General features: G+C 71.2%; 109 protein-coding genes (2 of these 109 running past the window's edge). 60 read left to right on the top strand and 49 right to left on the bottom strand.

Annotation, left to right across the window (positions count from 1 at the left end; genetic code table 11):
• The 4 genes from HB662_RS05720 to HB662_RS05705 form a co-directional block, all read left to right on the top strand.
• Positions 1-1,156, top strand: partial view of an amino acid ABC transporter permease gene (locus HB662_RS05720; RefSeq protein WP_245185466.1) — the 3' portion only. The gene continues 62 nt to the left of window position 1, outside the view; the window shows 1,156 of its 1,218 coding nt (coding positions 63-1,218); its start codon lies off the left edge, out of view; its stop codon occupies positions 1,154-1,156.
• 1 nt (position 1,157) lies between these two features.
• Entirely contained in the window at positions 1,158-2,489 is a 1,332-nt protein-coding gene (locus HB662_RS05715) for an amino acid ABC transporter permease (protein WP_168048129.1), read from the top strand.
• Positions 2,486-3,229 (top strand): amino acid ABC transporter ATP-binding protein, encoded by a 744-nt coding sequence (locus HB662_RS05710; protein WP_168048127.1) that lies wholly within the window; start codon positions 2,486-2,488, stop codon positions 3,227-3,229. The genes HB662_RS05715 and HB662_RS05710 overlap by 4 nt, the downstream gene beginning before the upstream one ends.
• Positions 3,230-3,313: 84 nt before the next feature.
• A complete protein-coding gene (locus HB662_RS05705; protein ID WP_168048125.1) occupies positions 3,314-3,625 on the top strand; it encodes a chorismate mutase in 312 nt (103 codons plus the stop codon).
• Positions 3,626-3,756: 131 nt separating this feature from the next.
• Here the strand turns inward: HB662_RS05705 and HB662_RS05700 are convergent, their stop codons facing one another.
• On the bottom strand, positions 3,757-4,692 hold the full coding sequence (locus HB662_RS05700) for an isocitrate lyase/PEP mutase family protein (RefSeq protein WP_168048123.1): 936 nt from the start codon (positions 4,690-4,692) through the stop codon (positions 3,757-3,759).
• A 110-nt stretch (positions 4,693-4,802) separates the two neighbouring features.
• Here HB662_RS05700 and HB662_RS05695 point away from each other — a divergent pair, with 110 nt between their 5' ends.
• A complete protein-coding gene (locus HB662_RS05695) occupies positions 4,803-5,495 on the top strand; it encodes a cysteine hydrolase family protein (protein ID WP_168048121.1) in 693 nt (230 codons plus the stop codon).
• On the opposite strand, the gene HB662_RS05690 is transcribed toward HB662_RS05695, so the two are convergent.
• From HB662_RS05690 to HB662_RS05660, 7 genes are read right to left on the bottom strand one after another with little or no spacing between them, the layout of a single operon-like run.
• Positions 5,480-6,670 carry an MFS transporter gene (locus HB662_RS05690; RefSeq protein WP_168048119.1) on the bottom strand — a complete coding sequence of 397 codons (1,191 nt, stop codon included), beginning with the start codon at positions 6,668-6,670 and terminating at the stop codon, positions 5,480-5,482. The genes HB662_RS05695 and HB662_RS05690 overlap by 16 nt on opposite strands.
• Positions 6,667-8,013 (bottom strand): NAD(P)-binding domain-containing protein, encoded by a 1,347-nt coding sequence (locus tag HB662_RS05685; protein WP_168048117.1) that lies wholly within the window; start codon positions 8,011-8,013, stop codon positions 6,667-6,669. The genes HB662_RS05690 and HB662_RS05685 overlap by 4 nt, the downstream gene beginning before the upstream one ends.
• A complete protein-coding gene (locus HB662_RS05680; protein WP_209443130.1) occupies positions 8,010-8,420 on the bottom strand; it encodes a PadR family transcriptional regulator in 411 nt (136 codons plus the stop codon). The genes HB662_RS05685 and HB662_RS05680 overlap by 4 nt, the downstream gene beginning before the upstream one ends.
• 45 nt (positions 8,421-8,465) lie before the next feature.
• A complete protein-coding gene (locus HB662_RS05675; protein WP_168048115.1) occupies positions 8,466-11,561 on the bottom strand; it encodes an efflux RND transporter permease subunit in 3,096 nt (1,031 codons plus the stop codon).
• Between the two features lie 3 nt (positions 11,562-11,564).
• Positions 11,565-14,684 carry an efflux RND transporter permease subunit gene (locus HB662_RS05670; RefSeq protein ID WP_168048113.1) on the bottom strand — a complete coding sequence of 1,040 codons (3,120 nt, stop codon included), beginning with the start codon at positions 14,682-14,684 and terminating at the stop codon, positions 11,565-11,567.
• A complete protein-coding gene (locus HB662_RS05665) occupies positions 14,681-16,132 on the bottom strand; it encodes an efflux RND transporter periplasmic adaptor subunit (RefSeq protein ID WP_168048111.1) in 1,452 nt (483 codons plus the stop codon). The genes HB662_RS05670 and HB662_RS05665 overlap by 4 nt, the downstream gene beginning before the upstream one ends.
• On the bottom strand, positions 16,129-17,607 hold the full coding sequence (locus tag HB662_RS05660) for an efflux transporter outer membrane subunit (protein WP_168048109.1): 1,479 nt from the start codon (positions 17,605-17,607) through the stop codon (positions 16,129-16,131). The genes HB662_RS05665 and HB662_RS05660 overlap by 4 nt, the downstream gene beginning before the upstream one ends.
• Positions 17,608-17,983: 376 nt before the next feature.
• Between HB662_RS05660 and HB662_RS05655 the strand changes: the two genes are divergently transcribed.
• Positions 17,984-22,147 carry a choice-of-anchor I family protein gene (locus HB662_RS05655; protein ID WP_168048107.1) on the top strand — a complete coding sequence of 1,388 codons (4,164 nt, stop codon included), beginning with the start codon at positions 17,984-17,986 and terminating at the stop codon, positions 22,145-22,147.
• Here HB662_RS05655 and HB662_RS05650 read toward each other — a convergent pair.
• From HB662_RS05650 to HB662_RS05585, 14 genes are read right to left on the bottom strand one after another with little or no spacing between them, the layout of a single operon-like run.
• The gene (locus HB662_RS05650) at positions 22,137-24,236 is read right to left on the bottom strand and encodes a hypothetical protein (RefSeq protein ID WP_168048105.1); all 2,100 of its coding nucleotides are present in this window, start codon (positions 24,234-24,236) and stop codon (positions 22,137-22,139) included. The genes HB662_RS05655 and HB662_RS05650 overlap by 11 nt on opposite strands.
• Before the next feature lie 53 nt (positions 24,237-24,289).
• Entirely contained in the window at positions 24,290-24,589 is a 300-nt protein-coding gene (locus HB662_RS05645; protein WP_168048103.1) for a gas vesicle protein K, read from the bottom strand.
• Entirely contained in the window at positions 24,586-24,819 is a 234-nt protein-coding gene (locus tag HB662_RS05640; protein WP_209443129.1) for a gas vesicle protein, read from the bottom strand. Before HB662_RS05640 ends, HB662_RS05645 begins: the two co-directional genes overlap by 4 nt.
• Positions 24,812-25,588: a GvpL/GvpF family gas vesicle protein gene (locus HB662_RS05635; RefSeq protein ID WP_168048101.1), complete on the bottom strand. Its 777-nt coding sequence runs from the start codon at positions 25,586-25,588 to the stop codon at positions 24,812-24,814. Before HB662_RS05635 ends, HB662_RS05640 begins: the two co-directional genes overlap by 8 nt.
• A 1-nt stretch (position 25,589) precedes the next feature.
• A complete protein-coding gene (locus HB662_RS05630) occupies positions 25,590-26,579 on the bottom strand; it encodes a GvpL/GvpF family gas vesicle protein (RefSeq protein ID WP_168048099.1) in 990 nt (329 codons plus the stop codon).
• Positions 26,564-28,636: an AAA family ATPase gene (locus HB662_RS05625; protein WP_168048097.1), complete on the bottom strand. Its 2,073-nt coding sequence runs from the start codon at positions 28,634-28,636 to the stop codon at positions 26,564-26,566. The genes HB662_RS05630 and HB662_RS05625 overlap by 16 nt, the downstream gene beginning before the upstream one ends.
• A complete protein-coding gene (locus tag HB662_RS05620; protein WP_168048095.1) occupies positions 28,633-28,884 on the bottom strand; it encodes a gas vesicle protein GvpG in 252 nt (83 codons plus the stop codon). The genes HB662_RS05625 and HB662_RS05620 overlap by 4 nt, the downstream gene beginning before the upstream one ends.
• Before the next feature lies 1 nt (position 28,885).
• Positions 28,886-29,647 (bottom strand): GvpL/GvpF family gas vesicle protein, encoded by a 762-nt coding sequence (locus tag HB662_RS05615; protein WP_168048093.1) that lies wholly within the window; start codon positions 29,645-29,647, stop codon positions 28,886-28,888.
• Positions 29,644-30,150 carry an Hsp20/alpha crystallin family protein gene (locus HB662_RS05610; RefSeq protein WP_168048091.1) on the bottom strand — a complete coding sequence of 169 codons (507 nt, stop codon included), beginning with the start codon at positions 30,148-30,150 and terminating at the stop codon, positions 29,644-29,646. The genes HB662_RS05615 and HB662_RS05610 overlap by 4 nt, the downstream gene beginning before the upstream one ends.
• Positions 30,147-30,440 carry a gas vesicle protein GvpJ gene (gene gvpJ / locus HB662_RS05605; RefSeq protein WP_168048089.1) on the bottom strand — a complete coding sequence of 98 codons (294 nt, stop codon included), beginning with the start codon at positions 30,438-30,440 and terminating at the stop codon, positions 30,147-30,149. Before gvpJ ends, HB662_RS05610 begins: the two co-directional genes overlap by 4 nt.
• A 4-nt stretch (positions 30,441-30,444) precedes the next feature.
• Positions 30,445-30,702 (bottom strand): gas vesicle protein GvpO, encoded by a 258-nt coding sequence (gvpO, locus tag HB662_RS05600; RefSeq protein ID WP_168048087.1) that lies wholly within the window; start codon positions 30,700-30,702, stop codon positions 30,445-30,447.
• Between the two features lie 12 nt (positions 30,703-30,714).
• Complete coding sequence (locus HB662_RS05595) at positions 30,715-31,041, bottom strand: hypothetical protein (protein ID WP_168048085.1); 327 nt, start codon at positions 31,039-31,041, stop codon at positions 30,715-30,717.
• Positions 31,041-32,027 (bottom strand): gas vesicle protein GvpN, encoded by a 987-nt coding sequence (gene gvpN, locus HB662_RS05590; RefSeq protein WP_168048083.1) that lies wholly within the window; start codon positions 32,025-32,027, stop codon positions 31,041-31,043. Before gvpN ends, HB662_RS05595 begins: the two co-directional genes overlap by 1 nt.
• Positions 32,028-32,033: 6 nt before the next feature.
• Entirely contained in the window at positions 32,034-32,723 is a 690-nt protein-coding gene (locus HB662_RS05585) for a hypothetical protein (protein ID WP_168048081.1), read from the bottom strand.
• Positions 32,724-32,944: 221 nt separating this feature from the next.
• Between HB662_RS05585 and HB662_RS05580 the strand changes: the two genes are divergently transcribed.
• Positions 32,945-34,510, top strand: coding sequence for a methyl-accepting chemotaxis protein (locus HB662_RS05580; protein ID WP_168048079.1), 1,566 nt, complete (start codon positions 32,945-32,947; stop codon positions 34,508-34,510).
• Positions 34,511-34,523: 13 nt separating this feature from the next.
• Here the strand turns inward: HB662_RS05580 and HB662_RS05575 are convergent, their stop codons facing one another.
• Complete coding sequence (locus HB662_RS05575) at positions 34,524-35,774, bottom strand: AMP-binding protein (protein ID WP_168048077.1); 1,251 nt, start codon at positions 35,772-35,774, stop codon at positions 34,524-34,526.
• Between the two features lie 252 nt (positions 35,775-36,026).
• Here HB662_RS05575 and HB662_RS05570 point away from each other — a divergent pair, with 252 nt between their 5' ends.
• From HB662_RS05570 to HB662_RS05545, 6 genes are all read left to right on the top strand, one after another.
• Positions 36,027-36,530, top strand: a complete 504-nt coding sequence (locus tag HB662_RS05570) for a hypothetical protein (protein WP_168048075.1) — start codon at positions 36,027-36,029, stop codon at positions 36,528-36,530.
• Between the two features lie 48 nt (positions 36,531-36,578).
• Complete coding sequence (gene pyp, locus HB662_RS05565; RefSeq protein WP_168048073.1) at positions 36,579-36,953, top strand: photoactive yellow protein; 375 nt, start codon at positions 36,579-36,581, stop codon at positions 36,951-36,953.
• 18 nt (positions 36,954-36,971) lie between these two features.
• A complete protein-coding gene (locus HB662_RS05560; protein WP_168048071.1) occupies positions 36,972-37,451 on the top strand; it encodes a hypothetical protein in 480 nt (159 codons plus the stop codon).
• Entirely contained in the window at positions 37,448-37,945 is a 498-nt protein-coding gene (locus HB662_RS05555; protein ID WP_168048069.1) for a hypothetical protein, read from the top strand. The genes HB662_RS05560 and HB662_RS05555 overlap by 4 nt, the downstream gene beginning before the upstream one ends.
• A gap of 163 nt (positions 37,946-38,108) precedes the next feature.
• Complete coding sequence (gvpA, locus tag HB662_RS05550; RefSeq protein ID WP_168048067.1) at positions 38,109-38,327, top strand: gas vesicle structural protein GvpA; 219 nt, start codon at positions 38,109-38,111, stop codon at positions 38,325-38,327.
• 88 nt (positions 38,328-38,415) lie between these two features.
• Positions 38,416-39,171: a hypothetical protein gene (locus HB662_RS05545; protein ID WP_168048065.1), complete on the top strand. Its 756-nt coding sequence runs from the start codon at positions 38,416-38,418 to the stop codon at positions 39,169-39,171.
• A 6-nt stretch (positions 39,172-39,177) separates the two neighbouring features.
• On the opposite strand, the gene HB662_RS05540 is transcribed toward HB662_RS05545, so the two are convergent.
• Both HB662_RS05540 and HB662_RS05535 read right to left on the bottom strand, forming a co-directional pair.
• Positions 39,178-40,188, bottom strand: a complete 1,011-nt coding sequence (locus HB662_RS05540; RefSeq protein WP_168048063.1) for a 2-hydroxyacid dehydrogenase — start codon at positions 40,186-40,188, stop codon at positions 39,178-39,180.
• Between the two features lie 23 nt (positions 40,189-40,211).
• Positions 40,212-41,087 (bottom strand): universal stress protein, encoded by an 876-nt coding sequence (locus HB662_RS05535; RefSeq protein WP_168048061.1) that lies wholly within the window; start codon positions 41,085-41,087, stop codon positions 40,212-40,214.
• Between the two features lie 257 nt (positions 41,088-41,344).
• On the opposite strand from HB662_RS05535, the gene HB662_RS05530 reads away from it, so the two are divergent.
• Together HB662_RS05530 and HB662_RS05525 are read left to right on the top strand one after the other, a co-directional pair.
• Positions 41,345-42,874 (top strand): L-lactate permease, encoded by a 1,530-nt coding sequence (locus HB662_RS05530; protein WP_342449452.1) that lies wholly within the window; start codon positions 41,345-41,347, stop codon positions 42,872-42,874.
• Positions 42,875-42,920: 46 nt separating this feature from the next.
• Positions 42,921-43,877 carry a 1-phosphofructokinase family hexose kinase gene (locus HB662_RS05525; RefSeq protein ID WP_168048059.1) on the top strand — a complete coding sequence of 319 codons (957 nt, stop codon included), beginning with the start codon at positions 42,921-42,923 and terminating at the stop codon, positions 43,875-43,877.
• Positions 43,878-43,921: 44 nt separating this feature from the next.
• Here the strand turns inward: HB662_RS05525 and HB662_RS05520 are convergent, their stop codons facing one another.
• Positions 43,922-44,470, bottom strand: a complete 549-nt coding sequence (locus HB662_RS05520; protein WP_168048058.1) for a hypothetical protein — start codon at positions 44,468-44,470, stop codon at positions 43,922-43,924.
• 216 nt (positions 44,471-44,686) lie between these two features.
• Between HB662_RS05520 and HB662_RS05515 the strand changes: the two genes are divergently transcribed.
• From HB662_RS05515 to HB662_RS05505, 3 genes are all read left to right on the top strand, one after another.
• The gene (locus HB662_RS05515; RefSeq protein WP_168048056.1) at positions 44,687-45,886 is read left to right on the top strand and encodes a glycosyl hydrolase family 8; all 1,200 of its coding nucleotides are present in this window, start codon (positions 44,687-44,689) and stop codon (positions 45,884-45,886) included.
• A gap of 84 nt (positions 45,887-45,970) precedes the next feature.
• On the top strand, positions 45,971-47,002 hold the full coding sequence (locus HB662_RS05510) for a hypothetical protein (protein WP_168048054.1): 1,032 nt from the start codon (positions 45,971-45,973) through the stop codon (positions 47,000-47,002).
• Positions 46,999-48,222, top strand: a complete 1,224-nt coding sequence (locus HB662_RS05505; RefSeq protein WP_168048052.1) for a hypothetical protein — start codon at positions 46,999-47,001, stop codon at positions 48,220-48,222. Before HB662_RS05510 ends, HB662_RS05505 begins: the two co-directional genes overlap by 4 nt.
• A gap of 7 nt (positions 48,223-48,229) precedes the next feature.
• Here HB662_RS05505 and HB662_RS05500 read toward each other — a convergent pair whose 3' ends face one another.
• Positions 48,230-48,688, bottom strand: a complete 459-nt coding sequence (locus HB662_RS05500; RefSeq protein WP_168048050.1) for a PaaI family thioesterase — start codon at positions 48,686-48,688, stop codon at positions 48,230-48,232.
• Positions 48,689-48,971: 283 nt separating this feature from the next.
• On the opposite strand from HB662_RS05500, the gene HB662_RS05495 reads away from it, so the two are divergent.
• The 3 genes from HB662_RS05495 to HB662_RS05485 all read left to right on the top strand — a co-directional run bounded on the left by HB662_RS05495 (position 48,972) and on the right by HB662_RS05485 (position 52,704).
• Entirely contained in the window at positions 48,972-50,204 is a 1,233-nt protein-coding gene (locus HB662_RS05495) for an HWE histidine kinase domain-containing protein (protein ID WP_168048048.1), read from the top strand.
• Positions 50,205-50,258: 54 nt separating this feature from the next.
• Complete coding sequence (locus HB662_RS05490) at positions 50,259-50,573, top strand: DUF6522 family protein (protein ID WP_168048037.1); 315 nt, start codon at positions 50,259-50,261, stop codon at positions 50,571-50,573.
• Between the two features lie 130 nt (positions 50,574-50,703).
• On the top strand, positions 50,704-52,704 hold the full coding sequence (locus HB662_RS05485; protein WP_168048035.1) for a hybrid sensor histidine kinase/response regulator: 2,001 nt from the start codon (positions 50,704-50,706) through the stop codon (positions 52,702-52,704).
• Between the two features lie 12 nt (positions 52,705-52,716).
• On the opposite strand, the gene motA is transcribed toward HB662_RS05485, so the two are convergent.
• From motA to HB662_RS05465, 4 genes are all read right to left on the bottom strand, one after another.
• On the bottom strand, positions 52,717-53,583 hold the full coding sequence (motA, locus tag HB662_RS05480) for a flagellar motor stator protein MotA (RefSeq protein WP_168048033.1): 867 nt from the start codon (positions 53,581-53,583) through the stop codon (positions 52,717-52,719).
• Positions 53,580-54,668 carry a flagellar motor protein MotB gene (locus tag HB662_RS05475; RefSeq protein WP_168048030.1) on the bottom strand — a complete coding sequence of 363 codons (1,089 nt, stop codon included), beginning with the start codon at positions 54,666-54,668 and terminating at the stop codon, positions 53,580-53,582. Before HB662_RS05475 ends, motA begins: the two co-directional genes overlap by 4 nt.
• A gap of 101 nt (positions 54,669-54,769) precedes the next feature.
• Positions 54,770-55,750, bottom strand: coding sequence for a threonine ammonia-lyase (locus tag HB662_RS05470; protein ID WP_168048028.1), 981 nt, complete (start codon positions 55,748-55,750; stop codon positions 54,770-54,772).
• Positions 55,747-56,883, bottom strand: coding sequence for an NAD(P)/FAD-dependent oxidoreductase (locus HB662_RS05465; RefSeq protein WP_168048026.1), 1,137 nt, complete (start codon positions 56,881-56,883; stop codon positions 55,747-55,749). The genes HB662_RS05470 and HB662_RS05465 overlap by 4 nt, the downstream gene beginning before the upstream one ends.
• Positions 56,884-57,047: 164 nt before the next feature.
• Here HB662_RS05465 and HB662_RS05460 point away from each other — a divergent pair, with 164 nt between their 5' ends.
• From HB662_RS05460 to HB662_RS05435, 6 genes are all read left to right on the top strand, one after another.
• Positions 57,048-58,409 (top strand): ABC transporter substrate-binding protein, encoded by a 1,362-nt coding sequence (locus tag HB662_RS05460; RefSeq protein WP_168048023.1) that lies wholly within the window; start codon positions 57,048-57,050, stop codon positions 58,407-58,409.
• Positions 58,410-58,545: 136 nt separating this feature from the next.
• The gene (locus HB662_RS05455) at positions 58,546-59,421 is read left to right on the top strand and encodes a carbohydrate ABC transporter permease (RefSeq protein WP_245185464.1); all 876 of its coding nucleotides are present in this window, start codon (positions 58,546-58,548) and stop codon (positions 59,419-59,421) included.
• Positions 59,421-60,317: a carbohydrate ABC transporter permease gene (locus HB662_RS05450; protein WP_168048011.1), complete on the top strand. Its 897-nt coding sequence runs from the start codon at positions 59,421-59,423 to the stop codon at positions 60,315-60,317. The genes HB662_RS05455 and HB662_RS05450 overlap by 1 nt, the downstream gene beginning before the upstream one ends.
• 35 nt (positions 60,318-60,352) lie before the next feature.
• Positions 60,353-61,453, top strand: coding sequence for an ABC transporter ATP-binding protein (locus HB662_RS05445; RefSeq protein ID WP_168048009.1), 1,101 nt, complete (start codon positions 60,353-60,355; stop codon positions 61,451-61,453).
• Positions 61,454-61,512: 59 nt separating this feature from the next.
• Entirely contained in the window at positions 61,513-62,598 is a 1,086-nt protein-coding gene (locus HB662_RS05440) for a malate/lactate/ureidoglycolate dehydrogenase (RefSeq protein WP_168048007.1), read from the top strand.
• Positions 62,599-62,781, top strand: coding sequence for a hypothetical protein (locus HB662_RS05435; RefSeq protein ID WP_168047654.1), 183 nt, complete (start codon positions 62,599-62,601; stop codon positions 62,779-62,781).
• 3 nt (positions 62,782-62,784) lie between these two features.
• Here HB662_RS05435 and HB662_RS05430 read toward each other — a convergent pair whose 3' ends face one another.
• The gene (locus HB662_RS05430) at positions 62,785-63,870 is read right to left on the bottom strand and encodes a PA0069 family radical SAM protein (RefSeq protein ID WP_245185463.1); all 1,086 of its coding nucleotides are present in this window, start codon (positions 63,868-63,870) and stop codon (positions 62,785-62,787) included.
• 97 nt (positions 63,871-63,967) lie between these two features.
• Between HB662_RS05430 and HB662_RS05425 the strand changes: the two genes are divergently transcribed.
• Genes HB662_RS05425 through HB662_RS05410 form a run of 4 tightly spaced genes read left to right on the top strand, consistent with a single transcriptional unit; the run spans position 63,968 to position 66,442 of the window.
• Positions 63,968-64,675 (top strand): TIGR04283 family arsenosugar biosynthesis glycosyltransferase, encoded by a 708-nt coding sequence (locus tag HB662_RS05425; RefSeq protein ID WP_171970216.1) that lies wholly within the window; start codon positions 63,968-63,970, stop codon positions 64,673-64,675.
• Entirely contained in the window at positions 64,672-65,250 is a 579-nt protein-coding gene (locus tag HB662_RS05420) for a TIGR04282 family arsenosugar biosynthesis glycosyltransferase (protein WP_168048003.1), read from the top strand. Before HB662_RS05425 ends, HB662_RS05420 begins: the two co-directional genes overlap by 4 nt.
• Positions 65,247-66,020, top strand: coding sequence for a class I SAM-dependent methyltransferase (locus HB662_RS05415; protein ID WP_168048001.1), 774 nt, complete (start codon positions 65,247-65,249; stop codon positions 66,018-66,020). The genes HB662_RS05420 and HB662_RS05415 overlap by 4 nt, the downstream gene beginning before the upstream one ends.
• 56 nt (positions 66,021-66,076) lie before the next feature.
• On the top strand, positions 66,077-66,442 hold the full coding sequence (locus tag HB662_RS05410) for a hypothetical protein (RefSeq protein ID WP_168047999.1): 366 nt from the start codon (positions 66,077-66,079) through the stop codon (positions 66,440-66,442).
• Position 66,443: 1 nt separating this feature from the next.
• Here the strand turns inward: HB662_RS05410 and HB662_RS05405 are convergent, their stop codons facing one another.
• On the bottom strand, positions 66,444-66,911 hold the full coding sequence (locus HB662_RS05405; RefSeq protein ID WP_168047997.1) for a cupin domain-containing protein: 468 nt from the start codon (positions 66,909-66,911) through the stop codon (positions 66,444-66,446).
• Between the two features lie 104 nt (positions 66,912-67,015).
• Between HB662_RS05405 and HB662_RS05400 the strand changes: the two genes are divergently transcribed.
• Both HB662_RS05400 and HB662_RS05395 read left to right on the top strand, forming a co-directional pair.
• Positions 67,016-67,684: a ribonuclease HII gene (locus tag HB662_RS05400; RefSeq protein ID WP_168049357.1), complete on the top strand. Its 669-nt coding sequence runs from the start codon at positions 67,016-67,018 to the stop codon at positions 67,682-67,684.
• A gap of 102 nt (positions 67,685-67,786) precedes the next feature.
• The gene (locus HB662_RS05395; RefSeq protein ID WP_168047995.1) at positions 67,787-68,875 is read left to right on the top strand and encodes a site-specific DNA-methyltransferase; all 1,089 of its coding nucleotides are present in this window, start codon (positions 67,787-67,789) and stop codon (positions 68,873-68,875) included.
• Positions 68,876-68,900: 25 nt separating this feature from the next.
• On the opposite strand, the gene HB662_RS05390 is transcribed toward HB662_RS05395, so the two are convergent.
• The 3 genes from HB662_RS05390 to HB662_RS05380 all read right to left on the bottom strand — a co-directional run bounded on the left by HB662_RS05390 (position 68,901) and on the right by HB662_RS05380 (position 72,754).
• The gene (locus tag HB662_RS05390; RefSeq protein ID WP_168047993.1) at positions 68,901-69,440 is read right to left on the bottom strand and encodes a biotin transporter BioY; all 540 of its coding nucleotides are present in this window, start codon (positions 69,438-69,440) and stop codon (positions 68,901-68,903) included.
• An 84-nt stretch (positions 69,441-69,524) separates the two neighbouring features.
• On the bottom strand, positions 69,525-71,603 hold the full coding sequence (locus HB662_RS05385) for a methyl-accepting chemotaxis protein (protein WP_168047991.1): 2,079 nt from the start codon (positions 71,601-71,603) through the stop codon (positions 69,525-69,527).
• 83 nt (positions 71,604-71,686) lie between these two features.
• Complete coding sequence (locus tag HB662_RS05380) at positions 71,687-72,754, bottom strand: A/G-specific adenine glycosylase (protein ID WP_342449451.1); 1,068 nt, start codon at positions 72,752-72,754, stop codon at positions 71,687-71,689.
• A gap of 2 nt (positions 72,755-72,756) precedes the next feature.
• Here HB662_RS05380 and HB662_RS05375 point away from each other — a divergent pair, with 2 nt between their 5' ends.
• The 13 genes from HB662_RS05375 to HB662_RS05315 all read left to right on the top strand — a co-directional run bounded on the left by HB662_RS05375 (position 72,757) and on the right by HB662_RS05315 (position 88,626).
• Positions 72,757-73,218: a DUF721 domain-containing protein gene (locus HB662_RS05375; protein WP_342449450.1), complete on the top strand. Its 462-nt coding sequence runs from the start codon at positions 72,757-72,759 to the stop codon at positions 73,216-73,218.
• A 29-nt stretch (positions 73,219-73,247) separates the two neighbouring features.
• Complete coding sequence (locus tag HB662_RS05370) at positions 73,248-73,901, top strand: DsbA family protein (RefSeq protein WP_168047987.1); 654 nt, start codon at positions 73,248-73,250, stop codon at positions 73,899-73,901.
• Between the two features lie 12 nt (positions 73,902-73,913).
• Positions 73,914-78,017: an AAA family ATPase gene (locus tag HB662_RS05365; RefSeq protein ID WP_342449449.1), complete on the top strand. Its 4,104-nt coding sequence runs from the start codon at positions 73,914-73,916 to the stop codon at positions 78,015-78,017.
• A 106-nt stretch (positions 78,018-78,123) separates the two neighbouring features.
• Positions 78,124-78,612, top strand: a complete 489-nt coding sequence (locus HB662_RS05360) for a molybdopterin-dependent oxidoreductase (RefSeq protein ID WP_168047985.1) — start codon at positions 78,124-78,126, stop codon at positions 78,610-78,612.
• 10 nt (positions 78,613-78,622) lie between these two features.
• Positions 78,623-81,016, top strand: a complete 2,394-nt coding sequence (locus HB662_RS05355; RefSeq protein WP_168047983.1) for an EAL domain-containing protein — start codon at positions 78,623-78,625, stop codon at positions 81,014-81,016.
• Between the two features lie 81 nt (positions 81,017-81,097).
• The gene (locus tag HB662_RS05350) at positions 81,098-82,990 is read left to right on the top strand and encodes an ABC transporter ATP-binding protein (protein WP_168047981.1); all 1,893 of its coding nucleotides are present in this window, start codon (positions 81,098-81,100) and stop codon (positions 82,988-82,990) included.
• 116 nt (positions 82,991-83,106) lie between these two features.
• Complete coding sequence (locus HB662_RS05345; RefSeq protein ID WP_342449448.1) at positions 83,107-83,406, top strand: AtpZ/AtpI family protein; 300 nt, start codon at positions 83,107-83,109, stop codon at positions 83,404-83,406.
• Between the two features lie 58 nt (positions 83,407-83,464).
• Complete coding sequence (locus tag HB662_RS05340; protein WP_168047979.1) at positions 83,465-84,220, top strand: F0F1 ATP synthase subunit A; 756 nt, start codon at positions 83,465-83,467, stop codon at positions 84,218-84,220.
• A gap of 78 nt (positions 84,221-84,298) precedes the next feature.
• Positions 84,299-84,526, top strand: a complete 228-nt coding sequence (locus HB662_RS05335; protein ID WP_168047977.1) for an ATP synthase subunit C family protein — start codon at positions 84,299-84,301, stop codon at positions 84,524-84,526.
• Between the two features lie 89 nt (positions 84,527-84,615).
• Positions 84,616-85,116, top strand: a complete 501-nt coding sequence (locus tag HB662_RS05330) for a F0F1 ATP synthase subunit B family protein (RefSeq protein ID WP_168047975.1) — start codon at positions 84,616-84,618, stop codon at positions 85,114-85,116.
• An 11-nt stretch (positions 85,117-85,127) separates the two neighbouring features.
• Entirely contained in the window at positions 85,128-85,637 is a 510-nt protein-coding gene (locus HB662_RS05325; RefSeq protein WP_168047953.1) for a F0F1 ATP synthase subunit B family protein, read from the top strand.
• A gap of 144 nt (positions 85,638-85,781) precedes the next feature.
• Positions 85,782-87,365 (top strand): ABC transporter substrate-binding protein, encoded by a 1,584-nt coding sequence (locus HB662_RS05320; protein WP_342449447.1) that lies wholly within the window; start codon positions 85,782-85,784, stop codon positions 87,363-87,365.
• Between the two features lie 169 nt (positions 87,366-87,534).
• Positions 87,535-88,626: a branched-chain amino acid aminotransferase gene (locus HB662_RS05315; RefSeq protein ID WP_168047951.1), complete on the top strand. Its 1,092-nt coding sequence runs from the start codon at positions 87,535-87,537 to the stop codon at positions 88,624-88,626.
• Between the two features lie 63 nt (positions 88,627-88,689).
• On the opposite strand, the gene HB662_RS05310 is transcribed toward HB662_RS05315, so the two are convergent.
• Positions 88,690-89,085 carry a metallopeptidase family protein gene (locus tag HB662_RS05310; protein WP_168047949.1) on the bottom strand — a complete coding sequence of 132 codons (396 nt, stop codon included), beginning with the start codon at positions 89,083-89,085 and terminating at the stop codon, positions 88,690-88,692.
• Between the two features lie 106 nt (positions 89,086-89,191).
• Between HB662_RS05310 and HB662_RS05305 the strand changes: the two genes are divergently transcribed.
• A complete protein-coding gene (locus HB662_RS05305; protein WP_168047947.1) occupies positions 89,192-89,494 on the top strand; it encodes a 4a-hydroxytetrahydrobiopterin dehydratase in 303 nt (100 codons plus the stop codon).
• 79 nt (positions 89,495-89,573) lie between these two features.
• Positions 89,574-90,695, top strand: coding sequence for a branched-chain amino acid ABC transporter substrate-binding protein (locus HB662_RS05300; protein WP_168047945.1), 1,122 nt, complete (start codon positions 89,574-89,576; stop codon positions 90,693-90,695).
• A gap of 61 nt (positions 90,696-90,756) precedes the next feature.
• Here the strand turns inward: HB662_RS05300 and HB662_RS05295 are convergent, their stop codons facing one another.
• Positions 90,757-91,719, bottom strand: coding sequence for a Bug family tripartite tricarboxylate transporter substrate binding protein (locus tag HB662_RS05295; RefSeq protein WP_168047943.1), 963 nt, complete (start codon positions 91,717-91,719; stop codon positions 90,757-90,759).
• Positions 91,720-91,787: 68 nt separating this feature from the next.
• Here HB662_RS05295 and HB662_RS05290 point away from each other — a divergent pair, with 68 nt between their 5' ends.
• The 4 genes from HB662_RS05290 (at position 91,788) to HB662_RS05275 (ending at position 96,455) form a co-directional block, all read left to right on the top strand.
• Positions 91,788-93,350, top strand: a complete 1,563-nt coding sequence (locus HB662_RS05290) for a sulfatase-like hydrolase/transferase (protein ID WP_168047941.1) — start codon at positions 91,788-91,790, stop codon at positions 93,348-93,350.
• Between the two features lie 119 nt (positions 93,351-93,469).
• Positions 93,470-94,732 (top strand): ABC transporter substrate-binding protein, encoded by a 1,263-nt coding sequence (locus HB662_RS05285; RefSeq protein WP_168047939.1) that lies wholly within the window; start codon positions 93,470-93,472, stop codon positions 94,730-94,732.
• Positions 94,733-94,737: 5 nt separating this feature from the next.
• The gene (locus HB662_RS05280; RefSeq protein ID WP_342449446.1) at positions 94,738-95,631 is read left to right on the top strand and encodes a carbohydrate ABC transporter permease; all 894 of its coding nucleotides are present in this window, start codon (positions 94,738-94,740) and stop codon (positions 95,629-95,631) included.
• On the top strand, positions 95,628-96,455 hold the full coding sequence (locus HB662_RS05275) for a carbohydrate ABC transporter permease (protein WP_168047935.1): 828 nt from the start codon (positions 95,628-95,630) through the stop codon (positions 96,453-96,455). Before HB662_RS05280 ends, HB662_RS05275 begins: the two co-directional genes overlap by 4 nt.
• A 57-nt stretch (positions 96,456-96,512) precedes the next feature.
• Here HB662_RS05275 and HB662_RS05270 read toward each other — a convergent pair whose 3' ends face one another.
• The 3 genes from HB662_RS05270 to HB662_RS05260 form a co-directional block, all read right to left on the bottom strand.
• A complete protein-coding gene (locus HB662_RS05270) occupies positions 96,513-97,016 on the bottom strand; it encodes a flavin reductase (protein ID WP_168047933.1) in 504 nt (167 codons plus the stop codon).
• Between the two features lie 111 nt (positions 97,017-97,127).
• The gene (locus HB662_RS05265) at positions 97,128-97,826 is read right to left on the bottom strand and encodes a DUF3047 domain-containing protein (RefSeq protein WP_168047931.1); all 699 of its coding nucleotides are present in this window, start codon (positions 97,824-97,826) and stop codon (positions 97,128-97,130) included.
• Positions 97,827-97,867: 41 nt separating this feature from the next.
• Entirely contained in the window at positions 97,868-98,419 is a 552-nt protein-coding gene (locus tag HB662_RS05260; protein WP_168047929.1) for a GNAT family N-acetyltransferase, read from the bottom strand.
• A gap of 95 nt (positions 98,420-98,514) precedes the next feature.
• On the opposite strand from HB662_RS05260, the gene HB662_RS05255 reads away from it, so the two are divergent.
• From HB662_RS05255 to HB662_RS05230, 6 genes are all read left to right on the top strand, one after another.
• Positions 98,515-99,357: a CoA transferase subunit A gene (locus HB662_RS05255; protein ID WP_168047927.1), complete on the top strand. Its 843-nt coding sequence runs from the start codon at positions 98,515-98,517 to the stop codon at positions 99,355-99,357.
• Complete coding sequence (locus HB662_RS05250) at positions 99,354-100,115, top strand: CoA-transferase (protein ID WP_168047925.1); 762 nt, start codon at positions 99,354-99,356, stop codon at positions 100,113-100,115. The genes HB662_RS05255 and HB662_RS05250 overlap by 4 nt, the downstream gene beginning before the upstream one ends.
• Positions 100,112-101,347, top strand: a complete 1,236-nt coding sequence (locus HB662_RS05245; protein ID WP_168047923.1) for a CaiB/BaiF CoA transferase family protein — start codon at positions 100,112-100,114, stop codon at positions 101,345-101,347. The genes HB662_RS05250 and HB662_RS05245 overlap by 4 nt, the downstream gene beginning before the upstream one ends.
• 2 nt (positions 101,348-101,349) lie before the next feature.
• Complete coding sequence (locus tag HB662_RS05240) at positions 101,350-101,880, top strand: hypothetical protein (protein ID WP_168047921.1); 531 nt, start codon at positions 101,350-101,352, stop codon at positions 101,878-101,880.
• Between the two features lie 78 nt (positions 101,881-101,958).
• A complete protein-coding gene (locus HB662_RS05235) occupies positions 101,959-102,141 on the top strand; it encodes a hypothetical protein (protein ID WP_168047919.1) in 183 nt (60 codons plus the stop codon).
• Between the two features lie 131 nt (positions 102,142-102,272).
• Complete coding sequence (locus HB662_RS05230) at positions 102,273-103,175, top strand: DMT family transporter (protein WP_168047917.1); 903 nt, start codon at positions 102,273-102,275, stop codon at positions 103,173-103,175.
• Here the strand turns inward: HB662_RS05230 and HB662_RS05225 are convergent.
• The 5 genes from HB662_RS05225 to HB662_RS05205 all read right to left on the bottom strand — a co-directional run bounded on the left by HB662_RS05225 (position 103,162) and on the right by HB662_RS05205 (position 106,586).
• Positions 103,162-103,575, bottom strand: coding sequence for a protein-tyrosine phosphatase family protein (locus HB662_RS05225; protein ID WP_168047915.1), 414 nt, complete (start codon positions 103,573-103,575; stop codon positions 103,162-103,164). The two genes, HB662_RS05230 and HB662_RS05225, sit on opposite strands and share 14 nt — an antisense overlap.
• Before the next feature lie 10 nt (positions 103,576-103,585).
• Entirely contained in the window at positions 103,586-104,431 is an 846-nt protein-coding gene (locus HB662_RS05220) for a c-type cytochrome (protein ID WP_168047913.1), read from the bottom strand.
• Between the two features lie 150 nt (positions 104,432-104,581).
• The gene (locus tag HB662_RS05215; protein ID WP_168047910.1) at positions 104,582-104,866 is read right to left on the bottom strand and encodes a DUF427 domain-containing protein; all 285 of its coding nucleotides are present in this window, start codon (positions 104,864-104,866) and stop codon (positions 104,582-104,584) included.
• A 149-nt stretch (positions 104,867-105,015) separates the two neighbouring features.
• Positions 105,016-105,891, bottom strand: a complete 876-nt coding sequence (locus HB662_RS05210; protein WP_168047907.1) for a CDP-alcohol phosphatidyltransferase family protein — start codon at positions 105,889-105,891, stop codon at positions 105,016-105,018.
• Positions 105,888-106,586, bottom strand: a complete 699-nt coding sequence (locus HB662_RS05205) for a phosphatidylserine decarboxylase (protein WP_168047904.1) — start codon at positions 106,584-106,586, stop codon at positions 105,888-105,890. The genes HB662_RS05210 and HB662_RS05205 overlap by 4 nt, the downstream gene beginning before the upstream one ends.
• Before the next feature lie 44 nt (positions 106,587-106,630).
• Between HB662_RS05205 and HB662_RS05200 the strand changes: the two genes are divergently transcribed.
• The gene (locus tag HB662_RS05200; protein ID WP_168047901.1) at positions 106,631-107,062 is read left to right on the top strand and encodes a hypothetical protein; all 432 of its coding nucleotides are present in this window, start codon (positions 106,631-106,633) and stop codon (positions 107,060-107,062) included.
• Here HB662_RS05200 and HB662_RS29910 read toward each other — a convergent pair.
• The 3 genes from HB662_RS29910 to HB662_RS29630 all read right to left on the bottom strand — a co-directional run bounded on the left by HB662_RS29910 (position 106,990) and on the right by HB662_RS29630 (position 110,862).
• Entirely contained in the window at positions 106,990-108,993 is a 2,004-nt protein-coding gene (locus tag HB662_RS29910) for a LysM peptidoglycan-binding domain-containing protein (RefSeq protein WP_168047898.1), read from the bottom strand. The two genes, HB662_RS05200 and HB662_RS29910, sit on opposite strands and share 73 nt — an antisense overlap.
• Before the next feature lie 226 nt (positions 108,994-109,219).
• Positions 109,220-110,200, bottom strand: a complete 981-nt coding sequence (locus HB662_RS05190; RefSeq protein ID WP_209443126.1) for a Bug family tripartite tricarboxylate transporter substrate binding protein — start codon at positions 110,198-110,200, stop codon at positions 109,220-109,222.
• 149 nt (positions 110,201-110,349) lie between these two features.
• The gene (locus tag HB662_RS29630) at positions 110,350-110,862 is read right to left on the bottom strand and encodes a cold-shock protein (protein WP_342449445.1); all 513 of its coding nucleotides are present in this window, start codon (positions 110,860-110,862) and stop codon (positions 110,350-110,352) included.
• Between the two features lie 479 nt (positions 110,863-111,341).
• On the opposite strand from HB662_RS29630, the gene HB662_RS05180 reads away from it, so the two are divergent.
• On the top strand, positions 111,342-111,510 hold the start of the coding sequence (locus HB662_RS05180; protein ID WP_168047895.1) for an ABC transporter substrate-binding protein. Its footprint extends 851 nt past the window's final position; 169 of the gene's 1,020 nt are visible here — the first part of the coding sequence; its start codon is at positions 111,342-111,344; its stop codon lies off the right edge, out of view.

The raw sequence follows: 111,510 nt of genomic DNA, 5'->3' as shown, positions 1-111,510 counted from the left end.
CCTCGGCGCCTTCGTCAACGATGCGACGGTGCGATCGGTGTTCTACCAGGCGGTCACCTTCGTCTGCGTCGTCGGGCTGATCTGGTACCTGGTCTCGAACACCATCACCAACATGGCGCAGCGCGGCATGTCGGCGGGGTTCGACTTCCTCGACGTCTCGGCCGGATTCAACATCGCCTTCACGCTGATCCCGTACCGGGAGGGCGACAGCTATTTCCGCGTCTTCCAGGTCGGCATCGCCAATACGCTGCTGGTCGCCGTGATTGGCGCGGTGTTCGCCAGCATCCTGGGCCTGGTGATGGGGCTGGCTCGGCTTTCGACCAACTGGCTGATCCGCACCCTTGCGCGCTGGTACATCGAGATCCTGCGCAACACGCCGCTGCTGCTGCAGATCATCGCCTGGTATTTCGGGGTATTCAACCTGCTGCCCCTGCCGCGCGCGAGCATCGACCTCGGCGGCGTCATGTACCTCAACAACCGCGGCGCCTATTTCCCGGCGCCGGTGGCGCAGGAGGGATTCGCGCTCACGCTGCTGGCGCTGGTTGCGGCAGTGGCTGGGGCAGTCGTGCTGCATATCTGGGCAAAGCGACGGCTGCGCGACACGGGGCGCGCCTTTCCGTCCGGGCTGGCCGGCGCCGCGCTGATCCTCCTGCTGCCGCTGCTGGTCTTCCTGGCCTCCGGCGCGCCACTAGCCTGGGACTGGCCGGCGTTGCGGGGCTTCAACTTTCGCGGTGGCTTCTCCGTGCCGCCCGCCTTCTGCGCGCTGATCGTGGCGCTTTCGATCTACACATCCTGCTTCATCGCGGAGATCGTGCGCGCCGGTATCCAGTCCGTCAGCCATGGCCAGACGGAGGCGGCGCGCGCACTCGGCGTGAAGCCCTCCCGCACCATGCGCTTCATCATCCTGCCGCAGGCGATGCGCGTGATCATCCCGCCGCTGATCAGCCAGTACCTGAACCTGACGAAGAACTCCTCGCTTGCCATCGCCATCGGCTTCCCCGATCTGGTCAGCGTGTGGATGAACACCTCGCTGAACCAATCCGGCCGCGCGATTCCGATCGTGGCGATGACCATGGGCTTCTACTGCGCGGTGAGCCTCGGCGTGTCTTTCGTGCTGAACCTCTACAACCGACGCATCCTGCTGAGGGAGCGCTGAGATGTCGGACGCGCCGCTGGTCTTCACGCCGAGGCCCGCCGATCCGCCGCCGCCCTCCACCATCGGCGTGGTCGGCTGGATGCGCGCCAATCTGTTCTCCAGCCTGCCGAACGCCATCCTGACCTTCCTCGGCGGCTATATCTTCTACGTCGTGGTCACCACGATCATCGACTGGGCGCTGGTGAAGGCGGTGTGGGAGGCGGAGAACCGCCGGCAGTGCCTCGACTTGGTCGGCCGCTCGGGCGCCTGCTGGCCGGGCGTCGTCGAGTGGATCCCCAACCTGATCTACGGGCTGTATCCGAAGGACCAGGTCTGGCGCATCAACATCGGCTTCCTGATCCTGCTCGCCTGGGCCGTGCCGCTTTGGCTGCCGCGGGTGAAGTCCAAGGTCGCGATCGGGCTGAGCCTGGTGCTGCTGTATCCGCTGCTCGCCTCCTACTTCTTCCATGGTGGCGCGCAGGGCGTGGTCTGGACCGCGCTGATCGCCCTCGGCGGCGCGGCCTTCCTGTGGGTGTGGCTGACCACGCTGGCGGAGATGCGCTTCGGCCTCGGCTTCGGCGCGCTGGTGGCGCGACTGGCAGGTGCGGCGGATGACGAAAGGGCGCGGCGCATCGGCTGGGGCGCGCTGGCGGCGCTGTATGTGCTGGCGCTGCTGGTCGTGTCGCAGCTCCGCTTCGTCGAGGTGCCGACGCGGGTCTGGGGCGGGCTGTTCCTGACGCTGGTGATCTCCGGCATCGGCATCGCCTTCTCCCTGCCCGCGGGCGTGCTGCTGGCGCTCGGACGACGGTCGCAGATGCCGCTGATCCGGGTGTTCTGCGTGACCTTCATCGAGCTGTTCCGCTCCGTCCCGCTCATCACCATCCTGTTCATGTTCAACACCATGCTGCCGCTGTTCCTGCCGGCCGGCGTCGAGGTGAACCGGCTGCTGCGCGCCATCGTCGCGGTCTGCCTCTTCGCCTCGGCCTATATGGCGGAGATCGTGCGCGGCGGGCTGCAGGCGATCCCGAAGGGGCAGTATGAGGCGGCGGCCGCGATGGGGCTGGGCTTCTGGCAGTCCACCTCCCTCATCATCCTGCCGCAGGCGCTGCGCATCATGATCCCGTCCATCGTCGGCAACTTCATCGGCCTGTTCAAGGACACCACGCTGGTCTCCATCATCGGCCTGTTCGACCTGCTCAGCATGTCGCGCGCGGTGGGGGAGGATACGCGCTGGCTCGGCCTGTTCATTGAGCCCTTCTTCTTCATCACGATGATCTACTTCGTCTTCTGCTTCCTGATGTCGCAATACAGCCTGAACCTGGAACGCAGGCTGGGCGAGGGGCAGCGGCGATGAGCCCCCCTGGGAAGGCTGCCATCCAACTCATCGGCGTCAGCAAATGGTATGGCGGCTTCCAGGCGCTGAAGGGGCTGGACCTGACGGTGGCGGAAGGGGAGCGCGTGGTGGTCTGCGGCCCCTCCGGCTCCGGCAAATCCACCATGATCCGCTGCATCAACCAGCTGGAGCGCCACCAGAAGGGCGATATCCGTATCCATGGCCGCGCCTTGTGCGGCGAGCCGAAGCAGGATGCGCCGGTGCTGCGGGAGACTGGCATGGTCTTCCAATCCTTCAACCTGTTCCCGCACATGACGGTGCTGGAGAACTGCACCTTCGCCCTGACCTGGGTGAAGCAGATGCCGCAGGCGGAGGCGGAGGGCATCGCCATGGCGCATCTGGAGCGGGTGCGGATTCCGGAACAGGCGCGCAAATACCCGCTGCAGCTCTCGGGCGGGCAGCAGCAGCGCGTCGCCATCGCCCGCGCGCTGTGCATGGCGCCCCGCATCATGCTGTTCGACGAGCCGACCAGCGCGCTGGACCCCGAGATGATCAAGGAGGTGCTGGACGTGATGGTGGAGCTGGCCGGCACCGGCATGACCATGGTGGTGGTGACGCATGAGATGGGCTTCGCCCGCACCGTCGCGAACCGGGTGGTCTTCATGGATCAGGGCGAGATCGTCGAGCAGGCCGCGCCGGAGGTGTTCTTCTCCGCCCCCCGCTACGACCGCACCCGGCTGTTCCTGAGCCAGATCCTCTAGCGGGAGGGGCCCGGCTTCCCCTGGCCCGGGGCCTTCTGCTACGCCTGCCTGACATAATTCCAGGCGAGAAGGCGGCAGGCGCACATGCCCGAAGACACCACGGCCGAGCAGGCCGCACCGGAGGATCTCTGGCGACTGCGCCGCAGCATCGACAATATCGATACCGCTCTGGTTGCCATGCTGGCCGAGCGCTTCCGGGTGACGCGGGAAGTGGGCCAGCTCAAGGCCCGCCACCGGCTGGAGGCCGTGGATGTGGCGCGGGAGGAGGCGAAGGTCGCCCGCCTGCGGGAGAACGCCGCCCGCGCCGGGCTGGATGAGGATTTCGCCGAGGAGTTCATCCGCCGGGTGATGGCGGAGGTGGTCCGCCAGCACCGGATCATTGCCGAGGAAGGGTGAATTCTACCCTCGGACGCCGGGCGCCGCGCTCCGCGCGGCTTGGCTTCGCCGCATAGGCGGCGGCGGCCATCCGGCCGCTCGGCCGGCTTGAACGCCGGCCGCAGGTTGCACCCTCTGTTGATCTGGCGCCCCTACTTCTCCACCCGCAGGTAGCGATCCTCCAGCGCCCGCCAGGTGGCGTTGTCGAACAGCTCCCACAGCTTGCCATGGCTGTACATGCGGTCCGCCACGGCGTTGGAGGAGCCGGTCTCCTTCAGCGAGGCCAGCATCTCCATCCCCGCCTTGGCGATCAGCCGCGTCATGGCGTTGGGGTAGATCGCCAGGCGGAAGCCCAGCGCCTGCAGGCGCTCCGCCGGCAGGATCGGCGTCTTGCCGCCTTCCACCATATTCGCCAGCAACGGCACGTCCGGGAAGGCGCGGCCGACTTCCTCCAGCTCTGCCTCGGATTGCGGGCTTTCGACGAAGATCACATCGGCCCCGGCCTCCCGGTACTGCCGGGCGCGGCCGATGGCGGCGGCCAAGCCCTCCCCGGCGCGGGCATCGGTGCGGGCGATCACCACGAAATCCGGGTCCCGCCGCGCTTCCACCGCGGCGCGGATGCGCATCTGCATGTCGGTCGCGGAAACCAGCTTGCGGCCCGGCTCATGGCCGCACTTCTTCGGCCATTCCTGATCCTCGATCTGGATGGCGGAGACGCCGGCGCGCTCATATTCCCGCACGGTGCGGATCACGTTCAGCGGGCCGCCATAGCCGGTATCGCCATCGGCGATGACCGGGATGGAGACCACGTCGCAGATGCGGCGGATGCGGTCGATGATCTCGCCGAAGGACAGCGCCGCCACATCCGGCGCGCCTAGCGCGCTCATCGAGATGCCGGCGCCGGTGATGTATAGCGCCGGGAAGCCGGAGGCATCGACCAGCCGGGCGGTGACGCAATCGAAGGCGCCGGGGGCCAGGAACAGCTCCTTCCCCGCCAGAAGCTCGCGCAGCCGGCGGTTGCGGCCGGGGGTATCGGCGAAGCCGATCGGCAGGACGGGGCCAGAGGCGGCAGTATTGGCGTCGGGCATGGGGCGGACCTCCTTCTTGGTGCCCTCTTGTTAGGCGAGGTGGCCGCCCGCGGGTAGCGCCCCGGCCGGGCCGCGTGCACAAGATTCGGGGCGGGGGCATGGGGGAAGCGATGGATTGGAAGACCGGCTGGCGATCCTTCTACTATCAGGGCGCGCCGGAGACGCCGGACCCGGTGCTGGTCCGCGGCCGCGTCGCGCTGCTGGTGATCGACGTGCAGGAAACCTATCTGGAGCGCCCGGACCCGGCGGGGCTGGCGGGCGAGGAACTGGCCCGCTTCCACGCATGGACGCCCTTCCACACCCGCATGCACGGCACCGTGCTGCCCGCCATCCAGCGCCTGCTGGCGCGCTTCCGGGCCGATGGCAACCCGGTGTTCTTCGCCCGCATCGCCTGCCTGCGGCCGGATGGCGCGGACCGCTCGCTGAGCCAGAAGAAGCCCGGCTGGAACAACCTGCTGCTGCCGCAGGACCGGCCGGATTCGCAGATCGTGGCCAGCATCGCGCCGCAGCCCGGGGAGATCGTGGTCACCAAGACCACGGATTCGGCGCTCACCGGCACCAATCTCCGCCTGATCCTGTCCAATATGGGCATCACCCATGTGGTCTGCGCCGGCATCTTCACCGACCAATGCGTCAGCTCCACCGTCCGCAGCCTGGCCGATGAGAGCTTCGACGTGATCGTGCTGGAGGATGCCTGCGCCGCCGGCAGCGACGCGCTGCATGAGCGGGAGCTGGAGATCCTTAACCGGATCTATTGCGAGGTGATGCGGGTGGAGGATCTGCTCGGCTACTTGCCCGCCTGAACCACGCCCGCCGGCGCCGCGCGCAGCAGCAGCAAGGCGAGGCAGCCTGTCAGGGCCAGCGCGCTGGTCACGCCCAGCGCCAGCTGCACCCCGCCGCGTTCCAGCATCAGCCCGAACAGGAAGGGGGAGGCCGCCTGCAACAGCCGTGCCGGCGCGCCCAGCAGCCCCTGCCGCGCGCCGTAGCCGCCCGGCCCGAACACCGCGAGCGGCAGCGTGCCCTTGGCGATGGTCATCACCCCGTTGCCCATGCCGTGCAGCACCGCGAAGGCCGCCGCCGCCGGGCCACCGACCAGCACCAGCGCCAGCGCGCCGAGCGGATGGCCGAGCATCGCCAGCCGGGCCGAGACCAGCGGATGGAAGCGCCGCAGCAGCCCGAATTCCGCCACCCGCGCCGCCACCTGCGCCGGCCCGATCAGCGCCCCGGCCGCAACCGCCGCCGCGGCGGTGGCGCCCGCCGCCTGCAGCAGCGCCGGCAGATGGGCCGCCATGGCGCCGGCGATGAACCAGCTTCCGGCAAACACATAGGCCAGCAGCGGCATGGTCAGACGGCTTGGTGCCGGGGCCTCGGCTTCCGGCGCGGCGCTGCGCTGTTCGGGAGGCGGCGCCTTCGGCACCAGCAGGCGGTTCAGCGGCAAGGCCACCAGCAGGTGCAGCCCCGCCCAGGCCAGGCAGGCGCCGCGCCAGCCGAAGCTCTCCTCCAGCAGGGCGGAGAGCGGCCAGCCGACCGTGCTGGCAAAGCCCGCGAGCAGCGTGATGCCGGTGATCGGCCCGCGCGCTGCCCGGCCATACAGCCCGGCGAGCGTGGCGAAGGCCGCGTCATACAGCCCCATCGCCATGCCGAAGCCGAGCACCAGCCAAGCCGCCGCCATGCTCCAGGCATCCTGCGCCAGGCCCAGTCCCACCAGCCCCGCCGCCAGCACCAGGTTGGAGACGGTCAGTACGCCGCGCCCACCCTTCGCATCGATCACCCGACCCACCGCCGGCCCGGCGAGGGCGGAGACGATGAGCGCGGCGGAGAAGGCGCCGAAGACCCAGGCGGTGGAGATGCCGAATTCGCGCGCCATGGGCGCCGCCAGGATGGCTGGCAAATAGTAGCTGGAGGCCCAGGCCAGCGTCTGCGCCGTGCCGAGGGCCAGGACGACGCGGCGTGCGCCGGGCGGCGAGGGCTCGCTCACGCCACGCCGCAGCAGGGTGCGGTGGCGGCCAGTTCGGGCTTCGGCGCGCAGCAGGTGCCCTGCGGCGTGACGGGCGTGCAGCAGGATGCGGCGGCGGGCGCGCGGTCCGTGCTGCAGACGCCGGTCTCCGGCAGTTCCAGCTTCACCCGCCGTGCTGCCTCCGCATCGCCGGCCAGGTGGGCCGCGATGCTGCGGACCTGTTCATGCCCGGTGGCCAGCAGGAAGGTGGGCGCGCGGCCGTAGCTCTTCATGCCGGCGATGTAGAAGCCCTGTTCGGGGTGGCGCAGCTCCGCCTCCCCATGCGGGCGCACCGTGCCGCAGCTGTGCAGGTTGGGGTCGATCAGCGGGGCGAGGGCGGGGGTGGCCTCCACCGCCAGGTCCAGCGCCAGCCGCACCTCCCGCAGCAGGCCGAGGTCGGGGCGGAAGCCGGTGGCGACGATCATGCGGTCCGCCTGCACCGTCACGGCCTGCGTGCCCTGGCGCCCGCTGATGGCCAGGCCGCTGTCCTGCGCCGCCACACGGTCGATCAGGAAGGGGGCGAGGGCGGTGACGGCGCCGGTCTCCACCAGCGCCTGCGCCCGCGCGCCGAGATCGCCGCGCGCCGCCAGCCCATCCCGCGCGCCGCCGCCGAAATTCACCGCGCCGAGCGGCCGGCGGAAGGCCCAGAGGATGCGCGTGCCTGGCTCCTGCCGTGCCAGCTCCACCAGGTCCAGCACCGCATTCATCGCCGAATGCCCGGCGCCGACCACCAGCGTGGTCCGCCCGGCATGGGCCTGGCGCGCCGCGCCCAGCACATCCGGGATGCCATAGGCGATGCGCGCCTCCTGCGCCGCCTCCCCCAGCGCCGGCAGGCCATGCGCGCCGGCCGGGTTGGGGCTGGACCAGGTGCCGGTGCAATCCAGCACCGCCGCGGCCTCGATCGCCTCCTCGCCCTGCGCGGTCTGCAGATGCAGGGTGAAGGGCGCGGCCTCGCGATCCGCCGCGTCCCGCAGCCGCCCCATGTCCCGCCGTGCCACGCCCGTCACGCGCACGCCGGTGCGGATGTCGGCGGCCAGCGCGGCGGCCAGCGGGTCCAGGTAGCGGGCGACGAGCTCGGCGCCGGTCGGGAAATCCTCCGGCTCCGGCGGCGTCCAACCGCGGCTTTCCAGCAGGGCGCGCGCCGCGGCATCGATGTTGTAGCGCCAGGGGGAGAACATCCGCACATGGCCCCATTGGCGCACCGCCTCCGCCACGCGCGGCCCGGCTTCCAGCACCAGCGGGCGCAGGCCACGGGCGCGCAGATGGGCGGCGGCGGCCAGGCCGATGGGGCCGGCGCCGAGCACGGCGATGGGCAGGCTGGTCATGGCGATTCTCCCTCGCAGCAATCCGGGGTGGGGAAGGCGCGGGCCGTGTCGGCCAGCACGGCGGTGGCTTCCATCCAGGCATCGAGCGCCACGCGGAAGGCGGCCCGGCCGCTGTCGGTCAGCGCATAGATCCGCCGCTGGCGGCCCTGCACCACCTGCTCGGCGACGGTGACGAAGCCGCCGGCCTCGAATTCGCGCAGCACGGGGTAGATGGTGCCCTCGGTGGGGGAACAGCAGCCGCCGGTCACCCGCTCCACCCGCCGGGCGATGTCGTAGCCATGCATCGGGCCGTCATGCAGCACGCGCAGGATGAAGAATTTCGACAGGCCCATCTTGATGATGCCCGCCCAATAGTCGCGGGCACCGTAGTCGATGGGCAGCGGGGTGCGGCGGGCAGTGGGGCTCATGCGGGAAGGCTACACATTGCCCTCCAATGCATCAAGCCCCCCTTGTCAGGCCGGCGCCACCGCGGTGGCCGGGGGCAGCCTCCGCCGCCGCGTCGCCGCCATCCGCTCGAAGGTCAGGTAGACGGCGGGGGTGGTGTAGAGCGTCAGCAGCTGGGACAGGATAAGCCCGCCGATGATGGTGATGCCCAGCGGCTGCCGCAGCTCAGCCCCGGGCCCAGTGGCGATGGCCAGCGGGATGGCGCCGAACAGGGCCGCCAGCGTGGTCATCAGGATCGGCCGGAAGCGCTCGCGGCAGGCTTCCAAGATCGCCACCATCCCGCCCTCGCCGCCTTCGCGTTCGTGGGCGAGGGCGAAATCCACCATCATGATGGCGTTCTTCTTCACGATGCCCATCAGCAGGATCACGCCGATCATCGCGATGACGCTGAAGGGCGTGCCGGTGGCCAGCAGCGCCAGCAGCGCGCCGATGCCCGCCGTCGGCAGGGTGGAGAGGATGGTCAGCGGGTGGATCAGGCTTTCGTACAGCACGCCCAGCACGATGTAGATGGTGACCAGCGCCGCCAGGATCAGCAGCGGCAGCCCGGTCAGGAAGCTCTGGAAGCTGCGCGCATTGCCGGCGAATTCGCCGCGCACGCTGGCCGGCATCTGGATGTCCAGCGCCGCCTGCTCGACGATCCGCGTCGCCGCCCCCAGCTCCACCCCCTCGGCCAGGGAGAAGCTGATGCTGGCCGCCGGGAACAGCCCCTGATGGGTGATGGAGCGCGGCGCCGTGGTGCGTTCCAGCCGCACCAGCGACCCCAGCGGCACCGGCCCGTCGCGCCCCGGCACGAAGATGCCGGTGAGCTGGGACGGGTCCTCGGTCAGCCGCGGGTCGATCTCCAGGATCACGCGGTACTGGTTCCGCATGCGATAGATGGTGGAGACCTGGCGCTGCGCGAAGGCGTTGTTCAGCGCGCCGCCGAGCGCGGAGATGGAAACGCCCAGCCGCGCCGCCGCATCCCGGTCGATCACCAGGCGGGAGACCAGGCCGGTGCGTTCCTGGTCCGATGACACATCCACCACCTGCGGCAGGGTGCGCAGCTGGTTCACCAGCCGCTCGCTCCAGGTGCCGAGGTCGTCGAGGTCCGGCGTCAGCAGCACATACTGGTAGCTGGCATTGCCCTGCCGGCCGCCGATGTTGATGTCGCTCTGCGCCCGCAGGAAGGTCTGCACGCCGACGATGCGGCCGAGCGGGGCGCGTAGCCGGGCGATGATCTGGTTTGCCGTCAACCCGCCGCGCACCTCCAGCGGCTTCAGCGCCACCTGCAGTCGGATGTTGGAGGAGCCGAAGAAGCCGCCACCACCCAGCGAGGCGGCGATGTTCTCCACCGCCGGGTCCTGGCGGATCACCGCCATCACCTGGTCCTGGTAGCCGACCATCGCCTGGAAGGATGTATCCGGCTGCGCCACCACGGCGCCGACCAGCAGGTTGCTGTCCTGCTCCGGGAAGAAGGCCTTGGGCACCTGCATGTAGAGCCAGACGGTCAGCCCAACCAGCGCGACGGTGAAGCCCACGGTCAGCCGGCGCCAGCGCAGCACCACGGCCAGGCTGCGCATATAGCCATCAATGGTGCGGTCCATTGCCCATTCGAAGCCGCGCCCGAAGCGGCTCGGCGGGCGGGGCGTACCCTGCGCCAGCAGCACCGCGACCATCGGCGTGACGGTGAGCGAGATGACGGCGGAGATCGCCACGGCGATGGACAGCGTCGCGGCGAATTCGAAGAACATGCGGCCGACCACGCCGCCCATGAACAGCAGCGGGATGAAGACAGCGATCAGCGAGACACTCATCGACACCACGGTGAAGCCGATCTGCCGCGCGCCCTCCAGCGCCGCCTGGCGCGGGCGCATGCCGCGCTCGCTCATCCGCGCCATGTTCTCGATCATGATGATGGCGTCATCCACCACGAAGCCGACCGAGATGGTGAGCGCCATCAGCGAGAGGTTGTTCAGCGAGAACCCCACCATCCACATCACGCCCAGCGTGCCGAGCAGCGACAGCGGCACGGAGATGCCGGCGGCGACGATGGCGGAGAACCGCCGCAGGAACACCGCCACCACCAGCACCACCAGCACGATGCTGATCAGCAGCGTGTGCTGCACCTCCGCCACGCTGGCGCGGATCGTCTCCGACCGGTCGCGCATGATGGTGATGTCGATGCCGGCGGGGATCCAGCGGTTGAGGTCGGGCAGCAGGTCGCGGATGCCGTCCACCACCTCCAGCACATTGGCGTCAGCCTGCTTGTAGATGGTCAGGATGACGGCCGGGCGGCCGTTGTAGGACCCGGCCTGCCGCCGGTCCCGCGGCCCCTGGTCCACCCGCGCCAGGCTGGACAGCCGCACGATGGCGCCGTTGGACTGCGTCACGACGATCTCGCCGAACTCGGCCGCCGTGCTCAGCCGGTCATTCACCGCGATGGCGGAGGATTGCTGCGGCCCGTCGATCAGCCCGGTGGCCTGGGTGACGTTGGCGCTGGTGATGGCAGTGCGGATCTGGTCCAGCGAGACATTCGCCGCCGTCGCCGCCGCGGGGTCCACCGCGACGCGGATTGCCGGCTGCTCGGCCCCCGCGATGGCGACCGTCGCCGTGCCGTTCACCTGCGACAGCCGCGGCACAACCACGCTGTCCGCGGCATCGTAGATCTCGCCGGCGGTCAGCGTGTCGGAGGTCATCGCCAGGATCAGCACGGGCAGGTCGCCTGGGTTCAGCTTGCGAAAACTCGGCTGGCTGGTGAGGCCGGAGGGCAGGTCCGCCTGCGCCGCATTGATCGCCGCCTGCACGTCCCGCGCCGCGGATTCGATGGAGCGTTCCAGGTTGAACTGGATGATGATCCGCGTGCTGCCGAGCGAGGAGGTCGAGGTCATCTCGCTGATGCCCTGGATCTCGCCCAGCTTGCGTTCCAGCGGCGCGGCGACGGAGGAGGCCATGATGGCCGGGTCCGCGCCGGGCTGGCTGGCGGTGACGGCGATGGTCGGGAAATCCACCTTCGGCAGCGGCGCCACGGGCAGGTCGAAATAGGCGACCAGCCCGGCGAGCGCCAGGCCGATGGCCATCAGCGTGGTGCCGATGGGCCGCGCGATGAAGGGGGCGGAGATCGACATGCGCTACTCCGCCGGCGCCGGCGGCGCGGCCCGGCGCGTCAGGCGCTGGGCACGGTCGCGGATCGCCTCCATCGCCAGGTAGATCACCGGCGTGGTGTATAGGGTGATGACCTGGCTCAGCAGCAGCCCGCCGATGACGGAGACGCCGAGCGGCAGCCGCAGCTCCGACCCCGCCCCGCTGCCCAGCACCAGCGGCAGCGCGCCGAGCAGGGCGGCCATGGTCGTCATCATGATCGGGCGGAAACGCAGCAGGCAGGCCTCGCGGATCGCATCGCGCGGGCTCATGCCATGGTCGCGCTGTGCCTCCAGTGCGAAGTCGATCATCATGATGGCGTTCTTCTTGACGATGCCCATCAGCAGCACGATGCCGATCAGCGCCACCACCGACAGATCCAGCCCGAACAGCGCCAGCCCCAGCAGCGCGCCGATGCCGGCGGAGGGCAGGGTGGACAGGATGGTGATGGGGTGGATGACGCTTTCATACAGCACGCCCAGCACGATGTAGATGACGATGATCGCGGCCAGGATCAGCCAGCCCTGGCCGGCGAGGGACCGGGTGAATTCCGCCGCATCGCCGCCGAAGCTGCCGGACATGGAATCCGGCAGGCCGAGCCGCGCCTGTGCCATGCGGATCGCCTCCAGCGCCTGGCCGAGGGAGGTGCCGGGGGCCAGGTTGAAGCTGAGCGTCACCGCCGGGAACTGGTCCTGCCGCGTGATGGTCAGTGGGCCGCGACCGCGGGTGATGGTGGCGATCTCCGCCAGCGGGATCTGCGGCGCGATGGCCGCACCTGCGGCGGCGCCGGTGACGCGCAGCATGCCGATGGCGGCCGGATCATTCGCCTGCGCCGGATCGGCCTCCAGCACCACGCGGTACTGGTTGTTCTGCGCGTAGATGGTGGAGATCTGGCGCTGGCCGAAGGCGTTGTACAGCACGTCATCCACCGCCTGCATGGTCACGCCGAGCCGCGCCGCGCGCAGCCGGTCCACCTGCACCTGAACGCGCAGCCCATCCTCCCGCTGGTCGCTGCCGACATCGCGCAGTTCCGGCAATTCCCGCATCGCGGCCAGCATGCGCGGCGCCCACTCGGCGATCAGCGACGCATCGCTGTCCATCAGCGTGTACTGGTACTGGGTGGCGGAAGGCCGCGTGCCGATCTGGATGTCCTGCACCGGCTGCATGTAGGTCTCGATGCCGGCGATGGTCGCCAGCTCCGGCGCCAGCCGCGCCATGACGGCGGAGACATCGTCGCTGCGTTCCGCTCGCGGCCGCAGCACCGCGGTCAGCCGGCCGGTGTTCTGCGCCGCATTCACCGTGCCGGCGCCGGCGACGGAGGTGACCGCCACCACATCCGGATCCTGCCGCACCCGCTCCGCCACCTGGCGCTGCAATTCGGACATCCGGGCGAAGGAGACGTCCTGCGGCGCTTCGGTGGTGATGGTGATCAGCCCGGTATCCTGCAGCGGCAGGAAGCCCTTCGGCATGATGACATAAAGGCCCACCGTGCCGGCGACGGTCAGCGTCGCCAGCACCAGCATCATCCCCTCCCGCGCCAGGGCCCAGTCCAGGGTGCGGGCATAGAAGCGGCGCAGGGATTCGAAGCCGCGCTCGAACAGGTCGGAGATGCGGCCGGGCTTGTCCTCGCCATGCGGGCGCAGCAGCAACCCGCACATCATCGGCGTCAGCGTCAGCGAGACCACCATGGACACCAGGACCGAGACGGTGAGCACCATGGCGAATTCGCGGAACAGCCGCCCGACCACGCCTTCCATGAACAGCAGCGGGATGAAGACGGCGATCAGCGACAGGGTGAGGGAGACGATGGTGAAGCCGATCTGCTTCGCGCCCTCATAGGCCGCCTGCAGGGGCGGCTTCCCCTCCTCGATCAGCCGGACGATGTTCTCGATCATCACGATGGCATCGTCCACGACGAAGCCGGTCGCGATGACCAGCGCCATCAGGGAGAGGTTGTCCACCGAATAGCCCAGCAGCGCCATGATGCCGAAGGTGCCGATGATGGACAGCGGCAGCGCCACGCCCGGAATCACCGTGGCCCGCGCCGTGCGCAGGAACAGGAAGATCACCAGCACCACCAGGATGATGGACAGGATCAGCGTCAGCTGGACCTCATGCACCGAGGCGCGGATCGTCTCCGTCCGGTCGGAGACGACGGCGAGTTCGACCCCCGCCGGCAGGGCGCGCTGCAGGCCGCCGAGCTGGCCGCGCAGCGCCTCCACCGTCGCGACGATATTGGCCCCCGGCTGGCGCTGCACATCCAGCAGCACGGCGGGCCGGCCATTGTACCAGGCGCCGGTCAGCGTGTTCTCCAGCCCCTCCACCGCCACGCCGACATCGCGCAACCGCACCGGCGCATCCTCGCGCCAGGCGATGATCAGATCCTCGAAGGCGGCGGGGGAGGTGATCTGGTCATTCGCCATGACGGCGGAAGCCTGTTGCGGCCCGTTCACGGACCCCTTGGCGCCGGCCACATTGCCGGCGGTGACGGCGCTCCGCACCGTCTCCATGCCGATGCCGTAGGAGGCCAGGCGCCGCGGATCCACCTGCAAGCGCACCGCGGGACGCATATTGCCCTGCACCGCGACGCGGCCGACGCCGCCGACCTGCGCCAGCCGCTGCGCCAGCAGCGTGTCGACGATATCCGACAGCCGCGCCACCGGCAGCGTGTCCGAGGTCAGCGCCAGGGTCATGATCGGCGGGTCGGCCGGGTTCACCTTCGCATAGGTTGGCGGGTAGGGCAGGGTGGAGGGCAGGGTGCCGCGCGCCGCGTTGATCGCCGCCTGAACATCCTGCGCCGCATCATCGATGTCGCGCCCCAGGTTGAACTGCAGCGTGATGCGGGACACCGACGGCCCGCTGACGGAGACCATCTCCGCCAGCCCCGAGATCTGCGCCAATTGCCGTTCGAGCGAGGCGGTGACCAGCACCGCGATGGTGTCCGGCGACGCGCCGGGCAGCTGCGTCGTCACCTGGATGGTGGGGAAATCCACCTCGGGCAGGGAGGAGACGGGCAGCCGCATATAGCCGTACAGCCCGGTCAGCAGCACCGCGATGGCCAGCAGCGCCGTGGCGATGGGCCGGGCGATGAAGGGGGCGGAGATATTCACGGTGCGGCCGGTCGCCGCGCCGGCGCAGCGCCCTCCCGCGCCCCACTTTCCGTAGCCGCACCTGCCGGAGCACCACCTTCCGGCGCGGCACCAGGCGGACCGCCCGCCTGGGCAGCGCCGGGCCGCCCGCCGGGGCCGCCACCGGGCGCGCCGCCGGGAGTGCCACCGGGGCGCCGCCGCACCTGCCGAGGCACCGCCACCGGCACCACCGGCTCCGCCACCTGCACCGCGCTGCCGGAGACCAGCCGCAGCGCGCCGGAGGAAACGGCGCGCTCACCCGGCCGCATGCCGCGCAGCACCACGGCCTGCTGGCCAGCGATGGTGCCGAGGGTCAGCGGCCGCTGTTCCACGGTGTTGTCGTCCTTGACGACGAAGGCATAGGGCCCCTGCGGCCCGCGCTGCACGGCGACCAGCGGCAGCACCACCACGTCCCGCAGCGTGGCCACCTGGATGCGGGTGTTGACGAAGGCGCCCGGCCACAAGCGCAGGTCCGCATTCTCGAACTCCGCCTTCAACTTGATGGTGCCGGTGGTGGCGTCCACCTGGTTGTCCACCGTCACCAGCCGGCCGATCGGGTTGGGCAGCGGCGCGCTGCCATCCAGCCGCGGCGGCGCCGATTCCGCCAGCCGTGCCTCCACCGGTACCGGCCCGGCCTGCAACGCCTCCATCACCTGCGGCAGGGTCTGCTGCGGCAGGGTGAAGGTGACGGCGACGGGGCGAAGCTGCGTCACCACGACAATGCCGGTGGTGCTGCTGGACTGAACGAAATTGCCCACATCCACCAGCCGCAACCCGATGCGGCCATCGATCGGGGACCGGATGGTGGTATCGTCCAGCTGGGCCTGCGCGTTGTCGATCGTCGCCTGGTCGAATTGCAGCTGCGCTTCCAGCTGCGCCACCGTGGCGCGCTGGGTGTCCAGCGTCTGCTGCGAGGTACCGCTGCTGCGGGCGAGCTGGGTGTAGCGCTGCAGGTCGCGCTGGGCATTGGCGAGCTGCGCCTGGCGCTGCGCCCGGGTCGCCACCGCCTGGTCCAGCGCCGCCTGGTAGCTGCGCGCATCGATCCGCACCAGCACGTCGCCCGCCTTCACCTCCTGCCCCTCGCGGAACAGGATCTCGGTGATGCGGCCGGAGACCTGCGGCGCGATGGTGACGGTGTTGGAGGCCTGCACGGTGCCCAGTGCATCCAGCATGATGGGCAGGTTCTCCACCGTCGCGGTGGCGGCGGTGACCGGGATGGCGGGCGCGCCGATGCCGCGGCGCGGGCCGGCGGGCGCCGTGGTGGTGGCAGTTCCCCCGCCGAACCAGCCCTGCTGCCAGCCATACCAGCCGCCGGCGCCCAGCAGCAGCAGCAGGACCAGCCACAGCCAGCGTGCCCGGCGTCGCGGGCGCAGGGCGGGATGCGAGGTTTGCGGCGTTTCCGCCTTCGGGGGCCGGGGCAGATCGTTCATGGCGACAGGTTCGCTCCACCACCAAGGGCCACACCACCGAGCGCAACGGGCGCGACATAGGTCCAGCCGCCTCCCAGCGCCGTGAACAACGCGGCGGCGGCCTGCAGCCGGTCGGCCTGCGCCTGCGCCAGGGCGTTGCGGGCGCTGAACAGGCTGGATTGCACGGTCAGCACCGTCAGCAGGTCCACCGTGCCGGCCTGCAACTGCGCCTCCGCGATACCATAGGCGCGCTGCGCCGCCTCCGCCCGCACCCGCTGCAACTGCACCGATTCAGTGGTGCGGCGCAGCGCGGAGAGACTCGTCTCCGTATCCTGCAGGGCGAACAGGATGGCGCGCCGGTATTCCGCCAGCAGCTCCGCCTGCCGGGCGCTGAACTGCTCCACCTGGGCGCGCAGCGCGCCGGCGTTGAAGATCGGGGCGGTGACGCCGGCGGCCAGGTTGTAGACGGTGGAGCCCGGCCGCAGCAGCGTCTCCAGCGCCAGGCTCTGCAACCCGCCGCTGCCGGTCAGCGCGATGGTGGGGAACAGCGCGGCGCGCGCGGCGGCGACATTGGCGTTGGCGGCGGCCAGATTGGCCTCGGCCAGTTGCACGTCCGGGCGGCGGGCCAGCACCTCGGCCGGCAGGCCGGGCTCGATAGCCGGCACGGTGATTTCCTCCAGCCGCACGGCGCGGATATCGATCTCGCCGGGTGCCACGCCGGTCAGCGTGCCGAGTGCGAAGCTGTTCTGCTCCGCCACCTGCTGCAGCGGCGGGATGGCGGCGCGCTGCTGTGCCACGGCGGTTTCCTGCTGCGCCACGTCCAGCCCAGTGGCGGTGCCGACCGCCACGCGCTGGCGCAGGATGGACAGGTTGCGGGTCGCGACTTCCAGGTTGCCGCGCTGGATCTCCAGCTGCTCCTGCGCGCCGAGCACGTTGAACAGCGCATTCGCCACCGCCGACTGGGTGCTGAGCGCGGTGACGCCGATCGCATAGCGCGCGGCGGTGGCGGAGGATCGGGCGCTGTCCAGGATCGCCCGGTTGCGGCCCCAGAAATCCACCTCGTAGCTGGCGGAGAAGCCCCCGCCGAAGCTGTTGCTGGCGCTGCCGGCGGTGTTCAGGTTGCGGCTGGTGCCACGCGACCGGCCGGCCGAGAAATCGGCATCCACCGTGGGCAGCAGCGCCGCGCCGGAGATCCGCACCTCCGCATCCGCCTGGCGCAGCCGGGCCGCCGCCGCGGCGAGGTCCAGGTTCCCGGCCATGGCGGCACGCATCAGCGCATCCAGCTGCGGCGCGCCGAAGGCTCGCCACCAGGTGGCATCCGGCCAGCGCATGGCGCCCGGCACCGGCTCCGCATTCGCCGCCCGGAACAGCGTGGGCAGCCGCAGGCCGGAGGCGGCGGGATCGATTCGCGCGGCGCAGGCACTTGCCAGCCCCCCCAGGCCCAGCAGGGCAGAGGCTCGGATCAGATTGCGGCGGGCGGGGGGAGGGAAAGACATGCGGGGAAGTATGAACCTTGGCTGTGGCGCCGGGGAGGCAGCGTCCTGTTCTTTGGTCCGCCCGGCGGCGCGGGGCCACCTTCTTTTGGCTACGAAGCATTGCGGTCCGTAATAGGGGGTGCCGCGGCCCGGCCGGATGAGAGGGGCAGGTTGTCTGGGTGAAAGGTTAACGGTTCTTCAGCAGAACTGACTTCGGCGTGTCATATGAGGCGGATAGGTGTCCGCCGATGAGACGGACGCCGGTTCAGCAACACGTGACATCGCACATGGGCCGGCCCTTTGCCGTGCCCGGTTGCGCGCGGCCTGGCTGCTCCGGATTTCGCCCCGCCTGAAGCCCTCGCCGGCCCGGGGGGCTGGCGGCGTTCGGAGTATCCCCATGAGCCTGAGCACCACACCGACCAACGCGCTGAACTTCGCCGAGACCGGCAGCATTGCCCTGGCGGGCGCGGAGATTTCCGCATTCGACAAGGACAGCCAGCGTCTGTTCGTGACCTCCAGCGCCGGGCTGCAGGTGGTGGACCTGTCCAACCCGGCGCAGCCGGTGCTGGTGACCACCATCGACTTCACCGGTCTCGGCTTCGCCACCACGGACATCACCAGCGTCGCCGTGAGCAACGGCCTGGTGGCCGTGGCGCTGCCGAACGCGGACAAGGCCCTGCCCGGCCAGGTGGTTTTCCTGAACGCCGCCGATGGCACCCTGATCAACGCCGTGACGGTCGGCGCGCTGCCGGATGCCGTGACCTTCACCCCGGATGGCAGCAAGCTGCTGGTGGCGAACGAGGGTGAGCTGAACGAGGCCGGCACCGATGGCGACGGCAGCGTCAGCATCATCGACCTGAGCAACGGCGCCGCCAGCGCCACCGTCACCACCGCCACCTTCGACGCCTTCGACGGCCAGGAGGATGCGCTGCGCGCCGCCGGCGTCCGCATCTTCGAGGGCCGTAGCGTCTCCCAGGACGTGGAGCCGGAATACATCGCCGTCGCCGCCGATGGCCTGTCCGCCATGGTGACGCTGCAGGAAGCGAATGCGGTCGCGAAGCTCGACCTCGTCACCGGCACCTTCACCGAGATCGTGGCGCTGGGGCTGAAGGATTTCTCCGGCCTGCTGGCCGATTTCAGCGACCGGGACGGCCCGGGCAACGACCCGCTGAACGCCAACCTCGTGAACGCCCCGGTCTTCGGCCAGTACATGCCGGACGCGATCGACAGCTATCAGGCCGATGGCCAGACCTTCTACGTCATCGCCAATGAAGGCGACGACCGCGACGACTTCCTGGACCCGGGTGAGACCATCCGCGTCGGCAGCGGCAGCTACGACCTCGACGACACGGTGTTCCCGGACGAGGCGACGCTGAAGGACAACGACAACCTCGGCCGCCTCACCGTCTCCAACGCCCCCGGCCTGCGCGGCGACACGGATGGCGATGGCGATATCGACCAGATCCTGATGTACGGCGCGCGGTCCTTCTCCATCCTCAATGCCGATGGCGACGTGGTCTTCGACAGCGCCGACATCCTCGAGCGCATCGTGGCCGAGCAGTTCCCGCTGCTGGTCGATGACGGCCGCAGCGACAACAAGGGCCCGGAGCCGGAGGGCATCGAGATCGCCCAGATTGGCGACCGCACCTACGCCTTCGTCGCGCTGGAGCGGTCCAACACGACGCTGACCTTCGACGTGACGGACCCGGATGCGGTGACCTACACCGGTGCCGCGCGGCGCGAGGGTGATGTCAGCCCCGAGGGCGTGCTGGTGATCTCGGCCGAGGATTCGCCGACCGGCCAGGCGCTGCTCATCGTCAGCAACGAAGTCAGCAGCACGCTGTCCATCTTCGCCACGACCCAGGTGCCGTCCTTCACCCTGCAACTGCTGCACTTCGCCGACGGCGAGGCCGGCCTGCTGGCCGGTGACACGGCGCCGAACCTGGCCGCGCTGGTCGATGCCTTCGACAACGTCTTCCCGAACACGCTGATCCTGGCTGGCGGCGACAACTTCATCCCCGGCCCCTTCCTGGCCGCCGGTACCGATGCCTCCGTCGGCGCCACGCATGGCCGCGGCACCAACCCGGGCGCCGCCGACATCGAGATCCACAATCGTATCGGCGTGGAAGCCTCGACCATCGGCAACCATGAATTCGACCTCGGCACCAATGCCTTCGCCGATGCCGTGGCCGATGCCGCCTTCCCCTACCTGTCGGCCAATCTGGACTTCTCCGGCGACGGCGCGCTGTCCGGCCGCTACACCGAGACGGTGGGCGTCGGCGGGCTGGAGGATGCCTCCACCCTGTCCGGCCGCATCGTCTCCTCCGCCGTGGTGGACAAGGGCGGCGAGAAGATCGGCCTGGTCGGCGCCACCACGCAGATCCTGGAGAACATCTCCTCGACCGGCGGCGTCGAGGTGAAGGGCTTCGCCGGCGACGGCAGCGAAGCCAACGACATGGCGCTGCTGGCCGCCCAGCTGCAGCCGGTGATCGACGAGCTGATCGCGCAGGGCGTCAACAAGATCATCCTGATGGCCCACCTGCAGCAGATCCAGTTCGAGAAGGAACTGGCCACCCTGCTGAACGGCGTGGACATCATCCTCTCGGCCGGTTCCAACACCCGCCTTGGCGATGCGAATGACGAGGCGGTGGCCTTCCCGGGCCACGCCGCCGACTTCGCCGACACCTATCCGCTGGTCGCCACCGGCGCCGATGGCGGCACCACGCTGATCGTCAACACCGACAACGAGTACACCTATCTCGGCCGCCTGGTGGTGGATTTCGACGCCGAGGGCCGCATCATCGTCGAGAACCTCGACAGCACGCTGAACGGCGCCATCGCGGCGACCGATGAGAATGTTGCCGAGGCCTGGGGCGTCTCGGTCGACGACCTCGACACCACCGCCTTCGCCGACGGCACCAAGGGCGCCGGGGTGGCGCAGATCACCGAAGCGGTGGAAGCGGTGATCGCCGCCAAGGACGGCAACGTCTTCGGCTACACCGACGTCTACCTGGAAGGTGAGCGCGCCCAGGTCCGCAGCCAGGAAACCAACCTCGGCAATCTGACCGCCGATGCCAACCGCGAGGCGGCCTCCGACGCGCTCGGCGACCAGCCCTTCGTCTTCTCCCTGAAGAATGGCGGCGGCATCCGCGCGCAGATCGGCGCCATCGACGTGGTGAGCGGCGACAAGGAGCCGCCGCTGGCCAACCCGGATGCCGGCAAGCCGGCGGGCGGCGTCTCCGAGCTCGACATCGAGAACGCGCTGCGCTTCGACAACAAGCTGATGGTGTTCGACACCACGCCGCAGGGCCTGCTGAACATCCTGAACTTCGCCGCGGGCATCAACCCCGGCAGCGGCGGCTACATCCAGCTCGGCGGCGTGCGCTTTGCCTTCGATCCGGACAATGCGGCCGGTGAGAAGGTGACCAGCATCGCCCTGACCAACCAGGCTGGCGAGGTCATCGCCCGCGTGGTGGAGAATGGCCAGGTGGTGGACGGCGCCCCGGCGCTGATCAGCGTGGTGGCGCTGAACTTCACGGCCAATGGCGGCGACGGCTACCCGGTGAAGGCGAATGGCAGCAACTTCCGCTACCTGCTGGATGACGGCACCGTCAGCGCGCCGATCGATGCCTCGCTGGACTTCACCGCCTCCGGCAACGTCCCGGCCAATGCGCTGGGCGAGCAGCAGGCGCTGGAGGAATACCTGACGGAGTTCCATGGCACGCCGGACACCGCCTTCAACCAGGCGGACACCTCGGCCGCCGAGGACACCCGCATCCAGAACCTGAACGCCAGGCCGGATGCGGTGTTCGAGGGCACCGAGGTGACCGGCGGCGAGACGGCCGACCGCTTCGTCGGCACCGCCGGCGACGACACGCAGCAGGGCGGCGGCGGCGATGACCGCCTGCTGGGCCGCGATGGTAACGACCTGCTGATCGGCGACGCCGGCAATGACCGGGCCGTCGGCGATGCGGGTGCCGACACGCTGCTGGGCGGCGACGGCAACGACACGATGGCGGGCGGTGCGGGCGACGATACCGTCGTCGGCGATGCCGGTCGCGACCGTCTCCTCGGCGATGCCGGCAACGACCGCCTGTTCGGCATGGCCGACGAGGACACGATCCTGGGCGGCACCGGCAACGACTTCATCGATGGCGGCAGCAGCATCGACCGCATCGCGGGCGGTGCCGGCGACGACACCATCTACGGTGGCCTCGGCGCCGATGTGCTGCTGGGTGGTGAGGGCGCGGACATCTTCAGCTTCGCCTTCTACGAGGAAAGCCTGCGCGGCCAGTCCGACCGCATCCGCGACTTCTCGGTGGCGGATGGCGACAAGATCAGCTTCCAGGATTTCGACACCGACGCGCTGCTGCCGGGCGACCAGGGCTTCGCCTTTGTCGGCACGGATGCCTTCCTGGGCGATGGCCAGGCTTCCATCCGCCTGCTCTACGGCGCCACCGGCACGGCCATCCAGGTCGACTCCGGCGATGGCGGCGCGGCGGAGATGGTGGTTCTGCTGGTCGGCCAGCCGGCGCTGCAGGCCAGCGACTTCATCCTGTAGCCCCGCGCCGCGGCGCCCCCCGGTCCGCCACAGGACCAGGGGCGCCAGCCGGGCCTCGGTTCATCAGGACCCGATCCATCAGGCTCGGGTCCATCAGGCCACGGTCGGCGGCCACCGCGATGGCAGTGGCCACCGATTGCAATCCGCGAATGGTCTGGTCCAGCGTCTCCAGTAATTCCGGGGCGCGCTGGGCAAGGCGGTGCGACATCGCGGGGGCGTCCGCGCCCTCCACCAGCCCCTCCGTCCCGCGCAGCAATTCCTCCACATCGTTGCCGATGCCATCGAGGCGCAACAGCGTCGCCGCGATGGCCGGCTCCTCCGTCGCCGCGAGGCTGCCAAGGATGGAGGACGCGACGCTTTCTCGATGATCCGGCCCCGCGACGGGGGCGGCGACCGGTTCCGGGGTCGGCTCGGGCGGCGCTTCCGGCGCAGCCGGAATCGCCTGGCGGGCCACGCTTTCCAGCGCCGCAGCCACGCTCGCCAGCCGCTCCACCGCGCGGGCGGGCGCCTCGCTGGCGCGCTCCAGCGCCGCGCAGGTCTGCGGCAGGTGCCCGGCCAGCCTCGCCAGCGCCTCCGTCGCCGGGCGCAGCCGGCGCGAGGCATCCTCCAGCACCCCGGAGGAGGCGCCCAACCGTTCGACGGCTGAATCCAGCAGCGGCTGCGCCGCGTCGATCGCCAGCAGATGCGCCTCCGCCGCCACGCCCAGGGTGCCGAGCCGGGTCGCTTCCTGGCGCAGGGCCTGGGTGGCGGCACCGATGCTGGCGGCGGCGATCTGCGCCTGCGATTCCAGCGCCGGCGCCACCAGGCCGAGGCCCGATGCCTCCTGCCGCAGCGCCTCGGTCGCATCGTCGATCCGGCCCGTCATTTCCGCCAGCTGCGCCTCCAGGCCGGGCCCGACGCTGCCGAGGCGTTCCGCCTCCGCGCCCAGCGCCGCGGTCGCGGCTTCAAGCCGCTGCGCCGTGCCGGCTGTTGTCTCGGCCGTCGCCTGCGCCTGTGCGAGCAGCGTGGTGCAGGCCGCGTCGATCCGCCCGGCAGCGGCCTCGGCGGGGACGGCGCTGGCGCCGAGCGCGGATTCCAGCCGCGCCCCCAGGGCCTCCAGCCGCGCGAGGCTGGCGCTTTCCGCCTCCGTCTCCGTCCCCGAGCTGGGCGCCTCCGCCTGCGCGCGCAGCGCCGCGGTGGCGGTGGCGATTGCCTCGGCCTGCGCGGCAAGGCCAGGCAGTTCGGCGCGCAATGCCGCCCCGGCCTGTTCCACCGGACCGGCCAGTGCCTCCAGCCGCTCCAGCAGGGTGGCTTCCAGGCGGGATTCCAGCGTGGCGGCCACCTGATCCAGCCGCTGCGGCAGCACCTCCCCCAGCCCGACCATGGCGGCGCCGGCGCGTTCCAGCCGCTGCGCCACGCCCGCCAGCCGGGTCGTCGTCGCCTCATCCTCCGCAGGCGCCGCCGCCTGGGCTGCCGGCAGCCGGGCGGCGAGCCACGCCTCCGCCGCGTTGATCGAGGCATCGAGCGGCGCGGCCAGCGCCAGCGTCACCTCCTGCGGGAGCCGGTCCAGCCGCGCCGCCATGCCCTGCGGGAACAGCGCCAGCGCCTGTTCGGCGCGGCCTGACATCTGCTCGATCCGGTGCGCCTGGGCATCCGCCAGGCCGGGCAGCAGGGCCAGGGCGCGGGCGGCGATGGCGCTGCTCTCCGCACTTTCCTCCAGCCGCGCGGTGGCGGTGGCGGCGGCTTCCGCCATGCGGCCGCCGGCTTCTCCGGCGCGTGACAGGGTACGGCTGACCTCGGCGCCGTCCCGCTTCAGGCGCAGCATCTCCTCCGTCAGGGAGCGCAGCAGCGCGGCGATGGCCTCCGTCGTGGTGTCCAGGGTCGGCGCCGCCGGCGGCGGTGGCGCCGGTGGGTTGCCGCGGCGCCACAGGCCGGCAAGTGCGGCCAGCCCCGCGGCCAGCCCCATCCCGGCCGCGGCCAGCGGCGTCCATCCAGCCGCTGCGACGCCTTCCGGCAGCACGCCCAACGTGCCCGCGCCGAGGGCAACCAGCGCCGCCGCCACCAGACCTTCCGGTCCGAGCCGGCGCAGGCCCGCCTTCGGCATCCTCATCGCGCCATCCGTGGCCAGCGCGTTGATCGCGCCGGAGTGTGTCCCAGCAGGCTTCACAGCAGGCGTCCCAGCGGACCGAGGTCCAGGTTCAACTCCTCCGGCTGCAGGCCGAGCCGGTCGCACAGGCCGAGCACGGCGCCGCGCGTCTGCATCAGCGCGGTACCGAGGCGTTCCACCTCATCCTCCGTCACCGTGCCGGCTTCCATACGGCGCAGCGCCTGGGTTTCCAGCAGCCGCCGCACCAGCTCCACCAGTGTCAGCACCAGCCGCGCCAGGTCGCGTTCCGCATCCGCCGGGTCCAGCGCGAAGCGGAACACCGGTGGCGGCGGCGGCCCGGCGTGCAGCCCGCTCATGCGCGGCTCCGTGGCGCGGCCGTCACCAGCCGTTGCGCCGTATCGACCGAGGCGACCAGGGCGCGCAGCCCGATATGGATCAGGTCCACCCCGGCGAGGGAGATGACGATCTGCCCGTCCAGCACCACGCCGGTATCCAGCAGCTTGTCCAGCACATCGACCAGCGATTGCTGTGGCGCCGCCGGGCCGGGCAGGGGCTGGCGCGGCAGGAAATCGACCATGTCAGGCATCGGAAGCGGCCTCCCGCGCGAAGGCATAGGGCGGCCAGGGGCCGGAGAGGGTGAGGCTGAGCCCGGTGCCGGACAGCATGATCGCCTCCAGTTCCAGCGCCGTGCGCAGCCGGTGCTGCGCGGCCTCTGCCAGCAGGGCGGACCAGCCGGCCACGGCGGCGTTGCGGGGGCGGCTTGGCGCCAGGTGCCGCGCCTCCGCCTGCAGCAGCCGGCCGAGCGCCTGCGCCGTGTCCTGCAGCCGGGCCTGGCGGCTGGCGGCGAGCGCCTTGTCCAACCGCCGCGCCAGCAGGAAGGCGGTGCCGGGGCTGGCCTGCTCCGCCTTGCCGGCAAGCTGCGCCAGCGCCGGATCGGCGTGGCGCAGCCAGGCGCCGTGCTGCGCCGCATCCTCCTCCAGCGTCACCGACCATTCGGTGCAGCCGGACACGGCCGCCAGGGCGCTGGACAGGCGCGGCGCGCGTTGCCGCAGCCAGTCCCGCAGCGGCGCCTCGCCCGAGAACACCGCGCCGAAGGCCAGCGGCAGCACCGTGCCGGGCAGCGCGGCCACCACGCCGTGATGCGCCGCGGCGCGGGCGGCGAGCCAATCCGCATCCTCCGTCCGGCAGCCGGGCCCGGCCTCGAAGGCCTCTCGCGGTACCGGGCTGGCCAGCGCCGTCAGCCCGGCCTCCTCCAGCGCCAGCACCTCGGCGCCGGGCAGGATGCCGGTGACCTGGAGGCGATCCGGCAGGCTGCCGGCAGGCGCCACGGCATAGGCGTAGAGCGCATCCGGCATGTCACGCGGCCTCCGCAGCAAGCGGATCGGGCAAGGCGAGGTATGACCCGGCGCGGGCCAGCACGGCGGTGCGGTCCAGCGGCCCGTCGCCCTGGCGCACCACCTCCTGCCGCAACAGGCGGTAGGCGGCGCTGGCCTCGGCCATCGCGGCGGCATCGGCGCGCGGGCCCTGCCGGTCCGGGTGCAGCGCCGCGGCCAGGCCGCGCCACAGGCGGGTGAGTTCCGCCGGCTCCAGCCGCTCCGGTAGGCCGAGCAATTCCCAGGCGGCGGCAACCGCCTTGGGCTCGGTGCGGGCGATGCGCAGCGCGCCGATCGCGAGCGGCGGCAGCGGGCCTCGCAGGTCGCAGCTCGCATGGCGGGTGGCGGATTCCGGCAGCGCCGACAATGCCGTCTCGATCGCGGCATCGGCGCCGGCGCGGATGATGACGGTGGCGCCGGCCTCGCCATCCCCGGCGCAGGGCGCCTGCTCCGCGATGGCGATGACCTGCGGTGCCAGCACCCGGCGCAAGGCTTCCGTGCGCTGCGCCACCTCCCGCGCCAGGACGTCCTTGATGGCGACCGCCATGCCGGCGCCGCTGGCCACCATGGCCATGCGGTGTTCGCGCAGGATGGCCTCCGGCGCCCAGCGCAGGATCACATCCCATTGGTGACGCCGGCCGAAGCGGGCCAGCGCCGCCGCCATATCCTCCGCCGCCGCTTCCAGCAGCGTGCGCAGCTCGGCCTGTGGGCAGGTGGCGGCGCCGGGGTCGCAGGCGAGGAAGGGGCCTGCCTGGCAGGCGGTCTCCAGCCGCGTCTGCACCGTCTTCAACTGCCGCAGCAGCGCGGCGCGGTCGCGCTTGATGAACAGGCGGCGCAGCGGCGCATCGCCCGGCTGCAGCAGCGCGGCCACCGCCCCCAGCTGCATCACCTGCACATCCGGCCCCAGCCTTGCCGCCAGGGTCGCGGCGCCCTCTGCCGGGGCGGCACCCAGGAACCTCAGGGGCTTGTCCATGATCTGGCTTCCTTTTGCGCGGTCAGCGCGAGAGCGAAATCGGCCGCCGAGACGGCGTCCGGATCCTGTCCTTCCCCGGCGCGTGCCAGGGCCTCCAGCGCCGCGCGCCGGCACAACCCGGCGAGGTCGGCGCCGACGAAGCCTTCGGTCGCCGCCGCCAGCGCCGCGCAATCCACATCGGCGGAAAGCGGCATGCGCCCGGCATGTACATCCAGGATGGCGCGGCGCGCTTCGGCATCGGGCAGCGGCATCGCCACCAGCAGGTCGAAGCGACCGGGCCGCAGCAGTGCCGGGTCCAGCCGGTCCAGCCGGTTGGTGGCGCCGAGCACCACCACGCCGGGCGGATCTGCGATGCCGTCCATCTCCACCAGAAGCTGCGCCACCATCCGTTCGATGGTCGCGCCCTCCCCACCGCCACGGCGGCCGGCGATGGCGTCGATCTCGTCAAAGAACAGGATGCAGGGCGTGGCGGCGCGGGCGCGGGCGAAGGCCTCGCGCAGCGCCTTTTCGCTGGCGCCCTGCCATTCGCTCAGCATCTCCGCCGCGCGGATGGCGATGAAGGCGGCGCCGGCTTCGGTCGCCAGCGCCTTGGCGGCCAGCGTCTTGCCGGTGCCCGGCGCGCCATGCAGCAGCACGCCGCGCGGCGCCCGCAGGCCAAGACGGGAAAAAGCCTCGGGCCGCCGCAGCGGCCATTCCACGGCGCGGCGCAGCGCTTCCCGCACCGGCTCGATGCCGGCGACCTCCGCCCAGCGCACATTGGGGATCTCGACGAAGCTTTCGCGCAGCGCGGAGGGGGTGACCACGCGCCGCGCCTCGGCGAAATCGGCCGCCGTCACCACCAGGCCCTCCACGGCCAGCGCCAGCCCGTCCGGGTCCAGCGCGCCCGCCCGGCGCAGCGCCGCCATCGCGGCCTCCCGGCACAGGGCTGCCAGGTCGGCGCCCACATGGCCGGGCGTCGCCTCCGCCAGCGCATCGAGGTCCACATCGGCGGCGAGCGGCATCGGCCGGCTGTGCACGGCGAGAATCTCCCGCCGGCCTTCGCGGTCCGGCGGCGTGATGCGGATCTCGCGGTCGAAGCGGCCGGGGCGGCGCAAGGCGGGGTCCAGGCTGTCCGGCAGGTTGGTGGCGGCGAGCACCACCACCTCCCCGCGTCCCGCCAGCCCGTCCATCAGGGTGAGAAGCTGCGCGACGATGCGGCGTTCCACCTGCTTCTCGCCCGAGAGCGCATCCCGCTTCGGCGCGATCGCGTCCAGCTCGTCGATGAAGATGATGGCGGGCGCGCGCTGCTGCGCCTCCTCGAACAGCTTCCGCAATTGCTGTTCGGAGGCGCCGTAGAATCGGTCCACGATCTCCGGCCCGTTGATGGCAATGAAATGCGCGCCCGTCTCCGTGGCCACCGCGCGTGCGATCAGCGTCTTGCCGGTGCCGGGCGGGCCGGAAAGCAGCACGCCGCGCGGCGGGGTGATGCCGAGTGCGGCGAAGGCGGCGGGGTGGCGCAGCGGCAGCTCCACCACCTCCCGCACCCGCTCCAGCACGCGGGCCAGGCCGCCGATTTCCTCGTAGCGCAGGCCGGCGCGAGGAGCCGGCGCCGCCTTCTCCCGCATTATGCGCGTGGCGGGCGACAGCATCGCCGGGCCGGGCGGGTCCAGCGCCACGACACGCAGCGGAAGGTCGCCGCCACCCATCAGCGCCAGCCGGAAGGATTCCCCGGCGCAGAGCGGCACGCCATCCAGCGCGCGGCGCAGCAGCGCCTCATTTACCGCCTGGCCGGCCAGGGTGATCTGCACGGCCTGCGCCGCCTCCGGCGCCGCCGCGGCCTGCACCGCATCGCCCAGGCCCAGCCCCGCATTGCCACGCGTCGCGCCATCCAGCGCGATGCGGCCGGGGGCGCGCGTGCCGGGGCGGTGCGGCAAGGCGCGGGCATGGGTGGTACGGGCGCCGGTCAGCGCCACCAGCGCGCCGGGCACCAGGCCGAGCGCGGCCATATCCGCAGCATCCAGCCTGGCAATGCCGCGGCCGGCTTCCTCCGCCCGCGCCGGATCCACCAGCAGCTTCATGGCGGCGGCGGCGCCAGGCGGGCGCGCATTTCGCGCAATTCGCGCAGCAGGTCGGCTTCCGCGGCCTCGAAGGCATCCTCGTCGATCTCGCCGGCCTCCAGCCGCCGCTCCAGCGCGATCAGCGCAGCTTCGATGCGCTTGGGGTCGTTCCATTGCGCATCCACCGCCTGGTCGACGCGCCGCGCCAGCCATTCGATGCCGCCCAGCGGCAGGGAGACGGGCAGGGTGAGCAGTTTGAACAGCCCCATGCTACGCGGCCTCCCCCAGCCAATCGGCGCGCAGCGTGACGAAGTTGTAGGGCGGCACGGGGCCGATGTAGCGGAAGCTCATCCGTGCGCCCTGTGCCTCGCCCAGCTCGCGCATCGCCGCGTCGAATTCGGTCTCGCGGTCGCGCCGCACCAGGAAGGCGCGGTTCAGCACCATGCTGTCATCCACCGGCTTCAGCGTGATGCAGCGTTCCGCCAGCGGGTCCAGGCGCGCCGCCAGCATCGCCGCGTCGCGGTCGCGCATCGTGTTCATGGCGGCTTCCACACGGCGGCCAAGTTCGATGCGTTCCTGATAGGTCTGCGTCGCCGGCCGGTTCTGCAGCCGGTCGCGCAGTGCGCGCAGCCCTGCATCGGCGGCCAGGATGTCGCGGACCGCCACGCCTTCCTGCCAGCTCGCCTTCACGCCCAGTTCGATGCGCCCGGCGATGGCGGCGAGCGCCACGCGGAAGGCGGCCGCGTTGCGATCCAGGCAGCCGGCCAGCCGCGTGGCATCCGGTGCCACGGTGGCGAAGCGCACCGGCAGCACATCCGCCGCCGCGATGGCGCGTTCCAGTACGGCCGTGTGGCCCAGCATGTTGCGGCGCGTGGCTTCCGGCGGCTCCGCCGGCGCATCGGCCACCAGTGCGGCCAGCCCCTGTTCGCCCGGCAGCAGGCGCAGCTGCGCGCCACCGAGGCCGGGGCCGAAGGCGCTGGCATCGGCCAGCGCATCTGCCTGCACCACGCCGAAGACATACAGCCCGCTCATGCGACGGGCCTAGTGCGCGGCAGCCCGATTTCGATGATGCCGTGCCGCGCGGCGACGGTCATGCCGGCCGCATCCACCGCGCCTGGCAGCGGCACGCGCTTGTGCCAGCGGCCATCCGCGGCTTCCAGCACCAGCTCGCCGTCTTCCACCCGCGCCGCGAAATCGGCGGCGCCGACACCCGGCATCTCGGCAATCACGCGGATCGCCTCCGCTTCCTCGAAGACATCGACGATGGGCTGGCGCGGCGCCGGCCTCGCCTCCGCGGCTGCGGGCGGCACATGGCCAAAGGGCTCGGCCCGGGTCTCGCCGCCCGCGGTGCGGATGGAATAGCCGAAGACCACGCGGCCTTCCTCGCCGCCCGCCTTCTGCGACAGGCCCTGCAAGGTCTCCGTCAGCTTCTGCAGCCCCTCGAAGATGCCGCCGAGGCTGGTCGCGGCCTGCGGCGGACGGTCCGCATCCGCCATGCGGCGGGCGACGGAGGGCGGGTGGCGCGGCGGCCTCATCGGCGAATCTCCAGCGCCTGTTCCAGCGCGGCGACGCGCTGCACCAGCGCAGCATTCTCGGCCTGCAGCGTATCCGTCTTGCCGGTCAGGCCCGCATCCGCCTCCCACCACCGGATCCCCATCTCCAGCGCCCGGTCGACGGAGGCGATGACCAGCCGCAGGCGGATGGTCAGCAGCTCCACCCCCACCAGGCTGACGGAGATGTCGCCGGCGACCACGATGCCCTTGTCGAGGATTCTCTCCAGGATGTCGGCCAGGCCCGATCCGGCGACGCTGTGCTGCAGGGTCATCGCCTCAGCCCGTCTCGCCGCCCTGGCTGCGCAGAAAGCGGCCGGTGCGCTTCCAGCGCAGAACATTCCCCTGCTCGTCAAGCTTCACCTCGAAGCTGGCCAGCAGGTCGTTGGTGCGGGGGATGGCGCGGTGCTCCACCATGTCGATGGCGATGCACCAGCCTTCCTCCTCGCGGTCGAAACGGGCGACGGTCTCGGGCGCGAGGCCGGTGATGGCGGCCATCTGGCGCTTGGTCTGGGCGACGATCGCGGTGAGGTCCATGGGACGAATCCTTCAGTATTCGAGAAGCGCGCCGCGCGCGGCGGCACGCGGCCGCGCGGGGGAAGCGGCAGGGGGCGGATTTTCCGACGGTGGCGCCGTGCCGCGCGAAGCCGGCAGCGTCATGCGGCCGGACAGCGCGACCAGCCGCAGTTCGACGCGCGAGAGGTTGCCGCGTGCCGCATCCGCCTGCCGGCCAAGCAGGTCGAGTTGCCGTTGCAGCCGCGCGCGGCGCTGCGCCAGCAAAGCAAACTCCGCCGCCACTGACTCGAGCGTCACGCGGTCCCCGCCGCGGCCCAGGCGCGAGCGGCGTGGCGGGATGGTGCCGGGTGCGGCGCGCATCACGCCGCGATCCCGGCGCGCGCGGGGCGTAGCGAGGTCGCCGCCTCCGCGCCGCAGAAATGCTCGATCAGCCGCGCCAGCATCTGCCGCTGGCGCGGGTCCGGCACGCCGTTCGGGCCTGGCTTGGCGCGGCTGGCCAGCAGGTCCAGGCAGAGCTGCACGAAGCGCGGTTCATCCGCCGCCACGCGCAGCTCCAGCCGCTGCGCCATGCGGGCGATCATGATGGAGGCGCGCAGAGTCGGCCGCTGCACCCATTCGCGCGACCGGCGGAAATCCCGCACCATGTCCACGATCCGCGCAGCATCCACCTCCGCCAGCCCGGAACGCGCCACCGTGATGGCGATTTCCGTGTCGCGGTCGAAGCTTTCGACATCGATCGTCACCATGCGGTCGATCAGCGCATCCTGCGCCGCATGGGTGCCGGCATGATCCTCGGGGTTGGAGGTGAAGATGGCGCGGAACTCCGGGTGCACCCGCACCGCCGTCTCCCCGCGGCCGGATTTCGGCAACACGAGGATGCGTTCCTCCAGCACCGTCAGCAGCACGTTGTTGGCGGAGGCGGGTGCACGGTTGAATTCGTCGTAGACCAGCGTGCAGCCTTCGGTGCAGGCGATGGTGAGCGCGCGGTCCAGCCAGACCGGGGCGGTTTCCGATTCCATCTTCATCACGCTGGTGATGTAGCGGTCCACCACGCGGCGGGTGCGCGTGCCGGTATCGCCGCCGATCAGGCTGCGTGTGTCGAAGGTGTCGTCACCCACCAGCAGCAGCACCGGCCGCGCCAGTTCCTGCGCCAGGGACAGCGCCAGCTTGGTCTTGCCGCTGCCGGCCGGGCCGCGGAAATGCACCGGGTAGCCGACATTCAGATAGGCCAGCGCGCGTCCATGGATCGCGTCCAGCTCCGCCGTGCGGACATGCTCGGGGCCCGGTTGCAGGCGCAGCGCATTGTCCAGGGCTGCCTGCGCGGTGGAGGTGGGGGGGTGGGCCATGCGCGGTCAGTCTCCGGTGAGTTCAAGGGCAACACCCTGCCGCCAGGCGCGCCGCAGCGCGGCGTGGCGGCTGGGCGTGGCGGCAAGGTCCAGGTGCAGGTCGCGCAGCCGGCGCAGCGGCGGCGTGGCGGCGGCCCAGAAGGCATCGCAGCCGGCATCCTCGGCGCCCTGCACCGGGGCCAGCCCGGCGCCGGCCAGCGCGGCCGCGGCGATGTCGCAGGCCTCCTGGTCCTCGGGGCAGGGCACCAGGCCGGTGGCGGCGAAGGCGAAGGCGGCGGCGCAGGCTTCGCCGAGTTCCGCCGAGACGCCGGCCTGCGTGGCGGCCGGTACGCCCATCGCCCGCAGCAGGCGTGCCGTGGCTTCCGGCGCATGTGGCGGCGGCGCGGCCAGCAACAGCCCGTCGGTCCAGGACAGCCGCGTCGGCGCGGCATCCGGCCGCAGCGCGATGCCGGTCTCGGCCAGCGGCAGGGCCCCCTGCGGCAGGTCCAGCGCCGCGGCAAGGCGTGTCCACAGGGATTGCAGCGCCTGCCGCGCGGCGCGCAGGTCCGGTACCAGCACGATCTCTGGCCGCAGCCCGTCGCGCAGCGTGATGCGGCAGGGCAGGCCGGTCAGCTCGCGCAGGCGGCTGGGCAGCGTCACCTCGATGCTGCCGCTGCCGAGGCCGGCGGAACGGATGCTGCGGGAACCGAAATCCAATTGCCGGGCATCCTGGCCGGGCCGGGATTGCGCCCGGGCGCCGACACCCGTCCTGGGCGTCTAGCAGCGAGGCTAGCAGCGGCTTGGTGAATCAGCGGTGAAGCGCAGGGTCGTGTGCATCGCGAAAATCTGCGGGGCGTTTACCGCTTCTTCGCCCGAGCCGTCGCAGGCTTGGCCGTCGGTGGGGCTGCGAAGCGCCGCACGACGGAGGAGAGCTCGGCATGTCGCGACGCCCATCAATTGCAGCCCCTGCGGCTCGCCTGCCACGCTTCCCCGGGCGTGCCACCGATTCCGCTGCGGCGCCGCCCTTGCTGGCGGCCGCCGCCGCGCTGGCGGGTGCCGCGCTGGCTGTCGCCGTGGCCATGCCGGGACTGGCGCTGCCGGCGCTGCTCGCGGGCCTTCCGCTGTCGCTGCTGGCGGGGCTGCTGCTGGCCGCGCTGCTGCGCGGCAGGCGCCAGCTCGACACCGCCATGGACGCCGCGCTGGCGGCGCTGGAGGAAGTGGGCGCATCGCCCGCGCAGCCGGGCGCCGGCCTGCGGCGCGCGACGGCGTGCTGCGCCGCCATCCCCCTGCTGGCGGCGGATATGCTGGCGCTGCGCCAGGACCGGCTGGACCGCGACCTGCGCGAGGATGACGGCAAGGCCGACGCAATCCGCAACATGGCCGAGGCCATCGAGCGCGAGACCGATGCCGCGGTGGATGAGATCAACACCTCGGCGCGCGAGCTGGAGGAGATTGCGGATACGCTGGAACGCGCGACCGTGCGTGCCTCGCACGAGGCCGCCGCGGCGCAGGGCGAGACCGAGCGCTCCGCCGCCGGGTCGGACGAGGCGGCGGCCGGCACCGCGCGCATCGTCGAGGCGATCCGCGAGAGCAGCAGCCAGATGGCGCTGGCTGCGCAGACGACGCGCCAGGTGGTCACCGCCTCCGACGCCGCGCGCACCACCTTCGATGATCTGCGGCGCCAGGCGGATGAGATCGACGACGTGACGCGAATGATCGGCCTGATCGCGCGGCAGACCAACCTGCTGGCGCTGAACGCGACGATCGAGGCGGCGCGGGCGGGGGAGGCCGGCAAAGGCTTCGCCGTGGTCGCCGGCGAGGTGAAGACGCTGGCGGCGCAGACCGCCAAGGCCTCCACCGAGATTGCGGAACGGTTGGCCAGCGTGCAGGCCGGCGCGGCCAATGCCCTGCATGCGATGGACAGCGTGCATGCCGGCATGGGTGCGCTGGATACCATCACCGGCCGCATCGCCGAGATGCTGCAGGACCAGTCGAGCGTGGTGGAGGAAGTGGCGAGCGCGGTGCGCGACGCCTCCGAAGCCGCCACCGGCGCCAGCCGCCGCGTTGCCGCCGCGGTGCAGGAAATCGACGACAACCGCATGTCCGTCGGCATGATCCACGGCGCCTCCGGCCAGGTCTCCGCCTGCCTGTCGACACTGCAGAGCCGCATCATCGGCCTGGCCCGCAGCGGGCTGAGCGAAACCGATCGGCGGCGGGAGCCGCGCCATGCGGTGGATCTGCCGGCGCGGCTGATCCTGAATGGCGAGACGCTGGAGGGGCGACTGAAGGACATCTCCGACCACGGCGCGCGCTTCACGCCGGCGCCGCTGATGCCGGCCGGGTCGGAAGCGATGCTGGACCTGCCGGGGCTGCCGGCACAGCGCGTGAAGATGGCCGGCGTGGATAGCGAGGCGCGGCTGGTCTTCATCTTCGCCCAGGCGACGGAGGAGGCGGAACTGGCCGCCGCGATCCGCCGCCTGCTGCTGCGGCAGAAGGCGGCGTGACGGCGGCGGCTGCTCAGTGAGGCGCGGCGGCCGAAGCCGCGCCTGAAGTCCCGGCCGATGCCCAGTCTGAAAGCTTTCCCAGCGCGTTGCGCGGCAGCCGGCCTCCCAGCTCGATGCTGACCGGGCGCTCCGCGGCCGGCAGGTTCTCGCGGCACCAGGCCTCCAGCGCCGCATGCGCGCCAGCGCGTTCGCGCGGCGTGTGCAGCGTGACGAAAGCCTTCAGCCGCGGCTCCGGCAGCGTTGCATCCAGACGCACAGCGGCATCCGACACCAGCGGATGCGCCGCCAGCCGTGCCGCGACCCGTGCCGGATAGACGTTGACGCCACCGACCTGCACCGCGTCGTCCTTGCGGCCGAGCAGGCGCAGCGTGCCGCCGCCGAGCCATTCGCAGCGATCGGGCAGGGCGATCTCCGCGCCGGTCGCGACCTCGATGACGGAGGCGGCCTCGCCTGCCTGGCCGGGGCGCCAGCGCGGCAGCAGGGCGAAGGGCGCCTCGGGTACGCTGCGCGCGGCGAGGCCGGCGGTCTCGGAAGATCCGTACACCTCCACCACCTGCGCGGCACCGGCCTCGCGCAGCGCGTGGTGTGTGGCGGCGGGCAGGGGCGCGGTGCTGCTGGTGGCGCGGATGCCGTCCGGCAGCCGGTCCAGGCTGCGCAGCATGGGCGTCCAGCCGGCGGGGAAGCCCACCAGCAGGTCATCGCCGCGCAGCAGCCGCGCCAGGCGGCCCGGCGACAGCGCGCGGCCATCCACCACCGGCACGCCCAGCGCCTCCGGCAGCAGGATGGTGAACAGGAAGCCGTAGATGTGGTGTGCGGGGACGAGCTGGATGATGCGACGACGGTCGGCGAAGATGCCGGCCCAATGCGCGGCTTCCGCCGCCAGCGCGGCGTGCGCATGCGTGAAGCGGCGCGGCGCACCGCTGCTGCCGGAGGTGCGGAAGGTGATGCCGGTGGTGCCGTCCTGCATGCCCGCGCGGATGATGTGGCACCAGGCGTCCAGGCGGCGCTCGGCCAGCAGGTAGTCCTCCACGCCGCTTTCGTGCAGGCGGAACAGCTCGTTCACCGCGGCGGCGCAGGTCACCAGTTCCAGGCTGTCCAGGCCCAGCCCCTCGGCGCCGAGCGACAGCTCCGCGGGCCACACGGCGGCCTTGGCGGGCGTGATCGCGCGGCCGCCGGCGCCGCCCAGTTCCTGTGGCAGCAGCGAACGCAGCAGGCGGAGCAGCGCGGCATCTGACAATGCAGCAACAGGCAGCGTGGTCGGCATGGCGGCTTCCCCGTTTGGAAAGCCGAGCGAAGCAGGAAATCCTGAAGGAATCCTTGCGGCGTCGCCGTTCCGCGCGGTGCGGGAATCATGTCGGCTCTTTACCGCCGCTTTACCCGGCCGGCGCAGGATCACATTCGTGGCACCGCACTGCGCGGGCCTCTGCATGTCTCGTCCACGATCAGGGCGGGTTTCGTTCGAGCCACTGCGCTCGTCGCCTCGGCTTGCCGATGGCGCGGCGCCAGGGAGATCAGGATGGTCTCGGTTGCCTTCAGCCTGCCCGGCCTGCCGGGAGTCAGCGCGTCGTCCCCCCTGCCGGCCGCGCCGCTGCCGCAGCCGGTGGAGCCTTCGGACATCACGCTGCGCGTCTCCGGCGGCAAGCCGCTGCGGATGCGCGGGGTGATGCTGGCCGAGGCGACATCCTGGGCCCCCAGCATTCCGGCCTGGCACGAGGTGGCGCTGTACCGCACCGCGGATGGCGACTGCGCGCTCGCCGTGCGGATGCTGAAAAAATCCAGCGGCGAGACCGACATCCACCACGCAGAGATCTTCAAGACCATGGAGGATGCGCTGTCCTGGCTGGAACAATTCGATCCGACCGCGGATCTCGCCCCGGAATTCGACGCTTCCGATCGCCGCATCAGCACGGTGGACATCGCGCTGATGGCGGCCGCGCTGCGCCAGAAGGCGGATGCCGTGACGCGCCAGTGGCGCGGCCTGCTCGGCGAGCTGCTGTACCGCTTCGCCCTGCCGGCCTGAACCAGGCGCGGCGACCAGACCCAGTCCTATCGAACAGGAAAGCCAAGCATGGAACTCATCAAATTCGGCGCCGACCATGTCGAGAACCTGGTCTCGCAGGACCCGACGCGGCTCGACCGCCTGCCCTTCGGCGCCATCCTGGTGGACCGCATCGGGCGGGTGATGAAGTACAACGCGCAGGAAAGCGCGCTGTCGTCCCGCCCGGCGGGCGAGGTCATCGGCAAGAACTTCTTCAACGACGTGGCGCCCTGCACCAAGGGCCACCAGTTCCAGGGGCGCTTCCAGCAGGGCGTGTCGCAGGGAAGCCTGAACACGATGTTCGAATACGCCTTCGACTACAAGATGAGCCCGGCCAAGGTCCGCGTGCACATGAAGTCCACCTCGATCGACGAGGGCATCTGGATCTTCATCAAGCGGCTCTGATCGCGTCAGGACGCGGCTATGATGCAGCAGGCGGTCACCTTGCCCCTGGCGCCCGGCCTGGGCTCGCTCCAGGCGGAACAGCCGGCCTTCCTGTCGCTGCCCCGGCACGGCCGCCGGCCGCTCGGCTTCCACGGCCGCCTGCTGCTGCAGGTCTCGGCGCGGGAGCCGACGCTTCCGGTGTGGAGCGATGTGACGGTGCATGAATCGGTCACGCGCCATCTCGTCATCGCCATCCGCCACGCGCTGCGGGAGGATCGATCCGTGTCGCGCGACTATGCCGAGGCGTGCGACGGGCCGGACGTGGCGCTCGCCTTCCTGCACGCGCACGACCCGCTGCACGACCTGCCTGTCGAGGCGCTGTACGCGGCGGCGGAGGGGCTGGCGGAGCCGGCACGCCACCAGGCGGCGGCGGCCTGCGCGCAACGCCTGCGGCAATCCTGGCGCGAGGTGCTTTCCACCTGCTTCGGCCATCGCAACCCCCAAGGAGATCTCCGATGAACGTTGTCAACGCGCTCGAACAGCTCAGCGAACGTCCACCGCTGGCCATGGCGGCGGAGGCGCGCACGCCGGTGCGTGGCGCGACTTCCACCTTCATGCTGCGGAAGTCGGGAAGCCGGCCGGTTTCCTTCTCGGGCCGGCATGTCGGCTTCGGCAACGGCTACCGCGTCGGCACGCCGCTGTGGCATGAGCTGAACCTGTACCAGACGGAAGACGGCCATTTCGTCGCCGATATCCGCGTGTTCAGCAAGGCGCAGGGCGCCAAGGACCAGTTCCATGTCTGCGTCGCCGACAGCGTGGAGGAAGCGTTGCAGTTCTTCGAGGGCTATGACGCGCGCGGCGACGTGCAGGCGGATTTCGATCCGGCCGACCCCAGCCTGGCCCCGGCCGAGCTGATGGTGCATGCGGCCGCGCTGAAATACCGCATCGCGGAGGCGGAATCGCAGTACCGCGCGGTGCTGGCGTCCTTCCTGCATCAGCTCAGCGCCGGCTGACGCAGGAATGCTTCGTTCCGGAAGGGCTTCCTTAAGTGCTTCCGGCGACAATCGAGGCGGCCAGCACGGCATCAGGCGGCGAAGGATTTCCCGCTGCCGGCATGGTCTCCGCCGTTCCGGGATGAGCTCGGGATGACACCGCAAGACAGGAGGGCGTGAGCCCATGAACATCAACAAGAGCCTGGCGTCTTCCTCCCTCGCGGAGGTCATCGACCGCATCCTCGACAAGGGCATCGTTGTCGATGCCTTCGTCCGCATCTCGCTGGTCGGCATCGAGCTGATCGCCATCGAGATCCGCGCGGTCATCGCCTCCGTCGAGACCTATCTGAAGTATGCGGAAGCGGTTGGCCTGACCAGCGACCCGTCGCTCGCGGCGGCCTGACTGGCTAGCTGACCGGCCGGACGGGAATGCACCCGTCCGGCCGTCCCGTCCCCTTTGCCGCCCCACCCCCTGGCGCAAGGATGCCCGCATGAGTGACGCGCCCACGCCGCCGCCGGGCGAAATCCTGGTTGCCGCTTCGCGTGCCGCGCGCGGCAGCCAGCGCACCGCCCTGCGTGCCGCCCTGCAATCCGGCCGGGCAGCATTGCAGGCGGAACGCCGGCAGGCATCGCTGGACGCCGCCACCCGTCCGCCACGTTGGCGACCGGTGCGCCACGCGGCGAACGTGGCGGAGCCGGTGCCCGAGATGGCGCCAGAGACCGTGCCGGAACCAATACCGGAACCAATGCCGGAACCGGTGCCCGTCCCGCAGGCGGCCAGCGCCGATTCGCCGTTGCCGGAAGCGGAGGCAACGACGCTCGCGACTGACGTGGCGGAGAGCATTTTCTCCGCGCTGGTCAGCGATCTTCCCGCCGAGGCGGAGCCGGTGGTGACGCTGGCGCTGGTGCAGGACGAGGCCGCGGCGACCCATGACGCCGTGCCGACGGAGCAGGATTCCGAGCCGGAAGTACTGGCCGAAGCGGAGATGCAGCCCGAGGCGGAGCTCTCCGCTCCGATCGCGCCAGATTCCGTGGCGCCCGACGCCGAAGACCCGGCCCCATCGCCCCCCGTCACCGCGCTCGGCCCGGGGATGCTCGCCCGGCTGCGGATGGTCGGCTATGCGCGCTTCGAGGATCTGGCGACCGCCGACCCCGCCGCGCTGCGCCACGCGCTCGGCGACATCAGCCGGCTGCTCAATGTCGAGGCCTGGATCGAGGACGCACGGCGCAGCGCGGCCAAGGTCTAAGACCGCTCAGGCCAGCTTCTCGGTCGAGACGGCGTGCAACGCCCTGCCGGTTTCGGCGAAGGCACTGATGTTGCCGATGGTGGTCTCCGCGATCGCGGTCAGCGCCTCATGCGTGAAGAAGGCCTGGTGCGCGGTGACCAGCACGTTGGGGAAGGTCAGCAGCCGGGCGAAGATGTCGTCCTGCAGCATCTGACCGGACAGATCCTCGAAGAACAGGTCGCCTTCCTCCTCATACACATCCAGGCCAAGCAGGCCGATGGCGCCGGATTTCAACCCGGCGATGACGGCGCGTGTATCGACGATGGCGCCGCGGCTGGTGTTCACCAGCATGGCGCCGCGCCGCATGCGCGCGATCGCCGCGGCGTCGATCAGATGATGCGTCGCCGGCGTCAGCGGGCAATGCAGCGTGATGATGTCCGACCGCGCCAGCAGATCCTCCACGCCGACATATTCCAGCCCCAGCGCGGCGCCTTCCGCGGCGGGGTAGGGGTCGTAGGCCAGCAGCCGGCAGCCGAAGCCGGCAAGAATGCGCGCCACCGCCAGGCCGATGCGCCCGGTGCCGATGATGCCTGCGGTGCGGCCGAACATGTCGAAGCCGAGCAGCCCATCGAGCGCGAAATTACCCTCCCGCACCCGGTGATAGGCCCGGTGGATGCGGCGGTTCAGCGACAGCATCATCGCCACCGTGTGCTCCGCCACCGATTCCGGCGAATAGGCCGGCACCCGCGCCACGGTGATGCCGAGCCGCTGCGCCGCCACCAGGTCCACATTGTTGAAGCCGGCGGAACGCAGCGCCAGGATCTTCACGCCGCCGCGGGCGAATTGCTCCAGCACCGCGGCATCGGCCTGGTCATTGACGAAGGCGCAGACCGCCTGCGCCCCTGCCGCCAGTGGCGCGGTTTCCGGTGACAGGCGCGCCTCCAGATAGGTGATGCGGTGCGGCGACCCGGCGGCCGCGTTGGCGGCATCGAGGAACTGCCGATCATAGGGCTTGGCGCTGAACACGACGATCTGCATGGGTGTCTCCGGCAAGGGCTGGTTCAGCCGTGTTGGCGCAGGGTCATGGTATCGCAGGGCAGCGCGGCCAGCAGGCGCTTGGCGGTACTGCCGACCAGGAAGCTGGCAAGGCCGCTGCGCCCCTGGGTGCCGATCACCACGAGCGGTATGCCCCGCGCCTGCACATAGTCGCAAATCAGCGCGCCGGCCTGGCCGTATTCCAGCAGCGGCGTCACCCGGTCGCGCCAATCCGCCGGACCCTGCACATGCCGCAGGAAGTCGTCCAGTTCCGCCGCCGCCTGGTCGCGCATCTCCTGCATGTTGGCGTCGCGGCTGATGAAGCCCTCGAAGGGCACCTGGAAGGCATGGAACAGCGTGATCCGTGCCGCCGGGAACAAGTGCAGCGCCGCCTGCAATGCCTGCCGCGAGGATTCGGAGAAATCCGTTGCCACCAGGATCTCGCCATAGGCGCCGCGCGGCCGGCCCTTCACCACCAGCACCGGCATCGGCGCGTGGCTGACCAGCCTGTCCACGATGGCGCCGAGCGTGGCGCGGCCCAGCATATCGTCCCGTGCCACGCCGGTGACGAGCAGCCCGGCATCCATCGCCTCGGCCTGGGCGAGGATGGTCTCCGCCGCCTCGCCGCGCGCCAGCATCACGTCGCATTCGGTGCCGCAGCCCTCCAGGTCGGCGCGGATCTGCTGTTCGGCGCGGGCCGCGGCGCCGGATCGGTCGCGGCGCCAGGAGGGAAGGTCCGCCGGTTCCTCGACGGGCATCACGTGCAGGATGCAAAGCCGGGCAGCCCAGCCCTTGGCCAGCAGGATGGCACGATCCTGCGCGCGGTCGCAGCGGCTGCTGAGGTCGGTGGCCAGCAGGATGGTGCGGGGCAGGGCCCGTTGTGGGGGTGACGCCGTGGGCATGATGTTCCTCGCCTGGGTTTCCCGCACAAGTCTGACCTGAGGGGAGGGTCTGTACATTGATAAAAATCAATGTTTGATCGCGAAATTCCGGGCAGCCTTGGGTCGGACAAGATTGCTCATACGGTATGAGTGACGGGTGTGTCGGCAAGTCGCGGTGGTTCGATTGAGGTCCAGCGCCAGCCGGGCCAGGCTGGTTGCATGAGGAACATCTTGCGGATGTTACGCGCGACACCGGATTATATGGGGGCAGTCGCCTGGTGAGCGCGTTTCAGGCCGCCGCCGCACTGCTGCCGATCGGTCTTGTCGTGCTGCTGATGGCCGGGCTCGGCTGGGGGGCGGTGGCGGCCGGGCTGGCGGGCGGCGCCGCGGCCCTGCCGGTGGCGCTGCTGGTCTTCGGCTGGCAGGGGCCCGCGGCGGCCGGCGGGCTTGGCGGCGCATTGGCGGGCGTCGCGGCGGAGGCGGGCTTTTCCGCCCTCACCATCATCTGGGTGGTCGCCCCCGCACTGATGCTGCACGAATGGCAACAGGCGAATGGCGGCACCGAGGCGCTGCGGCGCGCGCTGCTGCGGCTATCGGCGGACCGTGGCGTCACGGCGCTGCTGGTCGCCTGGTTCTTCGCCTTGTTCGCGGAGGGCGCGGCCGGCTTCGGCACGCCGGTGGTGCTGGCGGCGCCGATCCTCGTCGGGCTGGGCTTTCCGCCGGCGCAGGCGGTGGCGATGGCGCTGGTCGGGCATGCGGTGGGCGTGTCCTTCGGCGCGGTCGGCACGCCCGTGGTGCCGCAGGTGGCGGCCAGCGGCCTGGATCCGCTGGCGCTGTCCGGTGCCACCGCGCTGCTGCATGCGGCCTGCGGCTGGGCCATGGCGCTGGCGCTGCGCCACATGGCAGGCGCGGCGAGCCTGCGCCTGGCGCTGGGCGCGGCCTTCGCCTTCCTGCTGCCCTTCACGGCCATCGCGCTCTGGGTCGGGCCCGAACTGCCGACGCTGGGCGGCGCGCTGATCGGCGGGCTCGCCTTCGCCGCCGCCCTGCCGAGGCGCCGCCCGGCGCCGGAGCCGAGGTCGCGCCGCCCGGCGCCGGAGCCGGGGCCGACGCGCCGGGAGATGCTGGCTGCGGTGCTGCCCTACCTGCTTCTGCTCGGTCTGATCCTGGCGACCAGGCTGCTGCCGCCGCTGCGCCAGGCCCTGGCCGGCGCCACGCTCGACTGGTCGCTGGCCGAGGGCGCCTTCGGCGGCAGTGTCGCGCCGCTGTACCACCCGGGCACGCTGCTGATGGCCAGCCTGCTGCTGGCCGCCTTGTGGCGGCGTCGCCGCCTGTCGGAACTGGGCGGCGCCGCAGCCCGGGCGCTGGTCCGGCTGCCGGCCGTGCTGCTGGCGCTGCTGCTGATGCTCGGCCTGGCGCGGCTGATGGTGCATTCCGGGATGATCGCCGCGCTGGCGCAGGCCGCGGCGGGACTGGCCGGCGCGGGCTGGCCGGTTTTCGCAGCGGCGACCGGGGCGCTCGGCACCTTCGTCACAGGCTCCGCCACCGCATCGAACATCCTGCTGACCGATTTCCAGCTCGCCACCGCCGCGGCGCTGTCGCTGCCGGTGCTGCCACTGCTGGCGGCGCAGGGCTTTGGCGCGGCGATCGGCAACATCATCTGCCCGCACAATATCGTGGCCGGCGGCGCCACCGTCGGCCTTGCGGGGCGGGAGGGGGAGGTGCTGCGCCGCACCTTGCCCGCCGCGACGCTTGTGGTGGCGCTGGGCGGCGCGCTGACGCTGGCGGCGGTGGCGGCCTGGCCCGGATGAGGTCCCACCCTCGCGCGCCGGGCGCTGTTCTGGCAGGCTCGCGCCCATGTCCAGCGACCCCCTGATCGTCACCCTCACCGCCAACCCCTCCGTCGACCTGGCCTGCGAGGCGGAGGCGGTGCGCCCGGTTCGGAAGATCCGCACCAGGAACGAACGCTTCGACCCTGGCGGCGGTGGCGTGAATGTCGCGCGCGTGGTGCGGGAATTGGGCGGGGCGGCGCTGGCCGTCGTGCTGGCCGGCGGCGTCACCGGCCGCCTGATCGAGGAATTGATCGACGCGGAGGGCGTGCCGCGCCGGACGGTGGAAATCGCCGGCCGCACGCGCATCAGCCAGATCGTGCAGGATCTCTCCAGCGGCCTGGAATACCGCTTCGTGCCGGAAGGGCCGGAGGTGGCGGAGGCCGAGTGGCGCGCCGCGCTCGCGGCGCTGGCGGAGGCCGGCGGCGAATGGCTGGTGCTCAGCGGCAGCCTGCCGCGCGGCATGCCGGAGGATTTCTTCGCCATCGCGGCAGCCCAAGCCCGCGCCCGCGGCCAGCGCGTGGTGGTGGACAGTTCCGGCGCGCCGATGCGGGCCGCGGTGGCGGCTGGCGGGCTGGATCTCATCAAGCCGAGCCTGGGCGAATTCGAGGCGCTGGTCGGCCGCAAGCTGCCGGAATCGGCAGACCAGGAAGCGGCGGCGCTGGATCTGGCGCGGTCCGGCGCGGCGCGGCTGGTGGCGGTGACGCTCGGCCATCGCGGCGCGGTGCTGGCCAGCGCGCAGCGGGTCTGGCGGCTGCCGGCGCCGGATGTACCGGTGCGCGGCGCCGCCGGGGCGGGGGACAGTTTCGTCGCCGCGATGACCCTGGCGCTGGCCCGTGGCGCCTCGGCCGAGGACGCCTTCGCCTGGGGCAGCGCGGCGGGTGGGGCCACAGTGGCGCAGTCCGGCACCGCGCATGCGCAGCGGGCGGAGGTGGAGGTGCTGTTCCGGCAGATGCGCCCGCATCTGGACCGCGCCGCCGCCTGAAGCTGCCGGGCGGCAGCGCACGCGCTTCCGTGCCGTGGCGCCGCTCAATCCTGGGCCGCCGCCTCCGGCGTGGCGGACCAGCCGATACGCTGCACCAGCGGTGCCGGCCCTTCCTGCGCCTCGGTTTCCTGCAGCACGAACACAGCCTCCAGCCACAGCGGCGCGTGATGCCCGGTGAGGGTCCAGCCCATGCGGTGCTGCACCAGGTCCAGGCCGCGTCGCCGCTCCACCACCCGTTCCTCCCGCGCAGGCGGGCCGTAGCGATCCAGCGCTGCCTGGCGCAGCGTGGCGAGGGCCAGCGGCGGCTGCGGCAGGCTGGTGTGCCATGCCGCCACCACGGGCGCATCGCCGCCGGCACCGCGGCTTGCGAGGCGCAGGCCGGGGCAGAGCAGCCAAGCGGCCTGCGGGCTGCAATGGTCGCCCTGGGGCAAGGCCAGGTGCAGGGTCAGGCCGCCCGGCAGCGGCAATTGCCCGGCCGGTTGCAGCGCCGGCATCGCGGCCAGCGCCTCGCTCACCGTCATTGGCGGTAGCGGCAGCGTCGGCAGCATCTGGTCCTTCGTGGTGGCCAGCGCGGCATCGCCGAGCAGGATCACGAATGCGAGGACCAGAGGAGTCGCAGCTGGGGGGAGCCTGCTACGTGGGGCGAAGGTCATTCATCAGATCATTCAGCAGAATGATCCACATATCATCACGTCGAAACGTTTCAGATGAATTAAGATTTGTTAGAAATGGAATAGATGTCCGCGGGCGAAGCATGCGCCTATTGGAATGGGGTTTGCCGCCGGAGGCATCGCCGCTATCATGCGAAAGTGATCGAAGGAACGAGGGTGACCGATTGCGGTACAACCCTGTCGCGTCCCACCGCAGCGTATGGCCGCCGGGCCTGGGCTGGTCTCCTGGTCGGGCTCGGAGCTTCAAGCCACGGGGATGCCCAGGAAACCGGGCGGCCGGTACGGGCCTCCCTGCCGCCCGCGGCGGGTGCGCGACTGAAGGCGGAACGCGACCAGCTGGACTGGGTCACCTTTCGCCGCCGCTGGATCCGCGACGATGGCCGCATCATCGATTCCGCCAATCGCGGCGTCTCGCACAGCGAGGGACAGGGCACCGGGCTGATTTTCGCCGCGCGGCACAACGACCGGGCGAGCTTCGAGCGGATCCTCGTCTGGACGCGTGGCGCGCTGCGACGGCCCGGGGATGCGCTGCATGCCTGGCGCTACACGCCCGGCGCCGCCCTGCCGGTCGATGATCCGAACAATGCCAGCGACGGCGACCTGCTGATCGCCTGGGGCCTGCTGCTGGGGCATGAGCGCTGGGGCGTGCCGGAGCACCGAAGCCTCGCCGGCAGCATCGGCCGGGACCTGCTCCGCATCTGCACCCTGTCCATCGGTTCCGAACGGCTGCTGCTGCCGGGCGCGCATGGCTTCGTCCATGCCGACCATGTCGTGCTCAACCCGTCCTACTGGCTGTTCGGCGCGATACGGGCGCTGGACGGGGCCTTCCCCGATCCGGGCTGGGACGCGCTGCGCCAGGCCGGGCTGCGCCTGCTTCGGGGTGGGCGGTTCGGCCGCTGGGGGCTGCCGCCGGACTGGCTGCGCCTGCCGCGGGGTGGCGGCAGCCCGTCTCCCGCCAGCCCCTGGCCGCCGCGGTTCTCCTGGGATGCGGTGCGGGTGCCGCTGCACCTGGTCTGGGGCGGACATCTGCGGGAGCCGGCCCTGCGCGCCTGCGCCGATTTCTGGGGCGATCCGCGCTGGCGCCAGATGCCGGCCTGGGCGGACCTGAACACCGGAGCCGTCGCCCCCTATGCCGCCACCGCCGGCATCCAGGCCGTGGCACAGCTCGCCATGGCGTCGCAGGCCGGCTGGGGACGGCACGAGGCTCTGCCGCGCGTGGCCGAGGCGCAGGACTATTATGCGGCGAAGCTGGTGATGATGGCGCATTACGCCTGGGATGAGCGCGGCCTGGACATGTCGGAGGAACCACGCCTGCGGCTGCGCCAGCGCGACTCCTGAAGGCAGCCGGGCCACCGATTTTCCACCTGCGCGAACACTTCCTTTATCGCGCTGCCCCACCCTGGCCTCCAGATGCCAGACTGTATGCAAGACACGATCAAGGGCTTCGCGGCCAGCCTGCCGGAACGCCAGGCCAGTTTCGCGGAGCGTGGCTGCGCCATGCCCTTCACGGCGCCTATGCTGTCCGGTGCGCGGCTGCGGCGCGGTTCCTCCGGGCCGGCCGAGATGCTGCTGCCGGCGCTGGGCGGGCGGGGCGTCTATGTCATGGGCTGGAATGCCTGCCTGCTGCATTGCGCGCCCTCGCTGCATGATCGCCAGCTCTGGGACCGCATCGCGACTCAGGAACGGCCGACGCCCGCCTTGGTGCGGGCCGCGGCGCGGGAGGTGGCGCGGCTCGGCTATGCCGGGCGCCCCGCCCAGGCCGCGGCCAAGGCGGCGCTGCGGCAGCAGGAGGCGGTGCGCGATGGGCTGCGCGACGTGCTGGCCGCGCGCTTCCTGCCTCTGGCGCCGGATGCGGCCGACCTGCTGGCGCCGATGGTGGCGGTCCTGGCGCAGGCCGGCACCGGGCCGGGGCAGCTTTCGGAGCGTAGTCCCTCCGCCGCCATTCCCCAGGCCATCGTCGCACTGGAAGCCTTCTGCGCCAGCATCGCCGCCTGGAGCCAGATGGCGCAGACACCGCAGGAACGGCGCGGCGCCGCCATCGCGCTGGGCGCGGCGCGGATGACGCTGCTGGTCGCGGATGCATCGCTGCAGGCGCTGTGGCGCACGGTGGCGGAACTGCCAGCCAGGCTGGCGCGCGGCGAGGTGCGCCAGGGGGATGTGCTGCCCCTGCTGGCAGATTTGGCCTCGCGGGCCGACTGGCTGCTGGATGGCTGGACCATGGTCGGCGCGCTATGGGCCGCCGCCGGCGCGGCCGGGCGCGGCGGGGTGCTGGCGGAGCTGGTATCCGTGCTGCCGGTGCCGCCGCTGGAGGCGGAAAGCTGGCCCGGCCCGCGGGCGGAATGGGACACGCTGCTGCGCGCCCGCCGCATGGTCGCCCCCGGCCCGGCCTGGAGCTGCGGCGGGCTGGTGGATCTGGCGCAGCGGAACGAAGCGTTGAGGGCCCTGGCACCATGAACCTGCTCGGCGGCCAGGCGCGCCAGCTTCGCCTCGCGCTGCAGCAGGCGCCGGACCACGCGGTGGGCCGGGTGGTCGCCATGCTGGACGGCCTGGCCGATCGCAGCATGATCGACGAGGTTCTGAACAGCGTGCGCCCGCGGCTGCGGCGCCTGCAGCCGCCCCGCCCGCTCCGCCTGCCGCGGCTGTTGTTCCTGCCGCTGGAGGCGGCGCTGGTGCCGGCAGCCGGCTGGCGGCCCGGCTCGAACCTGGTGCCGCGCAGCGCCATCACCCCGATCGCCGCGCTGGTCAGCGGCGCCTTGCCGGACCTGGCGGAGCAGGTGGAGGCCGGCACCGTCGGCCACAGCCTGACCGATCATGCCGTCGTCGCCGCGCTCGGCGCGCGGCTATGGCCTGCGGCGAGCATGGTGGCGACGCCGCAGGTGCCGCGCGGCTGGGTTGCCGCCGGGCTGCCGGAATCGGCCGCCCTGCCGATCCTGGCCCTCTGCGCCGCCGTCTGGCGCCAGGCGGTGCCGCTGTGGCAGGCGCGGACCGCCGCCTCGGCCGGCGCGATGGAGGCGCTGGCGCTGGCAAGGGCGGCGCTCGCCCCGCTGGTGGCGGATGGCGCCGCGCCGCTATCGGCCGGGCTGACGCTGCTGCTGCGCGCCGCCCTGGCGCCCGGGCAGATCGCCACGCTCGCCACCAGCCTGTCGGCGCAGATCCATCCGGTGGCGGAGCGCGCCTTGGCCAGCATGCTGGCTGACGACGCCGCGGCGGTCGCCGCCGCCACATCCCCCGACGAGATGGCGCAGACGGCGGGGCTGCTGGCCCGTCGCCTGGCGGATCTGGAGCACACCGCCAATGCGCTGGTGCGGGACCAGCGCCAGCGCCACGCCGCCATCCTGCGCCGCGACACCGGGCAGGCCTGCCACGCACGCTTCGCGGCGGCGCTGGTGGAAACGCTGCTGGTGCCGCTGGCGCGCGTCGCCGCCGGGCCGCGCGCGGAGGATTCGGTGGTGGCGATGCTGGAGGGGGCGGCGCGCGACCTGCGCCGGCTGGAAGCCGCCGGTCGCCGGCTGGGCCAGGAACTGGCCTTCGACCGCAGCCTGCGCGACGCCGTCGCGCAGATCACCCGGCTGGCGGCGACTCCGGCCGGGCTGAACCGGATCGAATTCGCCCGGCTGGTGGAGATTCTGGCCGGACCCGATGCGGCGCTGGCGCTTCAGGCGGAGCCCGGCTGAACCGGCTTCAGGCCGGCTGGCCCTCATGCGTCTCGCTGCCGGCGCGCCAGCGATGGGTCGAGGCACCGAACGCCACCATCTGCCCGGCCTCGTCGAACACCTCGGTCCGGCAGAAGAAGATGTTGCGGCCGCGCTGCGCGACCTTGCCCTCGGCGATCAGGCGTCCGCCCTTCACCTGGCCGGTGAAGCGGCAATCGAGGTCCAGGGTCACCGCCTTGCGGACATTCCCCGGCACGCTGCACCACAGCCCGGCATAGCCGGCTGCCTGGTCGATCATCGACAGGATCAGCCCGCCATGGATGATGCCGGAGCGATTGCGATGCGCGTCGCCGGCGATGCAGGCGAGGCGGGCCAGGCCTTCCTCCCAATGCACGAGGGTCAACCCGAGCAGGGCGTGGTAGGGTGCGCCCTGCGGATCGAGATCGGGGCCGGGTGCCGGGTTCGGTGCAAGTGGGGTCTGGGTCATTTCCCCCGGATGCCGTTCCCGCGCCATCCGGTCAACCTTCCCACCGCGCGCTGAACCGCGCGCCTGCCATGGCCAGGACTTCGGGCAGGCAGCGCCTTCGCGGTGGTCGCCGAGGCAGTCGGCATTGCGGGCCCCGTATCCAGGCCACGCGCAGTTGTCCGGCCAGAAGCTGAAATCAGACGCAACTTGCGGCGCCTTGTCCGGTTGATCCGCGTTGGTGATCCATACCCCGGTTCGGGGCGGGCGCCGGTTGGCGTGGCCGCGGCCAATGAGGATTGAATTCTTGAGCCACGGAGAGCCGGCCCGCAGCCTCGAAGTCGAAAAGCTGCTGCGCCAGCAGGCGGTATTGGCGAAGTTCGGTGAACTGGCTCTCAAATGCGCCGACCTGGATGTGATCCTGACCCAGGCCTGCGTCCTGGTGGGTGAGGCCCTCGGCACCGATCTCGCCAAGGTGGTGGAACTCCTGCCAGATGGGCAGACCCTTCGCGTGCGCGCCGGCGTTGGGTGGAATCCCGGCGTGGTTGGCGTCGCAGAGGTCCAACTCAGCGAAAGATCCTCGGAGACCCATGCTCTTCGGCACGGAATTCCGATGAGTTCCTCCGACATCGCAGGCGAAACGCGCTTCGAATACGCTGAATTCCTGAAGCAGAACGGCGTGCGGGCGGTGGTGAACGTCGCGATCCTGGGCAGTGAGGAGAAGGCGCCCTTCGGCCTTCTGCAGGTGGATAGTCGCGTGCCTCGCGACTTCACCCAATCCGATGTTCTTTTCCTTCAGAGCTACGCCAATCTGCTGGCGGCCGCGGTGGCGCGTCTTCGGGGGCTCGACCAGATGCGAAGCAAGGAGGTGGCCCTGAAGCAGGCGCTGGTGGATTGCTGCAATGGGGCGGAGCGCCAGAAATTCCTCTCCCTGGAGATCGACCACAGGTCGAAGAACATGCTCGCGGTCCTGCAGGCTGCCTTGCGGCTGACCGTGGCCAAAGATGTTCCTACCTTCGTCCAGGTCATCGAAGGCCGTGTCGCCGCCCTGGCGCGGGCGCAGAACCTGCTGGCCGCCAGTCACTGGCAGGGCGCCGACCTGCATGCGATGCTGCGCGGTGAACTGGCGCCCTACCTCGAGACAGGCTCCCGGCCGCAGGCTGACCTGGATGGGCGGATGCTGACACTCCCGAACGCCGCTGTGCAGCCATTCGCGATGGCGCTGCACGAGATGACGACCAACGCGATCAGGTATGGTGCCCTCTCCATTCCCACGGGACGACTGCGGATCTCCTGGCAGGCCGGAGAAGATGGCACTCTCCACATGCGGTGGGCGGAGAGCGGCGGCCCGCTGTTGCCGGCCCCTCCGCACAAGCGCGGCTTCGGGTCCCGCGTCCTGACCAACACGCTTCGCACGCAGTTGGGTGGCACGATCGTCATGGCGTGGGAGCCCACCGGACTGGTCTGTGATTTCGTGGTGCCCCTGCTGAGAAGCAGCAGATCTGAAGGGCTACCATCCTCGGTTCTGGCGGCGGTGTGACCGGAGCGACCTGAACACCCCGGCAGCCCTGCGCGGCGCCTGAAGGAGCCTGCCATGAACGAGCCCGCCATGAACGAGCCTGCCATGAACGAGCCGGCAAGGAATGAGCCTTGGCACGCCAACCTGCCACAGCAGGTGGAGATCGACGGGGCGGGAGACGCGGTACTGACCGCGGCCCAGGCGGCAGCGCTGCTCGGCGTGGCGCTGGAGGTCTTCCTGACGGATTTGCGCGCGGGCCTCGTCTATTCCGTGGTCGAGCGCGGCGAGGGCGCCGATGCCGGCCGACTGCGCCTGACGCTGCACCGCCGGGCGACACAGCGGCGAATACTCGTCGAGGCTGCGACCGGGCGCGTGCTCGGACCTGATTGATGCCGCGTTAACCACACGATAATGGGAGCGTTATAGGCGCTGGCCTACATTGAGGCGTCGCGAACGCGGCCGGCCGTTCCGCGCGGCTGCCGCGCCCAATGCCCCTGGGACTGGTGAGGTCGCCCGAGACATGCGTTCGCCACAGCCACTGGATGCCGATCTCGATTGCGTGGTGGAGGCGCTGGGCGACAGCGCCGTCATCAGGTTGTCGCCCGAAGGGGACATCCGGCATCTGGGCGCCGCGGCGGCGCGGTTGCTGGGCCATGTGCCGGAGGCAGTGCTCGGCCGGCACTTCCGGTTGTTCTATCCGCCCGAGGCCCTGGCGGCGGACCAGCCTGCTGTGGAACTGAATGCGGCGCGGCGGGACGGGCGCTGCGCGGTGGAGGCCGAGCGCCTGCGCCAGGACGGCACGCGCTTCCAGGCCGCCAGCATCCTGCTGGCCCGCTCCGATCCGGCGGAGCCCGGCTTCCTGCTGGTGCTGCGGGACCTGACGGCGCGGGAGAGGCTGCGGCAGGAATTGGAGGAGGCGCAGCAGGAGGTGGAGCGCCGGCTGGCCGAGCTCGCCTTGCTGCGCCGCGCTTCCCGTGGCGCCGGGGAGGAACGCTTCCGCCAGGTGGTCGAGGCCGCGCCCAACGCCATGGTCATGATCAACGCCGCCGGCCAGATCGAGATGGTGAACGCCCAGGCCGAGCGCGTCTTCGGCTACCGGCGGGACGAGATGCTGGGCCGGCCGGTGGACATGCTGGTGCCGGAGGGGTCGCGCGACCTGCACCCGGCGCTGCGCCGCGGCTTCTTCGCGCAGCCGCAATCGCGCCCGATGGGGGCGGGTCGGGACCTGCACGGGCTGCGCAAGGATGGCAGCGAATTCCCGGTCGAGATCGGGCTGAACCCGATCGAGACCGAGGACGGGCCGATGGTGCTGTCCGCCATCCTCGACATGTCCGCCCGCGTGCAGCTTGAGGCGCTGCTGCGCCAGGCGCAGAAGATGGAGGCGGTCGGCCGCCTGACCGCCGGCGTGGCGCATGACTTCAACAACCTGCTGCAGACCATGATGGGCAGTATGGAGATCCTGCAGGACCGCGTCCTGGGCGACCTGGCGAGCGAGGAACTGGTCGCCTCCTCGATCGACGCGGCGCTGCGCGGTGCGCGGCTGACGCACCACCTGCTCGCCTTCTCGCGCAAGCAGGTGCTGCGGCCGAGCCAGATCGAGATCGCCGCGCTGCTGCGCAAGACGGTGGCGATGCTGGAGCGCACGCTGGGCCCCAAAATCCGCATCCGCGCCCTTGAAGAAGCCGGCGCGCCCGCCGGGGACCAGGCCGGCGGGCTGCAGGCCTTCGCCGACCCGGCGCAGCTGGAGGCCTGCATCCTCAACCTCGCGATCAATGCGCGGGATGCGATGCCGCGCGGCGGCAGCCTGACGATCCGCGCCTATGGCACCCGCATCGGCCCGGACGAGGCGACGGAGACGTTGCAACCCGGCGACTATGCCGTGCTGTCGGTGGAGGACACCGGGTCCGGCATCAAGGACGAGATCCTCGACAAGATCTTCGAGCCGTTCTTCACCACGAAGGATGTGGGGGAGGGATCCGGCCTGGGCCTGCCGATGGTGCTGGGCTATGCGCGGCAATCCGGCGGCGATGTGCGGGTGGCGTCGCTACCTGGCCAGGGCACGCGGGTGGAGGTGCTGCTGCCGCGCATAGCCCCGGCCGAGCCGGCGGCGGAGGTGGGCAGGCCCGGCCCCGTGGCGCAGCCCGGCTGTGGCCGGGTGCTGCTGGTGGATGACGCGCCGGACGTGCTGCAGACGCTGGGCGCCTTCCTGTCCGGCGCCGGCTACGAGGTGACACGCTGCGCCAGCGGCGACGAGGCGCTGCAGGTGGTGGCCGAGGGGGCGCAGCTGGATTGCGTGGTGACGGACTACGCCATGCCCGGCCTGTCCGGCGTGGACCTGCTGCTGCGGCTGGCGGAGCTGCGGCCGGGCCTGCCGGTGCTGGTGGTGACCGGCTATCCGGGGGTGGAGCCGCTGGGCGACCTGCCGCAGCATGTCGAGATCCTGCGCAAGCCCTTCCCGCGGGCGGAGCTGCTGCGGCGGGTGGCGGCGCTGGTGGCGGGAAGGGTGGGCCCGCGCGGCTGAAGGCGCGGTGCCTCAGCCGATCTGCAGGTTCTGCAGCGCTTCCTCCAGCTCCGCGAAGCTCGGCATCGAATGGGTCGGCGCCGTCTTGCGACCGGCCTCCACCGCCACCTGCGGGGCATTGCCGTGCAGATGGGCCACCAGCACGGCGCGGATCACCTCGTAGTATTTGCAGTCCTCCTCGATCACGCCGTTCAGCCGCGTCGCCATCGGGCCCATCACACCATAGGCCAGCAGGATGCCGAGGAAGGTGCCGACCAGCGCGCCGCCGATCATGCCGCCGAGCACGGCGGGCGGGCTGTCGATCGCGGCCATGGTCTTGATGACGCCGAGCACGGCGGCGACGATGCCCAGCGCGGGCAGCGCGTCCGCGGTGTTCTGGAAGGTGTGCGCCACGTGCAACTCCTCCGCCCGCACCTTCTTCAGTTCCTTGGACATGATGTCCTCGATCTGGTGCGGGTCGTCCGCATTCATGCCGACCATGCGCAGGTAGTCGCAGATCATCGCCAGCGCGATCTTGTCCGCCATGATCTTGGGGAATTTCTGGAAGGCGACGCTTTCCGCCGGCTTCTCGATATGCGCCTCCAGCGCCATCGCGCCCTTGGTCTGCGCCAGCCGCACGAACCAGTACAGCAGCGACAGCAGGTCCACGTATTCGTGCTTGTGGAAGCGCTCGCCCTTGATGATCTGCCCGAAGCCGCCCAGCGTGTGCTTCACGCTATGCATGCTGTTGCCCATGACGAAGGCGCCGATGGCGGCGCCGCCGATCATCATCATCTCATAGGGCAGCGAGTGCAGGATGATGCCGAACTTGCCGCCGGCGATCACGTAGCCGCCGAACACCATGGCCAGCAGGAAGACCAGGCCGCCGATCGTGGTCATGGTGCGGTGGTCCTCGCTGGGGGATTGGGCGGCGTGGTGGGGGGCGGATCGCGCAGCAGCGTGATGGAGACGCGGCGGTTGGCGGCGGCGTTCGGCGTTTCCGGCACCAGCAGGTCGCGTTCCGCATTGCCGGTGACGCTGCGGATGCGGCCTTCCACCAGCCCCGCCTCTGCCAGCAGCCGGCGCGTGGTATTGGCGCGCTCCGCCGAGAGATCCCAGTTGGAACGCTCGCCACCGCCGCGGAAGGGCGTGGCATCGGTGTGGCCGGCGACGGCGATCTGCTGCGGCAGGCGGTTGATCACCTGCGCGACGCGCGCCAGCAGCAGCCGGGCGCGATCATTGGGGGCGCTTCCGCCGAGTGCGAACATCGGCTGGCCCTCGGCATCGACGAGCTGGATGCGCAGGCCTTCCGGCACCTGTTCCACCAGCATCTGCTTCGCCAGTTCCGCCAGCGCCGGGTCCATCGCCACGGCGGCGCGGATTTCCTCCGCCGCGCGTTCGAATTCGGCCCGCTCGCGGCGTTCATGCTCGGCGCGCAGCGCGGCATCGGACAGGGCCCGCGCCTCGGCCTCCTGCGCTTCCGCCGCAAGCTGCGCCTGGCGGGCCTGTTCGCGCGGGTCGGCATCGCCGGGCGGCAGGTCGGCGCGGGCCTGGCGGACGCGGCGCGGGTCGGCCTCGTCGTCATCGCCCTCCGGCCCCTCCCGCTTCGGCACGGGGCGGGCGACGGTGGGAACATCCTCCTCCACCTCCACATCCTCCAGCACCGGCAGCGGGCCGCGCTGCAGGCGGATGGCGCCGGCATTCTGGGTGACCTGGGCGGATTCATTCGGGGTGCGGCCGCCGAAGGGCTGGCCGGCGCCGGTCTGGTTCTGGCCCATCACGTTGGTCGGCGCGAAATAGTCGGCGAGGCCCCGGCGCTGTTCCTCCGTGGTCGCGTTCAGCAGCCACATCAGCAGGAAGAACGCCATCATCGCCGTCACGAAATCGGCGTAGGCCACCTTCCAGGCGCCGCCATGGTGGCCGTGCTCGCCTTCCTCGATGCGCTTGATGACGATCGTCGCGCCGTTCTTGCCGCCCTTGGCCATGGATCTCCGTGCAGCTCCCGCGCGCCCCTCATGGGCGGGCAAGGCTGAGGAGATAGCGGCAGGCGGTTAAGACGCGGCTAAACCGGCCGCGCCGGCCCGCTTCAGGCCGCCAGGGCCTGCGCGAAGACCGCCGGGTCCACATTGCCGCCGCTGACCACCACGCCGACGGTGCGGCCACGGGCCTCGACCTTGCCGGCGAGCACCGCGGCCAGCGCCACCGCGCCGCCCGGCTCGACGACGATCTTCAGGTGCTCGAAGGCGAAGCGCATGGCGCGGAACACCTCCGCCCGCGTCACCACCACGCCGCCGGCCAGGCGCGGCTGGTTCACCGCGAAGGTCAGCGCGCCCGGCCGCAGCGATAGCAGCGCGTCGCACAGCGTCTCCCCCTGCCCGTCGGCGGCGATCCGCTGCCCGGCTTCCAGCGACAGGCGGGTGTCGTCCCACCCCTCCGGTTCCACCGCCCAGATCTGCGTGGCGGGGGAGGCACCCTCCGCCGCCAGGGCGCAGCCGGCGATCAGCCCGCCGCCGCCGGTGCAGACCGCCAGCGCATCAAGGGCCAGGCCCGCGCCCTCGGCATCCGCGAACAGCTCCAGCGCCAGCGTGCCCTGGCCGGCGATGATGTCGGGATGGTCGAAGGGCGGCAGCAGCGTGGCGCCGCGCTCCGCCGCCAGGCGCTCGGCCAGCGCTTCCCGGTCCGTGCCGCGGCGATCGAAGAAGGTGATCTCGGCGCCCCAGCGGCGGGTGCTGTCCACCTTGATGGCGGGCGCATCCTGCGGCATCGCGATCAGCGCGGACATGCCGAGCATGGCCGCGGCGCAGGCGGTGGCCTGGCCGTGATTGCCGGAGGAATGCGTCACCACGCCGCCGGCCCGCGCCGCCTCCGGCATCAGCAGCGCGGCATTGGTGGCGCCGCGCAGCTTGAAGCTGCCGGTGCGTTGCAGCGGTTCGGGCTTCACCAGGATGGTGCCGCCGGTCAGCTCGTCCAGCAGCCGGTGGCGCAGCATCGGCGTGCGGATGATGTGTGGCGCGATCCGTGCCGCGGCGGCGCGGACATCGGCGTGGCTGGGCAGGGCGCCGGTCATGCCGCCACCGTGCCGGCGCCGTTTCGCGCGAAGCGGTTCGGGTTCACCAGGGGCAGGATCGGCAGCAATTCCTCCGCCACCGCGCCGGCCACCATGCCGGCGACCAGCCGCCCCGCCGCCGGCGCGGTCTGGATGCCGTAGCCGCCCTGGCCGATCATCCACAGGAAGCCCGGCGCCTGCGCGTCGAAGCCGATGGCGAGGCTGCGGTCGGGCGTGAAGCTGCGCAGCCCGGCCCAGCGATGCTCCACCCGCGTCACAGGAATATCCAGCGCCTGCTGCATGCGGTCGATGGCGATGGCGATGTCGATTTCATCCGGCTGCACGTCATGCGGCGGCATGTCGGTCTCATCGGCCGGGGACAGCATCAGCTTGCGCCGCGCCTCCGGCCGCAGGTACCAGCTATGCGCGGCATCGCCGATCAGCGGCCACCGGCTGCAATCATGCTGCCCGGGGTCGATGATCAGCGCCGTGCGCCGCTTCGGCTGCAGGCCGATCGGCGCCAGCCCGGCGAGCGCCGCCACCTCATCCCCCCATGCGCCGGCCGCGTTCACCAGCACCGGTGCGCGGAACACCGTGCCGTCCTTGGCGGCCGCGTGCCACAGCCCGCGGTCGTGCCAGATGCGCCCGGCGCGCGAGCGCAGGGCGAGGACGCCGCCGGCCGCCCGCGCGGTCTTCAGGAAGCCGGCATGCAGCGCGGCGACATCGATGTCGAAGGCATCGCGCTCGATCGCGGCGGAGACGGCATAGCCTTCCCGCAGCGGCGGCCCCATGGCGGCGATGGCGGCGAGCGGCAGCGGCTCCAGCCCCTCGCCATCCTCCAGCATCGCCGCCATCGCGGCCGCCTGGTCGGCCGGGGCAACCGTCACCACGGGGCGCTGCGCCAGCAGCGGCGCGCTGGCGAAGCCCGCCGGCGGCTCGGCGAAGAAGGCGCGGGAGGCGGCCGACAGGCGGCGCACATCGGGCGGGCCGTAGTTCTGGATCCAGATGGCGGCGGACCGGCCGGTGCTGTGATAGCCGGCGGTTTCCTCCGCTTCCATCAGCGCCACGCGCCCGGTCGCGGCGCAATGGGCGGCGGCGGTGGCACCGGCAATGCCGGCGCCGATGACGAGTACGTCGAAATCATGGGTGTCCATGCCCGCATGGTCCTGCGGCAGGGGGCATGCGGTCAATCCTGGCCATCGTGACGAACTATCGGCGAAGCAACGACATGGAAGGTTGCAAGCTTGCTTCGGGCCTGACTAACCTGCACGCGGGACAAAGGCGGACCGGATAACCGGCCGCGAGGGAGGAGGTTCGGATGGCATTCGACAGGATGACCAGGCGCGACGTGCTGCGCGCCACTGCCTTGACCACGGCCGCGGGAGCCACTCTATCGGCGCCGGCGGTCCACGCGCAGGCCACCACGACGCTCCGCTGCGGCTTCTGGGACCACTGGGTTCCAGCCGGCAATGGCGCGATGCGCGAGCTCTGCGCCGAATGGGGTGAAAAGAACCGCGTCAACGTGCAGGTGGACTTCATCACCTCGGTCGGCAACCAGAACCTGCTGACCATCGCCGCCCAGGCGCAGTCGCGGTCCGGCCACGATATCCTGTCCTTCCCGACCTGGGAGCCGGCGGCGAAGTACGACCTGCTGGAGCCGCTGGACGACGTGATGGGCCGGCTGACGGCGAAATACGGCCCGGTGAACGCGGCGGCCGAATACCTCGGCAAGATCCGCGGCAAGTGGGTGGCGATCCCGGCGGTGTCCGGCACGCAGATGAAGCCGGCCTGCGTCCGCTTCGATCTTCTGCAGGAACATGCGGGCATCGACATCCGCGCCATGTGGCCGGCCTCCAACACCCGCGGCCCGGGCGCCGATACCTGGAACTGGGACACCTTCCTGGTGGCGGCGGAGAAGTGCCACGCCGCGGGCGTGCCCTTCGGCATCCCGATGGGGTCCTTCACCGATGCGGTGGATGCGGTCGGCGCCATCATGGCGTCCTTCGGCGCCAGCATGATGGACCGCGACGGCAAGGTGACGGTGCAGGGTAACGCCAAGCTGAAGACCGCGGTCGAATACCTGGTGAAGCTGTCTCGCTTCCTGCCGAACGATGTCTGGGCCTGGGATGACGGTGCCAACAACCGGGCGCTGATCTCCGGCCGTTCCGCGCTGGTGTTCAATCCGCCATCCGCCTGGGCGGTGGCCAAGCGGGATGCGCCGCAGGTGGCGGAGAAGTGCTGGACCGTGCCGGTGCCGGCCGGGCCGGAAGGCCGCTTCACCCCGTACCTGCCGTATTTCTGGGGCATCTGGGCGTTCAGCCGCAACAAGGGCCCGGCCAAGCAGCTGCTGGAGTTCCTGTCCGAGCGGAGCTCGGCGGAAAAGCAGACCAACACCAGCAACGGCTACGATATCCCGCCCTTCGTCAGCATGAACAACTTCGAGGTCTGGGCGAAGGAAGGACCGCCGCAGGGCACCGTCTACAACTACCCGCTGCGGGAGCATCACAACGCCACCGCCAGCATCGCCATGGCCCCGGCGCCGGCGGAATTCGCCGTGCAGGCCTACCAGCAGGCGCTGAACACCAAGGTGGTGGCGCGCATCGCCCAGGGCGGCGAGACCATCGACCAGTCGCTCGACTGGCTGCATCGCGAACTGACCAACATCGTCCGCGGCGGCTGAAACCGGCTGCGGATTGGCGACGGATGGGCGGCACCACCCGCCCATCCGCAACGATGCAGGGGAGAGCATCATGGTAGCCGATGGCAGCCACGCCACGGGCGGCATGGCGAGCAGGGGCCGCGGACGCGCAAACGCCATGCAGCGTTTCGCGCGACGGCGATCGACGATCGCCTTCCTGATGACCCTGCCGCTGCTTTCCATCATCGTCGGCCTGGTCGCCTATCCGGCGGCCTATGCGATTTACCTCTCGACGCTGAACCGGCGGATGACGGCTTTCGCCGGCACGCTGAACTTCGAGCTGCTGTTTGAGAGCGACACCTTCTGGATGGTGGCGTTCCAGTCCTGCTTCTTCGCGGTCACGGCGGTGCTGCTGAAGGCCTCCATCGGCTTCTGGCTGGCGCACATGCTGCACCACATCCCGGACAAGGGGCAGCGCAAGTGGCGCGGCATGCTGCTGGTGCCCTGGGTGATCCCGCCGGCGCTTTCCACGCTCGGCTGGTGGTGGATGTTCGATCCCTCCTATTCCTCGATCAACTGGCTGCTGTCGGTGATCTCGGTGCCGGAGGTGCCGTGGCTGGGCCACCATTGGTGGGCGCGCATCGCCATCATCATGGTGAATGTCTGGATCGGCGCGCCCTTCTTCATGATCATGTACCTGGCCGCGCTGAAGTCGGTGCCGGAGCAGCTGTATGAAGCGGCGATGATCGACGGCGCGTCATCCTTCCAGAGGCTGCGCTACGTGACGCTGCCGATGATGGCCAACATCATATCGATCACCGTGCTGTTCAGCCTGATCGTGACCTTCGCGAATTACGACATCGTCCGCGTGCTGACCAATGGCGGGCCGCGCGACCTGACGCATGTCTTCGCATCCTACGCCTTCCAGGTCGGCATCCTGTCCGGCAACATCCCGCGCGGTGCGGCCGTGTCGCTGTTCATGTTCCCGATCCTCGCCCTCTGCGCCTTCTTCGTGCTGCGCAGCGTCACCCGGCGCAACAAGGAGCAGATGTGATGTCGGCCAGCACCGCAGCGGAAGCGCCCAAGGGCATCTACCACCTGGCCGGCAGCCTCTCGAAGGAACGCCGCTGGGCATTGTGGACGGCGTATATCTCGCTGGTCTTCGCCGCCATCATCTTCCTGGCGCCACCCTTCTACATGTTCGTCACCAGCCTGAAGGGCAGCGGCGAGATCGCCAGCCAAGTCGGCAGCCCCTGGCTGGTGCGCGACCCGACGCTGGAGAACTACAGCGCCATCCTCTTCAACCCGCTGTTCCAGCGCTTCATGCTGAACAGCATCGTCATCACCATCTGCGTGGTGGCGCTGACCATGGTGATCTCGATCCTCGCCGCCTTCGCGCTGGCGCGGATGCGCTTCTTCGGCAGCCAGGCGCTGGCGACCGGCGTGTTCCTGACCTACCTGGTGCCGGATACGCTGCTGTTCATCCCGCTGTACCAGATCGTCGGTGGGCTCGGCCTGCTGAATTCGATCTGGGGCCTGATCCTGGTCTATCCGACGCTGACGGTGCCGTTCTGCACCTGGATCATGATCGGCTACTTCGCCTCCATCCCGAAGGAGCTCGACGAGGCGGCGCTGATCGACGGCGCGTCCTGGTCGCAGATGCTGCTCCGCATCTTCATTCCGGTAGCGCTGCCGGGGATCATTGCGGCGACGATCTTCGCCTTCACCGTGTCCTGGGCCGCCTTCGTCTACCCGACCGCCTTCGTCACCACGCCGGACCAGATGCCGCTGACCATCGGCGTCGTCTCCCAGCTCGTGCGCGCGGATACTTTCGCCTGGGGCCAGATCATGGCCGGTGCGCTGGTCGCGGCGCTGCCGCCGGTCGTCATCTATGCCTTCCTGATGGACTACTACATCGCCGGCCTGACCGCGGGCGCCACCAAGGGCTGATCGGCCTTCCTTCTTCTCCTGCTAGGGGTTCTGCCATGGCTGAAGTTTCGGTCCGCAAGGTGGTCAAGGCCTATGAGGGCAATGTCCAGGCGGTAAAGGGCATCGACCTGGAGATCGCGGACCATGAATTCGTCGTGCTCGTCGGCCCCTCCGGCTGCGGCAAATCCACCACGCTGCGGATGATCGCGGGGCTGGAGGAGATCACCTCCGGCGAGATCGCGATCGGCGGCACGGTGGTGAACGACATTCCGCCGCGCGATCGCGACATCGCCATGGTGTTCCAGAACTACGCGCTGTACCCGCACATGTCGGTGTACGAGAACATGGCCTTCGGCCTGACGCTGCGGAAATTCCCGAAGGAGGAGATCGCGCGACGGGTGAACAATGCCGCCCGGATCCTCGACATCGAGACGCTGCTGGAGCGTAAGCCAAAGGCATTGTCCGGCGGCCAGCGCCAGCGCGTGGCGATGGGCCGCGCCATCGTGCGGGATCCGAAGGTGTTCCTGTTCGACGAGCCGCTGTCCAACCTGGACGCCAAGCTGCGCGTGCAGATGCGGACCGAAATCAAGAAGGTGCACCAGACGGTCCGCACCACCACGGTCTACGTCACCCATGACCAGGTGGAGGCGATGACGCTGGCCGATCGCGTGGTGGTGATGAACCACGGCGTGATCGAGCAGGTCGGCCCGCCGCAGGAACTGTACCACCATCCGAAGACCCGCTTCGTTGCCGGCTTCATCGGCAGCCCGGCGATGAACTTCTTCCCGGCCCGGGTGGAGAACGGCTCCGGCGCCCTGCGCGTGCTGCTGCCCAACAACATCGTCCTGCCGGTGCCGGCCGACCGCACCGCGCGCTACCAGGGCGCCGCGGGGCGGGAGGTGATCTTCGGCATCCGGCCGGAACACCTGACGGAGCCGAAGAACCTCGACCGCGACAATATCTCGGTCTTCGAGGTGACGCCGGAGGTGATCGAGCCGATGGGCATGGAGACGCTGGTGCATTTCTGGATGCAGGGTGCCGAGATCTGCGCCCGCATCGACCCGACCACCCCGGCCGAGCCGGGGCGCCCGATGGAACTGGCGGCGGACCTCAACCACATGCACCTGATCGACACCGAAAGCGGCCGGGTCCTGTAGGTTCCCGAAGCCGCGTCCCGGGCCTAGAGTGGACGGCGGAAGAACATCCGAGAGAAAGCATGGCCGCCGAATACGTGAATGTGCCCGCACCGGCCCTCGAAGCCGTGGTGACCAAGATCTTCGGCGCCGCCGGCTGCGACGGCGCGGAATCCACCCGCATCAGCACCCATCTGCTGGGCGCGAACCTGGCAGGCCACGACAGCCACGGCGTCGCGCGCGTGCCGCGCTACGTGGAATGGCTGGAATCCGGCTTCGTGCTGAAGGGCCAGACCGCGGAGATCATCACCGATGGTGGCTGCTTCGCGCTGCTGGACGGCAAGTTCGGCTTCGGCCAGACGGTGGCCCCGCAGGCTGTTGAACTCGGCATCGCCCGCGCCCTGCAGCACGGCATCGCCGTGGTCGGCCTGCGCAATGCCGGGCATATCGGCCGGGTCGGCGAATACTCCGAGAAGGCGATCGCGGCGGGGCTGATCTCGGTGCACTTCGTCAACGTCGCCGGCAGCGTGCTGGTGGCGCCCTTCGGCGGGGTGGAGCGGCGCTTTTCCACCGCCCCCTTCAGCGTCGGCGTGCCGCTGCCCGGCAGGCCGCTGATCCTGGATTTCGCGACATCGCTGGTCGCGGAGGGCAAGGTGCTGGTGGCGTCCAATGGCGGCAAGGAACTGCCGCATGACGCGCTGATCGAGCCGGATGGGCGCCTGTCCGCCGACCCGCACACGCTGTATGGCGACTATCCGCAGATCGGCCCGCGCAATCCCTCGAACGGGAAGGGCGCGATCCGCGCCTTCGGTGAGCACAAGGGCAGCGGCCTCGCCTTCATGTGCGAGATGCTGGCCGGCGCGCTGACCGGTGGCGGTACCTCTGGCCCGGTCGAGGCGCGCGGGCGCATCGCCAATGGCATGCTGAGCTTCTATGTCTCTCCCGCGCATTTCGGCACCCAGGCGGAGTTCGAGGCCACCGGCCGCGCCTATGTCGACTGGGTGATGGAGACCGCCCCGGCCGACCCGGCCAGCCCGGTGCTCGCGCCTGGCGACAAGGAAGCGCAGACCCGCGCCGACCGCCTCGCCAACGGCGTGCCGCTGCAGCCGGATACCTGGGAGAGCATCCTGCAGGTGGCGCGGCGGCTCGGCGTGCCGACGAACGGGTAAGTGGATCCGTTCACCCGTGTGCTGATCCGGATGGCGCAGTGGCTGCGCCATCCGCCATCGCGGCGCACCGTGCAGATCATCATCGTCGTGCTGGTGGTCGCCACGGCGCTGGTGCTGGTGGAGCGCTTCATCGGCTGGCCCGATTGGGCGACCACGGAACGGGTGCCGATGCGGCGGATGTAGCGCCTACAGCAGCTCCATCTGCCGCGCGGGGGCGCGTGGCGCCTGGAACTGGCTGCAATCCAGCGACCCGCGCATGGTCTTGCGCCCGTCCAGCCCATTGCGGCGCAGGGCGATCCGGAAACGCTGGGCCAGCAGCTCCGCATAGGGGCCGCTGCCGGTCTGGCGCTGGCCGAAGCGGGCATCGTACAGGCGACCGCCGCGGGTTTCCCGTACCAGGGCCAGCACGCGGGCGGCGCGATCCGGGTGATGCTCGCGCAGCCAGGCCTCGAACATCTCCTTGATCTCCAGCGGCAGGCGCAGCAGCACATAGCCGGCATGGCTGGCGCCGGCGCTGGCGCTGGCTTCCAGGATGCGCTCCATCTCCATGTCGTTCAGGCCCGGGATCATCGGCGCCGCCAGCACGCCCACCGGCACCCCCGCCTTCGCCAGCTCCGTCACCGCCGCCAGGCGCTTCAGCGGGTTCGCCGCGCGCGGCTCCATCACCCGGGCCAGCTTCATGTCCAGCGTGGTGACGGAGATGCACACATGCACCAGGTTGCGCGCCGCCAGGCGCTTCAGGATGTCCAGGTCCCGCAGCACCAGCGCGCCCTTGGTGACGATGGTCACCGGATGGCCGAAACGCTCCAGCACCTCCAGCACCCGCCGGGTGATGCCCAGCGTGCGTTCCACCGGCTGGTAGGGGTCGGTATTCGCGCCCAGCGCCACCGGCCGCGCCTCATAGCCCGGCTTCGAGAGCTCCTTCTCCAGCAGCTCCGGCAGGTTCGGCTTGAACATCAGCTTGGTTTCGAAATCGAGCCCCGGCGACATGCCGACATAGGCATGGGCCGGCCGCGCATAGCAGTAGACGCAGCCATGCTCGCAGCCACGATAGGGGTTCAGGGACCGGTCGAAGCCGAGATCTGGGCTGTCGTTCCAGGACAGGGCGCTGCGTGCATGGTCCTGCGTCAGCGTCGTCGCCAGCGGCGGCAGGGCGGCGAAATCCGCATCGAGCGTGCCCCAGCCATCATCATACAGCTCGGCATGCGTCGTTTCGTACCTGACGCCCGGGTTGGTGACGGCCCCGCGCCCCTTGCGGGCGAGGGAGGGCATCGTGGTAGCTCCTCCATCCGGCATCGACCGATCCTCATGTTTCGTGGTTTGTTCTCATGCATCTGAAGCTGGATGGGTCGGGGTCGTCAAGAACAAAATGCGAATAGAGGGACTGCCGATCGAGGGACTGCCGATCGTGGGGCTGTCCGTCATCATCCCGGCGCTGAACGCCGCCGCCAGCCTGCCCGCCACGCTGGCCGCCCTGGGCGACGCGCCGGCGGAGGTTCTGGTGGTCGATGGCTGCAGCACGGATGCCACGGTGCAGGCGGCCGGAACCGCGCGCATTCTGCACGCGCCACGCGGCCGAGGCGGCCAGCTCGCCGCCGGCATCGCGGCCGCGGAAGGCCCCTGGCTGCTGCTGCTGCATGCCGATACACGCCTGGCCCCGGACTGGGAGATCGCGGTGCGCGCCGCCATGGCCGATCCCGGCCGCGCGCATCACTTCCGCTTCGTACTGGATGATCCCAGCCCCCAGGCCCGCCGGCTGGAACGCGCCGTCGCCTGGCGCAGCCGCGCCCTCGGCCTGCCCTATGGCGACCAGGGGCTGCTGATCCACAAGGGGCTGCTGGCGGCTGTCGGCGGCATGAAGGCGCTGCCGCTGATGGAGGATGTGGACCTCGCCCGTCGCCTGGGCCGCGCCCGGCTGGCCGCGATGCCGGCCGCCGCCATCACCAGCGCGGTCCGCTGGCAGCGGGATGGCTGGTGGCGGCGCTCGGCCCGCAACCTCACCTGCCTCGGCCTCTTCTACCTCGGCGTTCCGCCCGGCATCATTGCGCGGATCTATACGGGGCGAAGACAAGGATGAGGGGTGACACGCTGCTGGTCTTCGCGCGCGCGCCGCGGCTCGGCACCTTGAAGCGCCGGCTGGCCCGCGGCATCGGCGCCATGGCGACGCTCCGATTCTATCGAGGACAGCTTGCCGCCCTGCTCGGCGCCGTGGCGCGGGACCGGCGCTGGACCACCTGCATCGTCGCGACGCCGGACCGCGCCCGCGCCCGCTGGCCGCGCCCGGTGGCGGTGCGGCCGCAAGGCGGCGGCGACCTCGGTCAGCGCATGGCCCGCGCCATGGCGCCGCATCGCCGCGTGGTGCTGGTGGGCAGCGACATTCCGGGCATCGGCGCCGCCGACATCGCCGCCGCCTTCCGCGCGCTCGGCCGGGCGCAGGCGGTGTTCGGCCCGGCCGAGGATGGCGGCTACTGGCTGGTCGGCTTCGGCCCGCACCGTCCCGCGAAGCCCTTCGCCGGCGTGCGCTGGTCCACCGATCACGCGCTGGCCGACACCCTGGCCAATTTCCAGGGCCGCCGAATCGCCCTGCTGCGCCGGCTGCGGGATGTCGATACCGCCGAGGACCTTCACGCCATCAGGAGACGCGCCGCATGAGCCGCCCGGATTGGAGCCTGACCAGCGCCGACTACGCCCGCCACCGCCAGGGCTTTCCGGACGGGCTGTATGAGCTGCTGGCGCATCACCGCCTGCTGCGCCCGGGCCTCCGCGCGTTGGACCTCGGCACCGGCACCGGCGCGCTGGCCCGCGGCCTGGCATCGCGCGGAGCCGATGTGCTGGGTCTCGACCCCGCCCCCGGCCAGGTCGCCGCCGCCACGAGGCTGGCGCAGGAACAGGGCCTGGCCGACCGCGCCCGCTTCGCCGAGGGCCTCGCCGAACGCACCGACCAGCCGGCCGAATCCTTCGACCTGGTCGCCGCCGGCCAGGCCTGGCACTGGTTCGACCGCGGCCTGGCGGCGGCGGAGGCGATGCGGGTGCTGCGCCCCGGCGGCGCCCTGCTGATCTGCCACTACGACTGGATTCCGCTGCCCGGCAACGTCGCCCATGCGACCGAGTGGCTGATCGAGGCGTACAACCCGCATTGGCGCATGGGCCGCGGCACCGGCTTCTACCCGGCCTGGGCCACGGACCTTGCCCTGGCGGGCTTTCGGGACATCGGCTTCGGCGGATTCGACCACGAGGCGCGCTACAGCCGCGAGGATTGGCGCGGCCGCATCCGCGCCTCCGCCGGCGTCGGCGGCGCACTGGATGGGGAGGCGGTGGGGCGCTTCGATGCCGAACTGGCCACGATGCTCGATGCGCGTTTCCCGGCTGATCCCCTAGTCGTGCCGCACCGCGTCTTCGCCATCTGGGGCTGGCGCCGTTGATCCCTTAACGCCTTCGCAAGACCGGCGCGCGCAGGCTGGAAGGCGGAGGCAAACGCATGACCGACACGGACAAGGCCCGCGAGATGCGGCAGGCCATCGCCCGCCACCTGGCCGATCTGCACCGGCTGCACATTGCGCTGGCCGCCGACAGCCGTGCCCTCAAGGTGCTGACCACCGAGGGCAGGGCGATCGCCGAGATCGAGATCGCGGCCGAGATGCTGGAACAATACATGGCAGCCACCGGCGCTTTCCTGGAAAACATGCGCGGCCGCTTCGAGAACCGGCTCGGCCTGCTGCGGCGCGGGGATCCCGTGGGGCCGGATCTGGTGCCGGGGCAGGGGCCGCTCGGGCACGGCCCCTTCTGGTACGCCTTCTCCCGCCTCTGCGTCGCGCTGCGGCTGGCGGAGCGACGGGCCGGGTGAGTCAGCTGTAGCCGCGACGCTCGGGGGAGGCAGCCTCGGCGCGCGCCGATTCCTGCGCCTGCTGGTCCACCGGACGGGTCTCGCCCGCGGTATCGCCCTCCGCCGGCTCGAAGTCGAAGTCGCCGTTGTGGGACTGCCAGCTCTGCACCGTCAGCAGTCGCGCTCCGCCGCGGCTTTCATGCGGCCCATGCACCACGCCGGCGGCATGTGTCAGGCAGGTGCCAGGCGTCACCGCCCGGCCCGCCTCGATCAGGTCGCCCTCCAGAAGATAGTGCATCTCCGAACCCGCCTGGTGGCGATGCGCCGGAATCCGGCCGCCGGGTGGGATGTTGACGATGGTGGTCACCACCCCGGCCGCGGCATTCTCGTTCAGGATCTGGATGCGGAACACGCCCCCGGTGGCGCCGGGGATATTGAACGGCGTCGGCTCCACCTCATCTGCCGCCACCTGCAAGCTGCCCTTCGGCATGGATCGGTTCTCCGCTGGTTCAGCCTGACGAACGCCGGCCCGCGCCGCGCGGTTGCCGAGGTCTCGGATTCCCTCGGGCGCCAGGGCGCGCTATGCCGGTGGCCATGCCGGATTACAGCCTCGAACTGGATGCGGGCGGACGGGTCGCTGGGGTGGATGAGGCCGGACGCGGGCCACTGGCCGGGCCGGTGCTGGCCGCCGCCGTGGTGTTCATCGCCCCGCCCTCCGCGGCGCTCGCGGCGCTGCTCGATGACAGCAAGAAGCTGAACGCCGCCCGGCGCGACCTGGCCTATGCGGCGCTGATGGAAGCCGCGCGGCTCGGCCAGGTGGATTGCGCCATCGCCGCCGCCAGCGTGGCGGAAATCGCCCGGCTCAACATCCTGCGCGCCAGCCATTTGGCCATGGCCCGTGCCCTCTGGCGGCTGCGCCAGCCCTGCGACCTGGCGCTGATCGACGGCAACATGGCGCCGCTGATGCCCCCGCATGGTCTGCAGGGGCAACCCCCCGGGCGCGGCTTCCGCTGCGTCATCGGTGGCGACGCGCTGAGCCTGTCCATCGCCGCCGCTTCGATCCTGGCGAAGGTGACGCGGGACCGGGCGATGGCGCGGCTGGACCGCCGCTTCCCCGCCTGGGGTTTTGCCCGTCACCAGGGCTACCCGACGCCCGAGCACCGCGAATGCCTCGCCCGCCTCGGCCCTACGCCGCATCACCGGCGCGGCTTCGCGCCCGTGGACCAGGCCTGGCTGCCGCTGCAACCGGCCCTGGCGGGCTGATCTTCCCATAATCAGCGCGTTGCCGGCTTCGGCTCGGTTGACTGCGCGACTCCGCGCCGCGCATCTTGCCGGCTGCGACTCGGCGGGGTGTGTGGCGAAACGATGGGGACGGGACTAGACCTGCCGCTGGACGAGGTGCTGCTGGGCGATTGCATCGCCACGCTCAAGCGCCTGCCACCGGCCTCGGTGCACATGATCTTTGCCGACCCGCCCTACAACCTGCAGCTGAAGGGTGAGCTGCGGCGGCCGGATGACAGCCTGGTGGATGGCGTGGACGATGCCTGGGACCAGTTCGCCAGCTTCGCCGCCTATGATGCCTTCACCCGCGAATGGATGACCGAATGCCGGCGCGTGCTGCGCAAGGACGGCACCATGTGGGTGATCGGCAGCTACCACAACGTGTTCCGCCTCGGCGCCGCGATGCAGGATCTGGGCTACTGGATCCTGAACGACGTGGTCTGGCGCAAGGCCAACCCGATGCCGAACTTCCGCGGCCGCCGCTTCACCAACGCGCATGAGACGATGATCTGGGCGGCGCATGGCCCGGACTCCCGCTACCGCTTCAACTACGCCGCCATGAAGTCGCTGAACGACGATCTGCAGATGCGCAGCGACTGGTATTTTCCGCTCTGCACCGGCGGCGAACGCCTGCGTGGGGAGGATGGTGCCAAGCTGCACCCGACCCAGAAGCCGGAGGCCCTGCTGCACCGCGTGCTGCTGGCCTGCACCATGCCCGGCGAGGTGGTGCTGGACCCCTTCTCCGGCACCGGCACCACCGCCGCCGCCGCCAAGCGCCTCGGCCGCCGCTACATCGGCATCGAGCGTGACCCGCTCTACAAGGTGGCCTCGGAGAAGCGGCTGGAGGGGGTCGAGCCGATGGATGAGGGTGCCGCCCTGTCGCTGCCCAGCAAGCGGGAACAGCCGCGCATTGCCTTCGGCGTGCTGGTGGAGCGCGGGCTGGTGCCGGCCGGCAGCACGCTGGTGGACCGCAACCGCCGCTGGCGCGCCACGGTGGGTGCCGATGCGACGCTGCGCTGTGGCGCCGCGGTGGGTTCCATCCACAAGGTCGGCGCCGCGCTGCAGGCCGCGCCGTCCTGCAATGGCTGGACCTTCTGGCATATCGAGACGCGCGATGGCCGCCTGCGGCTGATCGACGAGTTCCGGCAGGAGATCGCCGCCCAGGGGGGGTGACCCCCCAAGGGCGGCGGAGGCGCTGTCAGCGCCGCGCCAGCGCCCGCAGCAGCGCCAGCGCCAGGGCGGTCTTCACCACCGTGCCCGGCACGAACAGCAGGAATCCGGCCTCGAAGGCGCGCGCCGGGCCGACATAGGCCGCCAGCCAGGCCACGCCCGGCACGAACAGCAGCAGATGCGCCGCCAGCAGCAGCACCGCCTGGCGCGCGAAATCCTGGCCGCGCGCGAAGCCGGCCAGCCAGGCGGCGAGCGCGAAGCCCAGCAGGTAGCCCCCGGTCGGCCCGACCAGCGCCGCCGGCCCGGCCGCGCCATTGGCGAAGACCGGCAGCCCGGCCACGCCCTGCGCCAGATAGGCGGCGACCGCCGCGAGGCCCGCCGCCGGCCCACCCAGGGCGCCGAGCAGCAGCACCACCAGGCTCTGCAGCGTCGCCGGCACCGGCCACATCGGCAGGCTGATCTGGGCCGAGGCCGCCAGCAGCCAGGACCCGAGCAGCGCCATGCCGGCGAATCGGCCGGCCGCCAGGGCGCGGCTGCGGGCGGTGGTGGCGGGCAGGGTCTGGGTCATTGGCGGGCTCCTCGAATCAGGCGCCCGCGTCTCCCACACCCCTCGCACCCATGTCCACCCACGGCTTCAGGTCCACCCGCAGGTTCAGGCGGCGCGGATCTCGGTCAGGAAGCTTGCCACCTGCTGGCGCAGCGCATCCGCCTGGCGCGACAGGCCGGAGGAGGCGTCGCGCAGGCCGGAGGTGGCGGCCGCCGTCGCCTCCGCGCCCTCCATCACCTCCGCCGTCTGGCGCGTCACCTGGTCGGTGCCGGCGGCGGCCTCCGCCACGGCGCGGCCGATCTCCTGCGTCGCGGAGGATTGCTGTTCCGCCGCCGCGGCGACCTGGGTGGCGATGTTCGCCAACTCCTCGATGGTGCGGCCGATGCTGCGGATGGCGTCCACCGCGCGGGTGGTCTCGGCCTGCATCGCGGCGATCTGGCTGCCGATCTGTTCCGTCGCCTGGGCGGTCTGCGCGGCCAGCGCCTTCACCTCGCCCGCCACCACGGCGAAGCCCTTGCCGGCATCGCCCGCCCGCGCCGCCTCGATCGTGGCGTTCAGCGCCAGCAGGTTGGTCTGGCCGGCGATGGACTGGATCAGGCCGACCACGTCGCCGATCCGCGCCGCGACCTCCGTCAGCCCGGCCATGGCGGTATCCGTGGCGCGCGCATCGGCCGCGGCGCGCTGGGCGATGCGGGCGCTGTCGGCCACCTGGCGGGCCACCTCGGCAATGCTGCTGGCCAGTTCCTCGGCGGAGGCCGCGACCGTCTGCACATTGCCGGCGGCGGCGCCGGCGGCGATCGCCATGCCTTGCGCCTGGTCGCGGGCGAGGCCGGCGGCGCGGCCCAGGCGGTCGGCCGTCTCATCCAGCGGGGCGGCGGCGCCGGCCACCGCTTCCAGCACCGTGGCCACCTGCGTCTCGAAGCGCCGCACCAGGGCCTGCGTCGTCTCGGCGTGCCGGGTCTTTGCCGCCTGCTCGGCCGCCGCATCGGCCGCGACCTGGCGCGCCGCCAGGGCGTTCCGGCGCAGCACCTCGATCGCTTCCGCCATATGGCCGACCTCGTCGGCGCGGCCGCGGCAGGGCACCGCCAGCTCGTTCTCGCCACGTGCCAGCGCCTGCACCGTGCCGGTCAGCAGCACCATCGGCACTACCACGCGGCGGATCAGCAGCAGGCTGAGGCCGCCGAGCAGCAGGCCGGCCAGCACCGTCAGCGCCAGCACCAGGCCCAGCTTCACACCGGCCTCGGCCTCATCCGCCGCGGCCACCGCGGCGGCTTCCGCCAGCGCCGCGTCGCGCACGCCCAGCAGGATCTGCAACGAGGGTGTGGCGAAGGCGGTGAAGGCGTCGCTGTCCATCGGGTAGGTGCCACCGGCGCGGCCGGCCGTGATCAGCGCCTGCAGCTTGGCCTCGGCCTCGCCGAAATAGCGCCGCTGCACATCCTCCATCGCGGCCACCAGGCGTGGCGGGCTGCCCAGCAGGCCGACGAGCTGCCCGATCTGCCGCCAGCCACTTTCCACCACGCGGCTGGAGCCGGCGATGGTCTCCAGCTCCGCCGGGGTCAGCGCGCGGGCATTGCCGCGGCCGGTGGCGACGGCGACGATCCGCCGGCTGCCCGCATCGCGCAGGTCCCAGCTCATCCGCGCCGCCAGCAGCAGCATCTCCAGCCCATCGCCGAGCCGGGCGACGCCGCGATGGCTGGTATCCAGCGCTGCGGCGACCTGCGTCAGGATCTGGTCATAGACCTGCTGCGGCCTGGCGCGGGTGGCGGCGGGCCTTTCCGCGATGGGCAACAGAGCGGCGGCGCGGGTCGGGCCGCGCAGCGCGGCCAGGCCGGCGGCCATCGCCTCCATCGCGCGGAGATGCGGTCGCATCGTCTCGCCAGCCTGGCGCAGGCCGGCCGTGGCGCCGGCCAGGGCGGCATCGGTCTGGCCCTCGATGGTGGTCAGGCGCACCAGCAGCGCCGCATCCGCCGGCGCGGTAGAGTGCATGCGGATCACCCAGTTTCCGCGTTCGATCACCAGCGCCTCGGTCAGCCGCAGGAGATGCGCGGCGGCCTCGGTCAGCCGGCTGGCATCCTGCGCGGCGGAACGGCGCTGCCATTCGGCCTGCGCCATGCTGCCGCCCACGGCGGCGCCGACCGCAGCGATGCCCAGCATGGCCAGTGTGAACAGGGTCTTGACGCGCATGGGGGGTCCGCACCTTCAGGGTCGTGGCGCAGGCTAGGCTTCAGGTCTTGCCATCCGCTGAATCCCGATGCGGCTCGATACGGTCAGGCCGGATCCCACAGCGCCAGCAGCCGATGCATCACGCTCGGCATCGCGGCGCGCGCGACCGAGGGGTCCATCCAGGCATGGCCGGGGATGTCCGGCCGGCCGGTCAGGCGGGCCGACAGCAGCGCCATCCGCAGCTCGAAATGGGTGAAGCCGTGCCGCGCCTCGCCGGCCAGAAGGCGCCAGCGCAGGCCGCTGACCGGAGCATGGGCGAGCGCCTCCGCCTCGCCCCAGGGTTCGGCGCGCCAGGGTGTGCCGGGGATTTCCAGCATGCCGCCGAGCAGGCCCTTCTCGGCCCGGCGGCGCACCAGGACCAGGCCGCCCGGATCATGCAGCAGGAAATGCGTGCCGTGGCGGGTCGGCCTGGCCGCCTTGGCGGATTTGCGCGGCAGTTCCGTCTGCACCCCGGCCGCCTGCGCCGCACAGCCGCCGCGCCAGGGGCACAATGCGCAGGCCGGGTTGCGCGGGGTGCAGAGGGTGGCGCCCAGGTCGAACAGCGCCTGGGCGAAATCGCCCGGCCGGGCGCGGGCGGCGGGTTCCGCCATCCAGCCCTGCGCCAGCTCCGCCAGGCGCTTCTTCGCCGCCGGCAGTGGCGTCTCCACCCGCGCGACGCGGGCGACGACCCGCTCCACATTGCCATCCGCCGGCACCACCGGTTCCTGGAAGGCGATGGCGGCGACCGCGGCGGCGGTATAGGGGCCGATGCCGGGGATCGCCCGCAGACCCTCCACATTGTGCGGAAACCCCTGCGCCGCCAGGGCCTTGGCGCCGGCGTGCAGGTTGCGCGCCCGGGCGTAGTAGCCGAGGCCGGCCCATTCCGCCGCCACCTCCGCCCAATCGGCGCCGGCCAGCGCATGCACATCGGGGAAGCGGGCGAGAAATCGTGTATAGCGGGGGCCGACCGCGGCCACCGTGGTCTGCTGCAGCATCACCTCGGACAGCCAGACCCGGTAGGGATCGGGCGGGCCGATTCCGTCCCGCCAGGGCAGCACCCGGCGATGGCGGTCATACCAGGCCAGCAGCAGGGCGGGCCCGGGAAGGGCGGTTTTGGGAAGGGGAGGGGTCACGCGTGGCGCAGGATGGCGATCAGCGACGGTTTCCGACAGCCCCCCTGCCGCTGTCATCCCTGATTCCGCGGCTGACCCGGCCGGCCTTCCGCAAGCGCAGCCCGGCCGGTGCGCAGCTGATGGCGGATTGGCCGGGCATCGTCGGCCCGGCCCTGGCGGCGGTGACCCAGCCGCTGCGGGTGACCAGCGGCACGCTGACGCTCGGCTGTTCCGGCCCGGTGGCGATGGAGCTGCAGCACCTGGCGCCGGAGCTGATCAGCCGGATCAACGCGCATTTCGGCCGCGTGGCGGTGGAGCGCCTGCGCTTCGTGCAGCAGGCCCCGGCCGGCGTGCCCCGCCCGGCGCCACGGCCGCAACCGGTGCAACTGCCGGCCCCGGTGGAGGCCCGGCTGGCTGAGATGCCGGCGGGGGAATTGCGCGATGCACTGGCAAAGCTGGCCCTCGGCGTCTATCGAAAGCGGTGAACCTGCCCATTTCCGCGGAGCCTGCCTGCATGCTCGACCGCCGTTCCATCCTGACGATCGCCGCCAGCCTGGCGCCCGGTCTTGCCTTGGCGCCCCGCCTGGCCTCCGCGCAGGGCGCCGCCCCCGCCCAGCCGGCCCCGCCGCCGCTGGCCGCCGATGACCCGCGCATGTCGGAGCGCAGCGTCGGCCGCGTCGACGCGCCGGTGACCGTGATCGAGTATTTCTCGCTCACCTGCGGCCATTGCGCCGCCTTCCACCGCGAAACCTACCCCAAGGTGAAGTCCGACCTGATCGAGTCGGGCCGCATGCGGCTGGTGTTCCGCGATTTCCCGCTGGACGGGCTGGCGCTGGCCGCCTCCGCCGTGGCCCGCAGCCTGCCGCCGGAGCGCTACGAACCCTTCATCTCCACCCTGCTCTCCAGCCAGGATCGCTGGGCCTTCGCCCGCGGCGGTGACCCGCGGGAGGAGCTGTTCAAGGTGGCGGCGCTGGCCGGCATGTCCCGCGCGAAATACGACGAGGTGCTGGCCGACCAGGCACTGGCACGCGCCATCCTGGCCGCCCGCGTCGCCGGGCAGCAGGAACACAACGTCACCTCGACCCCCAGCTTCGTCTTCGGCAACCGCACGGTACCGGGCAACATGGCCTTCGCCCGCTTTGCCGCGCTCGTCGCCGAGACGCGCTGATTGATGGAGTCCGTGCCGGCCGAAGACGCGGGCGGTAGCCCGGACGAGCCGGCCGAGGAGGAGGCACGGACCGACGTCCAGGCCGAGGCCGCGCGCCATGCGCGGCTGACCCGGCTGCGCATCGCCGGCTTCAAATCCTTCGCCGAGGCGACGGTGGTGGAGGTGATGCCAGGGCTGACCGGCATCGTCGGCCCGAATGGCTGCGGCAAGTCCAATGTGGTGGAAGCGCTGCGCTGGGCGATGGGCGAGACCAACGCCCGGGCCATGCGCGGCGGCGAGATGGACGACATCATCTTCGCCGGCACCTCCACCCGCCCAGGCCGCAACCTGGCCGAGGTGACGCTGACGCTGGAGGAGGCCACGGGCCTGGCGCCGCCGCCCAATGCCGAAGCCACCGACCTGGAGATTTCGCGGAAGATCGCGCGCGGCGAAGGCAGTTCCTTCCGGGTGAACGGGCGGGAACTGCGCGCCCGCGACGTGCAGACCATGTTCGCCGATATCGGCTCCGGCGCCCGGTCCTCCGCCATGGTCAGCCAGGGCCGCGTCGCCGCGCTGATCTCGGCGCGGCCGGAGGAACGCCGCGCGGTGCTGGAGGAAGCGGCCGGCATCGCTGGCCTCCGCGCCCGCAAGCATGAGGCGGAGCTCAAGCTGCGCCAGGCGGAGAACAACCTCGGCCGCGCCGAAGACCTGATCGGCCAGATGGAGGCCGGGCGGCAAAATCTGCAACGCCAGGCCCGCCAGGCCGCGCGCTACCGCAACCTGTCCGGGCTGGTGCGGGAGGCGGAGGTGGAATGGCTCGCCATCCTGCGCGCCCGCGCCCAGTCGGCACTGGCCGGGGCGCGGCAGGCCTTCGCCACCGCCCGCCACGCCACATCCCAGGCGGAAGCCGCCGCCGAGGCCGCCGCGCGCCGTGCCTTCGCCGCCGAACAGGGTCTGCCCGCGCCGCGCGCCGCCGAAGGCATTGCCCGCACCGCCCTGGAACGCCGCCGGGTGGAGGCGGAGACGCTGGGCGCCGAGGAAGCCCGTGCCCGCGAAGCCCTGGCAGGCGCCCAGTCCCGCCACGCCGCCCTGGCGCGCGACCTGGAGCATGCCGCCGGCGTCGAGTCCGATGCCGATACGGCGGAGGCCCGGCTGCAGGCGGAGGCGGAGGAACTTTCCCGGATCGCCGCCGAACTGCCCGGCCGCAACGCCGATGCGGAACGCGCGGAGGCCGAGGCGATCGCCGCCGTGGCCGAAGCCGCGGCCGCCGCCGACCGTGCCACCGAAATCGCCGCCGAGGCCGCCGCCCAGGCCAATGCCCTGGCGGCCGCGGAAGGCGAGGCCGCCAGCCGTGCCCAGCGCCTGGCCCAGCAATTCGCCCGCATTGCCGCCGACCATGAGGCGGCCCGCAAGGCCGTGGTGCCGGAAGCGGCGCTGGCCGAGGCTGCCGGCCGCACCGGCGCGGCCGAAGCCGCCCTGGCCGAGGCCGAGGCCGCGCTCACCGCTGCGGAGACCACCCGCACCACCGCCCAGACGGCGCATGAGGCGGCACGCCGGTTGGCGAGCGAGGCCGAGGCCACCGAATCCCGCGCCAGCAGCGAACTCCAGGCCGCCGAGACGGCCGCCCGCCGCGGCGCCGAGCAGCAGGCCCGCCTGACCGCCGAGCGCGATGCGGCCCGCGCCGGCGCCGTGCCGGAGCCCGAGATGGCCGCCGCCCGCGCCGAGGCCAGCGCCGCCGCGGCGGCCCTGGCCGAGGCCCGCGCCGCGCTCGACGCCGCCGAGAAATCCCGCACCGCCGCCCAGGCCCGCCACGAAGCCGCCCGCGCCGCCGCCAGCGAGGCCGAGGCCGCCCGCGCCCGCGCCGCCGCCGAGGCGGCCGCGCTGGCCGAGGTGCTGCGGGCGCGGGAAGTGGGTGGCGGTGCCGAATCCGTGCTCGACCGCATCGGTGTGCCGCCCGGCCTGGAAGCCGCGCTGGGCGCCGCGATGGGGGAGGGGCTGGACGCGGCGCTGGACCCGGAGGCGCCGCGCCATTGGCGCAGCCTGCCGCCGCTCGACCCGATGCCAGCCTTGCCGGCCGGCGCCACGCCGCTCGCCCGGCTGGTGGAGGCGCCGGATGCGCTGTCCCGCGCGCTGTCGCAGATCGGCCTGCTGCCGAAGGGCGCGGACGGCGCCGCCTTGCAGAAAATGCTGAAGCCCGGCCAGGCGCTGGTGACGGAGGATGGCGCGGTGTGGCGCTGGGATGGGCAGGGCCTGCTGCCCGGCATCCCGACCCCCGGCGCCGTCCGCCTCGCCCAGCGCAATGCGCTGCGTGCCGCCGGCGCTCGCCTCGACAAGGCGGAGGCCGAGGCCGGCGCCGCCAGCACCGCGCGCAGCCAGGCCGCTGCCGCGGAACAGGAGGCGCGCGGCGCCGAGGCCCGCCAGCGGGAGGCCCGCGCCACCGCCGAGCGTCGCCAGGGAAGCGCCCAGGCGGCGCTGGACCGGCTGGTGGCGCGTGACCAGCAGGCACAGCAGCGGCTGGCGGCGCTCGCGCCACAGCTCGCCCGGCTGGAGGGCGAGATGCGGGCGGCGACCGCGGCGCTGGAAGCCGCGCGCATCGCCCGCGCCGCCGCCCCGGATGCCGCCGCCGCGCGCCAAGCCCGCAGTGCCGCCGCGGCCGAGGAATTGTCGGCAACCCGCGCCGAGACCGCGGCTCGGGAGGCCCGCCGCGGCGCCGAGCAGCGGCTGGCCGCCGCCCGCGATTCCGCCCGCAACCTGGCCGCCCGTGCGGCGGAGGCCGAGGCGCGGCTGGCGGCGCTGACCCCGGAACTCGCCCGCATCACCGGGGAACGGGATGCCGCCGCCGCCGCCCTGGCCGAGGCCCAGGCCGCCCGCGCCGCCGCCCCCGACCTCGCCCAGCTGCGCGCCGAGGTCGATCGCGCCCGTGCCGCCCTGGCCAATGCGCGCGCCGCGGAAGCCGGCTGCCGCGACAGCCGCGCCACGCTGGCCGCCGAGGCCGGGCGCATCGAGCAGCGCCAGGCGGCGATCGGTCCCGAACGCGCCGAATGGGCGCGCCGCAAGGCCGAAGCCGCGGGCCGCCGCCAGGATCTGGCCAGCCGCGCCGCTGCCGCCGCCGCGGAACGCGACGCGCTGGCCGAGGCGCCGGAGACCGCCGCCGCGCAGCGCCAGGCCGCCGGCCGGGCGCTGGCCGAGGCCGAGGCCACCCACGCCGCCGCCGCCGCCGCCCTGACGGCCGCCGAGACGGAGGACCGCGAATCGGTGCTCGCCCGCCGCAGCGCCGATGCCGCCTTCGCCCAGGCGCGGGAGGCGCAGCTGCGCGCCGAGGGCAGCGCCGGCCAGGCCGAGGCGGCCGCGCTGGCGGTGGAGGAACGCATCGTCGAACGCCTCGGCGAGGGCCACCCGGCACTGCCCAGCGAGATGCCGGAGCTGACCGACCAGGCCGAGGAAAAGGCCCGCCGCAAGATGGAGCGGCTGACCCGGGAACGCGAGGAGATGGGCCCGGTCAACCTGCGGGCCGAGGCCGAGTTGCTCGATCTTGATGCGACCCGGGACCGCATCGAGACGGAGCGCCAGGAGGTGGCAACCGCCATCGCCAAGCTGCGCGGCGTGATCGGGCATCTGAACCGCGAGGGCCGTGAAAGGCTGCGCGTGGTGTTCGACAAGGTCGATACCGAATTCCGCGCCCTGTTCACCCGCCTGTTCGGCGGCGGCCGGGCGCATCTGGCGCTGGTCGGCTCCGACGACCCGCTGGAGGCGGGGCTGGAGATCTTCGCCGAGCCGCCGGGCAAGAAGCTGTCCTCGCTGAACCTGCTGTCGGGCGGCGAGCAGGCGCTGACCGCCCTGTCCCTGGTCTTCGCCGTGTTCCGCTGCAACCCCGCGCCGGTCTGCGTGCTGGACGAGGTGGATGCGCCGCTGGACGACGCCAATGTGGAGCGGCTGTGCGACCTGCTGGAGGTGATGGCCGCCCCCGATGCGGAGGGACGCGGCGGCACCCGCTTCCTCATCGTCACCCACCATCCGCTGACCATGGCGCGGATGCACCGCCTGTATGGCGTGACCATGCAGGAACGCGGCGTGTCCCGCCTGCTCAGCGTCGACCTGCAACGCGCGGTGGAGATGGTCGAGGGTCATCCCGGCTAAATCGGGCGATCTGCGGGACAGTTAACGTTATTGTGATGATTGCGGGCCAGGCTGCGTCCGGCCCGCGAAGGATTCGTGCGCACCCATCATCGCAGTAGGTGCCCCCATGCGACGTCGGACATTGGCTGCCCTTCCGCTGCTGGCGGCGCTGGCCGGCGAACGCGCCCTGGCGCAGCCGCGCCCGCCGCGCCACATCCTCCGCGTCAGCGGCCGCATCGAAGGCGCCGAACGCGCCTTCAGCCTGGCGGAGCTGGAGGCGCTTGGGATGCAGGACATCGCCACCCGCACCACCTGGACGGGGCCGGATGTGCTGCGTTTCAGCGGCGTGCCGCTCGCCAGCCTGCTGCGCGCCTGCGGTGCCAGCGGCACCACGCTGCGCATCCATGCGCTGAACGACTATGCCGTGAACGTGCCGGTCGAGGATGCCACGGAGAATGGCGCGCTGCTGGCCACGCGGCAGGGCGGCATGCCGCTCCGCATCCGCGACCGCGGGCCGATATGGCTGATTTATCCCTGGACCGAACGACCGGAGCTGGATGCGCCGGTCTTCCGCGACCGGGCGATCTGGCAGATCCGACAGATCGACGTGACCTGAGCACTGCACGGTGCTGCGCCCCCCCGGCACGAAACCCCTGGCCCGCCTGCTGCGCCATGCCCGCGGCCGCACCACCGCCGTGGTGCTGCTGGTGGCCGGGCTGTTGTTCGTGCTGTCGATCGGCACATCCCTGCAACGGGCGCGGGAACAGTTCCGCCTCGAGGCCGGCAGCCAGCGCGTCTCCATCTGGTTCAGCACCCAGGCGCTGGTGGAACTGCACCGGTTCCGCGTCGCGCTGCTGCGCTTCGAGCGTCGCGAACCCGGCTGGGACCGCGACATGCTGGCCGAGCGCTACGAGATCCTGCTGAGCCGCCTGCCGCTGCTGCAGGGCGCGGAGGAGGCGGATACCCGCTCCGTCCTCGATCACAGCGATATCGTGGTGGGCCTGCAGGCGGCGCTGGAGCAGCTTGAGCCCGACATCGTCGTGCTGGAGCCGGACCACATCCCCAGCCTGGCGCGGATCCAGGCGGTGGCGGAGGAGGCCGACCTGCTGCTGACCCGCCTGAACCTGGCGCTACATACGGAACGGCGGCTGGCGGTGGAACAGGCGCGGGTCAGCGCGCGGCACCTGGGCGTGTTCTTCGTGACCAGCCTGGGCGGGCTGCTGCTGGGCGCGCTGCTGCTGCTGCTGCTGATCGCCGGTGCCGCGCGCCGGGCGGCGGAAGCGGAACGGACGCTGCGCGTGCTGGTCGATTCGCTGCCCATCGGCATCGCCGCCTTCGACCCCGCCGGCCGCCTGGTGATGATGAACGAGACCGGCCTGGCGCTGGCCCGGCTGGACAGGGAGGAGGATGCGCTGGGCCTCCGCGCCAGCGAACTGGGCGGCAATGAGGGCGCCGATGACGATGTGGCGGAGGTGGTGGCGCAGCGTGTCGCCCTGCCGCCGAAGGAAACCCGCATGCCGCATCGCGACGGCACCGACCGTACCCTGCTGGTTTCCACCGCGCCGGTCTTCGGCAAGGGCGGCAACCTGGTGCGGGTGGTGCGGGTGGCGCTGGACGTGACCGACCAGCGGGAGGCCGACCGCCGCATCCGTCACCTGGCGGAGCACGACACGCTGACCGACCTGCCCAACCGCCTGCTGTTCGGCGCCCATCTGAAGGCGCGGCTCGAACACGCGACGGAGACGGGGATGGTGGCGGTCCACTGCATCGACCTCGATCACTTCAAGGAGGTGAATGACAGCCTGGGCCATCCGGTGGGCGACCAGCTTCTGCTCGCCGCTTCCGCCCGCATGCGGGGCACGATGCGCGAGGGCGACATGCTGGCGCGCCTCGGCGGTGACGAGTTCGCCGTGATCCAGCCGGGCCTGGCCCAGGAATCGGAGGCGAGGCTGCTGGCGGAGCGGCTGGTGGAGGTGCTCGGGCGACCCTATCGCCTGAAGGGCTACACGCTGCGCGCGGGCGCCAGCATCGGCACCGCCCTGGCACCGCAGCACGGCATGACGGTCGAGAGCATCCTGAGCCGCGCCGACATCGCGCTGTACCGGGCCAAGGGAACGGGCCGCGGCCGCGCCACGCAATTCACCATGGACCAGGAGGCCGGGCTGCGCGAACGCCGGCAATTGGAGGAGGATCTGCGGCAGGCCCTGGCCTCGGGCCAGCTGTCACTGGTGTTCCAGCCGAAATTCGTCATTGCCACCGGGTTGCTGAAGGGCTGTGAGGCGCTGCTGCGCTGGCATCACCCGGAGCGCGGCATGATCTCCCCCGGCCTGTTCATCCCGGTGGCGGAGGAAACCGGGCTGATCCACCCGATCACGCAGCTCGTGCTCGACCAGGCCTGCCGGCAGGCCATGGCCTGGCGCGCGCAGGGGCTGGAGGTGCCGGTGGCGGTGAACCTCTCGGCCGGGCATTTCGGCGCGGAACAGGGCGTCGGGCTGGTGCGGGAGGCGCTGGAGGCAACCGGCTGCGACCCGGCCCTGCTGGAGGTGGAGGTGACCGAGGGCGTCTTCCTCCGCAGTGCGGAGGCGGCGACGCGCAGCTTCGAGACGCTGCGGAAGATGGGCGTGCGGGTGGCGCTGGATGATTTCGGCACCGGCTATTCCTCGCTCGGCTACCTGCAGCACCTGCCCTTCGACGTCATCAAGGTGGATCGCACTTTCATCGCCGGCCTGGAGGATGCCGGGCCTGCGGGTGCCGGGCCTGCGGGTGCCGGGCCTGCGGGTGCCGGGCCGGGCAGCCCGGGCACCGGCCGGCGCATCGTCGATGCCATCGTGCGACTGGCGCATGGGCTGGGGGCGGAGGTGGTGGCGGAAGGGGTGGAGACCCCTGCCCAGCTGGCGACGCTGCGCCAGCTTGGCTGCGACCGCGCGCAGGGCTTCCTGCTCGGCCGGCCGATGCAGCCGCATGCCCTGGTGGAACTGGCCCGCGCCGAACTGCTGGCCGCGGACCGCAACGTGGCGTGATGCGAAACCGGGCCTGAAGCGCAACCGGGCGTGAAGCGGGGGCGTGGTTGACGCCGGCGCCGGGCCGGCGCTTCTGGCGGCATGCGCCTGTTTCAGATCTTCGAGACCGCCGTCGACCCCGTCGCCGCGCCGGGCCGCCCAGCCTCCCGCTGGTTCGGCCTGCCGGTGCCGGAGACGCCGCCCCCGGCCAGCCTGCCAGGTTTCTACTGGCATTTCGCCCGCCAGGCGCGGGCGCTGTTCGGGCTGCTGTTCGCCACCGGCCTGACGGTTGCGCTGCTCGACCTGCTGATCCCGATCTTCATCGGCCGTGTGGTGGGGCTGCTGGAGCAGCATGGGCCGCAGCGGATCTGGGCCGATGCGGGCTGGACCCTCGCCGGCATGGCCGCCGTGCTGCTGCTGGCGCGGCCGGCCGCAATCCTGATGCAGAACCTGGTGACGCAGCAGGCCATCATCCCGGCCGTCACCTCGCTGATCCGCTGGCAGAGCCACTGGCAGGTGGTGCGCCAGGGCTGGGCCTTCTTCCAGGAGGATTTCGCCGGCCGCATTGCCAACCGCGTCATGCAGGCCGGCCCGGCGCTGCGGGAAAGCGTGGTGCAGTCGGTGAACGCCGTCTGGTACATCCTGGTCTATGGCACCGGCGCGGTGCTGGTGCTGGGCGCGACCGATGCGCGGCTCGCCATTCCGATCCTGGTCTGGTTCGCCCTGTACGCCACGCTGCTGCGGCTGATCGTACCGCGGATGCGCGACCGGTCCCGCAAGGCCAGCGAATCACGCAGCCTGCTGACCGGCCGCGTGGTGGACAGCTACACCAACATCGTCACCGTCAAGCTGTTCGCCCGCGCCGAGCAGGAGGATGCCTGGGTGCGGGAGGGGCTGGAGGCGCTCAACCGCAACTTCGCCCGGCAGACCCGGCTGGTGACGCTGAACGGCTTCCTGCTCTCCACCCTGAACGCCAGCATGCTGACGGCAACCGCCGGGCTGGCGATCTGGCTGTGGTCACGCGGCGAGGTGCCGCTGGCGGTGGTGGCCTCCGCTTTGCCGATGGCCTGGCAGATCGCCAACATCTCGGGCTGGGTGGCCTTCAACGTGGCCGGCATCTTCGAGAATATCGGCGTGGTGCAGGAAGCCATGGGCAGCATCGCGGTGCCGCGCACCGCCCCCGATGCGCCGGATGCGCAGAAGCTGGCGGTGCCGCGCGGTGCGATCCGTTTCGAGGATGTGCGCTTCGGCTATGGCCGCGCCAGCGCCCCCGGGGCCCCGCCGCGCGGCGCCGTGCTGCATGATTTCGACCTGGACATCGCGCCGGGCGAAAGGGTGGGGCTGGTCGGCCATTCGGGCGCGGGCAAGACCACCGCCATCAACCTGCTGCTGCGCTTCTTCACCCCGGAAGGCGGCCGCATCCTGGTCGATGGCCAGGATATCGCCGGCGTCACCCAGGAAAGCCTGCGCGGCGCCATCGGCGTCGTGACGCAGGACACGGCGCTGCTGCACCGCTCCATCCTGGACAACATCCGCTACGGCCGCCCGGATGCCAGCCCGGCGGAGGTGATGGAGGCGGCGCGGCGGGCGGAGGCGCATGACTTCATCATGGCCCTGTCGGATTGGCGTGGCCGCACCGGCTATGACGCCCATGTGGGCGAGCGCGGGGTGAAGCTCTCCGGCGGCCAGCGGCAGCGGGTGGCGATCGCGCGCGTGCTGCTGAAGGACGCGCCGATCCTGCTGCTGGACGAGGCGACCAGCGCCCTCGACTCGGAGGTGGAGGCGGCGATCCAGCAAAGCCTGGAACGGCTGATGGCCGGCAAGACCGTGATCGCCGTGGCGCACCGCCTGTCCACCCTGGCGCGGATGGACCGGCTGGTGGTGCTGCATCAGGGCGCCGTGGCGGAACAGGGCAGCCACACGGAATTGCTGGCGGCTGGCGGCGTCTATGCCCGGCTGTGGCAGCGGCAATCCGGCGGTTTCATCGGTGAATGAGCGCGGCCTGCGCGTGTGCTAACCATGTTGCAGCGCGTTCATTGCCTTGACACTTGTGCCGTCGCGCCGTAGGAGCGGGCCGCCTTCCGGGCGGGGCGCCGCAGGGGAGAGCAACGGTGGCGGAAGACGACGGATTCGAGCAAAGGCTCCGGCAGGCCCGGGCGCGGCAAGGGATGGATCCCAAGCCGGGCCTCAACGGGCCCCTGCCGGCAAGCAGCTGGGGCGTCGGGTTTCGTGCGGGTGTCGAGGTGGTTTCAGCACTGGTCGTGGGCATCGTCCTCGGCATGCTGCTGGACCGTTGGCTTGGCACCTGGCCGTGGCTTTTCCTGTTGTTCTTCGTGTTCGGCAGCGTCGCCGGGGTGATGAACGTGTTTCGGCTGTTCAATCCGCGGGGCGGTGCCCGGAAGCAGGGGTAGAGGCTGCCGCGTCGCGGCATTAAGGGGTTCCCCGTTCGCGGGGGACGGGAGATTGCGAGTGGCCGCCGAGACCGGAACGATCGACGCGCTGAGCCAGTTCCAGCTGACCCCCGTATTGGGGCCGATCGGCGCCGCTGTCGGCTTTTCCCAGTCCAACGCGCATATGCTGCTGGCGGCGGGGCTGATCACGGCGCTGATCATGTTCGGCATGTCGGCCCGCGCGGTGGTGCCGGGGCGGCTGCAGTCGCTGGCCGAATCCTCCTACGAATTCGTGCAGGGCCTGGTGGTCGGGCAGGTGGGCGAGGAGGGCAAGCGCTTCTTCCCCTTCGTCTTCACGCTGTTCATGTTCGTGCTGTTCGGCAACATGCTCGGCCTGCTGCCCTACGCCTTCACCTATACCAGCCACATCGCGGTGACCTTCGGCCTCGCGGCCATCGTCTTCGTGCTGATCACCGTGGTGGCGCTGGCGCTGCATGGCCGCAAGTTCTTCGGCTACTTCTTCCCGGAGGGTGCCCCGCTATGGCTGGCGCCGATCATCATCCCGGTGGAGATCGTGTCCTACCTGTCGCGCCCGGTCAGCCTCTCCATTCGTCTGTTCGCGAATATGGTGGCCGGCCACGTCATGCTGAAGGTGTTCGCCACCTTCATCGTGCTGCTCGGCGGGCTTGGTGCCATCGGGCCGCTGGTGGCGATCCTGCCGCTGTCCGTCAATATTGCCCTGGTCGGGTTTGAGGTCCTGGTGGCCTTCCTGCAGGCGTATGTCTTCGCCATCCTGACCAGCATCTACCTGCACGACGCGGTGCACCTGCACTGAGGCAGGCCCTTCAGGCCCGCCTCCTGCGTCGCTCAGTCCACCCCAAGCTGTATCATTCAAGACGGAAGGATTACCCAGATGGAACTGGTGCTTGCCGCTAAGGCCCTCGGGGCTGGCATCGCCGTGATCGCGCTGTTCGGCGTCGGCCTCGGCATCGGCAACATCTTCTCCTCGCTGATCACCAGCGTGGCGCGCAACCCGGCGGCCCGCGATGCGGTGTTCCCGATCGGCATCCTGGGCTTCGCGCTCACGGAAGCCGTCGCGCTCTTCGCGCTGCTGATCGCCTTCCTGATCCTGTTCGCCTGATCCCCCGGCCGGCACCAGCCGGCCGAGATTCGCGATAGGGCGCGCCGCCCGCCGGGTGGCGCGCATCAGGGACGTTGACGAGGAACACCATGCCGCAGCTCGATTTCGGCAATCCGCTGATGATCGCCCAGATCGTCTGGTTGCTGATCATCTTCGGAGTCCTCTACTTCGTGCTCTCCACCTACGCGCTGCCGCGCGTGGAGGAGGTGCTGGAGGATCGCCGGCGCCGGATCGAGGGTGACCTCGAAGCCGCGCAGGCTGCGAAGGCGGAGGCCGATGCGGCCATCGCCGCGCATCGTGAGGCCACCAGCAAGGCACGGGCGGAAGCCCAGGCCGCCATCGCCGCCGCGATGCAATCGGCCCAGGCCGAGGCGACGCAGCGGTCCGAGGCGCTGGCCGCCCGGCTGGCCGAGCAGATCACCGCAGCCGAGGCGCGTATCGCCGCGGCCCGCGATTCCGCCATGGGCGCGCTGCGCCAGGTGTCCACGGAAACCACGGAAGCGCTGCTGCAGCGCCTGACCGGCCAGTCCGACCAGGCCGCCGTGGGCGCCGCCGTCGATCGCGCCCTCGCCGCCCGCGGCCTGGGCTGAGGAGCGCCGCCATGGAACACCATTACGAGCATTTCTGGCTCGACCCGAAGTTCTGGGTCGCCGTGTCCTTCGTGCTGTTCGTGCTGCTGGTCGGCAAGATGGCATGGAGCCGGATCACGGCCATGCTGGACGCCCGCGGCGCACGCATCCAGGCGGAACTGTCCGAGGCCGCGCGCCTGCGGGCCGAGGCCGAGGCGCTGCGCAAGCAGGCTGATGCCGACCGCGCCGCCGCGCTGGCGGAGGCGGAGGACATGATCGCCCGTGCCCGTGCCGAGGCCGGCCGCGTGGCCGAAGCCGCGGCGCTGGAGGCGGAGCAATCCGCCAAGCGGCGCGAGCGCATGGCGCTCGACCGGATTGCCGCCGCCGAGGCGAGTGCGCTGGCCGAGGTGCGGAACGCCGCCGCCGAAGTTGCCGCCGCCGCGGCACGCGATGTGCTGGCGCAGACCATGGATGCCGAGAAGGATGCGGTGCTGATCGACCGCGCGGTGGCCGATCTGCCTCGCGCGCTTCGCGCGGCCTGACAGACCCACGCGCTGCGCGCGGCCTGACAGCCACGCGCTTCGCGTATCACGGCCGAGCCTTTCAGCGGGGATCCTTCGGGGTCCCCGTTTTCCTTTTCGGTCGATCCCTCTAGTCTGCGCGCACGGATTCCTCAGGAGATCTTCGTGCGCCGACATATTCTGGCTGCCGCCCTGTTCGCGGGCACCGCGCTTTCACTTCCCGTCACTGCCCAGGCCAATCTCTTCCGCTGGGCCAATGACGGCGACGTCAATTCCATGGACCCCTATGCGCGGCAGGAAACCTTCCTGCTGATGTTCAACGGCAATATCTATGAGCCGCTGGTGCGCCGGAACCGCCAGCTGCAGGTGGAAGCCGCGCTGGCCGAAAGCTGGGAACAGCCCAGCCCGACCGTCTGGCGCTTCAAGCTGCGCCGCGGCGTCACCTTCCAGGACGGCACGCCCTTCACGGCGCAGGATGTCGTCTTCTCCTACATGCGGGCCAAAGGTCCAGGCAGCAATGTCGCCGGCAGCCTCGCCAGCGTGAAGGAAGCGCGCGCCATCGATGACCACACGCTGGAAATCGAGACCACGGCGCCGAACCCGATCTTCCTGGAGGAGATCACCGGCATCGGCATCATGTCGCAGCGCTGGGCGGAGGCGAACAACGCCGCGCGCACTGCCGACCTGACCACCGGCGCCGAGAATTTCGCGACGCGCAACGCCATGGGCACCGGCCCCTTCCGCCTGGTGAGCCGGGAGCCGGACCGCCGCACCGTGCTCGCGCCGAATCCCGGCTGGTGGGACCGGCCGGAGCACAATCTGACCCGCGTCGAGTTCAACGTCATCGCCAATGACGGGACGCGGGTTGCCGCCCTGCTCTCGGGCGAGGTGGACATGGTCTACACCGTGCCGCCGCAGGACACGCAGCGCCTGTCGCGCACCAGCGGCATCACCATCCACCAGCAGGCTGAACTGCGGACCATCTATTTCGGCTTCGACCAGCTTCGGCCGGAACTGCTGAAATCCGATGTGCGCGGCCGCAACCCGTTCCAGGATGTGCGGGTGCGCCGGGCCTTCAACCACGCCATCGACCGCGCCAGCATCGTCCGCACCGTCATGCGCGGCCAGGGCCGTGCCACCGGCCTGATGATCGGCCCGGGCGTCAACGGCCACACCGAGGCGCGCGACCAGATCCCGGAATACAACCCGGACCTCGCCCGTCGCCTGCTGGCGGAAGCCGGCTATCCGAACGGCTTCGGCGTGACGCTGGACTGCCCGAACGACCGCTACGTCAATGACGAGGCGATCTGCACCGCGGCGGTGTCCATGCTCGCCCGGATCGGCGTGCGGGTGACCCTGAACGCGCAGACCCGTGCCCGCTACTTCGCCGAGATCCTGGGCCCGCGCTACAACACCAGCTTCTACATGCTGGGCTGGACCCCCAACACCTACGACGCGCACAACGCCTTCTTCAACCTGATGGCGTCGCGCGAGGGCAACCGCGGCATGTTCAATGTCGGCGGTTTCAACAATGCCCGCTTCGATGAGCTGGTGACGCTGATGGCGGTGGAGACCGATACCGCCAAGCGCGCCGGCATGATCGAGGAGGCGATGCGTATCCATACGGAACAGGCCGGCCATGCGCCGCTGCACCAGCAGACGGTGATCTGGGCAGCGCGCAACAACATCCAGTTGCAGCAGCTTGCCGACAACTGGTTCCCGCTGCGCTTCGTGCGCGTCGGCAACTGAAGCCGGGAAGGGGGCGCCGGCCAGGCGTCCCCTTCTCAACTACGGCAGCTTAGCTGACCTTTCATGCCTGCGGCGCATGGGTGCATTGTTAGCTTTGGTGGCTCCCGGGCGCATGGCTGTTGCGATAGCATCCTGCCACACGCAATAAAAACCGAGAGCGACAGACGCCATGACCCAAACGGCCCGCTTCCCCACCACCCTGACCCGCAGCCCCAAGCCGCGCCAGCCGGACAGCGCGCTGGCCTTCGGCAAGACCTTCACCGACCACATGTTCCTGATGGACTATGAGGAGGGGAAGGGCTGGCACGACCCGCGCATCGTCCCCTACGGCCCGCTCAGCATGGACCCGGCCACCACCGTGCTGCACTACGCCCAGGCGGTGTTCGACGGGCTGAAGGCCTATCGCGGCGCCGATGGCACGATCCGCCTGTTCCGCGCCCAGCGCCATGCGGAACGCCTCGGCAAATCCTGCGCCGGCCTCTGCATCCCGCCGATCCCTGCCGATCTGGTGCGGCAGAGCTTCGAGGCGATCGTCGGCGTGGACCATGACTGGGTGCCGCGGACGGAGGGCACCAGCCTGTATATCCGCCCGACCGTGATCGCGACCGATGTGATGCTCGGCGTGCACCCGTCGCACAGCTACACCTATTTCGTCATCTGCTCCCCGGTCGGTGCCTATTACAAGGAAGGCGTGAAGCCGGTGCGCATCCTGGCCACCGATACGCATGTGCGCGCGGTGCAGGGCGGCCTGGGTGAATCCAAGGCGGCCGCCAACTACGCGGCATCGCTGTCCGCGCAGCAGGAGGCGGAGCGCCAGGGCTTCACCCAGGTGCTGTGGCTGGATGGCGTGGAGCGGCGCTGGATCGATGAGGTCGGCACCATGAACATCATGATGAAGATCGGCGACGAGGTGGTGACCCCGCCGCTGGCCGGCACCATCCTGGATGGCGTGACGCGCAACTCCATCCTGACCCTGCTGCGCGACTGGGGCCACAATGTCTCCGAACGCCGCGTCAGCATCGAGGAGGTGATGCAGGCCGGGCGGGAAGGGAAGCTGACCGAGATGTGGGGCACCGGCACCGCCGCCGTGGTCTCCCCGGTCGGTGAGCTCGGCTACAAGGGCGACCGCATCAGTATCGGCAATGGCGGCACCGGCGAGCTGACGCAGAAGCTGTATGACAGCATCATCGGCATCCAGTACGGCCGCCTGCCGGATGCGCATGGCTGGATGAGCACCGTGCCGGTGCCGGTCGAGGCCTGATCTGGAAAGCCCTCTCCCCCGAAGGGCGGGAGAGGGCCGCGTGACGGGCGGCGGAAGTCCGCCCTACCCGTCGCTTTCCAGGCGGTCGATGTCGTCGTCCGAGAATCCGAAATGATGCGCGATCTCATGGATCAGCACGTTGCGGACCAGGCGGAACAGATCCTCGCCGGTCTCCACCCATTCCAGCAGGATGGGTTCGCGGTAGAGGGTGATGGTGTCAGGCTCGCCCGGGGCGTCGAAGACGCTCTTCTGCGTCATCGGCGTGCCGCGATACAGGCCGGTCAGTGCCCAGGGGCTCTCGAAGCCGAGTTCCGCCGCCGTCTCGTCATCCGCCACCTCCTCGACCACGATGGCGGTGCCGCGCACCAGGTCGCGCAGCTCCTTGGGGATGGCGGAAAAGGCCTGCTCGGCCATCTCGACGATGTCTTCGAGCGTCGGCGGGTGGTTGAAGCGGGTCATCGCTGCTTCCTTCCCGCCGGCGCGCCACCCGTCAAGCCCAGAGCCTTTTCAAGCCGGGTGGAATCGCCCGGCGACCCGGAAATGGCTCCGATACCGGAGATGCCCGATGATCCGTCCGCTCGATACCGCCGCCCGTGCCGAACTGCCCCACACCCTGCCGCTGTGGCAGGTGGCGGAGGGGCGGGACGCCATCCTGCGCCGCTTCCGCTTCGCTGACTTCTCCGCCGCCTGGGGCTTCATGGCCCGCGTCGCGCTGCTGGCGGAGAAGCACGACCATCACCCCGAATGGTCCAATGTCTGGAACCGGGTGGAGATCCTGCTCACCACGCATGACGCCGGCGGCCTGTCCGAGCGTGATGTCGCCATGGCGCAGGCTATCGACGCCATCGCGCCCGGGACGGTTCTGTAAGGACGCTGGTCAGCCGACCCGGCTCTCGCTTACCCTTTCGGAACCGCGCCGAGGGCGCCGCAATCAGGGAGAATTCGGGATGATCAAGCGCAGGACGATTCTGGGAAGTACGCTGGCGGCGCCCATGCTGCTGGCGGGCGGACGCGGCGCCTTCGCCCAGGGTTCCGGCCCGATCCGCGTTGCCACCGCCGGGCCGATGACGGGGCAGTATGCGGCCTTCGGCGGCCAGATGCGGGCCGGCGCCGAACAGGCGGTGACGGATCTGAACGCAGCTGGCGGCGTGCTCGGCCGGCAACTGGCGCTGGAGGTCGGTGACGATGCCTGCGACCCGCGCCAGGCGGTGTCCGTGGCGAACCAGCTTGCCTCCCGCCAGGTCGCGCTGGTGGCGGGGCATTTCTGCTCCGGCAGCTCGATCCCGGCCAGCAAGGTCTATGGCGAGGAAGGCGTGCTGCAGATCAGCCCGGCCTCGACCAACCCCGCCTTCACCGACAGCGGCGACTGGAACACCTTCCGCGTCTGCGGCCGGGACGACCAGCAGGGCCTGGTGGCCGGGCGCTACATCGCGCAGAACATGCGCGACCGCCGCATCGCCATCCTGCACGACAACACCGCCTATGGCCGCGGCCTGGCGGAGGAAACCAAGAAGTCGCTGAACGCGGCGGGCGTGACGGAGGCGCTGTATTCCGCCTACACGCCGGGCGAGCGCGACTATTCGGCCATCGTCTCCCGCCTCCAGCAGGCCAATATCGGCGTGGTCTATGTCGGCGGCTACCACACGGAATCCGGGCTGATCCTGCGCCAGGCGAAGGAGGTCGGGATGAACATCACCCTGATCGGCGGCGATGCCCTGGTGACCAACGAGTTCTGGCAGATCACCGGTGCGGCCGGCGAGGGCACGCTGATGACCTTCAGCAGCGACCCGCGCAAGCGCGCCACGGCGGCGCAGGTGGTGCAGCGCTTCCGCGCCCGCAACATCGATCCCGAGGGCTATGTCCTCTACACCTATGCCGCCATGCAGATCTGGGCGGCGGCGGCGGCGCGGGCCGGCGGCACCGATCCGCGGCGCATCGCGTCCCTGCTGAAGTCGGGCGGCCCCTGGGCCAGCGTGCTGGGCGACATCAACTTCGACCAGAAGGGCGATGTGACGGTGCCGGACTACGTCTTCTACGTCTGGCGCAACGGCACCTACGCCGAGATGTAGGCCGAAGCCCTCTCCCCCCGTCCTGGGGGGGGAGGGTAGGGGCGAGGGGAGTGGTCGCCCCTCAATCCACCTTCATGCCCGTTGCCTGCACCACCGCCCGCCACTGGGCGGAGGCCCGCGCCACCCAGGCTTCCGCCGCGGCGCCATCCCCGGCCTCCGGCGTCACCGCCCAGTTCGCCAGCCTGGCCCGCGCCGCCGGGTCGGCGAAGACGGCGGCGACAAGCCGCGCGGCGGCGGCGCGGGTGGCTTCCGGCACGTCCCTGGGGGCCATCAGCAGGTAGGCGAAGCGGATATCGAAGCCGGCATGGCCCTGCTCCGCCACCGTGGCCACGTCCGGCAGCATGGCGATGCGCTGCGGCCCGCTGATCGCCAATGCCCGCAACTGCCCGTCTCGCACGAAACCCGCGCCGCCGGAGATGGCGATGAAGCCGGCCTGCACCCGGCCGGCCAGCAGCTCCGTCACCGCCTGCGCATTGCCGCGGAACGGCACGTGCTCCAGCTGGCCCGGCCGCAGGCCGAGCGAGTGGCCCAGATGCTCCATCGCCAGGTGGCCCGGTGAACCATAGCCGGCCGAGGCGTAGAGCAGCGGTTGGCGCCGCGCCGCGGCCAGGAATTCGGCCAGGGTCGTGATGCCGGAGGATGGGTGCACCAGCAGCACCACCGGGTAGGTGCCGGCGATCGCCACCGGACGCAGCGCCGCCGGGTCGAAGCCCAGGTTGCTGTAGATATGCGGGTTGACCGTGAAGCTGCTGTCGATCGCCAGCAGCAGGGTGCGGCCATCCGGCTCGGCCCGTGCGGTGAGCGCCGCGGCGATATTGCCGTTGGCGCCCGGGCGGTTGTCCACCAGCGCATTGCCCAGCCCATGCCGCGGCGCCGCTTCCGCCAGCAGCCGGGCGATGCCATCCAGCGCCGCGCCGGGCGGGAAGGCGGCGATGATCCGCAGCATGTCGCCGCCCTGCCCGAGGGCGGGCGCGGCGATGGAGGCGAGGCTGGCCGCGAGCGCGGTCCGGCGGCTGATCTGCATGGCGGGTGCCTCCCCTGATCCGTTATTGGCCCCTATGCTGGCGGGCTGGAGCCGGGGGGACAAGGCCGATGGTCACGCGCAATGTGCTGTTCATCATGTGCGACCAGTTGCGCTGGGACCATATGGGCTGCGCCGGGCACCCCTTCCTGAAGACGCCGAACCTGGATGCGCTGGCCGCGCGCGGGGTGCGGTTTTCGCAGGCCTATGTGCAGTCGGGCATCTGCGGGCCATCGCGCATGTCCTACTACACGGGCCGCTACGTCTCCTCGCACGGCGCCACGCATAACCGGGTGCCACTTTCGGTTGGCGAAGTGACGCTGGGCTGGCACCTGCGGGAGGCGGGGCGGACGCTGGCGCTGGCCGGCAAGACCCATGTGCTGCCGGATGCGCATGGCATGAAGCGCCTGGAACTGGACGGCCAGAGCGACCTGAAGGCGCTGCTGGAGGAAGGCTGGTTCACTTTGGTGGACCGCCATGACGGCCACCATGCGGAGCCCGACAGCGCCTATGCCGAATGGCTGCGCGCCCGCGGCTATGACAGCCGCGATCCCTGGACCGACTACGTCATCGCCGTGCAGGACGAACAGGGCCAGGTCCATAACGGCTGGAAGATGCGCAACGCCCGCCTGCCCGCACGGGTGGCGGAGGAGCACAGCGAAACCGCCTATACCACCGACCAGGGCATCGCCTTCATGGAGCAGCAGGGCGAGACGCCCTGGGTGCTGCATTTGTCCTATGTGAAGCCGCACTGGCCCTACATCGCCCCCGCGCCCTACCACGCGATGTATTCGGCCAATGAATGCCTGCCCGTCTCCCGCCACCCCGGCGAGCGCGGGCCTGGCGCGCATCCGCTGCTGCGCGAATGGCAGAATGAGGAGGTTTCGCAGAGCTTCCAGCAGGATGACTGCATCACCACCGTCCGCCCCGCCTATCAGGGGCTGATCACCCAGCTCGACGATCATCTGGGGCGTGTCTGGGAAGCGCTGGAGCGGCTGGGGCGCTGGAAGGACACGCTGGTGGTGTTCTGCTCCGACCATGGCGACTACCTCGGCGACCATTGGCTGGGGGAAAAGGAGCTGTTCCACGACTGCGTGCAGCGCGTGCCGATGCTGGTCTATGACCCCTCGCCGGCGGCGGATCCCACGCGCGGCACGGTGGAGGATCGCTTCGTCGAGGCGATCGACCTGGTGCCCACCTTCCTCGATGCGCTGGCGCTGGACCCGGCGCCGCATCTGCTGGAAGGGCGGTCCCTGCTCGGCCTGACGCGCGGCACGGCGGAAGGCTGGCGCGATGCCGTGGTGTCGGAGCTGGACTGGACCTTTCGCGGCGCGCGGCGGCGGCTGGGGGAGAAGGTCGGGCAGCACCACGCCTGGATGATCCGCGATGCGCGCTGGAAATACGTGCATTGGACCAGCGGCTACCGCCCGCAGCTTTTCGACCTGGAGGCAGACCCCGAGGAGTTCTTCGACCTCGGCGCCGACCCGGCGCATGAGGCGGTGCGGGCCGCGATGCGCGAGAAGCTGCTCGCCTGGTTCACCGGGCTGAAGCGCCGCACCACGCTGACCTGGGCGGAGGCGGAGCTGCGCACGGACCGGCACAAGGCGGCGGGTGTCTTCTACGGGGAGTGGTAGCGGGGGGAGTGGTAGCGGGGGGGGCTTCACGAAGCCGCGACCGCGGGTTGCGCCGTCCCCCTGCCTGCGTTGTCCTGCCTCGGCGTGAAACCGCACGCGGCACGATCGGGAGGGGATGGATGGTCCGGCTTGTCGCCGTTCTCGTGGCGCTGGCGCTGGGCACGCCGGCCAGCGCGCAGGTCACGGTGGCGATTTCCTGCGGCGCCGTCGGCGTGGAATTCCAGCTCTGCCGCGAGGGCGCCGAGACCTGGGCGCGGGAGACGGGCAACCGGGTCGAACTGGTTTCCACCCCCGCCGGCAGCACGCAGCGCCTGGCGCTGTACCAGCAGCTTCTGTCGGCCGGTTCGGCGGATATCGATGTGCTGCAACTCGATGTGGTCTGGCCCGGCATCCTGGCGCGCAACCTGCTCGACCTTTCGGAGCATGTGGAGGCGGCGGAGCTGGCGCCCGTATTCCCCGCGCTGGTGCAGAACAACACGGTGGATGGCGCGCTGGTGGCGCTGCCCTGGTTCACCAATGCCGGCGTCCTGTATTTTCGGCGCGATCTGCTGGAAAAGCACGGGCACGCGGTGCCCGAGACCTGGGCCGAACTGACTGAGACGGCCACCCGCATCATGCAGGCCGAGCGCGCGGCGGGCGCCGACCGGATGTGGGGCTTCGTCTTCCAGGGCCGCGCCTATGAGGGTCTGACGGTGAATGCGCTGGAATGGCTGCACAGCCATGGCGGCGGTCGCATCGTGGACCCGGATGGCAGCGTCACCGTCAATACGCCGCATGCCATCGCCGCCATCCGCCAGGCGGCCGGCTGGGTCGGCCGCATCACGCCACGCGGCGTGCTGAACTATGCCGAGGAGGATGCGCGCGGCGTCTTCCAATCGGGCAACGCCGTCTTCATGCGCAACTGGCCCTATGCCTGGCCGCTGATGAATGCGGAGGACAGCGCGGTGCGCGGCCGCGTCGGCGTGGCGCTGCTGCCGAAGGGCGGACCGGACGGCCAGCACAGCGCGACGCTGGGTGGCGAGCAGCTTGCGGTCTCCCGCCACTCGCGCAACCCGGAGCAGGCCATCAGTTTGGTGCGCTATCTGACCAGCGCGGCGGAACAGAAGCGGCGCGCCATCATCGGTGGTTTCAACCCGACGCTGCGGCCGCTTTACCAGGATGCCGAGGTACTGGCGGCGAATCCCTTCTTCGGGGAGCTCTACGACACCTTCCTGAATGCGGTGCCGCGGCCCTCCGCCGTCACCGGGCGCCGCTACAACCAGGTCTCGGCCGAGTTCTGGAACGCCGTGCATGCGGTGCTGGCCGGGCAGATGGCGGTGGAGCCGGCGCTGGACCGGCTGGAGCGGAATCTGGCGCGCATCGGGCGGGATGGCCGGTGGTAGAGCAAGTGGGAACAATCGCGCAGCAGCGGCGGCGTTCGGCCTGGCTTTTCCTGCTGCCCGTCCTCCTCACCATCGCCGCCGTCGCCGGCTGGCCGCTGGCGCGCACCATCTGGTTCTCGCTGACCGATGCGCGGCTGGACGACATGGCGGCGACCAGCTTCATCGGGCTGGAGAACTACCTGTTCCTGGCGCGCGACCCGGAATGGTGGGTGGCGGTGCGCAATACGCTGGTCTTCGCCGGCGTCTCGGTGACGCTGGAGACGCTGCTCGGCATCATCATCGCACTGGTGCTGAACGCCCGCATGCGCGGCCGCGGCGTGCTGCGCGCGGCGATGCTGATCCCCTGGGCGATCCCCACCGTGGTCTCGGCGCAGATGTGGGGCTGGATGCTGCACGACCAGTACGGCGTGATCAACGAGATGCTGCTGTCCATCGGCCTGATTGCCGAGCCGCGCGCCTGGACAGCGAACTATTCCACCGCGCTCGCCGCCGTCATCGCCGTGGATGTGTGGAAGACCACGCCCTTCATGGCGCTGCTGACTCTGGCCGCGCTGCAATTGCTGCCGAATGAGTTGTACGAGGCGGCGGAGATCGACGGCCTCGGTCCCGTCGGGCAGTTCTTTCGCATCACGCTGCCGCTGATCTGGCCGGCGCTGATGGTCGCCATCATCTTCCGCACGCTGGATGCGCTGCGGGTCTTCGACCTGATGTATGTGCTGACCGGCAACAGCCGCGCTACAGCCTCGATGTCCGTCTATGCGCGGCAGCAGCTCGTGGATTTCCAGGATGTCGGCTACGGATCGGCCGCCGCCACCGGGCTGTTCCTGGTGATCGCGGTGGTGACCGCGCTATTCATCACCTTCGGCCGGGTGCGGCTGGGCGCGGAGCCGGGGCGATGAAGCGCATCCTGGGCCGTGCCGCCTTCTTCCTGCTGGTGCTGGCGATCGTCGCCTACACCGTCTTCCCCTTCTACTGGGCCATCGTCTCCTCCCTGAAGGGCGGGGCTGCGCTGTTCAGCGCCGACGCCTGGCCGAGCGCGCCGGAATGGTCGAACTACACGGCGGTGTTCCAGGAACAGCCCTTCGGGCGGAACATCCTGAACTCCGTCATCGTCGCCGGATCAGTGGTGGCGCTGTCGCTGTGCCTCGGCGTCACGGCTGCCTACGCCCTTGGCCGTGTGGCGTTCCGTGGGCGGAAAGCGCTGCTGCTGGTGATCCTCGGCGTGTCGATGTTCCCGCAGGTGGCGGTGCTGTCCGGGCTGTTCGAGCTGATCCGCGTACTCGGCCTGTACAATAACCTGTTCGGCCTGACGCTGAGCTACCTGATCTTCACGCTGCCCTTCACTGTCTGGGTGCTGACCACCTACATGCGGGAGATGCCGGTGGAGCTGGAGGAAGCGGCGATGATGGATGGCGCCGGCCCCTTCGTGGTGCTGACGCGCATCTTCCTGCCGCTGATGGGACCCGCCATGGCGACCACCGGCCTGCTCGCCTTCATCGCCGCCTGGAACGAGTTCCTGTTCGCGCTGACCTTCACCCTGACGGATGAGATGCGGACGGTGCCGGTGGCGATCGCGCTGATCAGCGGGTCCAGCAGCTTCGAGCTGCCCTGGGGCCGCATCATGGCCGCCAGCGTCATCGTCACCGTGCCGCTGATCGTCCTGGTGCTGGTGTTCCAGCGCCGCATCGTCTCCGGCCTCACCGCCGGGGCGGTGAAGGGCTGACCGCAGCCTGCGGCTGGCGGAGGCGCAGGCAAGGTGGGCGCAGGATGTGCGCTCTGGTCAGAAGGCGGCCTCGTCATGGCCCACCGGGTGGTAGCCGCGGCCGTACCAGATCAGCGCACGGCCGGGCACGCCCTGCCGGATCGCCTGGATCTCCGCGAAGATCACGCTGTGCGTGCCCTTTTCCACCACATCGGCAATGCGGCAGTCGAAGGACACCGCCGCCGCATCCAGCACCGGGGCGCCGGTGGCCAGGGTGGACCAGGCGCCGAAATCGAAGCGCCGTTCCCCCTTCAGCCCGCCCATCCCGGCGAAGGCATCCGAGATCGCATGCTGGTCGGCGGACAGCGCATTCACGCAGAGCACGCCATTCGCCTTGAACAGCGCGTTGCCGGAGGAGGACCGGTTGAGGCACACTAGCAAGGTGGGCGGGTCGTCCGTCACGCTGCACACCGCGCTCGCGGTGAAGCCGCCACGCCCGGCGGGTCCGGCGGAGGTCACCACATTCACCGCCGCACCCAGCCGCGCCATGGCATCGCGGAATTCGTCCCGGCTTACCGTCATGCTGTCTCTGTCATCCGTCAGGCACCTGTATCCCACCAAGATGGGTTGCCCGCGCCGGATTGGAAAGCGGGCATTGGAAAGCGGGCATTGGGAAGCGGGCATCGGGAAGCGTCAGCAGGGCACCAGCCGGATATCCTCCACCATTGCGTCGATGCGGCTGCCGGTGTCGTCGACGTCGGTGGAGATTGCCAGCTCCTGCAAGGCTGGCACCGCGGCACCGCCGAAGGCGCTGCGCCAATCGGCGCCGAGGTCCACCTTCTCCTCCACCCAGCGCCCGAGTGGGGTGGCCGCAGGCCGCTGGATGCGGATTCGGGAAATGGCCGGGCCGTAGGGGCTGGCGAAGAAGCCGCCCGCGGCTTCCCGCCCCGTGCCGCCCCAGACATAGGACAACGTGCTGCGCGGCAGACGGTGGTCGCCCGCCAGCGCCTGAGCCATCGCCATCTGCGCCCGCGCGGCGAAGCCCGCACCCGGGCCGTAATCGGTGAAGCCGATGGTCAGTGAAATCGCCCGGTCGTCGCCACCCTTGCGGGTCAGGTCGGTCGGCGGCGGCCCGGCATCGACTCGCCAGCGCCAGGTGAGGCAGGCGGCCGGGCCCTGCAAGGGCCGGTACAGGAAGGCCGCCTGGCCCTGCCCCAGCACCCGCACCCCGCCGTTTGGGGTGGCGCCGAAGCTGACGGGCGGAATGCCCTGCCAGCGCACCTTGCGCCAGCCCAGCCGCTCCAGCTCGGGCGGCGTCTGGCCCGGGGCGATGGCGGCGACGAGCAGCGGGGCGGCGCAGGCCACGGCCAGCGCAAGGGCGGGTCGCTTCATGCTGTCAGGGTGCGGCGGGGCTGCCCCCTGCCGCAAGCATTTCAGTCCAGCTGGCGGGCCGCCATCCACTCCTCGCGCCGCAATTCGTACCACAAATGGGTGTGCAGCCGATGGTCCGCCGGCAGGCGAGGGTGGCCGAAGCTGCCCTGCCGCTGCATCCCAAGCCGCTCCATCAACCGCCAGGAAGCTTCGTTTTCCGGCGGCGTGAAGGCGACGATCCGCGGCAGGCGCAGCCGCCCGAAGCCATGCGCCAGCGCCAGCCGCGCCGCCTCCTCCGCCAGGCCCTGGCGCTGGTGGGCGGTGGCGATGCGCCAGCCGATCTCGACGGCCGGGGTGAAGGGCGCCTGCCAGGGAATCTCCAGCAGCCCGACCACGCCAACGCAGCCCGCGCCGGGCAGGTCCACTGCGCCGAAGGAGAAGCCGTGTTCCTGCTGGTGGGCGATCAGACGCGCCACCCAGGCATCGCTTTCGGCGCGGGTCATCGGCGCGGCGAAGTGGCGCATGACCGCGGGATCGCGGTTGAGGGCGAAGACGGCATCGCGATCCGCCAGCGTCAGCGGGCGCAGGGTGAGGCGGGGGCCGAGCAGGTGCATGGGCACCATGCTACCGATTGGATGACAGCTTTGCCATGCGACCCCTTCGCGCGCGCGGCAACCCGGCGTAGGTAGGGTTGCATGAGGACCGTCACATGACCCTTCGCACCCCGGAACACACACCGGACAGCCTGGCCGCGACCGTGCCGGACGGCGCGCTGCTGGCCCTTCCCCCCGACAATTCGCTGCCCTCCGTCGCCCTGGCACGGGCGCTGGTGCGGCGTGGCGCGAAGCGGCTGCGGCTGCTCGGCGTGCCCGTCTCCGGCTTCGCGACCGACCTGCTGATCGGCGCCGGCTGCGTGGCGGAGGTGCAGACCAGCGCCGTGTCGCTCGGCGAGGCCGGCTTCGCGCCGCGCTTCTCCGCGGCGCTGAAGGCCGGCACCATCACGGTGCGGGACGCCACCTGCCCCGCGATCCATTCCATGCTGCAGGCGACCGAGAAGGGCGTGCCCTTCATGGCGCTGCGCGGCCTGATCGGCAGCGACATCCTGCGCAACCGCCCGGATTGGAAGGTGGTGCCGAACCCGATGGGCGATGGCGTATCCGACCCCATCGTGCTGCTGCCGGCCCTGTCCCCCGATGTGGCGCTGATCCATGGCGTCATGGCGGATGAGGCCGGCAATGTCTGGGTCGGCCGCCGCCGCGAATGCGCCACCCTGGCCCATGCCAGCCAGCGCGTGCTGGCGACGGTGGAACGCCTGGTGCCCGGCGACATGCTGGAGGATGAGCGCCTCGCCCCCGGCTGCATCAGCGGCACCTATATCGAGGCGGTGGCGGTGGCCGAGCGCGGCGCCTGGCCGGTGGCGCTGCTGGACGAATATGCCTTCGACGCCGCGCATGTCGCCGAATACGCCCGGCTGGCCAAGACCGAGGCCGGTTTCGCCGAGTACCTGGACCGCTACGTCCTGAACCAGCAGGCACAGGCCGCCGCCGAATGACCATCAAGCTCGAAGAACGCCTCGCCGCCACCCTGGCGCGGCTGATCCTGGACCCGGCGGCGCCGCCGGCCCGGCATATCGCGGTGGGCGCGGCCAGCCCGATCCCGGCGGCGGCCTGCTGGCTGGTGAAGAAGCAGGGCCACCCCGTGCGGCTTTCCCTGCTGCACAAGCGCAGCGGCAATCCGTTCAGCGAAGGCTCGCGGGAGCTGTTCGACCTGACCGGGCAGGGGCGGATCGACCTGTTCTTCCTCGGCGGCGGGCAGATCGACGGCCAGGCCAACCTGAACCTGGTCGGCACCGGCCAATGGCCCGGCGGGTCTCCCCAGGGGGGCGTGCGCTTCCCCGGCAGCTTCGGCAGCGCCTTCATGTATTTCATGACCCCGCGCACCATCCTGTTCCGGGAGGAGCATTCGGCCCGTGTCCTGGTGCCGAAGGTGGACAATATCTCCGCCCCCGGCGTCTCCGAGCCCGGCGTCTTCCGCCGCGGTACCGCGCAGGCGCTGGTTACCGGCAAATGCGTGTTTTCGTTCAGCCCTGAGCGCGCGCGCTTCTCCCTTGCCAGCGTGCATCCTGGCGAGACGGTCGAGAGTATCCGCGCCGCCACCGGCTTCGACTTCGACGTGGCGGATGACGTGCCGCATACGCCGGACCCGACCGAGGCGGAGCTCGCTTTGCTGCGCGGCCCGATCTGCGACGAGATGCTGGAAACCTATCCGGAGTTCTGTGCCCGCGTGTTCGACAGGAAACTAGCCGCATGACGGATGCCGTTCCCATGGCCCAAGGCAAGGGCCTGGCCCTGTCCCCCGGCGCGCTGGCCGGCCTCAAGGTCATCGACCTCACCCGCGTCCTCGGCGGCCCCTACTGCACCATGATCCTCTCCGACCACGGGGCGGAGGTGGTGAAGATCGAGCCGCCGCAGGGCGACGAGGTGCGCGACTGGGGCCCGCCCTTCGTGGAGGGCTCGGCCAGCTACTTCATCGGCGTCAACCGCAACAAGAAGTCGCTCGCGCTCGACCTCGGCAAGCCGGAGGGGCGGGAGGTGCTGATGCGCCTGCTCGACGGCGCCGATGTGCTGATCGAGAACTACAAGCCCGGCGCCATGGAGAAATGGGGCATGGGCTATGAGGAGGTGCTGTCCAAGCGCTTTCCCAAGCTGGTGCATTGCCGGGTCTCGGGCTTCGGCCCCGATGGACCGCTCGGCGCCCTGCCGGGCTATGACGCCGTCATCCAGGCAATGGTCGGGCTGATGTCGATCAACGGCGACCCGAATAGCGGGCCGACGCGCATGGGCACGCCGATCGTGGACCTGGCCACCGGCCTGTATTCGGCCATCGCCATCCTGATGGCGCTGCAGGAACGCACGCGCAGCGGCCAGGGCCAGTTCCTGGACATGTCGCTGCATGATTGCGGCATGGCCCTGCTGCACCCGCAGGCGGCCAATTATTTCCTGAACGACAAGCGCCCGAAGGCCACGGGTAATCCGCACCCCAATATCTCGCCCTATTCCAAGTACCGGACGAAGACCTGCGAGATATTCCTCGCGGTGGGTAACGACCCGACCTTCCGGAAGGTCTCCAAGTTCCTGTCGCTCGACAGCCTGCCGGATGATCCACGCTTCCGGACCAATGGCGATCGCCTGAACAACCGCGATACGCTGACGGAAATACTGGAAGCGCGGCTGGCGGCGGAGGATGGGCACGATCTGTGCGACCGCCTGCTGAAGGCCGGCGTCCCGGCCGGGCCGGTGATGCATGTGGACGAGGCGATGAATGCGCCCCATACCGCACATCGCCAGATGGTCACGGAGCTTGGCAGCTACCGCGGCCTCGGCACGCCGATCAAGATGAGCCGGACGCCGGGTGGCACACGCGCCGCCCCGCCCCGCTTCAACGAGCATGGCGACGACATCCTCGCCCGCCACGGTTTCACGGCGGAGGAGGTTGCTGAGTTGAAATCGAAGGGGATTGTGGTGGCGGCACGCCGGACATGAGCATGAGCAAGGACCCACCGCGCAGCCTTCGCGCGATCGAGCAACCGGCCGAGATCGAGAGGCTGCTGGCCCTCTGGGTGGCCGCCTTCGATGAGAAATCCATCCCCGCCCGCGCGAAGCCCCGGCTGCGCCCGGCTGCCACCGGCCGCAAGGCCGGCTGCACGCTGTGGCAGGCCAAGGTCGCCGGCCTCGACATGAACATCTGCCTGGAGGAAGTGACCTCCGACCGCTGGCGGCTGGACCATGGCAACCAGGGCGCGCTGGCCCTGCTGGACGGCAGCCCGGTGCTGCTGCGGCAATGGTATGTGAAGCGGGCCCCGGCCGATGCCTCGCTGACCGCGGCCGAAATCGCGCAGGTGACGGAGGACGCACCCTTCTACGTCACCCCCGGCGTACATCGCGGCGCCCCGTCCGAGCGCCGGCTTTACCAGTTCGTGGCCGACCTGACCGCAACGCCGGAAGCGATCCGGCAGCAGACCGCGGAGGCCATCGCACGGCAGGCCGCGGCGACCGAGAAGTTCGGCTTCAGCTGACCCTCGGCCCTCTCCCCGGGCCGGGGAGAGGGCTGTCGTTGACGGTGCCTTCACGCCCGGGCGCGATCATCCCGGGCCATGGAGATCGTCAACGGCTATCCCTGCCGCGACTGCACCGATGTGGCCCGCGCCAAGCGCAACATCGACCCCGCCAGGCCCGAACAGGGCGTGGCGCCAAGGCCGGAAGGCCAGAAAGCCGGCTGGGTTGCCGGCGCCCGCGCCGCCGGCGTGCCGCAGCGGCTGCTCGACCTCTACGCCTGACACGTTCTGCATGTTGCAGCTGCGACCCACCGCGCTGGGTCACGATCCGCGGCATCGGGTAACAGACCCGCGCAACGACCGGATGGCGCGGTGCCGGCACCACGCCCTATCCAGCCTGCATGGCCAATCCGATGACCGCCCGCCTCTGGACGCTGCTGCTGGCGCTTTCCGTCATCTGGGGCGGGTCCTTCTTCTTCATGGCGGTGGCGCTGCGTGGCTTCCCGCCCTTCACCATCGTGCTGGCCCGCGTCGCCCTGGCGGCCGCGGCGCTGGCACTGGCCTGCGCGGTGCTCCGGCTGCGCCTGCCGCGGGGGCGGGAGGCCTGGGTGGCCTGCGCCGGCATGGGGCTGCTGAACAACGCCATCCCCTTCACGCTGATCGTGGTCGGCCAGCAATTCATCCCCTCCGGCCTCGCCGCGGTGGTGAATGCGGCGACGCCGGTCTTTGCCGTGCTGGCGGCGCATTGGCTGACGGCGGATGAGCGGCTGACGCCGAACCGGCTCGCCGGCACGCTGCTCGGCCTGTTGGGCGTCGCCATCCTGGCCGGCCCGGCCGCTTTCGGCCGCGGCGAGGCGACGGAGGCGCTGGGCATCGCGCTGTGCCTGGGGGCCTGCCTGTCCTATGGCCTGTCCGGCGTCTGGTCGCGGCGGCTGAGGCGCGCCGGCCTGGCGCCGCTGCCGGCGGCCACCGGGCAATGCCTCGCATCCTCCCTGATGATGCTGCCGCTGGTGCTGGCCTTCGACCGGCCCTGGACGCTGCCCCCGCCGGGCGCCGATGCGGTGGCGGCCCTGCTGGCGCTGGGGCTGCTGGCCACCGCGCTGGCCTATGCGCTGTACTTCGCCATCCTGCACGGCGCCGGGGCCACCAACACCATGCTGGTGACGCTGCTGGTGCCCGTTACCGCCCTGCTGCTCGGCGCGCTGGCGCTGGATGAGGCGCTGGCGCCGCGGCATTTCGCCGGCATGGCGGTCATCGGGCTGGGATTGCTGGCGATCGATGGGCGGGTGCTCCGCGCCATCTTCAGGGCCAGGTGAAGCCGCGCGCCATGGCTTCCTGCGCCGGCGTCTCCGCCGCATGCGGCAGGTAATGCGCGCGGACATGCGCCAGCGGGTCGCCCGCCACCCCGGCCGCCCTGGCGAGGCAGGCCATGAACAGCCCGGTGCGGCCGACCCCGGCACGGCAGCCGATATGCACCGGCCGGTCCGGCTCCGCCTGCAATTGCCGCATCACCTCGCCCACCGCCTGGCGCAGGGCTGCCGGCTCCGGCACGCCGAAATCCGCGGTGGGCAGCTTCACATCGGCCAGCCAGGCCTTCTCCGCCCCCATCTCGAGGCAGATCCCGAAGGCGCCGTCGGGGATGGAATCGAAGGGGCCGCCGGTGATGGTCACCGCCCGCCCGGCCACCGTCAGCGGCAGGGTGCCGCGCACGCTCATGCCGGCTTCCTCATGGCTGCGGCGGCAGGCTGCGCAGATAGGCGATGAGGTCGCCCAGTTCCTGCGGCGTCATGTTGCGATAGGCCCAGAAGGCCATCGGCGGCGCCAGCGGGCGGTCGGTGGAGGAGATGCCCTGGGTCACGGCGCGGATGATCTGCGCATCCGTCCAGCCGCCGAGCCCGTTCGCATGCGGCGTCAGGTTGCGCGCGACCGAGACACCCCAGGGGCCGCGAAACTCCATGCCGCCGGCGCCGAGGCGGGTGCGGTCATTCTGCCCGGCGGGCAGCATCGGCGTGTGGCATTCCATGCAGTGGGCGACGGCATTCGCCAGGTATTCGCCGCGCGCCACCGGCGTGTCGGCGGGTGGCGGCACGCTGGCGACCGGCGGGCCATAGGCCGGCGGCAGCTGGATGCGATAGACGCTGCGCTCCACCGCATTCGCCACCGGCGGCACGGTGCGCAGATAGGCGATCATCGCCGCCACATCCTGGTCCGACAGGCCGCGATACAGGGTCATCGGCATGGGCGGGCCGATCAGGCTGCCATCGGGGCGGATCCCTTCGCGGATCGCCCGCGCGAGCTGCGCATCGGTCCAGCGGCCGATGCCGGTTTCCGGATCCGGCGTGATGTTGGGGGCGACGGCGCGGAAGGGCGGCTCGTCGAAGACCGTGCCGCCGGCCAGCGCCTTGCCGGCGACCGGGCCCTGCGGCCCCATCGGCGTGTGGCAATTGCCGCAGGCGCCGGTCACTTCCACCAGGTGCCGCCCGCGCGCGAGCAGCGCGGTATCCTGTGCAACGGCTTGGTTCAGGGAGAACAGAGCCGCCACGGCGGCGATCGCGGGCAGGAAGACACGCATGGCCAGCTACCCCAATGATCCGGCAACGGCGCGGGAGGCTGCCGCAAAGCCGGGCCATCGGCAAGTGGTTACATCATGGGGAAGGCGGGCTGCCTTGAGCCGTTTCACCGAAAGCGAGGACGGCGGAACGGCTGCAAGGCTTGAAGATGCCTAACGCTCCACGGTCACGCCCTGCCAGAAGGCGATGTGGTCCTTGATGTTGGCGGCCGCCGACTTCGGGTCCGGGTAGTACCAGGCGGCGGCGGCGTTCACCTGGCCGTCCACCACCACATCATGGTAGCGCGCCGTCCCTTTCCAAGGGCAGGTGGTGGTGCGGGTGGAGGGCCGCAGCAGCTCCGGCCGCACCGAGGCGGGCGGGAAGTAGACATTGCCCTCCACCAGCTCGAAGCGGTCGCTTTCCGCGATCACCGCGCCATTCCAGATTGCCCGCGCCATCGTGCCGTTCCTTGCCGATTGTCCTGGCAGATGACGTGGCGCCGGCTGGCGTCAAGACGCCCGGGACCTCGACTGAGGCTCAAGCAAGCCTTCGCCTCAGCCTATGGCTTCAGCACCGCCTCCGGCCAAGGCTTCAGCACCGCCTCCGGCTAGGGCTTCAGCACCGCCTCCGGCTCGGGCTCGGGCTCGATCATCGCCTCCGCTTCCCGCTTCAGGGTGAGATAGGAGCGCAGCGAGAAGGGCAGCATGCCGAGATAGATCAGCCCGCCCGCCGCCAGCGCCGCCCAGGGCTCGGCAACCAGCAGCGCCACATACAGCCCGGCGCCCAGCAGCAGCGGCAGCACCGCGGCGCGCGGAATGCGGAAGTTCTTGAAGGACCAGGTCGGCAGCGTGCTCACCATCAGCACGCCCACCGCCACCAGAACCAGCCCGACCAGCGCCGGGTGGCGGATGGCATCGCCGGTGCCGATCCAGCCCCATTCGGAGAAGGCGAGCGCCCCGAACAGCGGGAACAGCGCGCAACCGGCCCCGGCCGGCGCCGGAACGCCGGTGAAGAAGTTGTAGGCATAGGCGGGCTTGGGCGCCGGGCCGATGTCGAGCGAGGCGTTGAACCGCGCCAGCCGGAGGGCGGAGCAGACCGCGAACAGCAGGCAGGGCACGAAGCCCAGCGGCCCGACCGTCTGCATCGACCACAGATACAGCACCATGGCCGGTGCCACGCCGAAGGACAGGAAATCCGCCAGGCTGTCGAATTCCGCGCCGAAGCGGGATGTCGCCTTCAGCAGCCGGGCCAGGCGGCCATCCAGCCCGTCGATCACCGCCGCCACCACGATCAACGCGGCGGCGAGGGCGAAGCGGTCCTCGATCGCGGCGCGGATCGCCACCAGTCCGGCACACAGGCCGAGCATGGTCAGGATGTTCGGGATCAGCCGGTTGAAGGACAGCCCCTCGAACCGCGGCCGCGTGCGCGGGCGCAGGCGACGGAAGCGGCGCAGGCTGCGCCCCTCCTCCGGCTCCTGGCTCATGCGGACGGGGCCGCGATGGGAACCGGCAGCAGCTCCGCCACTACCGTCTCGCCGCCGATCATCAGCTGGCCGATCGAGGCGAGCGGGCGGGCGCCTTCCGGCAGGTACACATCCGTGCGGCTGCCGAAGCGGATGATGCCGAAGCGGTCTCCGGCCTGCACCTGGTCGCCTTCGCGCACGTGGCACAGGATGCGCCGCGCGATCAGGCCCGCGATCTGCACCACCGCGATATCCCTGCCATCCGTCATGCGGATCGCCAGGGCGTTGCGTTCATTGTCCACGCTGGCCTTGTCCAGGCTGGCATTCAGAAAGGCCCCGCTGCGGTAGGAGATGCGGGTGACAACGCCATCCACCGGCATGCGGTTCACATGCACGTCCAGCACGGACAGGAAGATGCAGATGCGATAGCGCGGCGCTTCGCCGAGGCCGAGTTCCACCGGCGGTACCGCGGGGCCCGCCAGCACCACCCGGCCATCGGCCGGCGCCAGCACCACATTGCCGCGCGGCGGCGGCACCCGTTCCGGATCGCGGAAGAAATACAGGCAGAACAGGGTGAAGATCAGCCCTGGCCAGAACAGCCAGCCGCCGAGCAGCAGGCCGCCCACCACGGCCACGGCGGCACCGCCGAGGATGAAGGGGCGCCCGGCCGGATGCGGCTTGGCGACGACGAGGCGGACGCTGGAGATAAGGCTCATGGGGCGCTTATGGTATGTTCATCCTTCGCGGACAACATGCATCCATGCAGCAGCTTCCGCACGGACCTTTCCTGGTCGGCAATGACGGTTCCCTGAGGCCGGTGCGCGACGCCGCGCTGCGCTTTGCCTGGCGCGGCCGGGGCTGCGTTGCCACGCTCTCGGACGGGCAGATCAGCCTGGCGGCGCAGGCCGGCGCGGTGCCCTACACGGCGGAACATGCCGGGGCGCGGCCGGGCGCCTTCGCGGCGCTGGGTGCGATGCCCGGCGACCTGCCGCAGGGCTGGCGGCTGCGGCTGATGCCCGACCACCGGGTCCGGCTGGAGGCCGATTTCAGCCTGCAGGGCGACACCACAGCCACCGCCCTGGTCAGCGCCATGGTGAGCTTCGCCCTGGCGCTCGACCCCTATCTGGACCGGCTGGAATCCGCGGGAATGTCGGCCTCGCCCGCGTCGGCGGAGGGGATGGTGAACACCTGACCGGGGAAGATCAGGTTCGGGTCGCGGATCTGGTCGCGGTTGGCCTGGAAGATCACGGTATAGCGGATGCCGCGGCCATAGGCGGCGCGCGCCAGGCGCCACAGGTTGTTGCCCGGCTGCACCACCACGCGCCCCTCGGCAACGCTGTCGATCGGCAGGCGGTCGCGCTGGAAGGGCAGCTCGATACGCGCGGCGACGGCGCCATTGGCAGCAAGCTGATCGACCCGCAAACTGTGGCGACCGATCGTCAGCGCTTCGCGGGGCACCACGGACCAGCGGCCCGCGGCATCGACTTCGGCATCGCCGGCATGGCGGTCATCGACATAGACGCGGATCGAGGCGCCCGGCACGGCGGAGCCGGCGAAGCGGATGCTGCCGGCATCGTCGTAATCGACGACCTCCAGCTCCAGGGCATGCGTGCTGGCGCCGCCCTGCAGCACGCGCGCCGGGGCCACATCGGCCGGCGGCAGCAGCACGACCAATGCCTGGGGCGCCGAGGGGGCGGGCGCAGCAGGCGCCGCCTGCGGCGGCGGGGCTGCCCGCAGCGCCGCCTGGGCCTCGGCATGGGCAGCAGCGGCGCGGGCCTGGGCCAGCGCGTCCCGGGCCTGTGCATCCCGCGCCGCGGCTTCGCGACGGGCGGCCTCCGCCTGCGCCGCTTGCTCCGCGGCGCGCGAGGCGTCCAGCCCCGCCTGCACGGCCGCATCGATGCGGCGCGTCGCCTCGGCCATCGCCTGCGCCTCCGCGCGCGCGGCCGCTTCGGCCCGGGCGGCGGCCTCGCGGGCCGCGGCGGTGACTTGGGCAGCAGCCAGCTGCTCGGCGCTCGCCGGGCGGGTGGCTTCGGCTGCGGCGAAGGCCTGTGCGCGCGCGGCATCCGCGGTGCGGGCGGCGGCCTCGCGGGCTTCGGCGGCGGCCTCCTGTGCCGCCTTCTCGGCGGCAGCCAGCCGTGTCTCGCGCTCGGCTGGCGCGATCGGAGACTGCGCTGCGGCGGCTTCGCGGCTGGCCTGGGCGGCGGTGGCGGCGCGATCGGCCGCCGCGGCGGCCCCGGTGCGGGCCTGCGCCTCGGCATGTGTCGCGGCTTCGAGCCGCAGCGTCGCTTCGCGGGCCGCGGCAGCGGCCTGGGCGGCAGCGGCGTGTTGGGCAGCGGCGAGTTGGGCAGAGCGAGACTGGCGCGCGGCTTCCGCCACGGCCTCGGCGCGCGCGGCGGCGTCTCGGGCCTGGGTTGCGGCCTGCTCGGCGGCAGCCTCCCGCGCCGCCTGCTCGGCAGCGGCCAGGCGGGTCGCGCGCGCCGTACGCTCGGCTTCCGCCGCGGCCGCGGCGGCAGCCTGGGCCTCCGCCTGCGCCAGCGCCTCGGCCCGGGCCGTGGCTGCCACCCGCTCCGCCTGCTGCGCAACGACGCGCTCGGCGTCCTGCGCCGCCTGGGCGGCGGCTTCCGCCCGGGCGGCGGCATCGCGCGCGGTCGCTTCGGCCATCGCCGTTGCCGGATCGGGTACCACGACCAGCACCATGTCCTGCCCTGCGACCTCCACCCCGCCGATGCGGGCGCGCAGCGCGAATTGGTGCGGGCCCGGGCGCAGCGGATCGGCTGGCAGGATCACCCATTCGCCCCGGGAATCCGCGCGGGCACGACCGACCTCGCGGCCATCCTCGAGCAGGATCACCTCCGCCCCCGCCGCGGCACGACCGGCGACGACGACACCACCGCGGGCGCCGACGCGCACCACGTCGAAGCGCGGCCCCTCCGGCGCCGTGGCCTGTGCCGCGGGTGCTGCACTTTCGGGTGCCGCAGCGTCACGAACCTGCCCATCACGAACCGGCGCGCCAGGCACCGGCGTGGCGGGAAGCGCCGCCGTGGCGCCGGGCTGTGCAGGATTCGGCTGGGCTGGGCCGGGCGGTTCGGAGACCGTCTGCCGCGCGGGTGCCGGCGGCGCCACCGCCTGCGCCGGGCCAGGTCGCGGTTCCGCACCCCCTCCCGGCTCGTGTTGAACGAACCGGCTGGCAAGGAATGTGGCGAGGCCCGCACTGACCACGACCACGATCAGGAGGGCGCGCCCGCTGGTCGTCATGGCTATGTAACTAGGACGTGAGGCCGTGTCCGCACAAGGGCTTAGGAGGCTTGCATTTGGCAGAACACCACCGCAAGCCGCCCTTCGCCGAGGTTCAGTTCACGGTGGCGCCGGAGGCGGCGACCACGCGGCCCCATTTCTCCCGCTCCGTCACCAGGAAGCGGCCGAAATCGGCGCCCAGCCGCGTCCCGGCCTGTGCCCCGCCCTGCGCGAAGCGGGCCCGCAGCGCCGTATCGGCGAGGGCCGCGCCGCATGCTTCCTGCAATCTGGTCAGCGCCGCGGCGGGCGTGGCGGCGGGCGCCACCAGGCCGAACCAGGCCTCCGCCTCGAATCCCGGCACGCCGGATTCGGCGATGGTCGGCAGGTCCGGCAATGCCTCCGCCCGCGTCGCGCCGGCCACAGCGAGGCCGCGGACCTGCCCGCCCCGCACCTGCGGCAGCGCCGCCGGCATGTTGTCGAACATCATCTGGATCTGGCCGCCGACCAGATCCGTCATTGCCGGCGCGGCGCCGCGATAGGGCACGTGCACGATATCGATGCCGGCCTGCGCCTTCAGCAGCTCGCCCGCCAGATGGTTGGTGCTGCCATTGCCGGAGGAACCGAAGGCGAGCTTGCCCGGGTCCCGCTTCGCCATCGCCACCAGCTCCGCCACCGAGTGCACGGCCAGGTCCTTCGTCACCATCAGCACGATCGGCACCGTGGCCACCAGCGCCACCGGCGCGAAATCACGCTGCGGGTTGAAGGGAATGGCACGGAACAGATGCTCGTTGATCGCCAGCGGGCCAGGGGCTGCCAGCAGCAGCGTCAGGCCATCCGGCGCGGATTTCGCCACGCTGTCGGCGCCGACATTGCCGCCGGCGCCGGCACGGTTCTCCACAAGCACCGGCTGGCCCAGCCTTTCGCGCAGTGCCTCCGCCAATTGGCGGGCGATGATGTCGTTGGACCCACCGGGCGGGAAGGGGACGATGATGCGGACCGGCCGGTCGGGCCAGCCCTGGGCCATGGCCGAGTTGGCGAGAGCCGGGCTTGAAAGGGCAAGGGCGGCGGCCATCAGGCCGCGGCGGCGCAGCTGCATGCGGAGGTCTCCCCATCCGGCGGCTCGGATGGCCGCCTCATGCATCTGCCTTATCGGCTGCGCCACCGCGCGTCCATCGGCCGCCCGGCACGAAAAAGGGCGGCAACCCTGCGGTTGCCGCCCTGATTTCGCATCCTGAAGCGTGCGCCTCAGGCGGTGGTGACAGAGGCCGCTTCCGGCCCCTTCTTGCCCTGCACCACACGCAGCGTCACGGCCTGGCCCTCGGTCAGCGGGCGCAGCCCGCTGCGCTCCAGCGCCGTGGCGTGGACGAAGACGTCCTTGCCGCCATCGCTCGGCGTCACGAAGCCGAAGCCCTTCTCGGCGCTGTACCACTTCACCGTACCCTGGACTTCCTCGCCCGAACCGGGCGGCGGCGGGGCGCGGAAGCCGGCGCCGGCGCCGGCACCACCGGGGCGCGGCCCGGCGCCCATGCCGCCGCGCGGCGGGGAGGCCGGAACCTCGCCGACCGGCCCGACTTCGAGCACCTCGGCCACCTGCGGGCCACGCTCGCCCTGGCCGACGCGCACACGCAGCTTGGTGCCAGGTGCCACAGTATCGGCCCCGGCGCGCTGCAGCACGCTAATATGAAGGAAGGCGTCGCCGCCACCACCATCGACCGCGACGAAGCCGAAGCCCCGCTCCGGATCGAAGCGCTTGACCACCGCACCCACATCCGGCCCGGACGCTACCGGGCCAGAGGCCCGTCGCGGTGCCGCGGAGGGTGCGTAGCTCGGCGTGGGCGGAGGAGCCCAGCCGCCCTCCTGCGGCATATCATCGTCGAAACCCCGCTTGCTGCGGGCTTTGCGGTCTCGCCGCCAGTCGTGCGTGTTGGTCATCTCTGGACTCGCCTGTTCGGCCGCGGGCACGTCCGACCCCGCCGTCTCGTGGATTCGAGCCCGGGGAGGTGAGCGGCCCGCATCGGCCTGGCCGTCAGTATAGTCGACGAACGCCGGGCTTCAACGCGCGAAGCGAATTGTGTTTGGGATTCACGGGCATTTCCCGGGCAATTGCGGCCAGGTTGCACGATTTCACGTCCCGCGAGGGGCTTGCGGCACGCCCGGCACCCCTCCAGGCCCATTCGGGCGGGACTGGCACTGGTCTTGCTAACCCTCCGGCCGGCAGAAACGCCCGGAGAACCCCCATGACCATCGCACGCCGCGTGCTTCTGGCCGCATCGGCGACCCTGCTCGCCAGTCCCGCTTTGGCGCAGGCACCGGAACGCATCCGCTTCGTGCTCAATTTCCGGCCCGATGGCGGCACCGCCGGCTACCTGCTGGCCCTGTCGCGCGGCCACTACCGGGAAGCCGGGC

This window comes from Falsiroseomonas frigidaquae, from assembly GCF_012163145.1.
Classification (GTDB): domain Bacteria; phylum Pseudomonadota; class Alphaproteobacteria; order Acetobacterales; family Acetobacteraceae; genus Falsiroseomonas; species Falsiroseomonas frigidaquae.
Note: the sequence above shows the minus strand (reverse complement) of the source record. Positions and strands in the feature narration are given on the sequence as shown.

What these genes read in the sequence shown, in the direction of transcription:
- HB662_RS05715 (WP_168048129.1), top strand. Translation starts at nt 1,158, where the DNA reads ATGTCGGACGCGCCGCTGGTCTTCACGCCGAGGCCCGCCGATCCGCCG.
- HB662_RS05710 (WP_168048127.1), top strand. Translation starts at nt 2,486, where the DNA reads ATGAGCCCCCCTGGGAAGGCTGCCATCCAACTCATCGGCGTCAGCAAA.
- HB662_RS05705 (WP_168048125.1), top strand. Translation starts at nt 3,314, where the DNA reads ATGCCCGAAGACACCACGGCCGAGCAGGCCGCACCGGAGGATCTCTGG.
- HB662_RS05700 (WP_168048123.1), bottom strand. Translation starts at nt 4,692, where the DNA reads ATGCCCGACGCCAATACTGCCGCCTCTGGCCCCGTCCTGCCGATCGGC.
- HB662_RS05695 (WP_168048121.1), top strand. Translation starts at nt 4,803, where the DNA reads ATGGATTGGAAGACCGGCTGGCGATCCTTCTACTATCAGGGCGCGCCG.
- HB662_RS05685 (WP_168048117.1), bottom strand. Translation starts at nt 8,013, where the DNA reads ATGACCAGCCTGCCCATCGCCGTGCTCGGCGCCGGCCCCATCGGCCTG.
- HB662_RS05680 (WP_209443130.1), bottom strand. Translation starts at nt 8,420, where the DNA reads ATGAGCCCCACTGCCCGCCGCACCCCGCTGCCCATCGACTACGGTGCC.
- HB662_RS05675 (WP_168048115.1), bottom strand. Translation starts at nt 11,561, where the DNA reads ATGTCGATCTCCGCCCCCTTCATCGCGCGGCCCATCGGCACCACGCTG.
- HB662_RS05665 (WP_168048111.1), bottom strand. Translation starts at nt 16,132, where the DNA reads ATGAACGATCTGCCCCGGCCCCCGAAGGCGGAAACGCCGCAAACCTCG.
- HB662_RS05660 (WP_168048109.1), bottom strand. Translation starts at nt 17,607, where the DNA reads ATGTCTTTCCCTCCCCCCGCCCGCCGCAATCTGATCCGAGCCTCTGCC.
- HB662_RS05655 (WP_168048107.1), top strand. Translation starts at nt 17,984, where the DNA reads ATGAGCCTGAGCACCACACCGACCAACGCGCTGAACTTCGCCGAGACC.
- HB662_RS05650 (WP_168048105.1), bottom strand. Translation starts at nt 24,236, where the DNA reads ATGAGGATGCCGAAGGCGGGCCTGCGCCGGCTCGGACCGGAAGGTCTG.
- HB662_RS05645 (WP_168048103.1), bottom strand. Translation starts at nt 24,589, where the DNA reads ATGAGCGGGCTGCACGCCGGGCCGCCGCCGCCACCGGTGTTCCGCTTC.
- HB662_RS05640 (WP_209443129.1), bottom strand. Translation starts at nt 24,819, where the DNA reads ATGCCTGACATGGTCGATTTCCTGCCGCGCCAGCCCCTGCCCGGCCCG.
- HB662_RS05635 (WP_168048101.1), bottom strand. Translation starts at nt 25,588, where the DNA reads ATGCCGGATGCGCTCTACGCCTATGCCGTGGCGCCTGCCGGCAGCCTG.
- HB662_RS05630 (WP_168048099.1), bottom strand. Translation starts at nt 26,579, where the DNA reads ATGGACAAGCCCCTGAGGTTCCTGGGTGCCGCCCCGGCAGAGGGCGCC.
- HB662_RS05625 (WP_168048097.1), bottom strand. Translation starts at nt 28,636, where the DNA reads ATGAAGCTGCTGGTGGATCCGGCGCGGGCGGAGGAAGCCGGCCGCGGC.
- HB662_RS05620 (WP_168048095.1), bottom strand. Translation starts at nt 28,884, where the DNA reads ATGGGGCTGTTCAAACTGCTCACCCTGCCCGTCTCCCTGCCGCTGGGC.
- HB662_RS05615 (WP_168048093.1), bottom strand. Translation starts at nt 29,647, where the DNA reads ATGAGCGGGCTGTATGTCTTCGGCGTGGTGCAGGCAGATGCGCTGGCC.
- HB662_RS05610 (WP_168048091.1), bottom strand. Translation starts at nt 30,150, where the DNA reads ATGAGGCCGCCGCGCCACCCGCCCTCCGTCGCCCGCCGCATGGCGGAT.
- gvpJ (WP_168048089.1), bottom strand. Translation starts at nt 30,440, where the DNA reads ATGACCCTGCAGCACAGCGTCGCCGGATCGGGCCTGGCCGACATCCTG.
- gvpO (WP_168048087.1), bottom strand. Translation starts at nt 30,702, where the DNA reads ATGGACCTCACCGCGATCGTCGCCCAGACCAAGCGCCAGATGGCCGCC.
- HB662_RS05595 (WP_168048085.1), bottom strand. Translation starts at nt 31,041, where the DNA reads ATGCGCGCCGCACCCGGCACCATCCCGCCACGCCGCTCGCGCCTGGGC.
- gvpN (WP_168048083.1), bottom strand. Translation starts at nt 32,027, where the DNA reads ATGGCCCACCCCCCCACCTCCACCGCGCAGGCAGCCCTGGACAATGCG.
- HB662_RS05580 (WP_168048079.1), top strand. Translation starts at nt 32,945, where the DNA reads ATGTCGCGACGCCCATCAATTGCAGCCCCTGCGGCTCGCCTGCCACGC.
- HB662_RS05575 (WP_168048077.1), bottom strand. Translation starts at nt 35,774, where the DNA reads ATGCCGACCACGCTGCCTGTTGCTGCATTGTCAGATGCCGCGCTGCTC.
- HB662_RS05570 (WP_168048075.1), top strand. Translation starts at nt 36,027, where the DNA reads ATGGTCTCGGTTGCCTTCAGCCTGCCCGGCCTGCCGGGAGTCAGCGCG.
- pyp (WP_168048073.1), top strand. Translation starts at nt 36,579, where the DNA reads ATGGAACTCATCAAATTCGGCGCCGACCATGTCGAGAACCTGGTCTCG.
- HB662_RS05560 (WP_168048071.1), top strand. Translation starts at nt 36,972, where the DNA reads ATGATGCAGCAGGCGGTCACCTTGCCCCTGGCGCCCGGCCTGGGCTCG.
- HB662_RS05555 (WP_168048069.1), top strand. Translation starts at nt 37,448, where the DNA reads ATGAACGTTGTCAACGCGCTCGAACAGCTCAGCGAACGTCCACCGCTG.
- gvpA (WP_168048067.1), top strand. Translation starts at nt 38,109, where the DNA reads ATGAACATCAACAAGAGCCTGGCGTCTTCCTCCCTCGCGGAGGTCATC.
- HB662_RS05545 (WP_168048065.1), top strand. Translation starts at nt 38,416, where the DNA reads ATGAGTGACGCGCCCACGCCGCCGCCGGGCGAAATCCTGGTTGCCGCT.
- HB662_RS05540 (WP_168048063.1), bottom strand. Translation starts at nt 40,188, where the DNA reads ATGCAGATCGTCGTGTTCAGCGCCAAGCCCTATGATCGGCAGTTCCTC.
- HB662_RS05535 (WP_168048061.1), bottom strand. Translation starts at nt 41,087, where the DNA reads ATGCCCACGGCGTCACCCCCACAACGGGCCCTGCCCCGCACCATCCTG.
- HB662_RS05525 (WP_168048059.1), top strand. Translation starts at nt 42,921, where the DNA reads ATGTCCAGCGACCCCCTGATCGTCACCCTCACCGCCAACCCCTCCGTC.
- HB662_RS05510 (WP_168048054.1), top strand. Translation starts at nt 45,971, where the DNA reads ATGCAAGACACGATCAAGGGCTTCGCGGCCAGCCTGCCGGAACGCCAG.
- HB662_RS05505 (WP_168048052.1), top strand. Translation starts at nt 46,999, where the DNA reads ATGAACCTGCTCGGCGGCCAGGCGCGCCAGCTTCGCCTCGCGCTGCAG.
- HB662_RS05500 (WP_168048050.1), bottom strand. Translation starts at nt 48,688, where the DNA reads ATGACCCAGACCCCACTTGCACCGAACCCGGCACCCGGCCCCGATCTC.
- HB662_RS05490 (WP_168048037.1), top strand. Translation starts at nt 50,259, where the DNA reads ATGAACGAGCCCGCCATGAACGAGCCTGCCATGAACGAGCCGGCAAGG.
- HB662_RS05485 (WP_168048035.1), top strand. Translation starts at nt 50,704, where the DNA reads ATGCGTTCGCCACAGCCACTGGATGCCGATCTCGATTGCGTGGTGGAG.
- motA (WP_168048033.1), bottom strand. Translation starts at nt 53,583, where the DNA reads ATGACCACGATCGGCGGCCTGGTCTTCCTGCTGGCCATGGTGTTCGGC.
- HB662_RS05475 (WP_168048030.1), bottom strand. Translation starts at nt 54,668, where the DNA reads ATGGCCAAGGGCGGCAAGAACGGCGCGACGATCGTCATCAAGCGCATC.
- HB662_RS05470 (WP_168048028.1), bottom strand. Translation starts at nt 55,750, where the DNA reads ATGACCGGCGCCCTGCCCAGCCACGCCGATGTCCGCGCCGCCGCGGCA.
- HB662_RS05465 (WP_168048026.1), bottom strand. Translation starts at nt 56,883, where the DNA reads ATGGACACCCATGATTTCGACGTACTCGTCATCGGCGCCGGCATTGCC.
- HB662_RS05460 (WP_168048023.1), top strand. Translation starts at nt 57,048, where the DNA reads ATGGCATTCGACAGGATGACCAGGCGCGACGTGCTGCGCGCCACTGCC.
- HB662_RS05455 (WP_245185464.1), top strand. Translation starts at nt 58,546, where the DNA reads ATGCAGCGTTTCGCGCGACGGCGATCGACGATCGCCTTCCTGATGACC.
- HB662_RS05450 (WP_168048011.1), top strand. Translation starts at nt 59,421, where the DNA reads ATGTCGGCCAGCACCGCAGCGGAAGCGCCCAAGGGCATCTACCACCTG.
- HB662_RS05445 (WP_168048009.1), top strand. Translation starts at nt 60,353, where the DNA reads ATGGCTGAAGTTTCGGTCCGCAAGGTGGTCAAGGCCTATGAGGGCAAT.
- HB662_RS05440 (WP_168048007.1), top strand. Translation starts at nt 61,513, where the DNA reads ATGGCCGCCGAATACGTGAATGTGCCCGCACCGGCCCTCGAAGCCGTG.
- HB662_RS05430 (WP_245185463.1), bottom strand. Translation starts at nt 63,870, where the DNA reads ATGCCCTCCCTCGCCCGCAAGGGGCGCGGGGCCGTCACCAACCCGGGC.
- HB662_RS05425 (WP_171970216.1), top strand. Translation starts at nt 63,968, where the DNA reads ATGCGAATAGAGGGACTGCCGATCGAGGGACTGCCGATCGTGGGGCTG.
- HB662_RS05420 (WP_168048003.1), top strand. Translation starts at nt 64,672, where the DNA reads ATGAGGGGTGACACGCTGCTGGTCTTCGCGCGCGCGCCGCGGCTCGGC.
- HB662_RS05415 (WP_168048001.1), top strand. Translation starts at nt 65,247, where the DNA reads ATGAGCCGCCCGGATTGGAGCCTGACCAGCGCCGACTACGCCCGCCAC.
- HB662_RS05410 (WP_168047999.1), top strand. Translation starts at nt 66,077, where the DNA reads ATGACCGACACGGACAAGGCCCGCGAGATGCGGCAGGCCATCGCCCGC.
- HB662_RS05405 (WP_168047997.1), bottom strand. Translation starts at nt 66,911, where the DNA reads ATGCCGAAGGGCAGCTTGCAGGTGGCGGCAGATGAGGTGGAGCCGACG.
- HB662_RS05400 (WP_168049357.1), top strand. Translation starts at nt 67,016, where the DNA reads ATGCCGGATTACAGCCTCGAACTGGATGCGGGCGGACGGGTCGCTGGG.
- HB662_RS05395 (WP_168047995.1), top strand. Translation starts at nt 67,787, where the DNA reads ATGGGGACGGGACTAGACCTGCCGCTGGACGAGGTGCTGCTGGGCGAT.
- HB662_RS05390 (WP_168047993.1), bottom strand. Translation starts at nt 69,440, where the DNA reads ATGACCCAGACCCTGCCCGCCACCACCGCCCGCAGCCGCGCCCTGGCG.
- HB662_RS05385 (WP_168047991.1), bottom strand. Translation starts at nt 71,603, where the DNA reads ATGCGCGTCAAGACCCTGTTCACACTGGCCATGCTGGGCATCGCTGCG.
- HB662_RS05370 (WP_168047987.1), top strand. Translation starts at nt 73,248, where the DNA reads ATGCTCGACCGCCGTTCCATCCTGACGATCGCCGCCAGCCTGGCGCCC.
- HB662_RS05360 (WP_168047985.1), top strand. Translation starts at nt 78,124, where the DNA reads ATGCGACGTCGGACATTGGCTGCCCTTCCGCTGCTGGCGGCGCTGGCC.
- HB662_RS05350 (WP_168047981.1), top strand. Translation starts at nt 81,098, where the DNA reads ATGCGCCTGTTTCAGATCTTCGAGACCGCCGTCGACCCCGTCGCCGCG.
- HB662_RS05335 (WP_168047977.1), top strand. Translation starts at nt 84,299, where the DNA reads ATGGAACTGGTGCTTGCCGCTAAGGCCCTCGGGGCTGGCATCGCCGTG.
- HB662_RS05330 (WP_168047975.1), top strand. Translation starts at nt 84,616, where the DNA reads ATGCCGCAGCTCGATTTCGGCAATCCGCTGATGATCGCCCAGATCGTC.
- HB662_RS05325 (WP_168047953.1), top strand. Translation starts at nt 85,128, where the DNA reads ATGGAACACCATTACGAGCATTTCTGGCTCGACCCGAAGTTCTGGGTC.
- HB662_RS05315 (WP_168047951.1), top strand. Translation starts at nt 87,535, where the DNA reads ATGACCCAAACGGCCCGCTTCCCCACCACCCTGACCCGCAGCCCCAAG.
- HB662_RS05310 (WP_168047949.1), bottom strand. Translation starts at nt 89,085, where the DNA reads ATGACCCGCTTCAACCACCCGCCGACGCTCGAAGACATCGTCGAGATG.
- HB662_RS05305 (WP_168047947.1), top strand. Translation starts at nt 89,192, where the DNA reads ATGATCCGTCCGCTCGATACCGCCGCCCGTGCCGAACTGCCCCACACC.
- HB662_RS05300 (WP_168047945.1), top strand. Translation starts at nt 89,574, where the DNA reads ATGATCAAGCGCAGGACGATTCTGGGAAGTACGCTGGCGGCGCCCATG.
- HB662_RS05295 (WP_168047943.1), bottom strand. Translation starts at nt 91,719, where the DNA reads ATGCAGATCAGCCGCCGGACCGCGCTCGCGGCCAGCCTCGCCTCCATC.
- HB662_RS05290 (WP_168047941.1), top strand. Translation starts at nt 91,788, where the DNA reads ATGGTCACGCGCAATGTGCTGTTCATCATGTGCGACCAGTTGCGCTGG.
- HB662_RS05285 (WP_168047939.1), top strand. Translation starts at nt 93,470, where the DNA reads ATGGTCCGGCTTGTCGCCGTTCTCGTGGCGCTGGCGCTGGGCACGCCG.
- HB662_RS05275 (WP_168047935.1), top strand. Translation starts at nt 95,628, where the DNA reads ATGAAGCGCATCCTGGGCCGTGCCGCCTTCTTCCTGCTGGTGCTGGCG.
- HB662_RS05270 (WP_168047933.1), bottom strand. Translation starts at nt 97,016, where the DNA reads ATGACGGTAAGCCGGGACGAATTCCGCGATGCCATGGCGCGGCTGGGT.
- HB662_RS05265 (WP_168047931.1), bottom strand. Translation starts at nt 97,826, where the DNA reads ATGAAGCGACCCGCCCTTGCGCTGGCCGTGGCCTGCGCCGCCCCGCTG.
- HB662_RS05260 (WP_168047929.1), bottom strand. Translation starts at nt 98,419, where the DNA reads ATGCACCTGCTCGGCCCCCGCCTCACCCTGCGCCCGCTGACGCTGGCG.
- HB662_RS05255 (WP_168047927.1), top strand. Translation starts at nt 98,515, where the DNA reads ATGACCCTTCGCACCCCGGAACACACACCGGACAGCCTGGCCGCGACC.
- HB662_RS05250 (WP_168047925.1), top strand. Translation starts at nt 99,354, where the DNA reads ATGACCATCAAGCTCGAAGAACGCCTCGCCGCCACCCTGGCGCGGCTG.
- HB662_RS05245 (WP_168047923.1), top strand. Translation starts at nt 100,112, where the DNA reads ATGACGGATGCCGTTCCCATGGCCCAAGGCAAGGGCCTGGCCCTGTCC.
- HB662_RS05240 (WP_168047921.1), top strand. Translation starts at nt 101,350, where the DNA reads ATGAGCAAGGACCCACCGCGCAGCCTTCGCGCGATCGAGCAACCGGCC.
- HB662_RS05235 (WP_168047919.1), top strand. Translation starts at nt 101,959, where the DNA reads ATGGAGATCGTCAACGGCTATCCCTGCCGCGACTGCACCGATGTGGCC.
- HB662_RS05230 (WP_168047917.1), top strand. Translation starts at nt 102,273, where the DNA reads ATGACCGCCCGCCTCTGGACGCTGCTGCTGGCGCTTTCCGTCATCTGG.
- HB662_RS05225 (WP_168047915.1), bottom strand. Translation starts at nt 103,575, where the DNA reads ATGAGCGTGCGCGGCACCCTGCCGCTGACGGTGGCCGGGCGGGCGGTG.
- HB662_RS05220 (WP_168047913.1), bottom strand. Translation starts at nt 104,431, where the DNA reads ATGCGTGTCTTCCTGCCCGCGATCGCCGCCGTGGCGGCTCTGTTCTCC.
- HB662_RS05215 (WP_168047910.1), bottom strand. Translation starts at nt 104,866, where the DNA reads ATGGCGCGGGCAATCTGGAATGGCGCGGTGATCGCGGAAAGCGACCGC.
- HB662_RS05210 (WP_168047907.1), bottom strand. Translation starts at nt 105,891, where the DNA reads ATGAGCCAGGAGCCGGAGGAGGGGCGCAGCCTGCGCCGCTTCCGTCGC.
- HB662_RS05205 (WP_168047904.1), bottom strand. Translation starts at nt 106,586, where the DNA reads ATGAGCCTTATCTCCAGCGTCCGCCTCGTCGTCGCCAAGCCGCATCCG.
- HB662_RS05200 (WP_168047901.1), top strand. Translation starts at nt 106,631, where the DNA reads ATGCAGCAGCTTCCGCACGGACCTTTCCTGGTCGGCAATGACGGTTCC.
- HB662_RS05190 (WP_209443126.1), bottom strand. Translation starts at nt 110,200, where the DNA reads ATGCAGCTGCGCCGCCGCGGCCTGATGGCCGCCGCCCTTGCCCTTTCA.